At 74.9% G+C, this 112,344-nt stretch carries 110 protein-coding genes and 1 riboswitch; of the genes, 48 read left to right on the top strand and 62 right to left on the bottom strand.

Annotated features, from left to right (window positions below; genetic code table 11):
• Positions 1-20: 20 nt before the first annotated feature.
• Together ACI79G_RS11750 and ACI79G_RS11745 are read right to left on the bottom strand one after the other, a co-directional pair.
• Entirely contained in the window at positions 21-2,354 is a 2,334-nt protein-coding gene (locus tag ACI79G_RS11750) for a glycoside hydrolase family 65 protein (protein WP_456881307.1), read from the bottom strand.
• A gap of 188 nt (positions 2,355-2,542) precedes the next feature.
• Complete coding sequence (locus ACI79G_RS11745) at positions 2,543-2,965, bottom strand: ATP-binding protein (RefSeq protein WP_456881306.1); 423 nt, start codon at positions 2,963-2,965, stop codon at positions 2,543-2,545.
• Positions 2,966-3,249: 284 nt separating this feature from the next.
• On the opposite strand from ACI79G_RS11745, the gene ACI79G_RS11740 reads away from it, so the two are divergent.
• The gene (locus tag ACI79G_RS11740) at positions 3,250-4,638 is read left to right on the top strand and encodes a uracil-xanthine permease family protein (protein WP_456881305.1); all 1,389 of its coding nucleotides are present in this window, start codon (positions 3,250-3,252) and stop codon (positions 4,636-4,638) included.
• A 3-nt stretch (positions 4,639-4,641) separates the two neighbouring features.
• Here ACI79G_RS11740 and ACI79G_RS11735 read toward each other — a convergent pair whose 3' ends face one another.
• The 5 genes from ACI79G_RS11735 to ACI79G_RS11715 form a co-directional block, all read right to left on the bottom strand.
• Positions 4,642-5,220, bottom strand: a complete 579-nt coding sequence (locus ACI79G_RS11735) for a thiamine phosphate synthase (RefSeq protein ID WP_456881304.1) — start codon at positions 5,218-5,220, stop codon at positions 4,642-4,644.
• Positions 5,217-6,071, bottom strand: coding sequence for a thiazole synthase (locus ACI79G_RS11730; protein WP_456881303.1), 855 nt, complete (start codon positions 6,069-6,071; stop codon positions 5,217-5,219). Before ACI79G_RS11730 ends, ACI79G_RS11735 begins: the two co-directional genes overlap by 4 nt.
• A gap of 2 nt (positions 6,072-6,073) precedes the next feature.
• Positions 6,074-6,274, bottom strand: coding sequence for a sulfur carrier protein ThiS (gene thiS / locus ACI79G_RS11725; RefSeq protein ID WP_456881302.1), 201 nt, complete (start codon positions 6,272-6,274; stop codon positions 6,074-6,076).
• A gap of 5 nt (positions 6,275-6,279) precedes the next feature.
• Positions 6,280-7,389, bottom strand: coding sequence for a glycine oxidase ThiO (gene thiO / locus ACI79G_RS11720; RefSeq protein WP_456881301.1), 1,110 nt, complete (start codon positions 7,387-7,389; stop codon positions 6,280-6,282).
• The gene (locus tag ACI79G_RS11715) at positions 7,386-8,732 is read right to left on the bottom strand and encodes a purine-cytosine permease family protein (protein ID WP_456881300.1); all 1,347 of its coding nucleotides are present in this window, start codon (positions 8,730-8,732) and stop codon (positions 7,386-7,388) included. The genes thiO and ACI79G_RS11715 overlap by 4 nt, the downstream gene beginning before the upstream one ends.
• Positions 8,722-8,834: riboswitch (TPP riboswitch) on the bottom strand. Its footprint overlaps the gene before it by 11 nt.
• Before the next feature lie 34 nt (positions 8,835-8,868).
• Here ACI79G_RS11715 and ACI79G_RS11710 point away from each other — a divergent pair.
• Genes ACI79G_RS11710 through ACI79G_RS11700 form a run of 3 tightly spaced genes read left to right on the top strand, consistent with a single transcriptional unit; the run spans position 8,869 to position 10,306 of the window.
• Positions 8,869-9,465, top strand: coding sequence for a thiaminase II/PqqC family protein (locus tag ACI79G_RS11710; protein WP_456881299.1), 597 nt, complete (start codon positions 8,869-8,871; stop codon positions 9,463-9,465).
• Positions 9,462-10,079, top strand: a complete 618-nt coding sequence (locus ACI79G_RS11705) for a TenA family protein (RefSeq protein ID WP_456881298.1) — start codon at positions 9,462-9,464, stop codon at positions 10,077-10,079. The genes ACI79G_RS11710 and ACI79G_RS11705 overlap by 4 nt, the downstream gene beginning before the upstream one ends.
• A gap of 56 nt (positions 10,080-10,135) precedes the next feature.
• Positions 10,136-10,306, top strand: coding sequence for a hypothetical protein (locus tag ACI79G_RS11700; RefSeq protein ID WP_456881297.1), 171 nt, complete (start codon positions 10,136-10,138; stop codon positions 10,304-10,306).
• Between the two features lie 26 nt (positions 10,307-10,332).
• Here ACI79G_RS11700 and ACI79G_RS11695 read toward each other — a convergent pair whose 3' ends face one another.
• From ACI79G_RS11695 to ACI79G_RS11685, 3 genes are all read right to left on the bottom strand, one after another.
• Positions 10,333-11,625 (bottom strand): Nramp family divalent metal transporter, encoded by a 1,293-nt coding sequence (locus ACI79G_RS11695; protein ID WP_456881296.1) that lies wholly within the window; start codon positions 11,623-11,625, stop codon positions 10,333-10,335.
• A gap of 102 nt (positions 11,626-11,727) precedes the next feature.
• Positions 11,728-12,432 carry a Mut7-C RNAse domain-containing protein gene (locus ACI79G_RS11690; protein ID WP_456881295.1) on the bottom strand — a complete coding sequence of 235 codons (705 nt, stop codon included), beginning with the start codon at positions 12,430-12,432 and terminating at the stop codon, positions 11,728-11,730.
• A 99-nt stretch (positions 12,433-12,531) separates the two neighbouring features.
• Positions 12,532-13,989, bottom strand: coding sequence for an aminotransferase class I/II-fold pyridoxal phosphate-dependent enzyme (locus tag ACI79G_RS11685; RefSeq protein ID WP_456881294.1), 1,458 nt, complete (start codon positions 13,987-13,989; stop codon positions 12,532-12,534).
• 97 nt (positions 13,990-14,086) lie between these two features.
• Between ACI79G_RS11685 and ACI79G_RS11680 the strand changes: the two genes are divergently transcribed.
• The 4 genes from ACI79G_RS11680 to ACI79G_RS11665 are packed head-to-tail and all read left to right on the top strand — an operon-like array spanning position 14,087 to position 16,648.
• Positions 14,087-14,599 carry a VOC family protein gene (locus ACI79G_RS11680; RefSeq protein WP_456881293.1) on the top strand — a complete coding sequence of 171 codons (513 nt, stop codon included), beginning with the start codon at positions 14,087-14,089 and terminating at the stop codon, positions 14,597-14,599.
• A 23-nt stretch (positions 14,600-14,622) separates the two neighbouring features.
• Entirely contained in the window at positions 14,623-15,174 is a 552-nt protein-coding gene (locus tag ACI79G_RS11675) for a GNAT family N-acetyltransferase (RefSeq protein WP_456881292.1), read from the top strand.
• 27 nt (positions 15,175-15,201) lie between these two features.
• Positions 15,202-15,645, top strand: coding sequence for an FCD domain-containing protein (locus tag ACI79G_RS11670; RefSeq protein WP_456881291.1), 444 nt, complete (start codon positions 15,202-15,204; stop codon positions 15,643-15,645).
• Entirely contained in the window at positions 15,632-16,648 is a 1,017-nt protein-coding gene (locus ACI79G_RS11665; RefSeq protein WP_456881290.1) for a 1-aminocyclopropane-1-carboxylate deaminase, read from the top strand. Before ACI79G_RS11670 ends, ACI79G_RS11665 begins: the two co-directional genes overlap by 14 nt.
• 88 nt (positions 16,649-16,736) lie before the next feature.
• Here the strand turns inward: ACI79G_RS11665 and ACI79G_RS11660 are convergent, their stop codons facing one another.
• From ACI79G_RS11660 to ACI79G_RS11650, 3 genes are read right to left on the bottom strand one after another with little or no spacing between them, the layout of a single operon-like run.
• Positions 16,737-17,429, bottom strand: a complete 693-nt coding sequence (locus ACI79G_RS11660) for an alpha/beta hydrolase (RefSeq protein ID WP_456881289.1) — start codon at positions 17,427-17,429, stop codon at positions 16,737-16,739.
• Positions 17,426-17,629: a hypothetical protein gene (locus ACI79G_RS11655; protein ID WP_091221241.1), complete on the bottom strand. Its 204-nt coding sequence runs from the start codon at positions 17,627-17,629 to the stop codon at positions 17,426-17,428. Before ACI79G_RS11655 ends, ACI79G_RS11660 begins: the two co-directional genes overlap by 4 nt.
• Before the next feature lie 35 nt (positions 17,630-17,664).
• The gene (locus ACI79G_RS11650) at positions 17,665-18,681 is read right to left on the bottom strand and encodes an NADP-dependent oxidoreductase (protein WP_456881288.1); all 1,017 of its coding nucleotides are present in this window, start codon (positions 18,679-18,681) and stop codon (positions 17,665-17,667) included.
• A 67-nt stretch (positions 18,682-18,748) separates the two neighbouring features.
• Between ACI79G_RS11650 and msrA the strand changes: the two genes are divergently transcribed.
• The 4 genes from msrA to ACI79G_RS11630 all read left to right on the top strand — a co-directional run bounded on the left by msrA (position 18,749) and on the right by ACI79G_RS11630 (position 23,572).
• Positions 18,749-19,402 carry a peptide-methionine (S)-S-oxide reductase MsrA gene (gene msrA / locus ACI79G_RS11645; RefSeq protein ID WP_456881287.1) on the top strand — a complete coding sequence of 218 codons (654 nt, stop codon included), beginning with the start codon at positions 18,749-18,751 and terminating at the stop codon, positions 19,400-19,402.
• A gap of 92 nt (positions 19,403-19,494) precedes the next feature.
• Positions 19,495-20,622, top strand: a complete 1,128-nt coding sequence (locus ACI79G_RS11640; protein ID WP_456881286.1) for a class I SAM-dependent methyltransferase — start codon at positions 19,495-19,497, stop codon at positions 20,620-20,622.
• 140 nt (positions 20,623-20,762) lie between these two features.
• Positions 20,763-21,854, top strand: coding sequence for a class I SAM-dependent methyltransferase (locus tag ACI79G_RS11635; protein WP_456881285.1), 1,092 nt, complete (start codon positions 20,763-20,765; stop codon positions 21,852-21,854).
• Between the two features lie 131 nt (positions 21,855-21,985).
• Positions 21,986-23,572 (top strand): methyl-accepting chemotaxis protein, encoded by a 1,587-nt coding sequence (locus ACI79G_RS11630; protein WP_456881284.1) that lies wholly within the window; start codon positions 21,986-21,988, stop codon positions 23,570-23,572.
• Positions 23,573-23,622: 50 nt separating this feature from the next.
• Here ACI79G_RS11630 and ACI79G_RS11625 read toward each other — a convergent pair whose 3' ends face one another.
• Positions 23,623-24,117: a phosphoribosyltransferase gene (locus tag ACI79G_RS11625; protein WP_456881283.1), complete on the bottom strand. Its 495-nt coding sequence runs from the start codon at positions 24,115-24,117 to the stop codon at positions 23,623-23,625.
• 64 nt (positions 24,118-24,181) lie between these two features.
• Here ACI79G_RS11625 and ACI79G_RS11620 point away from each other — a divergent pair, with 64 nt between their 5' ends.
• Positions 24,182-24,676, top strand: a complete 495-nt coding sequence (locus ACI79G_RS11620) for a hypothetical protein (protein WP_456881282.1) — start codon at positions 24,182-24,184, stop codon at positions 24,674-24,676.
• 78 nt (positions 24,677-24,754) lie between these two features.
• Here the strand turns inward: ACI79G_RS11620 and uraD are convergent, their stop codons facing one another.
• Positions 24,755-25,252, bottom strand: coding sequence for a 2-oxo-4-hydroxy-4-carboxy-5-ureidoimidazoline decarboxylase (gene uraD, locus ACI79G_RS11615; RefSeq protein WP_456881281.1), 498 nt, complete (start codon positions 25,250-25,252; stop codon positions 24,755-24,757).
• A 194-nt stretch (positions 25,253-25,446) separates the two neighbouring features.
• Between uraD and ACI79G_RS11610 the strand changes: the two genes are divergently transcribed.
• From ACI79G_RS11610 to ACI79G_RS11600, 3 genes are all read left to right on the top strand, one after another.
• Positions 25,447-30,573 carry a SpoIIE family protein phosphatase gene (locus ACI79G_RS11610; protein WP_456881280.1) on the top strand — a complete coding sequence of 1,709 codons (5,127 nt, stop codon included), beginning with the start codon at positions 25,447-25,449 and terminating at the stop codon, positions 30,571-30,573.
• A 102-nt stretch (positions 30,574-30,675) separates the two neighbouring features.
• A complete protein-coding gene (locus tag ACI79G_RS11605; RefSeq protein WP_456881279.1) occupies positions 30,676-31,674 on the top strand; it encodes an anti-sigma factor RsbA family regulatory protein in 999 nt (332 codons plus the stop codon).
• A gap of 32 nt (positions 31,675-31,706) precedes the next feature.
• Positions 31,707-32,201, top strand: a complete 495-nt coding sequence (locus ACI79G_RS11600; protein ID WP_456881278.1) for a MarR family winged helix-turn-helix transcriptional regulator — start codon at positions 31,707-31,709, stop codon at positions 32,199-32,201.
• Positions 32,202-32,312: 111 nt separating this feature from the next.
• Here ACI79G_RS11600 and ACI79G_RS11595 read toward each other — a convergent pair whose 3' ends face one another.
• Complete coding sequence (locus ACI79G_RS11595; protein ID WP_456881277.1) at positions 32,313-33,644, bottom strand: ATP-dependent 6-phosphofructokinase; 1,332 nt, start codon at positions 33,642-33,644, stop codon at positions 32,313-32,315.
• A 145-nt stretch (positions 33,645-33,789) separates the two neighbouring features.
• Positions 33,790-34,803, bottom strand: coding sequence for an ATP-dependent DNA ligase (locus ACI79G_RS11590; RefSeq protein ID WP_456881276.1), 1,014 nt, complete (start codon positions 34,801-34,803; stop codon positions 33,790-33,792).
• 163 nt (positions 34,804-34,966) lie between these two features.
• On the opposite strand from ACI79G_RS11590, the gene ACI79G_RS11585 reads away from it, so the two are divergent.
• Together ACI79G_RS11585 and ACI79G_RS11580 are read left to right on the top strand one after the other, a co-directional pair.
• A complete protein-coding gene (locus tag ACI79G_RS11585) occupies positions 34,967-35,461 on the top strand; it encodes a DnaJ family domain-containing protein (protein ID WP_456881275.1) in 495 nt (164 codons plus the stop codon).
• 63 nt (positions 35,462-35,524) lie between these two features.
• Positions 35,525-35,722 (top strand): hypothetical protein, encoded by a 198-nt coding sequence (locus ACI79G_RS11580; protein ID WP_091221279.1) that lies wholly within the window; start codon positions 35,525-35,527, stop codon positions 35,720-35,722.
• 87 nt (positions 35,723-35,809) lie between these two features.
• Here the strand turns inward: ACI79G_RS11580 and ACI79G_RS11575 are convergent, their stop codons facing one another.
• Entirely contained in the window at positions 35,810-36,730 is a 921-nt protein-coding gene (locus ACI79G_RS11575) for a hypothetical protein (protein WP_456881274.1), read from the bottom strand.
• A gap of 305 nt (positions 36,731-37,035) precedes the next feature.
• Here ACI79G_RS11575 and ACI79G_RS11570 point away from each other — a divergent pair, with 305 nt between their 5' ends.
• Positions 37,036-37,848 (top strand): helix-turn-helix transcriptional regulator, encoded by an 813-nt coding sequence (locus ACI79G_RS11570; RefSeq protein ID WP_456881273.1) that lies wholly within the window; start codon positions 37,036-37,038, stop codon positions 37,846-37,848.
• 69 nt (positions 37,849-37,917) lie between these two features.
• Here the strand turns inward: ACI79G_RS11570 and ACI79G_RS11565 are convergent, their stop codons facing one another.
• The 11 genes from ACI79G_RS11565 to ACI79G_RS11515 form a co-directional block, all read right to left on the bottom strand.
• The gene (locus tag ACI79G_RS11565; protein WP_456881272.1) at positions 37,918-39,765 is read right to left on the bottom strand and encodes a hydantoinase B/oxoprolinase family protein; all 1,848 of its coding nucleotides are present in this window, start codon (positions 39,763-39,765) and stop codon (positions 37,918-37,920) included.
• A gap of 65 nt (positions 39,766-39,830) precedes the next feature.
• Positions 39,831-41,918: a hydantoinase/oxoprolinase family protein gene (locus tag ACI79G_RS11560; RefSeq protein WP_456881271.1), complete on the bottom strand. Its 2,088-nt coding sequence runs from the start codon at positions 41,916-41,918 to the stop codon at positions 39,831-39,833.
• Between the two features lie 40 nt (positions 41,919-41,958).
• Positions 41,959-42,327, bottom strand: a complete 369-nt coding sequence (locus ACI79G_RS11555) for a hypothetical protein (RefSeq protein ID WP_456881270.1) — start codon at positions 42,325-42,327, stop codon at positions 41,959-41,961.
• Positions 42,328-42,394: 67 nt separating this feature from the next.
• Positions 42,395-42,592, bottom strand: coding sequence for a hypothetical protein (locus ACI79G_RS11550; RefSeq protein ID WP_456881269.1), 198 nt, complete (start codon positions 42,590-42,592; stop codon positions 42,395-42,397).
• A 9-nt stretch (positions 42,593-42,601) separates the two neighbouring features.
• On the bottom strand, positions 42,602-43,693 hold the full coding sequence (locus tag ACI79G_RS11545) for a winged helix DNA-binding domain-containing protein (protein WP_456881268.1): 1,092 nt from the start codon (positions 43,691-43,693) through the stop codon (positions 42,602-42,604).
• A 108-nt stretch (positions 43,694-43,801) separates the two neighbouring features.
• The gene (locus tag ACI79G_RS11540) at positions 43,802-45,169 is read right to left on the bottom strand and encodes an FAD-binding oxidoreductase (RefSeq protein WP_456881267.1); all 1,368 of its coding nucleotides are present in this window, start codon (positions 45,167-45,169) and stop codon (positions 43,802-43,804) included.
• Positions 45,170-45,202: 33 nt separating this feature from the next.
• Entirely contained in the window at positions 45,203-45,970 is a 768-nt protein-coding gene (locus tag ACI79G_RS11535) for a dihydrodipicolinate synthase family protein (protein ID WP_456881266.1), read from the bottom strand.
• A 26-nt stretch (positions 45,971-45,996) separates the two neighbouring features.
• Complete coding sequence (locus ACI79G_RS11530) at positions 45,997-46,908, bottom strand: U32 family peptidase (protein WP_456881265.1); 912 nt, start codon at positions 46,906-46,908, stop codon at positions 45,997-45,999.
• Positions 46,905-47,309, bottom strand: coding sequence for a MaoC/PaaZ C-terminal domain-containing protein (locus tag ACI79G_RS11525; RefSeq protein ID WP_456881264.1), 405 nt, complete (start codon positions 47,307-47,309; stop codon positions 46,905-46,907). The genes ACI79G_RS11530 and ACI79G_RS11525 overlap by 4 nt, the downstream gene beginning before the upstream one ends.
• Entirely contained in the window at positions 47,306-47,731 is a 426-nt protein-coding gene (locus tag ACI79G_RS11520; protein ID WP_456881263.1) for an FAS1-like dehydratase domain-containing protein, read from the bottom strand. Before ACI79G_RS11520 ends, ACI79G_RS11525 begins: the two co-directional genes overlap by 4 nt.
• Positions 47,715-48,488 carry a GntR family transcriptional regulator gene (locus ACI79G_RS11515; protein ID WP_456881262.1) on the bottom strand — a complete coding sequence of 258 codons (774 nt, stop codon included), beginning with the start codon at positions 48,486-48,488 and terminating at the stop codon, positions 47,715-47,717. The genes ACI79G_RS11520 and ACI79G_RS11515 overlap by 17 nt, the downstream gene beginning before the upstream one ends.
• Positions 48,489-48,670: 182 nt before the next feature.
• Between ACI79G_RS11515 and ACI79G_RS11510 the strand changes: the two genes are divergently transcribed.
• From ACI79G_RS11510 to ACI79G_RS11475, 8 genes are read left to right on the top strand one after another with little or no spacing between them, the layout of a single operon-like run.
• Positions 48,671-49,936, top strand: coding sequence for a CaiB/BaiF CoA transferase family protein (locus tag ACI79G_RS11510; RefSeq protein WP_456881261.1), 1,266 nt, complete (start codon positions 48,671-48,673; stop codon positions 49,934-49,936).
• An 11-nt stretch (positions 49,937-49,947) separates the two neighbouring features.
• Positions 49,948-50,343: a thioesterase family protein gene (locus ACI79G_RS11505; RefSeq protein ID WP_456881260.1), complete on the top strand. Its 396-nt coding sequence runs from the start codon at positions 49,948-49,950 to the stop codon at positions 50,341-50,343.
• A 41-nt stretch (positions 50,344-50,384) separates the two neighbouring features.
• A complete protein-coding gene (locus ACI79G_RS11500) occupies positions 50,385-51,368 on the top strand; it encodes a tripartite tricarboxylate transporter substrate binding protein (RefSeq protein WP_456881259.1) in 984 nt (327 codons plus the stop codon).
• Complete coding sequence (locus tag ACI79G_RS11495) at positions 51,365-52,030, top strand: tripartite tricarboxylate transporter TctB family protein (RefSeq protein WP_456881258.1); 666 nt, start codon at positions 51,365-51,367, stop codon at positions 52,028-52,030. Before ACI79G_RS11500 ends, ACI79G_RS11495 begins: the two co-directional genes overlap by 4 nt.
• Position 52,031: 1 nt before the next feature.
• The gene (locus tag ACI79G_RS11490; RefSeq protein WP_456881257.1) at positions 52,032-53,570 is read left to right on the top strand and encodes a tripartite tricarboxylate transporter permease; all 1,539 of its coding nucleotides are present in this window, start codon (positions 52,032-52,034) and stop codon (positions 53,568-53,570) included.
• Entirely contained in the window at positions 53,563-54,339 is a 777-nt protein-coding gene (locus ACI79G_RS11485) for an enoyl-CoA hydratase/isomerase family protein (RefSeq protein ID WP_456881256.1), read from the top strand. The genes ACI79G_RS11490 and ACI79G_RS11485 overlap by 8 nt, the downstream gene beginning before the upstream one ends.
• Positions 54,336-55,529, top strand: coding sequence for a CaiB/BaiF CoA transferase family protein (locus tag ACI79G_RS11480; protein ID WP_456881255.1), 1,194 nt, complete (start codon positions 54,336-54,338; stop codon positions 55,527-55,529). Before ACI79G_RS11485 ends, ACI79G_RS11480 begins: the two co-directional genes overlap by 4 nt.
• Positions 55,526-56,443, top strand: a complete 918-nt coding sequence (locus ACI79G_RS11475; protein WP_456881254.1) for a fumarylacetoacetate hydrolase family protein — start codon at positions 55,526-55,528, stop codon at positions 56,441-56,443. The genes ACI79G_RS11480 and ACI79G_RS11475 overlap by 4 nt, the downstream gene beginning before the upstream one ends.
• A gap of 15 nt (positions 56,444-56,458) precedes the next feature.
• Here ACI79G_RS11475 and ACI79G_RS11470 read toward each other — a convergent pair whose 3' ends face one another.
• Positions 56,459-56,890, bottom strand: a complete 432-nt coding sequence (locus tag ACI79G_RS11470; RefSeq protein WP_456881253.1) for a DUF1707 SHOCT-like domain-containing protein — start codon at positions 56,888-56,890, stop codon at positions 56,459-56,461.
• 114 nt (positions 56,891-57,004) lie between these two features.
• Between ACI79G_RS11470 and ACI79G_RS11465 the strand changes: the two genes are divergently transcribed.
• The gene (locus ACI79G_RS11465) at positions 57,005-57,340 is read left to right on the top strand and encodes a potassium channel family protein (RefSeq protein WP_456881252.1); all 336 of its coding nucleotides are present in this window, start codon (positions 57,005-57,007) and stop codon (positions 57,338-57,340) included.
• 1 nt (position 57,341) lies between these two features.
• Here the strand turns inward: ACI79G_RS11465 and ACI79G_RS11460 are convergent, their stop codons facing one another.
• Entirely contained in the window at positions 57,342-57,761 is a 420-nt protein-coding gene (locus ACI79G_RS11460) for a MarR family winged helix-turn-helix transcriptional regulator (protein ID WP_456881251.1), read from the bottom strand.
• 68 nt (positions 57,762-57,829) lie between these two features.
• Here ACI79G_RS11460 and ACI79G_RS11455 point away from each other — a divergent pair, with 68 nt between their 5' ends.
• The gene (locus tag ACI79G_RS11455) at positions 57,830-59,668 is read left to right on the top strand and encodes an ABC transporter ATP-binding protein (RefSeq protein ID WP_456881250.1); all 1,839 of its coding nucleotides are present in this window, start codon (positions 57,830-57,832) and stop codon (positions 59,666-59,668) included.
• Positions 59,669-59,933: 265 nt separating this feature from the next.
• Entirely contained in the window at positions 59,934-61,136 is a 1,203-nt protein-coding gene (locus ACI79G_RS11450; protein ID WP_456881249.1) for a serine hydrolase domain-containing protein, read from the top strand.
• Between the two features lie 62 nt (positions 61,137-61,198).
• On the opposite strand, the gene ACI79G_RS11445 is transcribed toward ACI79G_RS11450, so the two are convergent.
• From ACI79G_RS11445 to ACI79G_RS11435, 3 genes are all read right to left on the bottom strand, one after another.
• On the bottom strand, positions 61,199-61,351 hold the full coding sequence (locus ACI79G_RS11445; protein WP_456881248.1) for a hypothetical protein: 153 nt from the start codon (positions 61,349-61,351) through the stop codon (positions 61,199-61,201).
• Between the two features lie 3 nt (positions 61,352-61,354).
• Complete coding sequence (locus ACI79G_RS11440; RefSeq protein WP_456881247.1) at positions 61,355-62,011, bottom strand: class E sortase; 657 nt, start codon at positions 62,009-62,011, stop codon at positions 61,355-61,357.
• Positions 62,012-62,078: 67 nt separating this feature from the next.
• Positions 62,079-63,242 (bottom strand): PKD domain-containing protein, encoded by a 1,164-nt coding sequence (locus tag ACI79G_RS11435; protein ID WP_456881246.1) that lies wholly within the window; start codon positions 63,240-63,242, stop codon positions 62,079-62,081.
• Positions 63,243-63,492: 250 nt separating this feature from the next.
• Between ACI79G_RS11435 and ACI79G_RS11430 the strand changes: the two genes are divergently transcribed.
• Positions 63,493-64,131: a dihydrofolate reductase family protein gene (locus tag ACI79G_RS11430; RefSeq protein ID WP_456881245.1), complete on the top strand. Its 639-nt coding sequence runs from the start codon at positions 63,493-63,495 to the stop codon at positions 64,129-64,131.
• A 401-nt stretch (positions 64,132-64,532) separates the two neighbouring features.
• The gene (locus tag ACI79G_RS11425; protein WP_456881244.1) at positions 64,533-65,525 is read left to right on the top strand and encodes an LLM class flavin-dependent oxidoreductase; all 993 of its coding nucleotides are present in this window, start codon (positions 64,533-64,535) and stop codon (positions 65,523-65,525) included.
• A 50-nt stretch (positions 65,526-65,575) separates the two neighbouring features.
• Here the strand turns inward: ACI79G_RS11425 and ACI79G_RS11420 are convergent, their stop codons facing one another.
• The 16 genes from ACI79G_RS11420 to ACI79G_RS11345 all read right to left on the bottom strand — a co-directional run bounded on the left by ACI79G_RS11420 (position 65,576) and on the right by ACI79G_RS11345 (position 80,934).
• The gene (locus tag ACI79G_RS11420) at positions 65,576-65,977 is read right to left on the bottom strand and encodes an aggregation-promoting factor C-terminal-like domain-containing protein (RefSeq protein ID WP_456881243.1); all 402 of its coding nucleotides are present in this window, start codon (positions 65,975-65,977) and stop codon (positions 65,576-65,578) included.
• A gap of 159 nt (positions 65,978-66,136) precedes the next feature.
• Positions 66,137-66,568: a VOC family protein gene (locus ACI79G_RS11415; protein WP_456881242.1), complete on the bottom strand. Its 432-nt coding sequence runs from the start codon at positions 66,566-66,568 to the stop codon at positions 66,137-66,139.
• 16 nt (positions 66,569-66,584) lie between these two features.
• Positions 66,585-67,277, bottom strand: a complete 693-nt coding sequence (locus tag ACI79G_RS11410) for a TcmI family type II polyketide cyclase (RefSeq protein WP_456881241.1) — start codon at positions 67,275-67,277, stop codon at positions 66,585-66,587.
• Positions 67,278-67,305: 28 nt separating this feature from the next.
• The gene (locus ACI79G_RS11405; RefSeq protein WP_456881240.1) at positions 67,306-68,574 is read right to left on the bottom strand and encodes a cytochrome P450 family protein; all 1,269 of its coding nucleotides are present in this window, start codon (positions 68,572-68,574) and stop codon (positions 67,306-67,308) included.
• Positions 68,575-68,653: 79 nt separating this feature from the next.
• Positions 68,654-71,590 carry an FAD-dependent monooxygenase gene (locus ACI79G_RS11400; protein WP_456881239.1) on the bottom strand — a complete coding sequence of 979 codons (2,937 nt, stop codon included), beginning with the start codon at positions 71,588-71,590 and terminating at the stop codon, positions 68,654-68,656.
• Positions 71,587-71,928, bottom strand: a complete 342-nt coding sequence (locus tag ACI79G_RS11395) for an antibiotic biosynthesis monooxygenase family protein (protein ID WP_245700504.1) — start codon at positions 71,926-71,928, stop codon at positions 71,587-71,589. Before ACI79G_RS11395 ends, ACI79G_RS11400 begins: the two co-directional genes overlap by 4 nt.
• A complete protein-coding gene (locus ACI79G_RS11390; protein WP_456881238.1) occupies positions 71,925-73,301 on the bottom strand; it encodes a beta-ketoacyl synthase N-terminal-like domain-containing protein in 1,377 nt (458 codons plus the stop codon). The genes ACI79G_RS11395 and ACI79G_RS11390 overlap by 4 nt, the downstream gene beginning before the upstream one ends.
• Entirely contained in the window at positions 73,298-74,593 is a 1,296-nt protein-coding gene (locus ACI79G_RS11385; RefSeq protein WP_091221330.1) for a beta-ketoacyl-[acyl-carrier-protein] synthase family protein, read from the bottom strand. The genes ACI79G_RS11390 and ACI79G_RS11385 overlap by 4 nt, the downstream gene beginning before the upstream one ends.
• On the bottom strand, positions 74,590-75,015 hold the full coding sequence (locus tag ACI79G_RS11380; RefSeq protein ID WP_091221331.1) for a cupin domain-containing protein: 426 nt from the start codon (positions 75,013-75,015) through the stop codon (positions 74,590-74,592). Before ACI79G_RS11380 ends, ACI79G_RS11385 begins: the two co-directional genes overlap by 4 nt.
• Complete coding sequence (locus ACI79G_RS11375; RefSeq protein ID WP_456881237.1) at positions 75,012-75,974, bottom strand: ACP S-malonyltransferase; 963 nt, start codon at positions 75,972-75,974, stop codon at positions 75,012-75,014. Before ACI79G_RS11375 ends, ACI79G_RS11380 begins: the two co-directional genes overlap by 4 nt.
• The gene (locus ACI79G_RS11370) at positions 75,971-76,471 is read right to left on the bottom strand and encodes an SRPBCC family protein (protein WP_091221336.1); all 501 of its coding nucleotides are present in this window, start codon (positions 76,469-76,471) and stop codon (positions 75,971-75,973) included. Before ACI79G_RS11370 ends, ACI79G_RS11375 begins: the two co-directional genes overlap by 4 nt.
• Before the next feature lie 127 nt (positions 76,472-76,598).
• Positions 76,599-76,859, bottom strand: coding sequence for an acyl carrier protein (locus ACI79G_RS11365; protein ID WP_456881236.1), 261 nt, complete (start codon positions 76,857-76,859; stop codon positions 76,599-76,601).
• The gene (locus ACI79G_RS11360) at positions 76,823-78,343 is read right to left on the bottom strand and encodes an acetyl-CoA carboxylase biotin carboxylase subunit (protein WP_456881235.1); all 1,521 of its coding nucleotides are present in this window, start codon (positions 78,341-78,343) and stop codon (positions 76,823-76,825) included. The genes ACI79G_RS11365 and ACI79G_RS11360 overlap by 37 nt, the downstream gene beginning before the upstream one ends.
• On the bottom strand, positions 78,340-78,888 hold the full coding sequence (gene accB, locus ACI79G_RS11355; protein ID WP_456881234.1) for an acetyl-CoA carboxylase biotin carboxyl carrier protein: 549 nt from the start codon (positions 78,886-78,888) through the stop codon (positions 78,340-78,342). Before accB ends, ACI79G_RS11360 begins: the two co-directional genes overlap by 4 nt.
• A complete protein-coding gene (locus ACI79G_RS11350; protein WP_456881233.1) occupies positions 78,885-80,594 on the bottom strand; it encodes an acetyl-CoA carboxylase carboxyltransferase subunit alpha in 1,710 nt (569 codons plus the stop codon). Before ACI79G_RS11350 ends, accB begins: the two co-directional genes overlap by 4 nt.
• Positions 80,595-80,622: 28 nt before the next feature.
• Entirely contained in the window at positions 80,623-80,934 is a 312-nt protein-coding gene (locus ACI79G_RS11345) for a TcmI family type II polyketide cyclase (protein ID WP_456881232.1), read from the bottom strand.
• A 397-nt stretch (positions 80,935-81,331) separates the two neighbouring features.
• Between ACI79G_RS11345 and ACI79G_RS11340 the strand changes: the two genes are divergently transcribed.
• From ACI79G_RS11340 to ACI79G_RS11305, 8 genes are all read left to right on the top strand, one after another.
• Positions 81,332-82,036 (top strand): LuxR C-terminal-related transcriptional regulator, encoded by a 705-nt coding sequence (locus ACI79G_RS11340; protein WP_456881231.1) that lies wholly within the window; start codon positions 81,332-81,334, stop codon positions 82,034-82,036.
• Positions 82,037-82,375: 339 nt separating this feature from the next.
• Complete coding sequence (locus ACI79G_RS11335; RefSeq protein ID WP_456881230.1) at positions 82,376-83,020, top strand: LuxR C-terminal-related transcriptional regulator; 645 nt, start codon at positions 82,376-82,378, stop codon at positions 83,018-83,020.
• A gap of 251 nt (positions 83,021-83,271) precedes the next feature.
• Entirely contained in the window at positions 83,272-84,390 is a 1,119-nt protein-coding gene (locus ACI79G_RS11330; protein WP_456881229.1) for an alkene reductase, read from the top strand.
• Positions 84,391-84,649: 259 nt separating this feature from the next.
• Positions 84,650-85,990, top strand: coding sequence for a hypothetical protein (locus ACI79G_RS11325; protein ID WP_456881228.1), 1,341 nt, complete (start codon positions 84,650-84,652; stop codon positions 85,988-85,990).
• Positions 85,991-86,051: 61 nt separating this feature from the next.
• Positions 86,052-87,170, top strand: coding sequence for a serine hydrolase domain-containing protein (locus ACI79G_RS11320; protein ID WP_456881227.1), 1,119 nt, complete (start codon positions 86,052-86,054; stop codon positions 87,168-87,170).
• Positions 87,171-87,195: 25 nt separating this feature from the next.
• Positions 87,196-87,753, top strand: a complete 558-nt coding sequence (locus tag ACI79G_RS11315; RefSeq protein ID WP_456881226.1) for a hypothetical protein — start codon at positions 87,196-87,198, stop codon at positions 87,751-87,753.
• 9 nt (positions 87,754-87,762) lie between these two features.
• A complete protein-coding gene (locus tag ACI79G_RS11310) occupies positions 87,763-88,704 on the top strand; it encodes an oxidoreductase (protein WP_456881225.1) in 942 nt (313 codons plus the stop codon).
• A 393-nt stretch (positions 88,705-89,097) separates the two neighbouring features.
• A complete protein-coding gene (locus ACI79G_RS11305) occupies positions 89,098-89,829 on the top strand; it encodes an SDR family NAD(P)-dependent oxidoreductase (protein WP_456881224.1) in 732 nt (243 codons plus the stop codon).
• A gap of 86 nt (positions 89,830-89,915) precedes the next feature.
• Here ACI79G_RS11305 and ACI79G_RS11300 read toward each other — a convergent pair whose 3' ends face one another.
• From ACI79G_RS11300 to ACI79G_RS11275, 6 genes are all read right to left on the bottom strand, one after another.
• Positions 89,916-90,686, bottom strand: a complete 771-nt coding sequence (locus ACI79G_RS11300) for an SDR family NAD(P)-dependent oxidoreductase (protein WP_456881223.1) — start codon at positions 90,684-90,686, stop codon at positions 89,916-89,918.
• Between the two features lie 236 nt (positions 90,687-90,922).
• Entirely contained in the window at positions 90,923-91,582 is a 660-nt protein-coding gene (locus ACI79G_RS11295) for a CoxG family protein (RefSeq protein ID WP_456881222.1), read from the bottom strand.
• Positions 91,579-93,996 (bottom strand): aerobic carbon-monoxide dehydrogenase large subunit, encoded by a 2,418-nt coding sequence (gene cutA, locus ACI79G_RS11290; RefSeq protein WP_456881221.1) that lies wholly within the window; start codon positions 93,994-93,996, stop codon positions 91,579-91,581. The genes ACI79G_RS11295 and cutA overlap by 4 nt, the downstream gene beginning before the upstream one ends.
• A complete protein-coding gene (locus ACI79G_RS11285) occupies positions 93,993-94,568 on the bottom strand; it encodes a (2Fe-2S)-binding protein (protein ID WP_456881220.1) in 576 nt (191 codons plus the stop codon). Before ACI79G_RS11285 ends, cutA begins: the two co-directional genes overlap by 4 nt.
• A gap of 10 nt (positions 94,569-94,578) precedes the next feature.
• A complete protein-coding gene (locus ACI79G_RS11280) occupies positions 94,579-95,451 on the bottom strand; it encodes an FAD binding domain-containing protein (protein ID WP_456881219.1) in 873 nt (290 codons plus the stop codon).
• On the bottom strand, positions 95,448-96,923 hold the full coding sequence (locus ACI79G_RS11275) for a uracil-xanthine permease family protein (RefSeq protein ID WP_456881218.1): 1,476 nt from the start codon (positions 96,921-96,923) through the stop codon (positions 95,448-95,450). Before ACI79G_RS11275 ends, ACI79G_RS11280 begins: the two co-directional genes overlap by 4 nt.
• Positions 96,924-97,096: 173 nt before the next feature.
• On the opposite strand from ACI79G_RS11275, the gene ACI79G_RS11270 reads away from it, so the two are divergent.
• Together ACI79G_RS11270 and ACI79G_RS11265 are read left to right on the top strand one after the other, a co-directional pair.
• Complete coding sequence (locus ACI79G_RS11270) at positions 97,097-98,569, top strand: FdrA family protein (RefSeq protein WP_456881217.1); 1,473 nt, start codon at positions 97,097-97,099, stop codon at positions 98,567-98,569.
• Positions 98,570-98,627: 58 nt separating this feature from the next.
• Positions 98,628-100,028 carry a DUF1116 domain-containing protein gene (locus ACI79G_RS11265; protein ID WP_456881216.1) on the top strand — a complete coding sequence of 467 codons (1,401 nt, stop codon included), beginning with the start codon at positions 98,628-98,630 and terminating at the stop codon, positions 100,026-100,028.
• A gap of 27 nt (positions 100,029-100,055) precedes the next feature.
• Here ACI79G_RS11265 and ACI79G_RS11260 read toward each other — a convergent pair whose 3' ends face one another.
• A complete protein-coding gene (locus tag ACI79G_RS11260; protein ID WP_456881215.1) occupies positions 100,056-100,775 on the bottom strand; it encodes a hypothetical protein in 720 nt (239 codons plus the stop codon).
• 135 nt (positions 100,776-100,910) lie between these two features.
• On the bottom strand, positions 100,911-101,663 hold the full coding sequence (locus ACI79G_RS11255) for a DUF2470 domain-containing protein (protein WP_456881214.1): 753 nt from the start codon (positions 101,661-101,663) through the stop codon (positions 100,911-100,913).
• A gap of 61 nt (positions 101,664-101,724) precedes the next feature.
• On the opposite strand from ACI79G_RS11255, the gene rpsD reads away from it, so the two are divergent.
• The 4 genes from rpsD (at position 101,725) to ACI79G_RS11235 (ending at position 104,059) form a co-directional block, all read left to right on the top strand.
• Positions 101,725-102,327 (top strand): 30S ribosomal protein S4, encoded by a 603-nt coding sequence (gene rpsD, locus ACI79G_RS11250; RefSeq protein WP_456881213.1) that lies wholly within the window; start codon positions 101,725-101,727, stop codon positions 102,325-102,327.
• Between the two features lie 89 nt (positions 102,328-102,416).
• Positions 102,417-102,947, top strand: coding sequence for an RNA 2'-phosphotransferase (locus ACI79G_RS11245; protein ID WP_456881212.1), 531 nt, complete (start codon positions 102,417-102,419; stop codon positions 102,945-102,947).
• A gap of 234 nt (positions 102,948-103,181) precedes the next feature.
• Positions 103,182-103,604, top strand: a complete 423-nt coding sequence (locus ACI79G_RS11240) for an organic hydroperoxide resistance protein (RefSeq protein WP_456881211.1) — start codon at positions 103,182-103,184, stop codon at positions 103,602-103,604.
• 167 nt (positions 103,605-103,771) lie between these two features.
• Positions 103,772-104,059, top strand: a complete 288-nt coding sequence (locus tag ACI79G_RS11235) for a Dabb family protein (protein WP_456881210.1) — start codon at positions 103,772-103,774, stop codon at positions 104,057-104,059.
• Between the two features lie 6 nt (positions 104,060-104,065).
• On the opposite strand, the gene ACI79G_RS11230 is transcribed toward ACI79G_RS11235, so the two are convergent.
• The 4 genes from ACI79G_RS11230 to ACI79G_RS11215 form a co-directional block, all read right to left on the bottom strand.
• Positions 104,066-105,322 (bottom strand): Cache 3/Cache 2 fusion domain-containing protein, encoded by a 1,257-nt coding sequence (locus ACI79G_RS11230; RefSeq protein ID WP_456881209.1) that lies wholly within the window; start codon positions 105,320-105,322, stop codon positions 104,066-104,068.
• 243 nt (positions 105,323-105,565) lie between these two features.
• Positions 105,566-106,669 carry a barbiturase gene (gene bar, locus ACI79G_RS11225; RefSeq protein WP_456881208.1) on the bottom strand — a complete coding sequence of 368 codons (1,104 nt, stop codon included), beginning with the start codon at positions 106,667-106,669 and terminating at the stop codon, positions 105,566-105,568.
• Between the two features lie 10 nt (positions 106,670-106,679).
• Positions 106,680-107,627, bottom strand: coding sequence for a carbamate kinase (locus ACI79G_RS11220; protein ID WP_456881207.1), 948 nt, complete (start codon positions 107,625-107,627; stop codon positions 106,680-106,682).
• Between the two features lie 45 nt (positions 107,628-107,672).
• Positions 107,673-108,491 (bottom strand): PHP domain-containing protein, encoded by an 819-nt coding sequence (locus ACI79G_RS11215; protein WP_456881206.1) that lies wholly within the window; start codon positions 108,489-108,491, stop codon positions 107,673-107,675.
• Positions 108,492-108,572: 81 nt separating this feature from the next.
• Here ACI79G_RS11215 and ACI79G_RS11210 point away from each other — a divergent pair, with 81 nt between their 5' ends.
• On the top strand, positions 108,573-110,792 hold the full coding sequence (locus tag ACI79G_RS11210; RefSeq protein WP_456881205.1) for a DEAD/DEAH box helicase: 2,220 nt from the start codon (positions 108,573-108,575) through the stop codon (positions 110,790-110,792).
• Positions 110,793-111,014: 222 nt separating this feature from the next.
• The gene (locus tag ACI79G_RS11205) at positions 111,015-111,638 is read left to right on the top strand and encodes an alpha-ketoglutarate-dependent dioxygenase AlkB (protein ID WP_456881204.1); all 624 of its coding nucleotides are present in this window, start codon (positions 111,015-111,017) and stop codon (positions 111,636-111,638) included.
• Positions 111,639-112,344: the final 706 nt, after the last annotated feature.

Here is a 112,344-nt window from a genome sequence, read left to right as displayed (position 1 = left end):
GCTGTGGTCGAGGCAGGCCCTCACGTGCGTGGTTCGCGGCCGACCGGCTGCCTCGGCTCGTCGAGCAACGGGCTGGGGGCACGGAGCGGCACGGAGACGGGGGCGGTGGCCGTGACCGACAGCCGGGCGCCGTCCACGACGACGGTCACCGGCTCCTCGCCGCGCACGAGCGTGACCGTGGTGCCCTCCCACGTCGTCTCCACACGCAGCAGCCGGCCGCGCCAGGTGACGGAGTAGGCGGTGCGCGAGAGCGACGACGGCAGCAGCGGCGCCAGCTCGAGGTCCTCGTGGTCCTCCCGCAGCCCGCCGAGACCGGCGACGAACGCCAGCCACGCCCCGCCCACGGCGGCCAGGTGCAGGCCGTTCGAGGTGTCGCCCCGGACGTCGCGCAGGTCCACGAGGGCCGCCTCCCGCAGGTAGCGCAGGGCGAGGTCGGGGTGCTGGGCCTGGGCGCACACGACGGCCTGGACGGCGGCCGAGAGCGATGAGTCCCGGACGGTGCGCGCCTCGTAGTAGTCGACGTCGCGCGCCACCTCCTCCGCCGTGAACTCGTCGCGGCACCACCACAGCGCCTGGACCAGGTCGGCCTGCTTCAGCACCTGCCGCCGGTAGAAGTCGGCGTAGTGGTGGTGCTCCTGCACCGGGTAGTGGTCGCGCTCGTCCTCGAAGGGCCACTCCCGGTAGGTCGTGAAGTTGGCGTTCATCGGGTGCACGCGCAGGCGCTCGTCCCACGGGACGTGCACGGCCTCCGCCGCGGACCGCCAGGCGGCGGTCTCGGCGTCGTCCACGCCCAGCTCCGACGCGCGCTCCGGCAGCCCCTCGCACGCATCGGCGGCCCACCGGAGGTTGCGCCGGGCCATGAGGTTGGTGAAGACGTTGTCGTCGACGACCCCGGTGTACTCGTCCGGCCCGGTCATGCCGTACAGGTGCCAGGCGCCGGCCGCGTCCTCGTGCCCGGCCGAGACCCACGACCGCGCCGTCTCGACGAGCACCGCGAGACCCCCGAGGGAGTCGAGGTCCCTGCCGGTGACGTTCTGGTACAGCCAGAAGGCGCGGGCGATGTCGGCGTTGACGTGCATCGCGGCCGTGCTCGCCGGCCAGTACGCGGAGACCTCGCGGCCGCTGATCGTGCGCCACGCGAAGCACGCGCCCGCCAGCCCGAGCGTCCGGGCCCGCTCCCGCGCGAGGTCGAGCGTGGCGGCGCGCCACCGCAGCAGCCGTGCCGCCGCGTCCGGGCGCAGCAGCGTGAGGGCGGGCACGACGAACCCCTCGACGTCCCAGAAGGTGTGGCCGCTGTACCCGATCCCGGTCAGCCCCTTCGCGCCGACGGGGGCACCCGAGATGCAGGCGGCGGAGCAGAACAGCTGGAAGACGGTGTAGCGCAGCGCCTGCTGCAGCTCGGGGTCGCCGTCGACCTCGACGTCCGCCGTCGCCCACAGCTCGTCGAGCGCGGCACGCTGACCGGCGAGCAGACCCTCCCACCCGAGGTCGAAGGCGGAGCTCACGGCCGCCGACGCCTCGGCGAGGACGGAGTCGGACCCGGCGTCGTGCGACCAGCTGTACCCGACGACCTTGACGACCGTGAGGCCCTGCCCCGGGACCAGGTCGGCGGCGACCGTGGTGACGACGTGCTGCTCGTCGACGTGTGTGCTCACCCGCCCGCCGTCGACCTCGTGACCGACCGTGGCCGCCACCGTGATGCCCGATCGGCGGGTCCGTTCCACGAGGGCGCCCCCGCTCGCGTTGCCGATCTGGGCGCGCGGCTCGAAGGCCTCGTCCAGGCACTCCGCGACGCGCGGGTCGTCGTTGTCCACGCCCGCGGGCGTGACCTCGCCGGCGGCCAGCTCGGACCGGACGACGACGTGCGCAGGCCCGTCCAGGACGCGGACCTCGTACCGCACCGCGCAGACCGCCCGCTCGACCAGGGAGACGAGCCGCCGCGAGGACACCTCCACCGACGTGCCCGACGGCGTCGTCCAGCGCACGCGGCGGTCCAGCGTGCCGGCGCGCAGGTCCAGCGTGCGCTCGTGGACGTCCAGCTCGAACTCGCGCAGGTCGAGCGGGACCCCGTCGACCAGCAGGCGCAGCGGCGTGCCGTCGGCGACGGTGAGCATCGCCTGCCCCTCCCCGGGCTGCCCGAACCCGCCCTCGGGATAGGACAGCGGGTGTGTCTCGTAGACCCCGGAGAGGTAGGTGCCGCGCATGCCGAAGGGCTCGACCTCGTCGAGCGTCCCCCGGATCCCGACGTAGCCGTTCGCGAGACCGAAGAGCGACTCGGCGACGCCGAGCGTCCCGGGATCGACGTGCGGCTCGCGCACCAGCCACGGGTCGGTGTCGAGGGTCGGGGCGCTCACGTGCGGTCCTCGTCTGCGTCGTCCGGAACGGGACGGACGCACGGGGCCGGCGTCCCGCCTCCTGTCCTACCGGTCGGCGCACCCCGGCGCGATCCGGAGGGGGTCCCACCGCCGGCCCGTCCCGAGGCTCCGGCCCCGTCTCGGGTCCCGCCCCGAGCGGGCGAGGGGCGGGGAGGAGGGGCCCTCCCTCAGGGCGCCAGCACGGCCCAGACGTGCTTGGCGCCGGCGGTGACGTACCAGCCGTGGTCGGTGGCCAGCTCGGCGATGAGGTAGAGCCCGAGCCCGCCCTCGCTGGGGTCGCGGTTCACGGCAGGGGCGGGCGGGGTGCCCGGCGCGCCGTCGCGGACCTCGATCAGCCAGGCGTTCGCCAGCGGGCGCACCGTGGCGCGGACCCGGCCGCCGCCGTGCCGCAGTGCGTTGGAGGCCAACTCGTCCAGGGCCAGGACCAGCCGGTCACGCAGGTCGGCCTGGTGCGGGCCGTCGAGGTGGGCCCGCACCTCGGCGCGGACGACGGGCAGCTCGGCGACGCTTCCGAGGTCCCAGGCGAAGTACTCCGGAGCCGCGGGCGGTCGTGCGGACGGCCACAGCTGTCGGACCGTCTCGCCTGTCACGCCGTGGTCCCCTCACGTGCTCGTCCCGCCCGGAGGCGCCCCCTGGCCGTCGCCCGATGGGCGCGACCGACCTTCGGCTCGCGAGCGAGTCGAACACCTGCGTATGGGTCAGCGCGGGCGGTCTCAAACATCGTGGGACAGCTGTCACACGGTGGCCAGTGCAGGCGGTGTGCCGCGGCGGCGCGATGAGGCCGCTCAGCGGATCGCAACCGCGGCGACACCGCGGTGGAACACCGGGCGGCGAGCCTGCTCCGGGAAGCGACCCCACCGTGAGGAGTGCTGCGATGGCGACCACCCGGCCGGCGAGCGCCCGGACGTACGACCGCACCGACCCGAACGCCCGGCCGCCGTGGAACGAGGCGGTGCCGCTGGGTCTGCAGCACGTGCTGGCGATGTTCACCTCGAACCTCACCCCGGCGATCCTGCTGGCCGGGGTCATCGGCGCGACGACCGGCGAGGCGGTGCTGCTGGTGCAGGCGGCCCTGCTGTGCGCGGGGCTGGCCACGCTGCTGCAGACCGTCGGCATCGGCCCGGTCGGCAGCCGGCTGCCCCTGATGATGGGCTCGGGCTTCGCGTTCATCGCCGTCGCCGTCCCGCTGGCCGGGGACCACGGTCTCGACGCCGTCCTCGGCGGGGTGCTGGTCACCGCCGCGGTCCAGGTCGCCATCGCGCTGGGCATCCACCGCGTCGCCGGGCTGTTCCCGCCGGTGGTGACCGGGACGATCATCCTGGTCATCGGCCTGGGGCTGCTGCCCAGCGGCGTCAACCTGGCCGCCGGCGGCGTCGGCTCCCCGGACTTCGGCGCGCCGGTCAACCTGGCCGTCGCCGGCCTCGTGCTGGTGCTCACGGTGGTCCTCAACCAGTTCTGCCGCGGGCTGCTGTGCAGCGCCTCGGTGCTGATCGCGGTGGCCGTCGGCTACGTGGTGTCGATCCCGCTGGGTCTGCTCGACCTCTCCGGCGTCGGCGACCGGCCGCTGGTCGCGGTGCCGGCGCCGTTCGAGTTCGGGGTGTCCTTCCCGCTGGTCGCGGTGCTGTCGATGGCCGTCGTCGGGGTGGTCAACATGGTCGACTCGGTGGGCACCGTGCACGCGGTGACCGAGGGCGGCGCCGGCCGGCCGGCGACCGCGCGGGAGCTGCGCGGCGGCATCCTCGCCGAGGGCGGCAGCGCGGTCCTCGGCGGCGTCCTCGGTGCCCTGCCGACGACGATGTTCAGCCAGAACATCGGCCTGGTCGCCCTCACCAAGCAGATGAGCCGGCACGTGGTCACCCTGGGCGCGGTCGTGCTGGTCGCCCTCTCGCTGCTGCCGCAGGTGGCCGCGGTACTCGCCGCGATCCCGCCCGCGGTCCTCGGCGGCGGGGTGCTGGTGCTCTTCGGCATGGTCGTCGCGATCGGCATCCAGCTGCTCAGCAAGGACGGCCTGGACACCCGCGCGCTGCTCATCGTGGCGTTGTCGGTCGGCCTGGGCCGGGGCATCGCCGCCGCGCCGGACGCCGTCGACCGGGTGACCGGCGAGTGGGGCGCGCTGTTCGACTCGGGCATCGTGGTCGCGGCCGTCGTCGCCGTCGTCCTCAACCTCGTGCTGCCCGGCCGGAAGGGCGCCGGTGAGCCGCCGGCGCCGGCCGAGGTGGTCGTGGACGACGTGGTGGCCGGGCAGCGGCCCGCGGTGGGTTGAGCGTCAGGGGGCCAGGGCGGTGAGGTACCGCCGGACGACGGACGGGTCGCGCATCACCGGGCCCATGACCGCGACGCCGTGCGCCCCGGCGGCTCGGCAGCCGGCGACGTCGTCCGGGCCGACCCCGCCCAGGGCGAGCACCGGCGGCGCGCCCGGGACCAGCGCGGCCAGCCCGTCGAGGCCGAGCGCCGGCCCGTAGCCGGGTTTGGAGGCGGTGGGGAAGACCGGGGAGAGGAACACCCAGTCGCACCCCTCCGCGGCCGCCCGGGCGAGCTCGGCAGCCGAGTGGCAGGAGCGGCCCAGCAGCGGCGGCCGCACCGCGGGGAGCGGGTCGGCGGCGGCCAGGTGCACCGGGACGCCGTCCGGTGCGCCGGCCGCCCCACCCCACACCACCAGGCCGCCCACCGCGTCGAGCACCGCCCGCAGGTCCGCGGCCAGCGCCCTCCGTTCGGGGGCGGGCAGGTCCTTGTCACGCAGGAGCACTGCCCGCGCCCCGTGCGCGACTGCCGCGGCGACCACCTCGGCCAGCGGCCCGGCGGCCTGCGTCCGGTCGGTGACGACGAGCAGCCGGGGCAGCGTCACAGCTCCGGCAGGCCCTCGAAGGAGGTGGAGGCCTCGGCGTGCCAGCGGCGCGGGATCCGGCCGGCGAGCAACGCCTGCCGGCCACCCTCGACCGCCTGCCGCATGGCCAGCGCCATCCGCTCGGGGTCGCGCGCGCGGGTCACCGCGGAGGCCAGCAGCACCGCGTCGCAGCCGAGCTCCATCGCCAGCGCGGCGTCCGAGGCGGTGCCGATGCCGGCGTCCAGCACCACCGGGACGTCGACGCCCTCCCGTAGCAGCGCGATGTTGTGCGGGTTGCGGATTCCCAGCCCGCTGCCGATCGGCGAGCCCAGCGGCATGACCGCGGCGCACCCGGAGTCGGCCAGCCGGCGACCGAGGATGGGGTCGTCGGTGGTGTAGGCGAGCACGGTGAAGTCGTCGGCGACCAGCTGCTCGGCGGCGTCGAGCAGTTCGACGGCGTCGGGCAGGAGGGTGTGCTCGTCGCCGATCACCTCGAGCTTCACCCAGGACGTGCCGAACGCCTCGCGGGCCAGCCGCGCGGTGAGCACGGCCTCGCGGGCGGTGCGGCAGCCGGCGGTGTTGGGCAGCAGCCGCACGCCGCAGCGGTCGAGCACCTCGAGCATCGACGCGCTCGACGACGCCTCCACCCGGCGCAGCGCCACCGTGACCAGCTGGGTGCCCGAGGCCCGCACCGCCGCCTCGAGGGTCTCGAGGTCGGGCACGCCGCCGGTGCCGAGCAGCAGCCGGGAGGTGAAGGTCTCGCCGGCGATCACGAACGGGTCGGTGGCCTCCTCGGAGGCGAGGGCCGGCGCCACGTCGCTGGTCAGGTCCTGGCGCGGTGCGGGGGACGGGGTCCGGGTGGGCGAGGGCATCGTCAGCCTCCTGCGGTCGGGGCGAGCACCTCGAGGGTGTCGCCGGGGGAGATGCGCGTCGCCGGCCAGCTGCTCCGGGGGACGACGTCCCCGTTCAGCGCCACCGCGACCCGGTCGTGCGCGCCGCTGCGCGCGGCGACCAGGTCGGCGACGGTGGCGTCCGCGGCCAGCTCGGTGTCCTCGCCGTTGACGGTGACCTGCATGACGGCTACCTCCCGAAGCGGTCGGCGGTGAAGGGAGCGGCGAGCTCGGGCAGCCTGCCCGTGGCCAGCAGCTCGGCGGTCACCTCGGCGGTGACCGGGGTGAGCAGCACGCCGTTGCGGTGGTGCCCGGTGGCCAGCACCAGGCCCGGCAGCGGGCCGGGGCCCAGGAGCGGGGCGTTGTCCGGCGTGCCGGGGCGCCACCGGGCCAGCGTCTCGACCAGCTCCAGCTCGCTGATCCCGGGGACGACGTCGATCGCGTCGTGCAGCAGGTCGTGCACCCCGCCCGCGGTGACGGTCGGGTCGAACCCGCGGTCCTCGGTCGTCGCGCCGACGATGAGCCGGTCGCCCGCGTAGGGCACCAGGTAGACGGGCCGGCCGCGGACCAGCGCGCGCACCGTGCCCTCGAGCAGGTCGCCCGCGCCGGCCAGCCGCAGGATCTGGCCCTTCACCGGGCGCACCGGCAGCGGCGGGACCCCGGGCAGGCGGCCGCTGTGCGCGCCGAGCGCCAGGACGACGCTGCCGGCCGCCACCGTGCCGCCGTCCGCCGTCTCCAGGCCCGCCGCCCGGCCGCCGACGACGCGCAGCTCGGTGACCCGGTCGCGCACCAGGCGCACCCCGGCGTCCAGCGCGGCGACCAGCAGCGCGGCGTGCAGGGCCCGGCCGTCGACGGAGTGGTCGCCGGCGACGAGCAGCCCACCGCGCACCCGCGGGGTCAGCGAGGGCTCGCGACGGCGGGCCTCCCGCGGGGTGAGCCGCTCGGCGTCCAGGCCCAGCTCCCGCTGGAAGGCGTGCAGCGCGGCGAGCTCGCGGACGTCGTCCTCGTCGAAGCCGACGACGAGCGTGCCGGCCGTGCGCAGCCCGACCGGGGTGCCGCTGGCCCGCTCGACCTCCGCGGCGAAGGCCGGCCAGCGCTCGACCGAGGCCAGGCCCAGCCGCAGCAGCGCCTCCTCGCGGTAGCCGGCCTCGGTGACCGGGGCGAGCATCCCGGCCGCGGCGGCCGACGCGCCGGTACCGGGGGAGTCGTCGACGACGGTGACCGAGAGCCCCCGTCGGGCCGCCTGCCAGGCCGTGGCCAGCCCGATGAGACCCCCGCCGGCGACCGCGACGTCGCTCATGCCGGCAGTCTCCGCCGCCGCAGCCACCCCGGCAGGCAGATCGGCGCGGTGAGCAGCACCGCGACACCCAGGCCCACCAGCGACGCCGACCAGCCGTTGGCCGGGTCGATGCCGAGGTCGGCCTGGCGGGCGGTCCACCACGCCGTCCAGCCGGCGCCGGGGCCGGAGAGGTGGGTCGGGAGGGTGAGCTGGTAGGCGACGAAGCCGGCGAGCCACGGCAGCAGGAGCAGCGGCCGGGCGGGGGCGGTGTCGGAGGTGTCCCAGGCGCCGCGCGGGGTGGTGGAGTAGGCGACGGCGAAGACGCCGACCAGCGGGACGAACACCGCGCCGATGAGGAAGAGGAACGGCTCGTAGGCGGCGATGTCGAAGGTCAGCGCCAGCAGCGTCGCGACGGTGCCGACGGCCAGCGCGAGCAGCCGGCGGTCCGCGCGGGCGACGAGGTTCTGGGTCGAGATCGCGGTGGAGTAGACGTTGGCGAAGGCCTCGTCGAGCTCGACGGTGACCAGCACGAGCACCGCCACGGCGCCGAGCGGGACGGCGAGCAGCGCGTCGATGACGTCGAGCCCGGAGCTGCCGTAGGCGGCCAGCGCCAGGACGCCGAGGGTGAACATCACGACGGTGGCCAGGCCGTAGCCGAGCGAGGCCCCGGTGAACGCCGCCCGGCCGCTGCGCGCGTGCCGGGTGTAGTCGGCGACCAGGGGGAACCAGGAGATCGGCAGGGCGATGACGATGTCCGCCGCCGTCCAGAAGGACGTCGCCGCGCCGTTCGCCAGCGGCGGCAGCGGCTCGGCGAGCACCTCGACGAAGAGGTACACGACCGCGGCCAGCGCCGCCCAGACGGCGTAGCGGGCCAGCACGCGGGCCACGCCGAGCGGGCGCAGCGCCATCGCGGTGGCCAGCGCGCCGGCGACCAGCACGAACGGCCAGCGCGGCGCGTCGAGCACCCGCGACGCGGCCTCGGCGATGATCACGATCTCGAAGGTCGCCCAGCCGACGCACTGCACGAGGTTGAGCGCGGTGGGCAGCGCGGAGGCGCGGCGGCCGAGGAGCCCGCGCAGCAGCACCATCGTCGGCACCCGTTCCCGCGCGCCGGCCGCGGCGGCCAGCCCGAGGAGGACCGCGCCGATCGCGGCGCCGACGACGATCGCGCCGAGCGTCGTCGACAGCGGCCGGCCCGGGAGGACGACGAACACCGCGGCGACCGGCAGCAGCAGGCTGACGCCGAGGTTGGCCCACAGGCCGAAGGAGTCGCGCAGGCCCAGCGTGGTGGCGGGGGCCTGGTCGAGGGTGAGGGGCGCGTCCGCGGTGGGCGCGCTGGTGCGGACGTCGTCCGACGTGCTCATGGTCGCTCCCTACGCCGGCATTACCCGGTCAGGTTCCAGCGGTCGGCGACGCGTCGAGTCGCCCTCTCAGCCCGGTCCGCCCGAGCTCCCGCACATGGCGGTGCCCACAGTAGCCCCGACGCGTACGGTCGCCGCCGTGCCGGTCGCCGACCTCCTCCCCCGCCACCCCGACGCCTGGCGGGGGGCGACCCGCCACCCGTTCCTCGACGCCGTGCGCGACGGGACGATCCCGGTCGCCGCCTTCGACACCTGGCTCGTCCAGGACGCGCGCTTCGTCGCCGACCTGCTGCGCTTCCAGGCCCGCCTGCTGGCACGGGCGCCCCGGCCGGCGCAGGCCGTCCTCGCCGGTGGGCTGGTCGCGCTGGTCGACGAGCTGGGCTGGTTCGAGGAGCAGGCCGCCGTCCGCGGGCTGGACCTCGGCGCGCCCGCGCTGCCGGCCACGGCCGCCTACGCGGAGCTGCTCGAGCGGCTCGACGCCGCCGACGCCGGGACGGCGCTGACCGCGCTGTGGACGATCGAGCGCACCTACCTCGACGCGTGGTCGGGAGCGTCGCCCGGGGCTCCGGGGTACCGCGCCTTCGTCGAGCACTGGACGCAGCCCGGGTTCGCCGACTACGTCGCCGGCCTGGAGGCGGCGGCGGACGGCGTCCCCGCCCCCGATGCCGACGCGGTGTTCACCGAGGTGGTCGCGGCCGAGACCGCCTTCTGGGCGATGGCGGTGGAGGCGGCGTGACGCTCTCCGCCGACCTCTGGGCGGCCAACGCCGACCTGGCCGCGGCGGCGCTGGCGCACCCGTTCGTCGCGGGCATCGGCGACGGCACGCTGCCCCGGGAGCGCTTCGCCGGCTACGTCGCGCAGGACGCCTTCTTCCTCGAGTCCTTCGCCCGGGCCTACGCCCTCGGTGTCGCGCACAGCCCCGACCGGGCCACCCTCGACGCCTTCGCCGACCTGCTCGTCGGCGTCCGCGAGGAGCTGCGGCTGCACGCCGGCTACGCCGCCCGCTGGGGCATCGACCTGGCCGGCGTCGAGCCGCTGCCGGCGACCACCGCCTACACCGACTTCCTGCTGGCCACGGCGTCCCTCGGCGGGGTCGGCGCCACCTGCGCCGCGATGACCCCGTGCATGCGGCTCTACGCGCACCTGGGCCGGTCGCTGTCGGCGGAGCGCGCCGGGGACTACGCCGAGTGGGTCACCACCTACGCCGACCCGGGCTTCGAGGAGCTCGCCGCCGGCCTGGAGCGGCTGCTCGACCGGCACGCCTCCGACGTCCCCGCGGTGCGGACGGCCTACCGGCGGGCGATGCGCCTGGAGGTCGGCTTCTTCGACGCCGCCTGGCGCGGAGCCTGACCGCCGGGTTCCACGTGGAACCAGCAGCTCTCACGGGACGCTGGTTGACTGCCGGCATGGTCGCGCCGATCCCCGAGCCGGACCCGAGCATCGATCCGACCGAGCCGGTGCCCGACGACCCGGGGGAGCTGCTCCCCGACGCGCCGGAGCCCCTCCCGCCCCCGCCGATCGAGCCGACACCCGACGACCCCGGCGGCGATCCGGGCGGCGTCCCGGAGCCCGCCTGACGGCGGGACGGACGCCGGGTCCTCCCTCAGCCGAGGACGAAGCCCAGCAGCAGGTGGCCGTTGAGCCCGATGATGAGGGCCGCGACCACCGCACCGGCGACGGTCGTGACCCGCCGGTTCACCCAGCCGCCCATCAGGTCGCGGCGGCTGGTCAGCCACAGCAGCGGAACCAGCGCGAACGGGATGCCGAAAGAGAGCACCACCTGGGACCAGACCAGCGCGGTCGTCGGGTCGCCGCCGAGCAGCAGCACCAGCAGCGCCGGGGCGAGGGTGATCAGCCGCCGGGCGAGCACCGGGATGTGCCGGCGCAGGAAACCGGCCATGACCACCTGGCCGGCGTGCGTGCCGACCGACGAGGAGGCGAAGCCCGAGGCCAGCAGCGCGAGCGCGAAGGCCAGCGACGCCCCGGCGCCGAGCTGGTCGCCGAGCCCGGCGTGCACGCCCTCCAGCGAGCCGGCGTCGCCCCCGCCGGTGAACAGCTGCGCCGCGATGACCAGCATCGCCGCGTTGACCAGCCCGGCCAGGCCCATGGCCAGCAGCACGTCGAGCCGCTGGGCCCGCAGCAGGCGGCGCCGTCCCTCGGCCGTGCGCCCGGCGGTGACGACGTCGCCGTAGCGGCCCGGGGTGAGCGCGGAGTGCACGTAGATGACGTGCGGCATCACCGTCGCGCCGAGGATGCCGGCGGCGAGCACCAGGCTGTCCGGACCGGCGAACGAGGGCACCAGGCCGCCGGCCAGCCCGCCCACGTCGACGCCCGAGCCGACCAGCGTGTAGCCGAAGCCCAGCCCGATGACCAGCAGCAGGCCGGTGATCACCCGCTCGAACGGCCGGTGCCCGCGCGACTGCGCGGCCAGCAGCACGAAGGCGACGACGGCGGTGATCAGCCCGCCGACGGGCAGCGGGACGCCGAACAGCAGGTTGAGCGCGACCGCGCCGCCGACGATCTCGGCCAGGTCGGTGGCGATCGCGACCGCCTCGGCCTGCAGCCACAGCCCCCGGGTGACCGGCTTGGGCAGCCGTTCGCGGCAGTTGGTGGCCAGGTCACGGCCGGTGGCCAGGCCGAGCTTCGCGGTCAGTGACTGGATGAGCATCGCCATGAGGTTGGCCGCGACGATCACCCACAGCAGCGTGTAGCCGAAGGCCGCGCCGCCGGAGAAGTTGGTCGCGAAGTTGCCCGGGTCCACGTAGGCGACCGCGGCCACGAACGCCGGCCCGAGCAGCGGCCAGATGCGGCGCCGGCCGGTGGCCTGGGGAGGTCGTCTCGGCGTGCCGACCAGCGTGGTGGGCAGGACGGCGGCCTCGGTCTTCGACAGGTACACGGCGGCCTCGCAGGTGCAGGTCGGTGGGCGGTCGCTCCTGTCCTGCCCCCCGCCGGTGTCACACCGGGGCCAGCCCGTGGCCCCCGGGGGCCGAAGTGAGCCTCACCTACGCCGCGCGGCCGCCACGAGTTCGTCGATGCGACGGGCGTGCGCGCCGTGCCAGTAGACCCGGCCGCACGCCGGGCAGCGGGAGAAGTCGTCGAAGGTCCGGCGGGTGCCCGGTGGCAGCCGGTCGGCCACGTCGGCCTTCGGCACCGCCTCGAGCCGGGCGCCGCAGGCGGTGCACCGGGTCAGCGGGGCCAGGGACGGCGCGAACCGGTCGAGGACGTCGGCCAGCTGGTCGTCCGGCCGGCTCCCGCGCACCAGCGCCCCGGGCACCCCGCGCCGCATCAGCAGGCCGCGGTCCTGGGTGAGCAGCACCCGCTCCTCGGCGACGGCCCGCGCGGCGAGGTCGGCGTCCTCGGCGTCGTGGGACCAGGCGGCGTCCAGACCGAGCAGCCGCAGCCGACGGGCCAGCGTGCCCAGCCCGACGTCGAGCAGGAAGCCGCCGGACGGCACCGGCTGCGGGCGGGGGACCGGCTCGACCTCGAGGACGGCGCCGGGACGGGTGCGCGCCGACAGCGGCACGGGCCGGTCGTCCACCCGCACCGCGCCCACCTCGGTCAGGGGCACGCCGGCGGCCTGGACGAGGTGGGCGACCGTGGCGTCGGGATCGAAGCGCATCCGCCGGACGCCCCGGTGCCGGTCCCGCCCCGGCAGCAGGAAGCGCAGCGGCGCCGGGACGACGACGTCGACGTCCTCGGTCACCGCTGCGCCTCCCGGCTCACACGACGACTCTGGCCTGGTCCCGCGCCTCGGTCCGCTCCTCGCCCGCTGGCGCTCGCTGCGATGCTCCCTCGGCTGTCATCAGGCGACCACGCGCAGGGTCTGCATCGACGGGTCGGCGGCGTCCGGGACCAGCATCCCCGCCCGCACCCCGGTGGTCAGGTAGTCGACGGCCTCCTGGCTGATCCGCTCCCCGGGCGCGAGCACCGGCACCCCCGGCGGGTAGGGGCTCACCATCTCCGCGGCGATCCGGCCGGCCGCCTCGGCCGCCGGCACCTGCTCGACCCGGCCGAAGAACGCGTCGCGGGGCAGCATCACCTGCTCCAGCTCCAGCGACCGGGGCTCGGGCAGGTCCACCCGGGGCGGGCGCTCCATCGACCCGGCGCCGTCCACCAGACCCTGCAGCGCGTCGAGCAGGACCTTCTCGGTCTCGTCGTCGTCGGCGTGGGTGATCCGCGCGCTGATCCGGCAGGCGTCGGCCGACCCGACGTCGACGTGCCGCTCGGCGCGCAGCCAGTCGCCGGCCTGGTAGCCGGTGATCCCGAGCGGCCGGACGTCGATGGTGAACACCAGTGGATCGAGGTCGAAGGCGCCACCGGGGCGCACCACCTCACGGCCCATCAGCGACAACCCGTCCATCCCGTCGATGGCCGCCCGGATGCGCGCGGCCCGCTCCAGGGCGCGGCCGAGCAGGTCCTCGCCGTGCTCGACCATCTGGCGCCGCCAGCCGTCCAGCGTCAGGTAGACCAGCGACGAGGAGCTCGTCGTCCCCAGGAGGTCCTCCCGGGCCTTGAGCACGTTCGGGTCGACCCGGTCGCCCTTGAGGTGGAAGACCGAGCTCTGCTCGATCGCCCCGCCCATCTTGTGCACGCTGGTCACGACCAGGTCGGCGCCGGCGTCCATGCCCCAGGCCGGCAGGTCGGGGTGGAAGGGCAGGTGCGCGCCCCACGCCTCGTCGACGATCAGCGGCACGTCGGCGGCGTGGCACGTCTCGGCGACCCCGGCGATGTCCGCGCAGGTGCCCCAGTCGGTCGGCGTGATGAGGAGCACGCCCTTGGCGTCGGGGTGCTCCGCCAGCGCCCGGCGCACGTCCTCCGGCTCCGGCGGGTGGGCCAGCTGCAGGTCCGGGTCGAAGTGCGGGTGCACCCACACCGGCTGGATGCCGCTGATGATCAGCCCGGCGACCACCGACTTGTGCGCGTTGCGGCTGACCAGCAACTTCTCGCCGGGCCCGGCGACCGAGATCATCGCGCTCTTCACCGACAGGGAGCTGCCGCAGGTCGAGAGGAAGGCCCTGTCGGCGTCGACGGCGTCGGCCATGAGGTCCTCGGCCTGCGTGGTGACCCCCTGCGACTCCCGCCGGTCGTCGAGGCCGTTGAGCGAGAGGACGTCGGAGGCGAAGACGCCCTCGCCGACGACCTCGACCACCCGGGGGTCGGCGCCGCGGCCCTGCTTGTGGCCGGGCGGGCCGTAGACGAGGTCGCCGCGGCGACGGAACTCCTGCAGTGCCTCGAGGACGGGGGCGCGTGAGTGGTCCATGGGCAGCCCCTACCCGATCGGCCGCCATGGATGCTTGAAGTCTCAAGCAACGGCGCGCACACTGGAGGACGTCGCCCCGATCCGTCAGGAGCCCGCCGTGCCCGTCCAGCGCCTCAACCACGCCGTCCTCTACGTCCGGGACGTGCAGCGCAGCCTCGCCTTCTACCGCGACGTCCTCGGCTTCCGGGTGACGACCGAGATCCCCGGTGCCGCGGTGTTCCTGCAGGCCGAGGGGTCGACCAACGACCACGACCTGGGCCTGTTCCAGGTGGGCGCCGCGGCCGGCGCCTCCGAGGCCGGCCGGCGCACCGTCGGCCTGTACCACCTGGCCTGGGAGGTCGACACGCTCGCCGAGCTGGCCCGCGTCCGCGACGCGCTGCTGCAGGCCGGCGCGCTGGTCGGGGCCTCGGACCACGTCACCACCAAGGCCCTCTACGCGCAGGACCCCGACGGGCTGGAGTTCGAGGTCTCCTGGCTGCTCCCGGCCGCGCTCATCACACCGGAGCTCACCGAGGGCGCCCCGATGACCGCCCCGTTGGACCTCGACCGCGAGATCGCCCGCTACGGGGCCGACACCCGCGGCGGCGTGGGGGTCTCCGTCCCCGCCTGAGCGTCCGGGGAGGATGCCTCCCCGTGGACCCGGTCGAGCTCGACGCCGGCGCGCTGCGCCTGCGGCCCTGGCGGGAGGACGACGCCGACGACGTCGTCGCGGCGATGCAGGACCCGGTCATGCGGCTGTGGAACGGGCTGCCGGCCACGACCCGCCCCGACGCCGTGGCCTTCCTGCGCCGGCGCGGCGACTGGACCGCCGGCGACCACGCCTCCTGGGCGGTCACCGACGCCGCGAGCGGCGCGCTGCTCGGCTCGGTGTCGCTGCACTCCGTCGCCGTCGCGCAGGGCAACGCGCAGGTCGGCTACTGGACCGTGCCGGCCGCCCGCGGGCGCGCCGTCGCCGCCCGGGCGGTGGACGCGGCCTGCCGGTGGGCCTTCGCGGCCGTGCCGCTGGATCGGGTGGAGCTGTGCCACGCCGTGGAGAACACCGCCTCCGGCCGGGTGGCCGAGAAGGCCGGCTTCACCCTCGAGGGACGGCTGCGCCGCTCGTACCGGTACGGCGACGGGCTCAAGCACGACGAGCTCATCTGGAGCCGGCTGGCCGACGACGCCGCACCGGATCTCGGCAGCTGAGCCCTCCGGCCATCTCCGCGGGGATGAGTGACGCCGCTGCGGGTCCGCGACGTCCGCGACGCCGCCGTCGTCGTCCGGGCGATGCACGAGCTCGCCGTCCGCGAGGCCGTGCCGGCGGTGACCCCGGACGACGTCGCCGCCATGCGCGCCGCCAACGAGCGGTTCGCCGCCGCGGTGCGGGCCGGGGACGTCGACGCCGCCCTGACCGCCGACGACGACCTGCACGGCGTGCTCCTGGCCCGCTGCGGGAACGCCGCGCTCACCGCGACCGTCGAGCGGCTCACCCCCGCCGTCCGCCGGCTGGAGCGCCGGCGCTTCGCCGCGGCGCACGGCGCGGAGTCCGTCGACCTGCACGACCGACTGATCGCCGCCTGTGCGCACCACCACGCCGATGCCGCCGTCGCCACCACCACCGCGATCTGGACGGCGCTGCTGTCCGAGCTGGAGGAGACCCCCGATGGCACTGCCTGACCACCCCCGGTACCCGCTGCTGTTCGGCCCCTCCCCGGTGCACCGGCTGGACCGGCTCACCGAGCACCTCGGCGGCGCCGCGGTGTGGGCCGAGCGCGAGGACGTGAACTCCGGCATCGCCTTCGGCGGCAACAAGACCCGAAAGCTCGAGTACCTGGTCGCCGACGCGCTCGCGCAGGGCTGCGACACGCTGGTGTCGATCGGCGGGGTGCAGAGCAACCACACCCGCCAGGTGGCCGCGGTCGCCGCCCGGGTGGGCCTGCGGTGCGTGCTCGTGCAGGAGAGCTGGGTCGACTGGCCCGACGCCGTCTACGACGAGGTCGGCAACATCCTGATCAGCCGGCTGGCCGGCGCCGACGTCCGGCTGGTCAAGGCCGGGTTCGGCATCGGGTTCAAGGAGAGCTGGGAGGCCGCGCTCGCCGAGATCGAGGCGCGCGGGGGCGGGCCGTACGCGATCCCGGCCGGCGCCAGCGACCACCCGCTCGGCGGCCTGGGCTTCGCCAACTGGGCGGAGGTGGCCGCCCAGGAGGCCGAGCTGGGCGTCTTCTTCGACACCGTCGTCGTCTGCTCGGTCACCGGCTCGACGCAGGCCGGCATGGTCGCCGGCTTCGCCGAGCTCGAGGAGGACGGCGCCCGCCCGCGCCGGGTCCTCGGCGTCGACGCGAGCGCCGAGCCCGCGGAGACGCGCGACCAGGTGCTGCGGATCGCCCAGCGCACCGGGCAGCTGATCGGCCTGCGCCGCCCGCTCACCCTCGACGACGTCGAGCTCGACGAGCGCTACTCCGCCGGGGTCTACGGCATCCCCGACGAGACGACGATCCGCGCCATGGAGACCGCCGCCCGCACCGAGGGCATGGTCACCGACCCGGTGTACGAGGGGAAGTCGATGGCCGCGACCATCGACCTCGTCGGCCGCCGGGAGATCGACCCGTCGTCCACCGTGCTCTACGCCCACCTCGGCGGGCGGCCCGCGCTCAACGGCTACAGCGCGCTGTTCTCCTGAGCGAGGGGCACGCAGGCGCACCGGTGCGCACACGTGGACGGGTCCGGGGGGCGGAAGGGGCCTCCTGCGCGCAACGGCGCGCCACCCGTCAGAGGGGGACGGCGAGCTCCCGGCTCTCCAGGGCCGCGCGCAGTTCGGGCCGCCACGGTGCGAGCCCGGTCCCGGCGAGGACGACGTCCCGCGCGAAGGCGTGCCAGACCGGCGCCCTGCGCACCATGCTGTGCCCGCCGGCGATGGTGAACCGCGCGATGCGCACGCCGGCCCGTTCCGCGCGGACGGCGAAGTCGGCCGAGAGCGCGGCCGGCACCCACCGGTCGCCGCGGCCGTGCAGGATCGCGACGGTCTGCCCGCGCAGGTGCTCGACGGGCTCGCCCGGCGGCGTCCACGGCGCGAGCGCGCAGACCGCCCGGACCGAGGGGTCGTCCCCGGCGCGCAGCACCGCGCGGCCGCCCATCGAGTGGCCGACCAGCACGACCGGGACGTCGTCCCCGTGGCGGGCCCGCAGTTCGCCCAGCGCCCAGCGGACGTCGGCGTACGCGTCGGCGGCCACCCCGTTCCAGCCGGCGACCCGGTAGCGCAGCAGGTAGGTGTCGAGGCCGCGGTCGGCGGCGGAGGCGCGCACGAACTGCTCGATGGCGCGCATGCGCAGCAGCGACAGCGCGCGCTCCTTGGGTGGTTGGACGCTGGCCACGGTGCCGCCGTGGCAGAAGAGGGCGAGCGCCCGGGTCGGCCCCGCGGCCGGCTGGTGGTCCAGGCCCGGGCGCCCGCCGCTGGTCGTCACCGGCGGCGGCGCCCGCCGCGGAGCGTCGCGCGGGCGCGGTCGCCGAGGTCGCCGGCCCGGTACAGCGCCCGCGTCACCGGCGTGGACCCGGTGCGCCGCTCGAGCACCTGCCCGGCCCGGCGCAGCAGCCCGGTGGCGAGGGGGACGACGACGGTCAGCAGCAGCCAGGTGCGCAACCGGCTGGTGAGGAAGAGCCACATGATCGGCAGTCTGCCTCCCTCGGCCGGTGGGGACCTCAGTCGGGGTCGGGCGCCAGGCGGACGACCATCTTCCCGACGTTGCCCCCGCGGAGCAGGTCCAGGAAGGCCGGCACGGCCTGCTCGATGCCCTCGTGCACGGTCTCCCGGACCACCAGGTCGCCCGAGCGCAGCCAGCCGGTCACCGTCTCGGTGAACTCCGGGCGCAGGTCGGCGTGGTCGCTGACGAGGAAGCCGCGCAGGGTGAGCCGCTTGCCGACCATCAGGCCCATGTTGCGCGGCCCGGGCGGCGGCTCGACGGCGTTGTAGCCGGAGATCGAGCCGCACAGCGCGGCCCGCCCGTGCACCCGCAGCGCGCCGATCGCGGCCTCCAGGTGCTCGCCGCCGACGTTGTCGAAGAACAGGTCGATCCCGTCGGGCGCCGCCTCGGCCAGCCCCCGCGCGACCCCGTCGCGGTAGCTGAAGGCGGCCGTGAAGCCCAGCTCCCGCAGCCAGGCGACCTTCTCCGCCGAGCCGGCGCTGCCGACGACGCTGCCGGCCCCGCGCAGCCGCGCGAACTGGCCGACCAGGCTGCCCACCGCGCCGGCGGCCCCGGAGACGAACACGTCGTCCCCCTCGCGGAAGGCGCCGACCCGGAACAGGCCGGCGTAGGCGGTCAGCCCCGGCATGCCGAGCACGCCCAGGTACCAGGACGGCGACACGTCCTCCTCGGCCGGCAGCCGGGTCACCGCGGCGGCGTCGAGGACGGCGGTCTCGCGCCAGGCGGCGTCGGTGAGGACCAGCGAGCCCTCCGGCAGCCCGGGTGCGCGCGAGTCGACCACCCGGCCGACGGCACCGCCCTTCATCACCTCGCCGACCTCCCACGGGGGCGCGTAGGAGGGCCCCGAGCGCATCCGGCCGCGCATGTACGGGTCGACCGACATCACGACCATCCGGACGACGACCTGCCCCTCGGCCGGCTCGGGGACGGGCACCTCGACCAGCCGGAAGTCCTCGGGGGTCGGCTCGCCGTGCGGCCGGGCCGCCAGGTGCCACTCACGCGTCGTCGCAGCCATGCCCCGATCCTGCATCGGGCCTGGTCGGTCCGCCGGGTCTGTTGCGGACCCGGCCTACGCTCGGAGCATGTTCTCCTCCCGGACCAAGACCCAGCCGGTGGCAGCCGAGGAGGCGCTGCCGGGCCGCCCGACGCCCCTGCCGAACGTCCCGGAGCTGCACGCGGTCAACGGCAACCGCATCCAGCCGCCGTTCCCCGACGGCATGCAGACCGCCGTCTTCGGGGCCGGGTGCTTCTGGGGCGTGGAGAAGGTCTTCTGGGAGCAGCCGGGCGTCTACTCGACCGCGGCCGGTTACGCCGGCGGTCACACGCCCAACCCGACCTACGAGGAGGTCTGCTCGGCGCAGACCGGCCACACCGAGGTCGTGCTGGTCGTCTTCGACCCGGCGGTGACCTCCTACGAGCAGCTGCTCAAGGTCTTCTGGGAGGACCACGACCCGACGCAGGGCATGCGCCAGGGCAACGACGTCGGCACCCAGTACCGCTCGGCCATCTACTACGCCTCGCCCGAGCAGGAGGCGGCCGCCCGCGCCAGCCGCGAGGCCTTCCAGCAGCGGCTGACCGCGGCCGGCTACGGCGAGATCACCACCGAGATCGCGCCGCTCGGCGACTTCTACTACGCCGAGGACTACCACCAGCAGTACCTGTACAAGGTCCCCAACGGCTACTGCCCGATCCACTCGACCGGCGTCTCCTGCCCGGTGGGCCTGTCCGGCGTCTGAAGGAGGACCACCCTTCCCGCCCACGCCTCGGACAAGGGGGCCGCGGGACCCTGGAGGGCGGCCGTTCCAGTACCTCGCGGGGAGGGAGTGCCGTGGCCGACCTCGGGCTCCTCGAGCAGCTGCGCCGCGAGCCGGACGTCGAGGCGCCGGACCTGGTCGCCGTCGACGCGACCGACCGGCTGCTGCTCGACGAGGCCGCCGACCTGCTCGCCGCGGCCGGCCCCGGTGCGGTCGCCGTCGTCGACGACTCCTACGGCGCGCTGACCCTGGGCGCGGTCGCCGCTGGCGCCCGCGACGTCCGGGTGCACCAGGACCTGCTGGTCGGCGAGCTGGCCCTGGCCCGCAACGCCGAGCGCACCGGACTCACGGGCACGTACCGCTCGCTGCCGCTGGGCCCCGGGCTGGCGGACGGCGTCCGGCTCGTGCTGGCCAAGGCGCCGAAGTCCCTCGACGCGCTGGCCGAGCTCACCGAGGTGGTGGCCTCCTCCGCCGCGCCCGGCGTCACGCTGCTGGTCGGCGGGCGGGTCAAGCACATGGCCCACGCGATGAACGACGTCCTGGGCCGCGGGTTCACCGAGGTGCGCGCGACGCTGGCCCGGCAGAAGTCGCGGGTGCTGGTGGCCCGCGGGCCCCGGCCGGGGGTGGTGTCGTCCTTCCCGCGCCGGCAGGAGCACCCCGACCTGGGGCTCACCGTCTGCGCGCACGGCGCGGCCTTCGCCGGCACGAGGGTGGACGCCGGCACGCGCGCCCTGCTCGCCGCACTGCCCCGGATGGCCCCCGACGCCCGGACGGCGTTGGACCTCGGCTGTGGCACCGGCGTCCTGGCCACTGCGCTCGTCCTCGCCCGGCCGGAGTTGAGCGTGCTGGCCAGCGACCAGTCCGCGGCGGCGGTGGCCTCGGCGGCGGAGACCGCGGCGGCCAACGGGGCGGCCGAGCGGGTCCGGGTGGTGCGGGACGACGCGGCGTCGACCGTGCCGGACGCGAGCGTGGACCTCGTCGTCTGCAACCCGCCGTTCCACCTGGGCGCGGCCGTGGTGACCGGCGCGGCCGACCGGCTGTTCGCCGCGGCGGGGCGGGTGCTGCGGCCCGGCGGTGAGCTGTGGTGCGTCTACAACAACCGGCTGCCACACCGGGCCGCGCTGCGCCGGCTGGTCGGCCCCACGCAGGTCGCCGCGTCCGACCGGCGCTTCACCGTCACCGTCTCCGTGCAGGCCCCCTAGGAGGACCCCGTCCTCCCCACCCCTCGCGAGCTCGGGGCGGGACCCGGGACGGGGCCGCGCGGCGAGCCCCTGGACGGGGCCGGCTCACCGGGCCCGACGACCCTGGCCGGGCGAGCGGAGCCGGGCCACGGTCGGAGGGCATGACGACGACCGAGACCCCGCCCGTCGACGCCACCACCGCCCTGGCCGAGCGGCTGTTCGACGGGGTGATCGCCACCCTGGAACTGGCCGCGGTCCACCTCGGGAGCGAGCTGGGCTGGTACCGCGCCCTCGCCGAGGCCCCCGCCACCGCGCCCGAGCTGGCCGAGCGCACCGGCACCGCCCCGCGGTACGCCCGCGAGTGGCTGGAGCAGCAGGCGGTCGCCGGCTTTCTCACCGTGGACGACGAGGCAGTCGACCCCGACGAGCGGCGCTACACCCTCCCGGAGGCGCACCGCCCGGTCCTCGTCGACCGCGACGACCTGGCCTACATGCCACCGTTCGTGCAGCAGGCACTGGTGTTCAGCGGGAACGTGCCGCGGCTGCTCGAGGTCTACCGCACCGGCGAGGGGCTCTCCTGGGCCGAGATGGGCGACGCCCGCAGCGCCCAGGCCGCCGGCAACCGGCCGTACTTCCTCGGCCCCATGGCCACGCGGGACCTCGCCTCCGTGCCGGAGATCGACGCCGCGCTGCGGGCCGGCGGCCGGGTCGCCGACGTCGGCTGTGGCATGGGCTGGTCGGCCATCGGCATCGCCCGCGCCTACCCGCAGGCCCGGGTCGACGGGTACGACGTCGACGAGCCCTCGGTCGAGCAGGCCCGGCGCAACGCCGAGGAGGCCGGCGTCGCCGACCGGGTCCGCTTCACCACGGTGGACGCCGCGGCCGCGGGGGAGCAGGGCAGCTACGACCTGGTCACCGCCTTCGAGTGCGTGCACGACCTGGCCGACCCGGTGGCGGTGCTCGCCGCGATGCGCCGGATGGTCCGCCCGGGCGGCACCGTGCTCGTCGTCGACGAGCGGGTGGCCGAGCGGTTCACCGCGCCGGGCGACCAGGTCGAACGGCTGATGTACGGCTTCAGCGTCACCTGCTGCCTGCCCGACGGGCTGTCCACCCGGCCCTCGGCGGCCACCGGCACGGTGATGCGCCCGGCCACGCTGGAGCGCTACGCCCGCGAGGCCGGGTTCGCCGGGGTCGACGTCCTGCCCATCGAGCACGACATCTTCCGCTTCTACCGGCTGCGCGACCGGGCGTGAGCCCGGCCACATTCCGGAACCAGAAAGGATCCTCGGTCGGACCCGTTGCGCTGTAGCGGCTCCAGCGGCCTGCCGAACACGGGGCAACGGCGCCACGTGGCGCGCCGATCCCTCACCGCAGGAGTGCCGGCATGGCGCGCAACCCCTGGTCCGACCGTCCCCTCGGCGTGAAGCTCGGAACGCTGGTCGCTGCCGGCGCCGTCGTCCTCGCCGTCTTCGCCTGGATCGCCATCCGGGCTCTGCAGAGCACCGAGACCACCGCGGGTGAGCTGCTGGCCAGTGCCGAGGTGACCGGGGACGTGCTGACGGCCGACATGGTGCACGACGCCGTCCGCGGCGACGTGCTCCAGGCGCTGGTCAGCGGCGGCCAGGGCGACCTCTACCGGGGTGCGGTCACCGACCTGGGCGAGCACGACCAGGCGTTCCGCGACCTCCTCGCCGAGATCTCCGGGGACCGCCTGAGCCCGGAGATCGTCGCGGCGGTCGAGGAGGTGACCCCGACCGTCGACGCGTACCTCCTCGCCGGCCAGCAGATCGTCACCACCGCCGGGCGCGACCCGGTGGCCGCGCAGGCGGCCTATCCCGCCTTCGGTCAGGCGTTCTCGGCGCTGGAGGACGAGCTGCCGCTGCTCGAGGACGCCGTGGCGGCGTTCGCGGACGACGCGGTCGCGCACGCGGACGACCAGCGCAGCACCGCCATCACCCTCGCCCTGGTGGTCGCGGTCGTGGGGGTGGTCGTCCTGGCCCTGCTCGGCTGGGTGGTCACCCGCTCGGTCGTGCGGCCGCTGCACCGCGTCGGCGCGGTGCTGGCCGCCATGGCCGACGGCGACCTGCGCGGCTCCACCGGCGTCACCAGCAGGGACGAGGTGGGCCGGATGGCCGCCGCGCTGGAGGCCTCGATGGGCACCGTGCGGGCCGTCCTGACCTCGATCGGCGAGACCACCGGGACGCTCGCCTCGGCCACCGAGGAGCTCTCGGCGACGGCCCAGGACATGACCCGGCTGGCCGACGAGTCCTCGGTGCAGAGCGGGGTGGTCGCCGATGCCGCCGGACAGGTGTCGGTCAACGTGCAGACCGTTGCCGCCGGGTCGGAGGAGATGGGCGTCTCGATCCGCGAGATCGCGCAGAACGCCAGCGAGGTGGCCCGGGTCGCGGGTCAGGCCGTGCAGGTCGCCGCCGCGACGAACGCGACCGTCGCCAAGCTGGGGGAGTCCTCGCTGGAGATCGCCAGCGTCGTCGAGACCATCACCGCGATCGCCGAGCAGACCAACCTGCTCGCGCTCAACGCCACCATCGAGGCCGCCCGCGCCGGTGAGGCCGGCAAGGGCTTCGCCGTCGTCGCCAACGAGGTCAAGGAACTGGCGCAGGAGACCGCCGAGGCCACGCAGGACATCACCGCGCGGGTCGAGGCGATCCGGGGCGACACCGAGGGCGCGGTGCGGGCGATCGGGGAGATCGCGCAGATCATCGCCCTGATCAACGACTCGCAGGGCACCATCGCCGCCGCCGTCGAGGAGCAGACCGCGACCACCACGGAGATGAACCGCAACGTCGCCGAGGCCGCGCAGTCGGCCGGGCAGATCGCGGACAACATCACCGCGGTGGCCGGCGCCGCGACCGCCACGACCCGGGCCATGACGGACGCCCGGACGGCGGTGGACGAGGTGGCCCGGATGGCCTCGGCGCTCAGCGCGTCGGTGCAGCGCTTCCGCTACTGAGGCCGGACCCCCTGTCCCGAGGGCCAGCGCCGACGGGCAGGGGTCCCCCCTCAGTGCGCCGGGCGGCTGCTGCGCGTGCGCACCGGGGGCTGCGACGACCAGGGGAAGTCGATCCAGCGGCCGGTCCGGCGCCACACGTAGTCGCAGCGCACGACCGACTGCGGCTTCTCGTAGACCACCGCCGTCCGCACCTCGGTCACGTGCCCGGCGCAGAAGTCACGCACCAGCTCCAGGGTCCTGCCGGTGTCGGCGACGTCGTCGGCGACCAGCACCCGCGCGCCGGTCAGGTCGACGACGTCGAGGGTCGGCGGCAGCACCACCGGGAGGTCGAGCCGCTGGTCGACGCCGGTGTAGAACTCCACGTTCATCACGAACAGGTTCTTGACGTCGAGGGCGTAGCCCAGCGCGCCACCGAGGAAGAGCCCGCCGCGGGCGATGGAGAGGATCAGGTCCGGCTCGAAGCCGTCGGCGGCGACGTGCTCGGCGAGCTCGCGCGCCGCGGTGCCGAACATCTCGTAGGTCAGGACCTCGCGCTCGTCGCCCACGCCGGTCGATGGTGCCAGGAGCCCGGGACTGGGCACCGGGCGGGACGCCGGGCAGGCTGACCGCATGACGAGCCTCCCGCCCGCCGTCCGTCGGCTGCTGCCCTGGCTGCTGGGCTGGTGGGCGGTGCAGGCGGTGCTCGCCGTGACCGGCCGCCTGGTGGCCCGGCGCAAGGACGAGGGCGACGAGAGCACGGCCGGGATCCGGCGGGTCGTGGTGGTCGGCGGCGAGGAGCTGCGGCCGGTCAACCCCGAGCTGTCGCGGGTGCGGTTGGACGTGCTCATGGGCGGCGTCCGACTGGACCTGACCGCGGTGCCCAGGGTGCCCGGCGGGGTGGACCTCACCGTGCGGGCGCTGATGGGGGGCGTGGGGGTGCGGGTGCCGGCCGGCTGGCACGTGTGGTGGAGCTGCCGCGGCGCGGGCGGGGTGGGCGTGGCCGAGGGCGCCGACGTCTTCACCACCGACGACGAGCGCGGGGCCGACCTGCGCGTGCACGCCGACCTGCTCCTCGCCGGGGTCGGCCTCGAGACCGCGCCGCAGGACGACAGCTGGGGCCGCTGACCGCTCAGCGCGAGCCCGGCCGGGCGACCTCGGTGGGCGGGACGTCGACCGGCGCGGCTGCTCCTCGCGCGAGGTGGCTCACGAGACGAGCCCGCGCACCCGCAGCGCGGTGATCTCGGCCAGCTGACCGGTCACCTCGGCCCGCTCGGTCTCCTCGTCGTTGTCCAGCCGGCGGTGCAGCTCGGCGAGCACCTCCCCCGGGGACCGGCCGGCCGCACGGATCAGGAAGACGTGGTCGAAGCGCTCCTCGTAGGCCCGGTTGCCCTCGGCCAGCGCGGTCCGCGTGGCGTCGTCCGCCGAGCCCACCGCGCTCTGCTCCCGCCGGGAGGCCTCCGCCTCGGGCGAGGAGCCCTCGGGCTGCTCGCCGATCCGCGGGTGGACGCTGATGGCCAGCTCGACCTCCTCCCACGGCAGCCCGCGGACGACCTCCTCGGTGCGGGCGACCAGCGCCTCGACGTCCGGGTAGGGCCGGCCGGCCACCACCGCTGCTGCGAACCGCGGCGCGGCGTTGCACGCCCGGAGGGCCTGGACGGCGCGGTCGGCGGGCTCGGCGTTGAAGTCGTCGAGGGTGGCCATGCGACGAGGATGGCAGCCGGCGGTCCACGTGGCAGCGTCGACGGAGGCCCCCCGGGCGGACGTCCTCGACGAGGCGGGGTGCCCGCCGGCGAGCGGCGTCGTGCGGGCCGTCCTCGACCGACGCGCCGCGCGGGTCCCCCCGCCCGCAACCGACCGTGGCGGCCCCCGACCTACCATCCCCTCGTGATGGCGGAGTGACTGACGAGGACCCCGGCACCCCGCTGTTCGCCGGTGGGGGCGAGGTCGGCCGCGCGATGGCCGCGGTCGACTGGTCGCAGACGCCCCTCGGCCCGCCGGAGCGGTGGCCCTCCGGACTGCGCCACACCGTCCGGATCCTGCTGACGTCGCGGTTCGCGATGTGGGCCGGCTGGGGCCCGGACCTCGCCTTCTTCTACAACGACGCGTACCGGCACGACACGCTGCAGGCCAAGCACCCGTGGGCGCTGGGCCGGCCGGCCTCCGAGGTGTGGGCGGAGATCTGGCCCGACATCGGGCCGCGCACCCGGGAGGTGCTCGACGGCGGAACCGCCACCTGGGACGAGGACCTGCTGCTCTTCCTGGAGCGCAGCGGCTACCCGGAGGAGACGTACCACACCTTCTCCTACAGCCCCCTGCCCGACGACGACGGCGGCACTGGCGGCCTGCTGTGCGTGGTCACCGAGACCACCCAGCAGGTCGTCGGCGAGCGCCGGATGGGCACGCTGCGCGACCTGGCCGCGGCGCTCGGGGCGGCGCGCTCCGCGGAGGCCGTGCTCGCCGCCACCGCCGACCAGCTCGCCCGCAACCCCGCCGACCTGCCGTTCAGCGCCGTGTACCTGGTGGACGACGAGGGCACCGCCCGGCTGGGCGCTGCGGTGGGCATCGAGCCCGGGTCGCCCGCCGTCCCCCGGGTCCTGACCGACGACCACGGGGCGTGGCCGCTGGCCCGGTTGCTGGCCGGCGAGGACGTGCTGGTGGAGGACCTCACCGACCGGTGCCCCGGCCTGCCGACCGGTGCCTGGGACCACGCGCCGGTGCAGGGCGTGGCGCTGCCGATCGCCGCCTCGGCGCCGGAGCACCAGGGGGTGGCCGGCTTCCTCGTCGTCGGCCTCAACCCGCACCGCCGCTGCGACGACGCCTACCGCGGCTTCCTCGGCCTCGTGGCCAACCAGGTCTCCTCCGCCCTCACCAACGCCGGCAGCTACGAGGCCGAGCGCCGCCGGGCCGAGGCGCTGGCCGAGCTGGACCGGGCCAAGACCGACTTCTTCAGCAACGTCAGCCACGAGTTCCGCACCCCGCTGACGCTCATCGCCGGCCCGGTCGCCGAGCTGCGCGCCTCCCCGGCCGCGGCGTCCGACCCGCGGCTGCGCGAGGAGCTCGAGGTGATCGAGCGCAACGCGCAGCGGCTGGGCAAGCTGGTCAACACCCTGCTCGACTTCTCCCGCATCCAGGCCGGCCGCATCGACGCCCGCTTCGAGCCCGTCGACCTGGCCGCCACCACCACCGAGCTGGCCAGCGTCTTCCGCTCGGCCGTCGTCCGGGCGGGGCTGGAGTTCACCGTCGACTGCGCGCCGCTGGACGCGCCGGTGCACGTCGACCGGGACATGTGGGAGAAGGTCGTCCTCAACCTGCTCTCCAACGCGCTGAAGTTCACCTTCACCGGCGGCATCGCCGTGCGGCTGCGGCAGGACGACGGCGGCGCGCGGCTGACCGTCAGCGACACCGGCACCGGCATCCCCGCCGACGAGCTGCCCCGCCTGTTCGAGCGCTTCTCCCGCGTCCGCAACGCCCGCGGCCGGTCGGGGGAGGGCAGCGGCATCGGCCTGGCGATGGTGCGCGAGCTGGTCGCCCTGCACGGCGGCAGCATCGACGTCGAGAGCACCCCGGGCGCCGGGACGACGTTCACCGTCACGCTGCCGATGGGCACCGCCCACCTGCCCGCCGACCGGCTGGCCGAGGCCGCTCCGGACGCGTCCGCGGTCTCGTCCGCCGCCGTCCCCTTCGTCACCGAGGCCATGCGCTGGCTGCCCGGTGGGGACGGCGCGCCCGGCGCCGAGCTGCCGCCGGTCGTCCCGCGCCCGGCCGCGGCCTCCGGGCGGGTGCTGGTCGCCGACGACAACGCCGACATGCGGGGGTACGTGCAGCGGCTGCTGGGCCCGCACTACGACGTCCGCACCGTCGCGGACGGCCGGCAGGCGCTCGAGGCGGCGCTGGCCGACCCGCCCGACCTGGTCGTCAGCGACGTGATGATGCCCGAGCTCGACGGCATGGGGCTGCTCGCGGCCCTGCGCGCCGAGCCGCGCACCGCCCGCGTCCCGGTGGTGCTGCTCTCGGCCCGGGCCGGTGAGGAGGCCGCGGTCGAGGGCCTGGCCGCCGGCGCCGACGACTACCTGGTCAAGCCGTTCTCCGCGCAGGAGCTGCTGGCCCGCGTCGGCGCGCACCTGCAGCTCGGCCGGGCCCGCCGGGCCGCGGAGGAGCAGTTCACCGCGATGGCCGACCTGGCGCCGGCCCTCATCTGGGTGGCCGACCCCGACGGACGGCGGGTGTTCGTCAACCGCGGCTGGACCGAGTTCACCGGCCGTCCGGCCCGCGAGGAGGTCGGCGACGGCTGGGCGCAGGGCCTGCACCCGGAGGACCGCGACCGCTACGCCGAGGTCGTCGCCGCGGCGACCGCCCGCCGCGAGGGCTGGGAGGTCGACGTCCGGCTGCGCCGCGCCGACGGCACCTACCACTGGCTGCTGGAGCGGGCGGTACCGATCGGGGGGAGGCCGATCGGGGCCGGGGAGACGTTCGCCGGGTACGTCGGCAGCTGCACCGACATCAACGCCCGGACCCGCGAGACGGCGCGGCAGACGCTGCTCGCCGAGGTCGGCACGGCCCTGGACCGGGAGACCACCGTCGAGGGCCAGCTCGGCGCGCTGGTCCGGCTGCTGGTCGACCGGCGCCTCGCGGACCTCTGCACGGCCCGCGTGCTGGGGGACGACGGACGGCTGCGCTTCGCCGGGGTCGCCGGGCTCCACGGTGGGGCCGAGGCCGCCATGAGGGCTCTCGACCCCGACACGGGGATCGGACCCGAGGTGGTGGCGACCGGCCGGAGCGTGGTGCGGGCGCAGCTGCCCCCGCTGGCTCCCGACCGTCCGGAGATCGCGGAGGCCCTGGCCGTCGGCTCGGGGATGGCGGTGCCGCTGTCCGTCCGCGGCCGGGTCCTCGCCGTCCTCGCGCTCGCGCGGCACCCGGACTCGCCGCCGTACGACGACGACGACCGGGTGCTGCTCGAGGAGGTCGCCGGGCGGGCCGCCCTGGCGGTGGACAACGCGGTGCTGCTCGCCGAGGAGCGGGCGGCGGCACGGCGGCTGGCGCTGCTGCAGCGGGCGACCGCCGAGCTGTCCGCGGCGACCACCCCGGTGGAGGTCGCCGAGGTGGCCGGCGGGCACGTCCGCGCGCTGACCGGCCCGGACAGCCGGGTCGCGGTCTACGAGGTCGACCCCTCGCACCGGGCGCTGTCCGCGCTGGCCATCGACGGTGGCAGCCCGGCCGGCCGGGAGCTCTGGCGGACGCTGCCGATGTCGACCCCCGTGGTGGCCACCACGGCCGTCAGCGAGCGACGCCCGATCTGGGTCGAGGACGTCGCCGCGGAGCCCGCGGCCGACCGCGGACTGGCTCCCGAGCTGGCCGCGTCGGCGCGGGACTTCGGGTTGGCGGCGGTGGCGGCCCTGCCGCTGACCGTGGCCGGCCGGGTGGTCGGCGTCCTGTCGGTGGCCTGGCCCGAGGTGCGGCGCTTCTCCGCCACGGACCGGGCGATGCTGCTCGCCGTCGCCGAGCAGTGCGCGCAGGCCCTCGACCGCGCCCGGCTGTACCGGGCCGAGCGGGGCATCGCCGAGACGCTGCAGCTGAGCCTGCTGCCGGCGCAGCTGCCCGCCCTGGAGCGGCTGGCGCTGGCCGCGCACTACCTGCCCGGCGCCGAGGGCAGCCAGGCCGGCGGGGACTGGTACGACGTCGTCGAGCTGGCCGACCACCGGATCGCGATCGCCGTCGGCGACGTCGTCGGCCAGGGCCCGGCCGCCGCCGCGGTCATGGGGCAGCTGCGCAGCGCGCTCTCGACCGCGCTGCTGCAGGGCTGCGGCCCGGCGGAGGCGCTGGAGCTGCTGGACCGCTTCGCCGCCCGGCTGCCCGGCGCGCTGGCCTCCACCGCGGCCTGCCTGGTCGTCGACGGTGCGGCCGGCACGGTCTGCTGGGCCCGCGCCGGGCACCCACCGGCGCTGCTGGTGACGCCGGACGGGGCGCGGCTGCTCGACGGCGCCGGCGCCGGGGCCGTCCTCGGCGTAGCCGGACGTCGTCCCTACACCGAGGGCACCGCCGACATCGCTCCCGGCGCGACCCTGCTGCTCTACACCGACGGCCTGGTGGAGCGCCGCGGGGAGGTCCTCGACGACGGCCTCGAGCGGGTCCGGGCCGCGGCCGCCCGGCACGCCGCGGCCGACCCGGTCGCGCTGACCGGGCAGCTGCTCGCCGAGGTCCTCGCCGACGCCGCCCAGCCCGACGACGTCGCGCTGATCGCCGCCCGGCTGCTGCCGGAGCCGCTGGCAGGGCGGCTGCCCGCCGACCCGCGCCGGCTGTCCGGCGTCCGCCGGGCCGTGGCGGCGTGGACGGCGGCGGCCGGGCTGCCCGGGGACACCGCCGAGGACCTGCAGCTGGCGCTGGGCGAGGCGCTGGCCAACGCGGTCGAGCACGCCTACGCCGCGTCCGCCGACGACGGCCAGTGCAGCTACCGGCTGGCCCGCGAGGCCGACGGCAGCGTGCGGGTCGAGGTGCGCGACACCGGCCTGTGGCGGCCGCCGCCGGCCGACCGCGGCTACCGCGGGCGCGGCCTGGAGCTGATCGAGGCGCTGGGCACCGACGTCGAGGTGGTGCACGAACCAGGGGTCGCCGGTACCACGGTCCGCTTCCGGGTGGCTCCCGCCGTCCCCGGCCCGGCGGTCCGCCTCGAGCGGGCGCCGGCGGCCCCCTCCGGGGACGGCGGGACGAGCGTGGCCGTGCACGACGAGTCCGGCGGCCCACGCCTGGAGGTGCACGGCGAGGTGGACCTGGCCACCGCGGCGCGGGTCCGCCAGCAGGTGCTCGCCCGGCTCGAGCAGCTGGCCCCGGGGTCGGTCGCGACGCTGGACCTCCGGTCGACCGGCTACCTGGCCAGCGCGGGCGTCGGACTGGTCCTGGAGGCCGTCGCCCGGGCGCGGCGGGCCGGCGTCGAGCTGCGGGTGCTGACCCGGCCCGGGACCCCGCCGGCGCGGATCCTCGCCCTGGCGGGGGTCGACGATCAGGCCTGGGAGGAACTGCAGGCGTGACGCCGCGCACATTGGGCACCCCTCGGGTGAGCGGGGGTGGGCGTGTACGAGGATGACGCGGCACCCGGCCCGAGCTCTCGGCCGGAGGGAGGACCGGACGAGGTGGACCGAGCGGTGGGCGGGGCCCGGGCTCCGCTGCCGCACGCGCGGAGCGGCGTCGGGTCCCCGGTCCTGTCCCGGCACGCCGCCGCGGTGGTGCGCGGGGAGGCCGACCTGCTGGCCGTGGCCCTGCCCTTCCTCGACGCCGGGCTGCGCGCCGGGGACGTCGTCGCGCTGGCCTGCCCGCCCGACGTCGCGGCGCTGCTCTGCGGCGAGCTCGGTGAGCGCGCCGGGCAGGTCCGCGACGACCCGCGGCTGAGCCTGCTCGGTGCCCGGGCGCCCGACGCGCTGGCCCACGCGCGGCGGACCGCCGAGCGAGCGGGGGACCGGCAGCTGCGCGTCCTCTCCCTCGTCGACTTCGGGCCCACCCCCGCCGGCTGGCGTGAGGGGGTGCGGTTCGAGTCGGCGGCCAACCGGGTCGTGCAGGACACGCCGGTCGACTTCCTCTGCCTCTACGACCGGCGTCGGTTGCCCGCGGCGGTCGTGGAGACCGCTGCCGCCACCCACCCCTTCCTGGTCGTCGACGGTGCCTGGGCGTCGAGCCCGGCCTACCGCGACCCGGCGGAGTACCTGCCCCGGCTGCCGTGGCCGCGGGAGCCGGTCGAGGACACCGAGCCGGTGCTCGCCCTCGACGACGTCCCCACCCTGGTGGCGCTGCGCCACGGGATCGGCCGCGTCCTCGCCGCCCGGGTGCCCGACCGCGACCAGCGGGAGGACCTGCACCTGGCCGCCGCCGAGGTCGCCGCCAACGCCTTCCGGCACGGCGTCCGGCCGGTGTCGGCGCGGATGTGGACCGACGGCGATCGGCTGGTCTGCGCCATCACCGACTCCGGGCACTCCTTCGGCGACCCGCTGGCCGGCTTCGTGCCCGCCCACGGCGCCGACCTCGGCCGCGGCGGCATGGGCCTGTGGCTGGCCCGCAAGCTCTGGGACTCCGTCGACCTGCTGCCCGGTCCCGACGGGCTGACCGTCCGGCTCAGCACCCGCCTGCGCCGCGCTTGACGCCGCCGATACCTCACTGCTGAGGTATCGGGGTGGGGGACGCTGTCGACCAAATCCTGGCCCAGTGGGCCCGGGAGCGGCCCGACCTCGACTGCAGCCCGATGGGTGTCATCGGGCGCATCTCCCAGCTGCAGCGCGAGGTCCACCTCGCCCAGCGCGCCACCTTCGCCCGCCACGGTCTCGACGTCCCCTCCTTCGACGTGCTGGCCGCGCTGCGCCGGGCCGGGGCTCCGTACCAGCTGACCCCCACCGCGCTCATGCGGACCGCGCTGGTCACCTCCGGCGCGATCACCCAGCGGCTGGACCGGTTGGAGGAGAAGGGGCTGATCACCCGTGAGCGCAGCGAGGCCGACGGGCGGGCCGTCGTCGTCACGCTGACCGACGCCGGCCGGGCGGCGCTCGACGCGGCGCTGCCCGACCACCTGGAGACCGAGCGCCGGCTGCTGGCCGGGCTCCCCGACGACGACCTCGACGCCCTCGCCGGTCTCCTGCGCCGCCTGCTGATCGCCCTCGGTCGCGTGCCGTGACACTGTCGGCCTACCGGCCGACACCGCGGCCAGGTGCCGTCCCCCTGTAGGGCGGGCCACGTCCACCACCTCGTCGCGGACCCCTCCGGGCCCACTCCTCGCCGGCACCGCTCACGCGGACACCGGCTGGCCGGTGGCCTCGAGCACCGAGAGCCACAGGTCACCCTGCGGGTCGACCTGGTTGCGGCTGGCGGTGGCCAGCGCGATCGGCAGGTGCACGAACCGGCCGTGCCAGCGGCCGACGACGGTCGCCGTCCGGCCGGCCATGGCGGCGTGGACGGCGGCCTGCGCCAGCCGTTGGCAGTAGACGCTGTCGAAGGGGTTGGCCGGCACGCTGCGGATGGCGTAGCCCGGGTCGACGTAACGGAGGCTGATGTCGCGGCCGCAGTCCCTCGCCGCGGCGGTGATCCGGTCGCGCAGCAGCGCGCCGATGTCGCCCAGTCGCAGGTTGCCCGAGGCGTCCCGGTCCTGGGGCTGTCCCGCGAAGAGCTCCTGCCCCGCGCCCTCGGCGACGACGACCACCGCGTGCCCCTGCCGGTCGAGCACCCGGCCGAGGTGGGCCAGCAGGCCGTCGAGGTCGAGGGGCACCTCCGGCACGAGGACGACGTCGACGTCCTCGCTGGCCAGCGACGCGTAGGCGGCGATGAAGCCCGAGTGCCTGCCCATCAGCTTGATCAGCCCGACCCCGTTCGGCGTGGACCGCGCCTCGGTGTGCGCAGCCCGGATCGACTCGGCGGCCCGGCCGAACGCGGTCTGGAAGCCGAAGCTGGCGTCGATCCACGGGATGTCGTTGTCGATCGTCTTGGGGATGCCGACGACGGCGATCGGCAGGCCGCGGCGGGTGGCCTCGTCGGCGATGTCCTGCCCACCGCGCAGGGTGCCGTCGCCGCCGATGACGAACAGGACGTCGATGCTCCGCGCGACGAGGGTGTCGACCATCTCGGCCGGGTCCTGGCCGCCGCGGGAGGTCCCCAGCACGGTGCCGCCCTGGTCGTTGAGCCCGCGGACGGCGGCCGGCGTCAGCTCGACCGCGTCCGCGGCACCGGCGCGGGTCAGGCCGCGGTAGCCGTTGCGGAAGCCGGTCACCGAGGCGACGCCGTAGTGGCCGCACGCCTCCAGCACCAGGCCGCGGATGACGTTGTTCAGACCCGGGCACAGCCCGCCGCAGGTGACGACGCCGACGCGGGTGCGGGGCGGGTCGAAGAACAGCCGGGAGCGCGGGCCGCCGGGCTCGAAGGCGGGCAGGTCGCGGGTGGGCAGCCCGCGGCGCACCGCCATGTCGAGGGTGTCGTCGAGCAGCACCCGGTCGGTCTCGGCGACGTAGTGGACGCTGTCGCGCGGGTCGAGCAAGGAGCCGTCGAGCGGGGAGGGGACGGTCGCCGGGCCCAGGGTGCGGACCGTCAGGTCGGCCGCCGTCAGGCAGAGCTGGTCGCCGGTGTGCACCCGCCCGATCGTCCGCGCGCGGTGTTCCGTGCGGGTTTCGGGCGCGGTTCCCCTCCCCGGCGATCATGGAGTTGCGGTGGCGACACGCCGGGGGGCTACGGGTGTCGCCACCCCAGGTCCATGATCGTCCGGGTCGGCGGCCCCCTCAGGCGAGCTCGGGCACGTCGTCCGGGGCGAGGTCGGGGCGTACCCGCACGAAGCGCAGCGGGTGGCGGAAGACGCCGGCCTGCAGCGCGGCGTCCGCGCTGACCTCGACGACGACGTCCGGGCGCACGCGGGTCAACGGCACCGACAGCCGGCCGCCGCCGAAGGCGCCGGTGCCGATCCGGTCCGGCCACGGGTGGTCCGGCCCGGCCGGGGTGAGGACGTCGGCCAGCTCGGCGGATTGCGCGGGCGAGAGCGGGCTGGTCCGGCCGACGACGACCAGCTCGCCGTCCCTGTAGCGCCCGGCCACCAGCTGGCCGGGCCGCTCGAGCGACCCGATGACGCCGCCGGCGAGCACCTCGGTGGTCTCCCAGGACTTCACCTTGAGCCACTCGCGACGGCCGGGCGCGTACCGGGTGCCGGCACCCTTGGCGACCAGCCCCTCCACCCCGGCGGGGCGGAAGTCGGCCGACCACTGCCGGGCCTCGGCGGGATCGGTGGTGACCGGCGAGAGTTGCATCGGCGGGGCCCAGCGGGCGGCGAGCTCCTCCAACGCGGCCCGCCGCTCCCGGAGCCGGCGGCCGCGCAGGTCGGCGCCGCCGAGCGCGAGCAGGTCGAAGGCGACGTAGGAGGCCGGAGCGGCGGCCACCAGCGTCCCGATCCGGCCGCGGGGGGCGACCATCCGCTGCTGGAGCAGCCCGAAGTCCAGCCGGGAGCCGTTCCAGACGACGACCTCGCCGTCGAGCACCGTGCCCGGCGGCACCTGGGCGACGGCCGCGGCGACGACGTCCGGGAAGCGGGACGACAGGTCGCGGCCCTGCCGGGACCAGACCCGGGTCGTGCCGCCGGTGCGGACGACGACCAGGCGGTAGCCGTCCCACTTGGGCTCGTAGAGGACGCCGCCGGGCAGCGCGTCGGCCCGCGGGAGGTCGCGCACCGGCTTGGCCAGCTCCACCGCGACCGGTCCGGCCAGCTCGGGCGGCACGTCGGGCAAGCCGGGCACGGACAGCGGCACGACGGTCAGCGTGGGGGTTCCCCGCCCCGTGCGCAGGGCGCTGAGCTGCCGCTTCACCCTTCCGGGGCAGGTCGCCACGTTCCGCGAGGACGCCGGGGTCCCTGCACGAGCGACGCGGGAGGTCAAGACACGATCCGGCAACGGCGGGGTACCAAGGAGGGTGATGACCGAGCGCAAGCCCCCGGGGATGGCCTTCGAGACCTGGATCGACCACCAGATCGCCCAGGCGCAGGAGCGGGGTGCGTTCGAGGGGCTCGGGGGCGCCGGCCGGCCACTGCCGCGGCTGGACAAGGAGCAGACCAGCTACGAGTGGGCGCTGGAGTGGGCGCGCCGCCAGCAGGCCGACCCGCGTGACCTGCTGCCGCCGGGCATGGCGCTGCGCCGTGAGCGCGAGGACCTCGCGCTGCGGGTCCCCCGGCTGCCCAGCGAGGCCGCGGTGCGGGCCGCGGTGGCGGAGTTCAACGACCGCGTGGAGCAGCACTGGCGGCGTCCGGCGGACGGGCCCGACGCCGTCCCGGGGCTGGCCGACGAGGACGCGCTCGTGCGGCTGTGGCACGCCACCCGCCCGCCGCCCCCGGAGCCCGAGCCGGGCGCGGCACCGCCGTCCGCCCCGGCGCGCGCCCGATGGTGGCGGCGCCGCCGTTCGCCCCGGGCGTAGCGCCGGGCGCATCCGCGGCGCAGCCGTCGGGTACGTGGTCGACCCCGAGATGAGGAGGTCGCCATGACCGAGGTACCGGGCACCGACCGCGACGCGGCGCGTGAGCACGTCCTGCACGAGACGCCGCTGGTCCCCGAGGACGTCGACGACACCGACGACGACCCGCGCACCACCGACGAGCCGAGGAACCGGGGCGACGAGGGCGAGACCGGCGACGAGGTCAAGCCGCCGGCCGGGAGCACCGACTTCGGCACGCCTTGATCCCCGCCCGGGCGCGGACTCGCGGGCGGGGCCCCGGGCCCACCCGCAGCGGTTCCCCCTGGCCGCTGCGGGTGGGGGTCCGGCGGGTCACGGCCGGGCGTCCGGGAAGGAGTCGTTCGACTCGCCCGAGGTGAGGGGGCGCGGGTCCCTGCCGGCCCGGTCGACGATCCACGCGGTGTCCCGGGCCGTGCCGTCCAGCGTCAGGCTCCAGTACAGGAGCCGCCGGCCGTCCGGGGCCCACGTCGGGAACCACTCGTCGACGCCGTCCTCCCCGGTCAGCTCCCGCACCTGCCCGCCGTCCGCCCGCATCGTGTAGAGGTCGCGGTCCGCTCCGCCGCGGTTGCTGCTGAACACGATCGTCCGCCCGTCCGGGGAGTACTCGGGGTTGTCGTCGAAGACGCCGTCCGCCGTCCGGGTCAGCCGGCGCAGGCCCGAGCCGTCGGTGCGCATCCGGTAGACCTCGGCGTTGTCGAAGCCCGACAGGGTCGAGCCGAACGCGATGTGCCGCCCGTCCGGCGACCACGAGGGGGAGTAGTCGGTGACGAAGGGGGTGGCGGTCAGCCGGGTCACCCCCGTGCCGTCGGCCGCCATCCGGTAGACGTCGCCCTCCGGGTCGTCCCGGTCCGACACGAACACGAGAGCGTCGCCGTCCGGGGACCAGTCGGGCGAGTAGTCCCCGGCCGGGCTCCCCGGGCCCGCCGTGTTGTGCGTCAGCTGGCGGACGTCGGAGCCGTCGGCGTCCATCACGAAGACCTCCAGGTCGCCGTCCCGGCCGCTGACGAAGGCCAGCTCGCGGCCGTCGGGTGACCAGACGGCGTCGCCGTCGTCCACGTCGTTGTGCGTCAGCTGCACGACGCGTCCGTCCGCCCGGACCCGGTAGATCTCGGTGTCACCGTCGCGGTCGCTGGTGAACACGTACGGGAGCACCCGCCCGCCGGCCTGCGCGGGCACGGCCAGGAGGGGCACGACGCCGAGCGCCGACACGAGGAGGACGGCGGTGCGGCGCATCGGGGACCACCTGCTCCGATCCGGTCGGCGTCCCTCGGCGTCGAGGGGACGGTCCGGACGGTGCGTCGTCCGGATGGGGACGAGCGTGGCGGATCTCCGCCGCGGCCGGATCGGGGTCAGCCCTGGCCCCGCTCCGGGGTTCCCCCCGGGCCTTGTCGGGGGACCGCTGCCCTCCCCACACTGGTAGCGGGACGCACTCGGTGGCGCACCCCAGGTGATGAGTCCTGGTGCATGGGGGGACGACGATGTCGCAGCGCCTGTTCGAAGCGTCCCCGGTGTCGCGCCTGGGCCGGTGTCGTGCGTTCGTGGAGAGCCTCGACGAGGTCGAGGACCTCGCCGGTGTCCGGGACGTCCTGCTCCCCGGACTGGCCGGTCTGCTCGGCGCCCACCTGGCCGTCTACCACGAGGTCGACCGCCGGGCCGGTCGGGAGGTGGCGCTCGGCTGGCCGGCCGAGGTCTACCGCGCGGAGCTCCTGGGCGGCTACCCCTCGGTCATGGCGCAGCACCCGATCGTCGCCTACACCATGGCCCTGCCGGCGGTGGGCGAGCCGCTGCGCACCTCGGACCTGGTGAGCCGGCGGCAGTGGCAGGCCAACCCCGTCTACCGCGAGGCGTACTACCGGCTGGAGGTGGACGACCAGATCGCGTTCGGTGCCACCGACGACGGATCCGCGTTCACCGGGGTCAGCCTCGGTCGCTCCGGTCGGGCGTTCACCGACTGGGAGCGGGACCTCGTCGGGCTCCTGTGCCCCCAGGTCGGCCGGGCGCTGCGGCGGGCCCGCCGGTCCGGGGTCGCGGTCCCGGCGCTGCAGGTCGCGCCGCTCGTCGTCCCGACGGTCATGGGCGGGGGAGGGAGGCCCCGTGCGGCGCCGGCCCTCGTCCTGCCGTCCCCCCGTCCCGCCACGGCGGAGGGGGACCCGCTCACCGCGCGGGAGCGGGAGGTGCTGCGCCTCGTCGCCGAGGGTCGGTCGAACGCGGGCATCGGCCGCGAGCTGTACCTCAGCCCGAAGACCGTCGAGACCCACGTCGCCGCGGTCTTCGCCAAGCTCGGCCTGGCCCCCCACCCGGACGACAACCGCCGGGTGCTCGCGGCGCTGGCCTGGCTGCGGGCGGGCTGAGCACCGGCGAGATCGCCGATCCCGTACGGACGCGGGGGTGCAACCGTGCGAGATCGCCGATCCCGCCGGCTACAGCAGGTCGAACTCGTTGAACGCCGCCCCGCCGGACAGCCGCGCGTAGCCGGGCCCGCGGTCGAAGAACGGTTCCTCGCCGGTGCGGGCGGCCCGGATCTCCCCCCGCAGGGCCGCGGTGGCCGCCTCGTCGGCGGTGCCGTCGTCCCGCACCACCACGCCGTAGTCCGCCCGCGCGCCGGCGACGCTCACCTTGCGCCAGGCGATGTCGCGGAGCACCTCGTCGACCGGCCGGTCCAGCGGGTCGCCCCACCCGCCGCCCCCCGTCGTCCGGATGCGGACGACGGTGCCGGCGGCCAGCGGCTCGGCGTCGGCGAGCGCGTCGACGTCGTGCTCGTCCGGGCCGCCCGGGTCCACGGTGATCTGGAACGGCCGCCCGGCGCGACCGCCGGCGACGCCCCAGCAGGACAGGATCGAGCGGTCGGCGATCGACATGAAGTGCGCGTCGCGCAGCACCCGGATGTGCTTCTCGTAGCCGCAGCCGCCGCGGTGGCGGCCCGGGCCGCCGGAGTCCAGGGCCAGCCCCAGCCGCTCCACCCGCAGCGGGAAGCGGCTCTCGGTGAACTCGGTCGGCAGGTTCCGCGAGTCCGGGACGACGTGGATGGTGTCCTCGCCGTCGGCGTAGTACCGCCCGCCCGAGCCGCCGCCGAGCACCTCGCGCATCAGGTAGGGCTGGCCGTCGGCGTCGGTGCCGTACACGCCGGTGTAGCGGATGGTCTCCTGGTCGGCGGGCATCCGGCCGCCGGTCGCCTTGGCCAGCACCCCGGCCAGGACGCCGAGCAGCCGCAGGATGACGAACGTCCGCGCGTTGGTCGGCGCCGGGAACACCGGGGTGAGCAGCGTGCCCTTCTCGGGGAAGCGCATCTCGATCAGCGGGACGACGCCCTCGTTGACGTCGAGCTCGGCCATCCGCTCCGGCGTCTCGGCGAGGTTGCGCAGGATCGGCGCCAGCCACTTCTTGAGGAAGTTGCCGTCGGCGTGGTCGCCGCAGTGGTTGATCGGCCCCTTGGCCTGCGGGCCGGTGCCGGTGAAGTCGATCACCAGCGGGACGTCGGCGGAGCTGTCCATGGTGAGGGTGATCCGCTGCCGGTGCAGCTTGGGCGGCTCCACGCCGTCGTGCTCGGCGTAGTCCTCCCAGACGTAGGTGCCGTCGGGGATCTGCGAGAGGACCTCGCGCCGGTAGACCTCCGTCGAGTTGGCCAGGATCGCGTCGAAGCAGGCCTCGACGGCGGTCACCCCGTACCGCTCGAACAGCTCGCCCAGTCGCCGCGCGCCGGCCAGGCAGGCCGAGCACTCGGCGTCGAGGTCGGCGGCCAGCGAGTCGGGCATCCGCGAGTTGCGGGTCATGATCGTCATCGCGGCCTCGTTGCGGACGCCGCGGTCCCACAGCTTGATCGGCGGGACCATCAGGCCCTCCTCGTACACCGAGGTCGCCGCCGAGGGCATCGAGCCCGGGACGGCGCCGCCGATGTCGTCGTGGTGGCCGAACGCCTGGACGAAGGCGACGACCTGCGCCTCCGGACCCGCAGGGCCGTCCACCTCGGCGAACACCGGCACGGTGACGCACAGGTCGGGCAGGTGCCCGATCCCGCCCTCGGAGAGGTAGACGTCGTTGTGGAAGTAGACGTCGCCGACGTTCATCGTCTCGATCGGGTGGTCGCGCACCACCGGGTGCACCAGGGCGGAGTACGAGCGGCCGGTCAGCTTGCGCAGCTTCCGGTCGTGGATGCCGGCGCGGAAGTCGTGCGCGTCGCGGATCATCGGCGACCGCGACGTCCGCCCGATCGAGGTCTCCACCTCCCGCTCGATCGCGGCCAGCGTGCCGGCGACGATCTCCACGAGCACCGGGTCGACGGTGCCCCCGCCGTCGGAGCGGCCATCTCCCCGGGAATGGCCACGAGTGGCGGCGGTCATCGGGCGGCCCTCTCGATCAGCAGGTTGCCGTGGGTGTCCACGGTCGCGCGGAAGCCGGGGTGCACCGGGACGGTCGAGCCGAACTCCTCGATCACCGCCGGACCGGGGACGACGTCGCCGGACGCCAGCCGGGGCCGGTCGTACGTCGGCGTCTCCACCCAGTCGTCGTCGAAGAAGACCGGCCGGGAGCCCGTGACGGCCCGCTCCGTCGCGGGCTCGTCGGCCGGTGCCAGCTCGACCAGGTCGGGACGGCGGATCGGCCCGATGCCGCTCACCCGCAGGTTCACCCACTCGACGGCCTGCCGGGGGTCCTCGGCGAAGTCGTAGCCGTAGAGCTGGCGGTGCGCGGCGTGGAAGGCCTGGGCGACGGCGTCGGCAGCCCCTCTCGTCAGCACGGCACCCAGCTCGCCGTCCGCCACGGGGACGCGCACCTCGAACGCCTGGCCCACGTAGCGCAGGTCGGCGCTGCGCTGGATCCGCTGCCGGTCGCGGGGGAAGCCCTCGCCGTCCAGCGCCTCCCGTGCCCGGGCCTCGAGCTCGCCGAAGACCGTGCGCAGGCGGTCGAGGTCGAGGTCGGCGTGCCGGCTGATCGTCGTCTGCACGTGGTCGTTGCGGACGTCGACGGTGAGCAGGCCGAACGCGCTGAGGTTGCCGGGGTCCGGCGGGACGAGGGTGCGCGGCAGACCGAGGACGTCCATCAGCCGGCAGGCCAGCAGCGAGCCTGAGCCGCCGAAGGTGGTGAGCGTGAAGTCGCGGACGTCGAGGCCCCTGGCCACCGTGACCTGGCGCAGCGCGTTGGCCTGGTTCCACGCCGAGATCTCGAGGATGCCGGTGGCGGTGCGCTCGAGGTCCAGGCCCAGCGTGCCGCCGAGACGCCCCAGCCCCTCGCGCGCGGCCTGGACCGACAGCGGGATCTCCCCGCCCAGCAGGTGCGGCGGGATCCGGCCGAGCACCACGTGCGCGTCGGTGACGGTCGGCTCCGACCCGCCGTCCGGGTAGCAGATCGGCCCCGGGTCGGCGCCGGCCGAGCGGGGCCCGACCTTGAGCGTGCCCTCCGGCGAGAGCCAGGCGATCGAGCCGCCGCCGGCGCCGACGGTGACGACGTCGATCATCGGGATCTTCGACGGGTAGGCCCCGACGGAGCCCTCGGTGGTCAGCGCCGGCTCGCCGTCCACCACGACCGCGACGTCGGTGGAGGTGCCGCCGCCGTCGCAGGTGAGCACCCGGTCGAAGCCGGCCGCGCCCGCGACCAGGGCCGCGCCGAGGGCGCCGGCGGCCGGCCCGGAGAGCATCGTGGTGATCGGCTGGTGCACGACCTCCTCGGCCGACAGCACGCCGCCGTTGCTCTTCATCACGTAGAACGGCACGCCCGGGGCGATGCCGTCCAGCCGCTCGCGGATCGCCGTCACGTACGCGCCCACCCGCGGCTTCACCGCGGCGTCGACCAGCGTGGTCACCGACCGCTCGTACTCGCGGTACTCGCGCAGCACCTCGGAGCTGATGCTCACCACCGCGTCGGGGTGCTCCTCCCGCAGGACCTCCAGGACGCGGCGCTCGTGGGCGTCGTCCGCGTAGGAGTGCAGCAGGCAGACGCCGATGGTCGCCACCCCGGCGTCGCGGAGGGACCGGGCGGCGGCGCGGGCGTCGTCCTCGTCGAGGGGGCGCACCTCGTGGCCGCGGGAGTCGAGCCGGCCGCGCACCGTGCGGACCAGGTCGGCGGGGACGATCCGCGGCGGCTTGACCCAGAAGTAGCTGTTGCCGTAGCCGTCGGGCACCGACTGCCGCGCGATCTCCAGCACCGACTCGTAGCCCTCGGTGGTGATGAAGCCGATCCGGTCCAGCCTGCCCTCGAGCAGCTGGTTGGTCGCCACCGTCGTCCCGTGGCTGACCGCGGTGATCGCGCCGCCGTCCAGCCCGAGCAGGTCGAGCACCTTGCGGACGCCGGTGAGGAAGCCCTCCGCCGGGTCGGCCGGGGTGGACGGCGTCTTGGTGGTCGTCGTCCGGCCGGTCGCCTCGTCCACCGCGACGACGTCGGTGAAGGTCCCGCCGGTGTCGATGCCGATGCGGACGCGGCGCGGTTCCATGTGCAGATACCTTAGGGCTGAGATACCTCGGCGGGAAGCATCAGACGGCGGAGATCGCCAACGCGGTGGTGACCACGACCAGCGCCACGCTGAGCGGGGTCAGCGCCAGGGCCGTCGCCCGGACGGCGGGCAGCCGACGGTGGCGCACGGCGAGGACGACGAGCGCCACGGCGACCAGCAGCAGCACGCCCTGGCCGATCCAGCCGGCGGTCAGCCAGGCGCTCGTGGTCGCGCACGGCTCGCACCCGGTCGAGGTGCAGCTGTACGTGTTCGTGCAGTTCGTCATCACGCCGAAGCCGACGCCGAGGCTCCCGACGGTCGCGAGGAACAGCACGACGGCGAGGGCGACGCCCAGCGGCGCCCACACCGTCCAGGGCCGGACGGGCGGGGAGTGCCCGGGCGCGGTCATGCGGGCACCCTGCCAGGACGGCGGGCCGCCGGCCCGCAGCCGGGCCGTGCGGCGCCGGGGCGGGCCCCTACCCCTCGGTCCCGCCGTCCAGGGAGCCGGTCGAGCGACCGGCGTCCTCGACGGCGGCGCCGGCGGGGTTCGGGCGCTCGACGTCGTCCGCGCCGGGGCGCTCGTCGCCGCCCGTGCCCGCCTCGACGTCGCTGTCGTCGTCGAAGCCGCGCAGCGCGTCGTCGGGAGCCAGGAAGGCGTCGTCGGGACCGGTCATGGCCTCTCCTCAGTCGATGTGGACGTCCTTGAGCACTACCCCGCGGAAGGCGGCCAGCCGCTCGGCGGCCTCGGTGACCGCCTCCCGCGGCACCGGCGTCCACAGCTCCACCGCCACGGTCAGCGTCGAGCCGGCCTTGCGCGGCCGCCAGGTGCCCGCGACCTCGCCGCCGGCCAGCACCGCGCCGGGCCGGCCGAGCACCGGCCACAGCGCCGTGGCCCGGGCGGGGTCGTCGACCAGCAGCGGCCGGTCGCGGGCCTGCAGGAACGGGTCGAACGGGCCGAGCAGGAACACGCCGGCCGCGGGCGGGACGTCGTCGACCCGGTCGGCGTCCTCGGCCAGCAGCCAGCGCCGCTCGCCGTCCACCGTCACCTCGACGGCGTCCTCCGGCCAGCGGGCCTGCACGTCCCTGACCGGCGCGTCGAGGTGGCCGGCGGCGAGCTTCGGCGTTGCGGGGCCGAGCAGCCGCAGGTAGCCGCGGACGACGTCCAGGTGCGGCGGCACGGTGGCGGCGGGGGTCAGGCCGGGGACCGGGCGCAGCACCGGCGGCGAGGTATCCGGCTCCAGCTCCAGCCCGGCGCGCAGGGCGGCCAGCCGGAACGGCATCTCGTACAGGTGCGTGGTGCCGCAGGGCCGGCAGGACCGCAGGTGCGGCTCGGGCATGAGCGCGGTCAGCCGCGTGGACACCTCGCCCTTGACCATCGGCGCCGTGACCAGCGAGCGCATAGCGTCGGCGACGGCGTCCAGCGCCTCGAGGTCGCCGATGCCCGCGGCCCTCAGCGGCTTCGAGGCGTCGTGGATGCGCTTGCCCGCGTCGGCGTCGGAGAACGGCGCGGTGGCCGCGACGACCCCGGGCAGGTCGGCCCGCCGGTACAGGTGCGGGGCGCCGCGGAGGGTCCACACGGTGGCCAGCTCGTCGCCGGCCAGCGCCGCGGTGTCCACGCCGCGCAGCGCGAGCGCCCACAGCCCGCCGTCGGGCCCGGTGTCCTGGACGCCGAGGTCGAGGACGGCGGTGCCGGCCGGGTCGCCGGAGGAACGGCCGATCTGCTGGGCGTGCACGCGCAGGTCGAGGACCTGCCGGCGGCTCAGGGACGGCGGCACGCGTGCACGCTAGCGCCCCGCACCGACCGGCGGAGGGTGCTCCCGGGTCGCGCCGCCCACGCGCTGGAGCCGGGTGTCAGGGGGCATGCCCCCGCTGGTGCCGCGCGGTCAGAGCACCTTGCCGGGGTTGAGGATGCCCAGCGGGTCGAAGACGTCCTTGATCCGCTGCTGGAGGCCGTAGGAGGTCTCGCCGAGCTCCTCCCGCAACCACTTCCGCTTCAGCACGCCGACGCCGTGCTCGCCGGTGATCGTCCCGCCGAGGTCCAGGGCCAGCCGCATGATCGCGTCGAAGGCCGCCTCCGCACGCACGGCGGCGGCCGCGTCGCCGCGCTCGAAGACGACGGTCGGGTGCATGTTGCCGTCACCGATGTGACCGGGGCAGACGATCAGCACGCCGCAGTCGGCGGCGATCTTCTCCATGCCGGCGAGCAGGTCGACCAGCCGGGCCCGCGGCACGGCCACGTCGTCGACGAGGGTCACGCCGAGCGCCTCGACGGCCGGGTTCACCAGGCGCCGGGCCTGCAGGAGCATCGCCGACTCGGCAGCGTCCTCGGCCACGGCGACCTCCGCGGCCCCCTGCTCCTCGCAGATCAGCCCCATCGCCGCGACGTCGGCGGCGGCCAGCGGGCCCCGGTCGGACTGGGTGATCAGCAGGGCCTCGGCGTCCTCGGGCAGCCCCATGTCCCGGTAGGCCTGCACCGCGCGGATGCACGCCCGGTCGAGGAACTCCATGAGCGACGGGCGCATCCCCGAGGCCATGATCCGGGCCACCGCCAGCATCGCGTCAGCCGTGCGGTCGAACACCGCCGCCATGGTCAGGGCGGGCTCCGGGGCGGGCCGCAGCGCCAGGGTGGCCTCCGTGATCACCCCCAGGGTGCCCTCCGAGCCGACCACCAGCCGGGTGAGGTCGTAACCGGCCACGCCCTTGGCGGTGCGCCGTCCGGTGCGCACCACCTCGCCGTCGGCCAGCACCACCTCCAGGCCGCGCACGAAGTCGGCGGTGACGCCGTACTTCACGCAGCACAACCCGCCGGCGTTCGTGGCCAGGTTGCCGCCGATCGTCGACATCTCCCACGACGACGGGTCCGGCGGGTAGAACAGCCCGACCTCGGCCACCGCCCGGGAGAGGTCGGCGTTGACGACGCCCGGCTGGACGACGGCGACCTGGTCCACCTCGTCGATCGCCAGGATGCGGTCCATCCCGACCAGGGAGAGCAGCAGCGCACCGTCCACCGCGTTCGCCCCGCCGGACAGGCCGGTGCGGGCGCCCTGGGGCACCACCGGCACCCGGTGGTGGCTGGCCCAGCGCATGACCTCCTGCACCTGCGCGGTGCTCGTCGGCCGGGCCACGCCCAGCGGCGCGCCGGCCACGCAGAAGCTGGCGCTGTCGAAGCGGTACGCCTCGGTGCTGGCCTCGTCGGTGAGCACGATGCCGGCGGGCAGCCGACGGGCCAGGTCCTCGATCGGTGCGGTCACGACTCCTCCTCCGGCCGGGATCTCACCGGTCCCTCACGACCCGACCCGGGCCACGGCGGAGACCCCGAACCGGTCGGCGACCTGCTGCTTGATGCCGGCCGGGAAACCGACCATCGAGGCGCGGTGCGGCGCGGCCAGCTCCACCTGCGCCTTGCCGTCCCCGGCGAAGGCGGCGGTGCAGCGCTCGGGCTCGGCGTTGGCCAGCACGAGGATCGCACCGGTGGCGCCGACCGCGCCCCCCATCGTGAGCACGGTGGTCGCGCCCACGTAGATGTCGCGGTCGAACACCTCGAGCTCGTCGAGGAGCCGGCCGGCGTCGCCGGAGGAGTCCTTGAGCCCGGTCACCGGGAGATCGGGGAGCACCTCGACCGGGATCCCGGGGGAGGCGGCGAACGGGAAGTGGTAGGCCAGCAGCGGCCGGCCGGCGGCGGCCTGCGCGACTCGTTCGTAGTACCGCCGCGGGTCGGCGACCGCAGGCGGCGAGAGCGCCAGCGCGGCGTCGGCGCCGGCGTCGAAGGCACGTGTGGTCAGGTCGGCGGCCTGGGCGCCCGTGGGGGCGCCGGTCCCGGCGAGCACGGGCACGTCGGCCGGGACCGCCGCCCTGACGGCGGCGATCAGCTCGCTGCGCTCATCGGCGGACAGCGACATGGCCTCGCCCGTGGTGCCGGCGACCAGGACGGCGCGCATGCCCAGACCGGTCAGCTGGACGGCGAGGTCGGCGGTGGCGGAGGCGTCGAGGCGGCCGTCGTCGTCGAAGAGCGTGACGAGGGCGACGCCGACACCGGTGAACAGCGGGGGCACGGGGATTCCTCTCGGACGTTGGTGGGTCAGCCGGCGACGGTGGCCGCGGCGGGGTCGGCGGTCAGCTCCGGTGCGAGCTCGGTGAGCAGTCGCAGGACCAGTTCCGCTCGGCGCACGCGCTCACGGCCCAGGTCCTGCGCCATGGCACCGATGTGTGCGCCCACGGGATAGATGTTGGGGGCGTTGCGGAGGCCGAGCTTCAGGTACACCGGAGCCGCCACGCGGACGACCTCGGGGACGTCGTAGAACCGGACGGCGCCACCTTGGTCGTCGGGGACCTCGACGTACATGTCGATCGGCACCGTCGTCGCCGCCCGGATCTCGGCGATCTGGGCCACCGTCAGGTCGGTGGAGACGTTCAGGCTGGTCGCGCCCAACTTCTCGTAGAGCGCGGCGGTCGGGCCGTTGGACAGCGGCATGAGCACCGAGGTCTTCAGCACCAGGTCCTCGGGCATCCGGCCGTCGGCCTTCATCCGGCCCAGGAGCGCGAGCACGCCGAGGTCACCGATCAGGAGACTGCGGACGCCGAGCCGGACCGCGCGCTCGGCGTCGCAGAGGGAGGCGGCCACGGCCGCGTTCCCCCGGGCGGCTGCGCCGACGGCAGCCGCCACCTTGGCCTGGCCGCCGACGTCCCAGGCGCTGCGCGGGCCGAGGAAGAGGTTCACCTCGATGTCGCGCTCGGCGCCGAGGGCGACCATCCGCGCGATCTCGGCGTCGGTCAGCATCATGACGCCGCTGCCCTGCGAGACCCGGTGGACCGGGACGCCGCGGCGGTCGGCCTCGTCGAGGACGGCCGCCATCACGTCCGGGCCCTCGCAGCTGGGGATCTCGACCTTGTAGCGCGAGCCGTCGGGGAACCGACCGGCCGAGTCGGCGCCGTCGGTGAGCACCGGGTGCCCCAGTCCGGCGCACAGGCTGTTGATGCGTCCCAGGGTCATGACCGGTCCTCCGTCAGTGCGACCTCGGCGGTCCCGATGGTCGTCCGCGTCCCGTCCGCGCTCGCCGTCCAGACCTCGAGGGAGACCCGGTCGCCGTCCTGCCCCGTGACGCGGGCGCCACAGGTGACCGGCTCGTCGCGGAAGTCCATCCCCCGATAGCTCACGTCCAGGACGGTCAGCCGGCCGCGACCGGCGAACCACTCCTCGACCAGCCGTCCCAGCCAGGCCGTCTTGAGCAGCCCGTGCACCGCGAGCTCCCGGTGACCCCGCTCGTGGGCGAAGGGGAGGTCGTAGTGCATCTCGTAGAAGTCGCCGCTGGCGCCGGCGTACTGCACCAGGGTCCGCAGGGTGGCGGTCTCGACCCGGGTGGTCTCGTCGGCCCGCTGCTCCGTCGCGCTCATCGCCGCACCCGCGTCCCGACGTGGCGGACCGCGAGCGTGCCGTCCGGCAGCCGGAACTCGGTGACGAAGGTAAGCAGGGCCAGCGTGCCCGACCGTCCCGTCTTCTCCTCCACGCCGGTGAAGGTCAGCTGCGAGGTCACCTCGTCGCCCAGCCGCAGCGGGCGGTGCACCTCGAACCGGTCGCCGCCGTTGATCCACCCCATGCCGTAGGCCAGTGCCTCCGGCATCGTCGGTGGTTCGGTGAGGAAGCAGGCGGTGATGGTGGCCGGCACGTCGGTGCCGTCCTCGTCCGCGCCGATGGCCCGCCGGTAGTCGCGGAGGTGGCGCCGCTCGACGACGTCGACGCGCTCCTCGGCGGTCCAGCCGATGGCGGCCTGGAGCGCCTCCAGCGGGCTGGTGCTGGTGTCAGGCGTGTCCGTCACGCCGCATCGCCTCCTCTTCCTCCTGGCGGATCCGTGCGAACCACGCCCGCGACTCGGGCGAGTGGCCCTCGGCGTCGTCCGCGATGCTGAGCAGGAAGGTGCGCTGGCCGTGGTGCGCGAGCGTGTGCGCCATGCGCTCCACGTCACCGGCCTCGACCAGGTCCATCAACGGACGGTGGCGGGCGGCATCCTGCCGGGCCGTCTCGATCTCCGCGCGGGCCCGCCGGTTCATCGCCATGCACATCCGCATCTGCAGCGACAGGGACCGGTAGACGTCCTCGAGCCGCCGGTGACCCGCCAGCCCGACGATCGCCAGGTGGAAGGCGAAGCTGGTCTCCACCACCCGTGCGGCGCCGGGTTCCTCCGCGGCGGCCTCCAGGTCGGCGAACGCCTGGCGGAGCCGGTCCAGCCGCTCCTGCGAGCGGACGGGCACGCCCAGCCGGACGGCGATCTGCTCGATCTCCTCGCGCAGCGACACGATCTCGTAGATGTCGTGCGGCGTGACCGACGCGACGACGGCGCCCTTGCGGGGCACCTGCACGATCAGGCCCTCCTGCTCCAGGACCCGCATCGCCTCGCGCAGCGGCGGGCGGCTGACGCCCAGCTCCTCGGTCAACCGGTTCTCGATCACGCGGTCGCCGGGGCGCAGTTCCCCGTTGAGCACCATCTGGCGGAGGGCCTCGGCGGCCAGGGCGGACATGCTCGGCGGCGCCTCGATGCGGCGCGCGGAGGACACCGGGTCCGGTGGTGCCGTCACGGTGCTCCTCCTTCCTGTCTCGGGGTCGGTGCCCCAGCCTGCCCGGCCGCGGTGAGCGCGCCCTCTTCGTAACGGATCGTGCTGTGACCCTTGTCATGGTGCCCGGTCTTTTGTAGACAGTAGTCCACTCGCTGTGAGGCACACCACCCTGCAGCGCCGGAACTTCGGAACGGAGGCTGCGGATGGCGGTCGGAACAGGTGGCCCGCTGGCCGGCGTGACGGTGCTCGAGGTGGGCGCCTTCATGGCCGCCCCCTTCGCCACGATGCAGCTGGCGGATCTCGGCGCCCGGGTCCTCAAGGTCGAGAACCCGACCGGCGGCGACCCGGTCCGGGCGACCGGCCCCTTCCTCGACGGTGAGAGCTCGCCCTTCGTGCGGCTCAACCGGAACAAGGAGTCGGTGGCGCTGGACCTCAAGTCCCCCGAGGGCAAGCAGGCGTTCCTCCGACTGGCCGCACGGGCCGACGTCCTGGTGGAGAACCTCCGGCCCGGGGCGATGCGGGGGCTCGGCTTCGGCTACGAGGCGATCCGCGAGGTCAACCCCCGGATCGTCTACGCCTCGGCGTCGGGCTGGGGCCAGGACGGCCCGCTGGCAGCGCTGCCGGGGCTGGACATCATGGCCCAGGCCCGCGGTGGGCTGATGAGCATCACCGGGACCCCGGACGGCGACCCGGTCAAGATCGGCGTCCCGATCTGCGACCTGGTCTGCGCCATGTACGTCGCCCTCGGGGTGACCGCCGCGCTCAAGGAGCGCGACCGCTCCGGCGAGGGCCAGTACCTGGACGTGTCCCTGCTGGAGAGCGGCGTCTCGTTCGCCATCTGGGAGGCCGGCAAGTACTTCGCCACCGGTGAGGTGGGCCGCCCCCTGGGGTCGGCGCACCAGAGCACGGCGCCCTACCAGGCGGTGCGGACCGCCGACGGCCACGTCACCGTCGGCGCCGTCACCCCGAAGACCTGGAAGGGGCTGTGCACGGCCCTGGGCCTCGAGGAGCTGCTCGACGACGAGCGCTACGCCGACGCCTCCACGCGGCACGGCCACCGCGACACCCTCATCCCCGCGATCGAGGCGGTCACCACCACCCGGACCACCGCCGAGGTCGTGGCCGCGCTCGACGGGGCGGGCGTGCCGTGCGCCCCGATCGCGGACTACGGCCAGGTCTTCACCGACGAGCACCTGGACCAGCGCGGCTACTTCTGGGACGCCCCGCACCCGACCCTGGGGCCGATCCGCCAGCTCGGGTCGCCCATGCGCCTCTCGCGCACCCCTGCCCGTCAGGACAGCGCCGGTCCCCAGCTGGGGACCGGGACCCGCGCGGCCCTCGAGTGGGCGGAGATCCCGCCCGCCGAGATCGACGCGCTCATCGAGTCCGGGGTCGCCGCCGACCCGGCCCACACCGTGGCGGCCGCCCCCGACCTCGCCCCGCTCCCCGCCGACGACCGACCCCTCTGAGGAGCCCTCGCATGACCAGCACACTCGAACCCGGTGTCCAGGGCGTCCTGGAGCGCACCGTCGAGGCCGAGCACTGCACCCGCCGCGGTGAGTACGACATCTTCTCGACGCCCAACCTCGTCCTCCTGCTGGAGGAGGCTGCGATCGAGGGCCTGGCCCCGCACCTCCGGGACGACCAGGCCAGCGTGGGCAGCAAGGTCGACGTCGCGCACATCGCCCCGACGCTGCGGGGCCAGACCGTGCGGGCGACCGCCACCGTGACCGAGGTCGACCGTCGCCGCGTCCTGTTCGACATCCGCGTCGAGGACGACGAGGAACTGATCGGCCACGGCACGCACGAGCGGTTCGTCGTCGACCTGCCCTCGTTCGAGGGCCGGCTCGCGGCCAAGGCCGAGCAGCTCCGGTGATCCCGCGCCACCCGATCCGTCCCATCCGACGAGGAGTTCATGTGAAGCGCACGCGTTCCGCCGTCCTGGCCACGACCTCGGTCCTGGCCCTGTCCCTCGCCGCCTGTGGCGGTGCCGAGTCCGGTGGTGGCTCGGCCGGCGGCGGCGGGTTCACGCCGCGCGGCGACGTCACGATGATCGTGCCGTTCGGCGCCGGTGGCGGCAGCGACCTCGCCGGCCGCGCGACCGCCACCATGATCGAGGCGGCCAACGGAGACGTGAACGTCAACGTCGAGAACCGCGAGGGTGGCTCCGGTGCCGTCGGCTACTCGGCCTTCCTCGGTCAGGCCGGCGACGCGGAGACCCTGCTCGCCACCGAGACGGCCCTGCTGGCCCTGCCGATCAGCGGTGAGGTCGAGTTCGACTACACCGACTTCACGCCGATCATGAAGCTGGGCGACGACTACACCCTCATGATCGTCAACGCCGACAGCCCGTACCAGACCTGCACCGACGTCGTCGAGGCCGCCAAGGCCGAGCGGGTCACCGCCGGCATCAGCGGCATCACCGGCCTGGACAACATCGTCTTCACGCTCACCGAGCAGCAGACCGGCGTCGAGTTCGACCGGGTGCCCTTCGAGTCCGGCGGCGAGCTGACCGCCGCGCTGCTCGGCGGCCAGATCGACATCGCCTCGCTCAACCCGGGCGAGATCATCGGCCAGCTCGAGGCCGGCGAGGTCAAGGCGCTGTGCGCCTTCTCCGAGGAGCGCTACGCCGACTACGAGGAGCTGGCCGACATCCCGACGGCCGGGGAGCAGGGCATCGACGTCGCCTTCGCCCAGTTCCGCGGCGTGCTCGCACCCGGCGGCATCGACGAGGCGGCCCGCCAGTTCTGGATCGAGACCATGGAGGCCGCGGTCCAGACCGACGAGTACCGGAAGTACATCGAGGAGAACTACCTGCAGGCCAACACGGCTGCCGGTGACGAGTTCGTCGAGTACCTCGAGGGCAACAACGAGCTGCTGAAGCAGGTCCTGGCCGGATGAGCACGCCCCCGGCCAGGCGGGGCATCGCGGTCGAGCAGGCCGTCGTGTACGGCCTGCTCACCGCCCTCGGCCTCGGCGCACTCGTCATGGCTCTCGACTACGGGCTCTTCCTCGAGGAGTCCCGCGTCGGACCCGGCCTCGTGCCCGCGGTGGTCGGCGGTCTGGTCGCGCTCATCGCCGGCTGGGAGCTGTTCGGGACCCTGCGCGGTCGCCGGACCCCGCACGACCGCGGGCTGGCGGAGGTCGTCGCCGCTGCCGCGGTGGACGCCCCCCAGGGCGGCACCTCGTCGGGGAGCGCCACCCCGGGGGGTGTCCCCGCCGGTGGGTCCGGCTCCATGTCCCCGGACGGCGGCCCGGTCCAGATCCCCGGTTCCGGCCCCGGTCCGGATGACGTGGACATCTTCGGGCGCACGCCCGAGCAGCGGAACCGCCAGCTGTGGACGGTCAGCGCCGCGCTCGTCGTGGCGGCCCTGCTCGTCCCGCTGCTCGGGCTCCTCGGATCCCTCTTCGTCCTGTCGGTGTTCGTCTCCGCGGTGGTGGAGCGGCGGGCCTGGCTGCCCTCCCTGATCGTGTCGTTCCTGGCGGTCGCGGCGGTCTACGGCGTCTTCGTCGGTTTCCTGGGCGTGCCGCTGCCCACCGGGCTGATCGGCATCGGAGGCTGACGTGCTCGACAACCTCGTCCTCGGCTTCTCGACCGCGCTGAGCCTCGAGAACCTGCTCTGGTGCTTCGTCGGCGTGCTGGTCGGCACCGTCATCGGCGTCCTGCCGGGTCTCGGGTCGACCACCGGCGTCGCGGTGCTGCTGCCGCTGACGCTCTCCCTCGAGCCGGTGACCGGCCTGATCATGCTGGCGGGCATCTACTACGGCTCGCAGTACGGCGGGACCATCACCTCGGTCCTCATCTCCACGCCCGGTGAGGCGTCGAGCGTGGTCACCACGCTCGACGGCTACCAGATGGCGCGGCAGGGGCGGGCGGGTGCGGCCCTGTCCATCGCGGCGATCGGGTCCTTCGTCGCGGCGATCATCTCGCTCGCCCTGCTCGTGGCGCTGGCGCCGCCCTTCGCGGAGTTCGCGCTGGACTTCGGTCCGCCGGAGATGCTGGCCGTGATGATCCTCGGCCTCGCCACGATCATCAGCTTCGCCGGCGACAACCGGGTGCTGGGGCTGCTGATGGCGCTGGTCGGGCTGCTGATCGCGACCGTCGGCGTCGACCCCGGCAGCGGGACGTCCCGGTTCACCTTCGGGTCCATCTACCTGCTCAGCGGCATCCCGTTCGTCGAGGTCATGATCGGCCTGTTCGCGGTGGGCGAGGTGCTGTACCAGATCCGGCAGGGGGCCGCGGCGCCGATCCGTGCCGGGTTCAGGGAGCTGATGATCAGCCGTGAGGACCTCCGCCGGTCCGGGGGACCCATCGTGCGGGGGAGCTTCCTCGGCTTCCTCTTCGGCATCCTGCCCGGTGCCGGCTCGACCCTGGCCTCGTTCATGGCCTACGGCATCGAGAAGCGGGTCTCCAAGCGGGGCAAGGAGTTCGGCACGGGCGCGATCGAGGGCGTGGCCGCTCCGGAGGCGGCCAACAACGCGGCGGCCAACGCCAACTTCGTGCCCACCCTGACCCTGGGCATCCCGGGGGGCGCGACCACGGCCGTCCTCCTGGGCGCATTCCTGATCTACGGCATCCAGCCGGGCCCGCTGCTGTTCGACGAGCAGCCCGACCTCGTCTGGGGTCTGCTGGCGTCCTTCTTCATCGGCAACGTGATCCTGCTGGTCCTCAACCTGCCGCTGGCCCCGGTGTTCGCGCAGCTCCTGCGCGTGCCCTACGGCTACATGTACCCGCTGATCCTGCTGACCAGCCTGGTCGGCGCGTACTCCATCACCAACGGCATGTACAGCGTCTGGGTGGTGCTGGTCTTCGGCATCATCGGCTACGTCATGAAGCGGCTGGACCTGCCCATGGCTCCGCTGGTCCTCGGCCTCGTGCTCGGCCCGTTGTTCGAGAAGGCGCTGGTCCAGACCTCGGCGATCGGCGACGGCGACCTGCTCATCGTCTTCACCCGCCCGCTCGCCCTGGCGGTGATGGTGATCGCCATCCTCCAGCTCGCCGCGCCGAGCATCATGGCCCGGCTGCTGCGGCGCCGTGCCACCACCCGTTCCCGGCGGTCCGACTCCGCCGACAGCACCCCGGAGGGCTCCACCCGTGGATGAACCAGAGCTGCTCGTCACCCAGGACGGCGGCGTCCTGACCGTCACGTTCAACCGCCCCCGCCAGCGCAACGCGATGACCTGGGGGATGTACGAGGGCCTCTACGAGGCCTGCGAGAAGGCCGACGCCGACGACGACGTCCGGGTCCTCGTCCTGAAGGGGGCGGGGGACAAGGCGTTCGTGGCCGGCACGGACATCGGCCAGTTCGCCGACTTCCGCGAGGGCTCGGAGGGCGTCGCGTACGAGGAGAAGATCGCCCGGATCGTCAACCGGCTGGAGGACGTCGACGTCCCGACCGTCGCGGCCATCCGGGGCTTCTGCGTCGGTGGCGGCCTGGGCATCGCCTCGGTCTGCGACCTGCGGATCGCCACGCCCTCGGCTCGCTTCGGCATCCCCATCGCGCGGACCCTGGGCAACTGCCTCTCGATGAACAACTACTCGCTGCTGCTGAGCCACCTCGGCCCGGCGCGGACGCTGGACATGCTGCTGCGGGCGCGGCTGTTCACCGGCGAGGAGGCGGCCGCCGCGGGGTTCGTCGCCGAGCTGTGCGCCGAGGAGGATCTCGACACCGCCACGGACGCCGTCGTGACCACGCTGCTCGGGCACGCGCCGCTGAGCATGTGGGCGGCGAAGGAGGCGGTCCGCCGCATCCGCCGTGCCGCTCTGCCCGACGGGGACGACATCGTCAGCCGGGTCTTCGCCAGCGAGGACTTCCACTCGGCGGTCGCCGCGTTCGCGACCAAGCAGCCCGTGGTCTGGCAGGGCCGGTGACGGACCCGTCCGCCACCGGCCCGTTGGCCGGCACCCTCGTCGTCGACCTGTCGCGGGCGCTGGCCGGACCGCAGGCCACGATGATGCTCGGCGACATGGGCGCCCGGGTCATCAAGGTCGAGACGCCCGGGACCGGCGACGACTCCCGGTCCTGGGGGCCGCCGTTCGTCGGCCCGGAGGACGACCCGGTGTCGACCTACTTCCTGTCGGCCAACCGCAACAAGGAGTCGCTGCAGCTGGACCTGAAGTCCGAGACCGGGCGCGGGGCGCTCACCCGGCTGCTGGAGCGGGCCGACGTACTCGTGGAGAACTTCCGGCCCGGGGTGCTCGACCGGCTCGGCTTCGGCATGGCCCGGCTCGAGGAGCTCAACCCCGGCCTGGTGGTCCTGTCCATCAGCGGCTTCGGGCACGACGGACCGGAGGGCGGGCGCGCAGGCTACGACCAGATCGCCCAGGGGGAGGCCGGGCTGATGTCCCTCACCGGGCCCTCGCCGGAGCAGCCCACCCGGGTCGGCGTGCCGATCGGCGACCTGCTGGCCGGCATGTACGGCGCGTTCGGGGTGGCCGCCGCGCTCGCCGAGCGGGCCCGGACCGGCCGCGGGACCGTGGTCCGGACGTCCCTGCTCGCCGCGATCGTCGGCGTGCACGCCTTCCAGGGCACCCGGTGGACCGTGGCGGAGGAGGTCCCGCACGCGACCGGCAACCACCACCCGGCCATCGCTCCCTACGGCGCCTTCCGCGCGCGGGACGGGATCATCCAGGTGGCCGTCGGCAACGACGCCCAGTGGCGCGCCATGGCGGCCGTCCTCGGCCTCGACACCGCCGACCCGCGGTTCGCCACGGGCCGCGACCGGGTGGCGCACCGGCCGGAGCTGGTCGAGGCCATGGAGGAGCGGCTCGCCACCCGGCCGGCCGAGGAGTGGCTGGCCCTCCTGGCCGGAGCCGGCGTGCCCTCGGGCAGGGTCCGCACGCTGGACGAGGTCTACACGTGGGAGCAGACCCTCAGCCAGGGTCTGGTCATCGACGTCGAGCACCCCACGCTCGGCACCGTGCAGCTGCCCGGACCCCCGCTGCGGCTGGAGACCCTGGCCGGCGCCCCGGCCGGCCGGCAGGGGCACGGCGCGCCGCCGTTGCTCGGGCAGCACGACGAGGAGATCCTCGGCTGGCTGGAGGAGGGAGACGGCCGATGACGCACGTGGTCCGCTACGAGGCGGACGGGGAGGTGCTCGTCGGCGTCCTCCACGACGGTGCCGTGCGGCCCGTGCCGGCCGTGGGCTCGGTGGCCGAGCTGCTGGGCAGGGACGTGGCTGCCGCCAGGTCCGCGGTGGAGGCTGCGGTCGGTGAGCCGGCCGTCCCGGTGGGCGCGGTCCGGCTGCTCCCGCCGGTCGACGGGCTGACCGAGGTCTGGGCCTCGGGCGTGACCTACGAGCGGTCGATGGACGCGCGCGTCGAGGAGAGCCAGAGCCAGGACGTCTACTCCCGGGTCTACGCCGCCGACCGGCCCGAGCTCTTCTTCAAGTCCGTCGCCTGGCGGGTGGTCACCGATGGTGAGCCGATCGCCGTCCGGCCCGACTCCGCGGTGACGGTGCCCGAGCCGGAACTGGCGGCCGTCGTCACGGCGACCGGGGAGGTGTTCGGCTACACCGTCTGCGACGACGTCTCCTCCCGCGACATCGAGGGGGAGAACCCGCTCTACCTGCCCCAGGCCAAGGTCTATGCCGGGAGCTGCGCGCTCGCCGCCGGGATCCGGCCGGCGTGGGAGGTGCCCGACCCGTCCCGGCTCGGCATCGAGGTCCGGGTGAGCCGCGCGGGGGAGACGGTGTTCGAGGGGGCGACGTCGACCGCCCGGATGCGCCGGTCGGTGGCCGAACTCGTCGCACACCTGGTGGCGGCGCAGGACTTCCCCGCCGGCGCGGTGCTCTCCACCGGGACCGGGATCGTGCCGGGTCTGGACTTCACGCTGCTCGAGGGGGACCAGGTGGAGGTGACCGTCGAGCACGTCGGGACCCTGACCAACCCCGTCGGCACGCTGGACGCCGCGCGGGCGGCCGCCGCGCGACGCGCCCCGGCCGGGGCGGTCCGGGGACGGCCACCGGCGCGGTGACCCGGGGACGACGCGTCAGCGTCGGGGCCGGCCGATGCCGACGACGTACAGGACGAGCAGGGCGGCGCCGGGGACCGACAGCCAGATCCACCAGGGGTACACGCCTCCCTCGCTGGTGAACGAGACTAGCCCCCACACCACGAAGTTCACCGCGGTCGCGCTCGCCCAGATGATCGTCAGCACCCGCATCGCGGTGCCGGCGTCGTCGTCGGAGAACCGCTGACCGGGCGGCGGCGGAGGCGGCGGCGCCGGTGGCGGCTCGGGCAGGTCGCGGGTCACCCGGGACAGGTCGCCGCGAGTGCGCGCGGCCCAGACCGACTGCACGCGGGCATCGAACTCGTGCAGGTCGAGCTGCCCCGCAGCGACGGCGCGGCGCAGGCGCTCCTGGACGGCGGCCCGCTCGGGGTCCGACACGCGCAGCTCGTCGGGGTGCACCGGGTCGCTCACGCTCTGATCGTCGCAGCCCGGCTGCCTGCCGTGGGAGGTGCGACGCGCGGCCGGACGCCGGTCCCGGGACGTGGAGGCTGGCCCCGGGTGGCCGTCCGGGACGACCCTGCACGGATGGTGGGTCCCTTCCTCCAGGCATACCGGCTGGTGCGGGAGGTGGTGCTGCTCGTCAGGCAGCCGAACGGGCGCGCGTTGGCGCTGCTGCTGGTACTCCAGCTCGTCGGTGGGACCGTCTCCTGCACGTCGACCGAGGGCTGGTCCTGGCTCGACGCCCTCTACTTCAGCGCGACGACCCCGGCCACCGTCGGGCTCGGCGACCTCGCGCCGGTGACCGCGGCGGGCACGCTCTCCACGGTCGTCTCCATCCTCACCGGCGTCGGCCTGCTGGCGACCTCCATCTCGATGCTGGCCCAGCAGTTGCGGCCGGCGCCGGGGGCAGACCGCGACTGACTCACTCCCCGGCGAGGGTGCGCAGGATCCGGGCCAGGGTGGCGCGGTCGTCGGCGTCCAGCCGGGCGAACAGGTCGCGGTTGTCGGCGGCGCGGGCGGCGGCGATCTCGGCCTGCACCCGCCGTCCCTCCTCGGTGGGCGTGAGCACGACCGCCCGCCGGTCGCTGGGGTGGGGCGTCCGCTCGACCAGGCCGCGGGCCTGCAGCGCGTCGGCGACCTCGGTGGCCGAGCGCGGCGCGATGTGCAGCGCCTCGGCGAGCTCGGAGAGGCGGACGCCGGACCGATCGGTGACCACCCGCAGCGCGCGGACGTGGTGGGGGGAGAGGTCCCAGGGCGCCAGCGCCTCCCGCCACCGCCGGCGCTGCCCGCGGGTGACCCGCACGAGCAGCTCGCCCAGGGCCTCGGCGTCGTCGTCCGGCATGCCGGGAATCCTACCGGTCACCTCGTGGTTCCCTCACCATGAGGTAGCCTCAGTATCCGACACGGGAGGTGGTCGTCATCGACGACTCCAGAGGACCAGGCGGGCGGCCGGGCCGCACCGTCGATCCGGCCGACCGGGCCCAGCTCGAGCGCAACCCGGTGCCGCTGCGCCGGGTGACCGCGCTGTTCGCACCCTTCCGCTGGCAGGTCGCCGCGGTCGTGGTGCTCATCGTCGCCTCGTCCGTGGTGGCGCTGGCGACGCCGTTCCTCGTCAAGCTCGTCATCGACGAGGCGCTGCCGCGGCAGGACGTGCGGCTGCTGGTCTGGGCGGTCCTCGGCATGCTCGCCGTCGCCGCCACCACCGCCGTCCTCGGCGTGGTGCAGACCTGGGTGTCGACGACGGTCGGGCAGCGGGTCATGCACGGCCTGCGGACCTCGGTGTTCAGCCACCTGCAGCGCCAGTCGCTGGGCTTCTTCACCCGCACGCGCGGCGGCGAGGTGCAGTCGCGGCTGACCCACGACATCGCCGGCATGCAGTCGGTGGTGACCTCGACGGCGACGTCCCTGGCGTCCAACGCGACCACCGTCGTCGGCACGGTCGTGGCGATGGTCGCGCTGTCGTGGCGGCTGTCGCTGCTCTCGCTGCTCGTGCTGCCGCCGGCGGTGGTGCTCACCCGCAAGGTCGCGCGGATGCGGCGGACGGTCACCGCCCAGCGCCAGCGCCACCTGGCCGACCTGCACGCCCAGGTCGAGGAGGGGCTCAGCGTCAGCGGCGTGCTGCTCGGCAAGACCCTCGGTGCCGGTCCCGCCCAGTCGCGGCGCTTCTCGGAGACCTCCGCGGACCTCGTCGGCCTCGAGGTCCGCGCGCAGCTGGCCGGGCGGTGGCGGATGGCCACGATGAGCATCGTCTTCGCCGGCATCCCGGCCTTGATCTACCTGGCGGCGGGCCTGCCGGCGACCTCCGGCGGGATGACGATCGGCACGCTGGTCGCCTTCACCGCCCTGCAGGGCACGCTGTTCCGCCCGCTCATGGGCCTGCTGGACGTCGGCGTGCAGGTGACCGCCTCGATGGCGCTGTTCAGCCGGGTGTTCGAGTACCTCGACCTGCCGGTGGAGGTCGACGACCCGGCCGACCCGGTGCCGCTGGACCCGGCCCGCGTGCGCGGCGACGTGGCGCTGGAGGGCGTCTCGTTCACCTATCCGGACGGGCACCGGCCGGCGCTGGCCGACGTGCACCTGACCGTCCCCGCCGGGACGACGACGGCGCTGGTGGGGGAGACCGGCTCGGGCAAGAGCACGCTGGCCTCGCTGGTCGCCCGGCTGGCCGACCCGACCGCGGGCCGGGTGGCGATCGACGGCGTCGACCTGCGCGACCTCTCGCTGGCCACGCTGTCGCGGGTGGTCGGGGTCGTCGCGCAGGAGACCTACCTCCTGCACACGACCGTGCGGGAGAACCTGCGGCACGCCCGCCCCGACGCGACCGACGCCGAACTCGAGGACGCCGCCCGCCGCGCCCAGGTGCACGACGTGATCGCCGCGCTGCCCGACGGCTACGACACCGTCGTCGGCGCCCGCGGGCACCGGTTCTCCGGCGGGGAGAAGCAGCGGCTGGCCATCGCCCGGACGCTGCTGCGCGACCCGCGCGTGCTGGTGCTCGACGAGGCCACCAGCGCCCTGGACACCGGCACCGAGCGGGCCGTGCAGGCCGCGCTCGACGAGGCCAGCCGGGGCCGGACGACGATCACCATCGCGCACCGGCTGTCCACCGTGCGGCACGCCGACCGGATCGCCGTCCTCGACGCCGGCCGGGTGGTCGAGAGCGGCACGCACGACGAGCTCGTCGCCCGCGGTGGCCGCTACGCCGCCCTCGTGGCCGCCGGCGACCGCGAGCCCGCGCTGGCCGCCTGAGCCGACGCCTGCTGCGCGTCCTCCCGCCCGGCACGACAGCGGCGCCGGCGGCCGACCTGCTCCTCCGGACGACGTCCTGGTGCCCGGGCTCCGACGTGCCCGGCGAGCCCCGGCGGGTGTCGTCCCGTGCCGGCGGCGTCGGGGCCATCCGGGAGGAGTGCGGGGGAGGTGGCCGCTGTCGGCTGGCCCGGTCCCGGGACCGCTGACACCCTCCGGGGTGCTGGATCCGCCGGCGCACCGTCCCACCGACCCACGAGGGGCTGCGATGACGCAGACGACACAGGTGACAGAGAGCTTCAGCCAGGAGGCCGACGCGATCCTCGGGCGCGCGGTCGGGGGCGACGCCCCGGTCGCGGGGGTGGTCGCCATGGCGACCGACCGCGAGGGCAACGTCTACGAGGGGACCGCCGGCGCCCGCCGCATCGGCGGAGACGTCCCCATGACCACCGACACGGTCTTCGCCCTGTTCTCCACCACCAAGGCCGTCACCGCCACCGCCGTCCTGCAACTCGTGGAGGAGGGGCGGCTGGACCTCGATGCCCCCGCCCGGACGTACGCACCGGCGATCGGCGCGCTCAAGGTGCTCGACGGGTTCGACGACGACGGCTCACCCCGACTGCGCGACCCGAAGCGGGAGGTCACCACCAAGCACCTGCTCACCCACACCGGCGGCTTCGGCTACGACTTCTTCAACGAGCACTACGACCGGCTGGCCAGCGAGCACGGGCAGCCCGGCATCATCGCCGCGACCGAGGCCTGCCTGCGGACCCCGCTGCTGTTCGACCCGGGCGAGCGATGGGAGTACGGCAGCAACATCGACTGGGCCGGCCAGGTGGTGGAGGGCGTCGTCGGAGAACGGCTCGGCGACGTCTTCGCCGCGCGGATCTTCCAGCCCCTCGGGATGACCGAGACGACGTTCGAGCCGGACGACCGGCTGCAGGGGCGCCGAGCGACGATGCACGCCCGGGGCGACGACGGGTCGCTGACGCCGATGGACGGCTGGGACCTGCCCCAGCCGCCCCAGGTGCACATGGGCGGGCACGGGCTCTACGGCACGGTCGGTGACTACATGCGCTTCATCCGCATGTGGCTCGACGACGGCCGCGGGGAGGACGGCGCCGTCCTGGAGCCGGAGACCGTGCAGATGGCCGTGCAGAACCACCTCGGTGACCTCGAGGTGAGGATGCTGCCCGGGGTCATCCCGTCGCTGTCCAACGACGCGGAGTTCTTCCCCGGGCTGCCCAAGTCCTGGTCGCTGCCGTTCATGGTCAACGACGAGCGGGCGCCGACCGGCCGACCCGCGGGCGCACAGGGTTGGGCCGGACTGGGCAACCTCTTCTACTGGATCGACCGGGAGAACGGCTACGGCGGCTTCTGGGCGACGCAGGTCCTGCCCTTCGGGGACGCCACCTCCCTCGGCGGCTACCTGGAGTTCGAGACGGCGCTGTACGCGTCGCTGGAGCGCTGACCGACGACAGCGGGCGGGACCGGGTCCTCCCGGTCCCGCCCGCTGTCGTGCGCGGGCGCCCCTCAGAGCGTGGACGTCCAGGACTCCAGGTGGGAGGACGCCACCGGGAAGACGACGACGAGGAGCAGCGCCGCGGCGGCGAGCACCAGCACGAGCGCCGTCGTGACCCGCACCGCGAGCGGGCCGGGCAGGCGGCGCCAGATCCAGGGGTACACGGCTCAGACCTCCTCGAGGGCCGCGGGGCCGTCCGGGGCCTCGGCCTTGGGGACCGAGTCCTCGAGCTCCCCGTGCACGACGAGCCGCTCACGGGTGGAGAACTTCGGGTGGCAGGTGGTCATGGTGAGGAAGGCGCCGGTCGGCTCGCCGTTCGCCGCCCCGCCGGGCGTGGGCGCCACGACGCTGCTCTCGCTCGGGTCCACGATCGTCGTCGTCGTCACCCGGTAGACGTGCCACGCGTCCACGGTCTCCACGACGACCGGGTCACCGGGCGCGAGCAGGTCCAGGGCGAGGAACGGGCTGCCACGGCCGACGCGGTGGCCGGCCATCGCGAAGTTGCCCCGCTCCCCGGGCATGGCGGAGCCGACGTAGTGACCGGGCCCGTCCTCGAGCTCGTCCGGGTCGGTCCCCTCGACCACGGCGCGGGTCCAGTCCGCGCCGAAGCGCGGGACGTGCACGAAGGCGAAGGCCTGGCCGAGGTCGGGCTCGGGATCGGGCGTGCCGGTCGTCCAGTCCTCGCGGAGCTCCTCGGCGACCCGGTCCTGCGCCCGGTCGCTGGAGAGGTCGGTCACCCAGACCTCGTAGACGACGAAGAGCAGCAGCACCGCGCCGGCGGTGACCGCGAGCTCGGAGAGCCCGCGGACGAGCGTGCGGGTCATCGGTCCCCCTGTCCGATGGCGCGTCCCGCCCGCCGGGCGCCGGCGGGCGGGACGCGGGTGGCCACGGTCAGGACGCGGAGCCGGCCTTGCGGCGACGGCTCACGACCAGCCCGGCGCCACCGCCGGCCAGCACCAGACCGCCGATCGCGGCCAGGCCCAGGACGTCGGCACCGGTGGTGGGCAGGGGGGTGCCGTACTCGGTCGGCTCCGCCGGGTCGGTCGGGCCGCCCGCGTCGGTCGCGGGGACGACGACCTCGCGGGTGGCCGTGGTGGAGGCGCCGTCGTCGTCGACGACGGTCAGCGTGACGGTGTAGGTGCCGGCAGCGGCGTACTGGTGCACGACCTCCTCGCCCTCGGCGGGGGCGGAGCCGTCACCGAAGCTCCACGTGAAACCGGCGATCTCGCCGTCGCTGTCGGTCGACCCGGCGGCGGAGAAGGTGAAGGTCGCGCCGGTGTTGGTGGCCGTGACGGCGGCGATCGGCGCCTGGTTGGCCGGGTCGCCCCCGGGGTCGCCGCCGGGGTCGCCGCCGGGTTCGCCGCCCGGGTTCCCGCCGGGGCCACCGCCCGAGCCGGAGCTGAACCGGAACTCGTTGCAACCGAAGGTCAGACCGTGGACGACCACGTCGGCGCCCGGCTGGTCGATGAGCTGGAAGCCGAGGCTGGTCACCGTGGCGGCGGGGTAGGCGGCACTGATGTCGGCGAGGGTGCCCTCCTCGGGCGCCTCGGCGGCGTCCGGGTCCATCGCGGTCAGCGGGCCGAACGCGCTCTCCCAGACGTCGGTCGGCTCGCCCGCCCCGGGTGCCCAGTACACGAGGAGGTCCTCGCCTCCGGCGCCCGGCCCGTCGAGGTCGACGTAGAGCTCGTACGTCGGGTGGTTGTCGAGGGGCTGCCCCGCAGCCGGCGTGGTGTCGAGGGCGTAGTTCGACTGCGCCGTCGCGTCGGCGAGCGCGATGTCCAGGCCGTCCATGAACCAGGCGGCGTAGGCGGCCCCGTCCGGGTCGGCGTCGGCCGACGGGGTCGTCATGCGCAGGCCCCCCGGGAGCACCTCGGCAGTGGCGCCGCCGCCCACTCCGCTGAGGGCGCCGGTGAAGGTGCTCTCGAGGCCGGCCGTGTCGAGCGTGGTGACACCGCAGCCGGACGCCGAGGCGACGCCGGGCGCGGCCGTGCCGAGCAGGGCGGTGGTGCCGAGGGCGAGTGCCCCTGTGGTGACGAGACCGGTGGTGCGCTTCACGATGACCCCCCGTGGTCGTGCACGCAGGGGTCGGCCGGCCCGTCCCCCGTCGGGCAGCAGGAGCGTCGAGGTGGGCGTGCGGCGTGGCACACCCCCGGACGCCCGCCCGGGTGACTCCCAGGCTGGGGGTCGGCCGCCGCGTCGTCACGGTGCGTGACCGCGCGAGCAGCGCCGATGAGTCGCCGGCCGGTTCGTCGTCCTACCCGCAGAGGCCGTCACCGGAGGCGGCCGGCACCCGAGGAGGAGCGCCGTGCGACCGCTCGTCGTCACCGAGTTCACGACGCTGGACGGGGTCGTGCAGGCCCCCGGCGGCCCCGACGAGGACACCACCGGCGGCTTCGCGCACGGCGGCTGGCTGGTGCCGTTCTTCGACGAGACCCTGGGTGGGCAGATGGACGCCTGGTTCGCCGGCGTCGAGGACTTCCTGCTCGGCCGCGGGACCTACGAGATCTTCGCCGGGGCCTGGCCGCAGGCGCCGACGGAGGACGACCCGGTCGCCGAGGCGCTCAACACGCGCACCAAGCACGTCGCCTCGCGGACGCTGACCTCGCTCGACTGGTCCGGCGCGCGGCTCGTGGAGGGCGACGTCGTCGAGGCGGTGCGCGCTCTCCGGGACCAGGACGGCGGCGAGCTGCAGGTGCACGGCTCGCCGGGCCTGGTGCAGACGCTGCTGCGCGCCGACCTGGTCGACGAGCTGCGCCTGGTCGTGGCGCCGGTGGTGCTGGGGGAGGGCAAGCGGCTGTTCGGCGACGGCGCGATCCCGCGGTCGTGGCGGCTGACCTCGTCGGCGGCCACGCCGACCGGCGTGCTGCTGTGCACCTACCGCCGGGGCGGCGAGGTCGAGACCGGCGCGATGGGCGCCGAGTACGGGGACGCCGTCAGCGGGTGAGCGCCGGCAGCGTCGCCGGCGACCTCGTCCGCGCGCGGCGCCCAGCACCGTCCGCGCCGCCTGGCGGCGCGACGGCAGGAACCAGGGGAGCGACGGCACCCGGCCCGTGTACGGTGCCCAGCCCCACGCCGTGGCCCGTCCCCGCTGGGTCACGGCCCCCCGGCCCGAGGCGGGCGGTCGACCCGGGGCCGGCGTAGCGGAGCGGGCGGGGTCGCCGCGCCCGCTCGGCACGCGCGATGGTGCGACCCACCCTCGTGCCGGCGCGGATGGCACGGGCTCCTCTCGTCCTCGTCCGTCGGCAGGCACGAGGGGACCTGGAAGGCGTCTCACACCGACGGGGGAAGGCGACGGTCGCCGCGACGGTTGTCCTGGGCAACACCGGTCGAGAGGTACGTGAGCACATGAGCATCCCGTTGTCCGTCCTCGACCTGGCGCCGATCTCCAAGGGTCAGACGCCGGGCGAGAGCATCGCGGCGAGCGTCGCGCTGGCCCAGCGCGCGGAGCAGGCCGGCTACCGCCGCGTCTGGTACGCCGAGCACCACAACATGCCGACCATCGCCTCCTCGGCGACCAGCGTGCTCATCGCGCACGTCGGCGCGCACACCTCGTCCATCCGGCTGGGCGCCGGCGGCGTCATGCTGCCCAACCACTCGCCGCTGACGATCGCCGAGCAGTTCGGCACCCTCGAGGCCGTCCACCCGGGCCGCATCGACCTCGGGCTGGGCCGGGCGCCGGGCTCGGACCAGAACACGATGTACGCGCTGCGCCGCGACCCGCGCTCGGCCGACCGCTTCCCGCAGGACGTGCTCGAGCTGCAGGGCTACCTGACCGGCGAGACCACGGTGCCCGGCGTCGACGCCGTCCCCGGCAAGGGCTCGAACGTGCCGCTGTACATCCTGGGCTCGTCGATGTTCGGCGCCACGCTCGCCGCCGCGCTGGGCCTGCCGTACGCCTTCGCCTCGCACTTCGCGCCGGCGATGCTGAAGCCCGCGGTCGAGGCCTACCGGCGCGAGTTCACGCCGTCGGCGCAGCTCGACCGGCCGTACGTGATCGCCGGGGTGAACGCGGTGGCGGCCGACAGCCGCGAGGCCGCGGAGTCCGCGTACGCCGCCGTCCGCCGGACGCTGGCCGTCGGCCTGTTCGGCCGGGGCAGGCAGCTGTCGGACGACGAGGCGCAGCTGCTGCTCGACGGCGGCGCCGGGCTGCACGTCGACACGATGCTGACCCACACCGCCGTCGGCACGCCGGCCGAGGTGCGCGAGTACCTGACCGGCTTCGCGCGGGAGGCCGACGCCGACGAGCTGATCGTCGCCCACCAGTTCCCCGGGGTGGAGGGCCGGCTGCGGTCGGTGCAGCTCACCGCCGAGGCGATGGAGACCGTCGCCGCCGCCTGACGACGGACGAGGGCCCTCCCGCAGCGGGAGGGGCCCTCGTCGTCGGCGCGTCAGTACCAGTTGTTGGCCTGGTGGAAGGCCCATGCGTTGCAGGCGGTGTCGTAGCGCTCGTCGATGTAGATGAGGCCCGCGTCGATCTGCAGGTACGGGTCCGAGGTCTTGGCGATGCCGGTGGTGGCCCAGGTCGCGTCCAGGAACTGGGCGATGCCGTACGCGGTGCTCGTCGGGTTCTGCGCGGTGGGGTTCCAGTTGCTCTCGGCCTCCCACAGCTGGTCGAGGCAGTCGAACTGGGCGGCGCTCCTGAACTGGCTCGCCGCGTAGTCCTTGTAGGCCTGTTTCGCGGATGCCGCGTGGGCGACCGACTCGCCGGTGGCGGTGAGCGCGACCGTCATGGCACCCGCGGCGGTGAGCAGGTGCAGGGTGCGGCGCGGGGTCCGGGTGTGCGCGTGCATCGGGCAGTCCTCCTGGGCGATCTGCGGAGGGCGCACGCCGAGGGCCGGCGCGCGCCGGTGGCGGGTCGTACGGGTCGGGGCGCTGCTGCCAGAGGCATGGACGGGACAGGGGGTGGCCGCCGGCCCGGGGTGGTCCGGGCCGGCGGCCGACGGCGACGGTCAGGTGGTGACCGGGGCGCAGTCGCGGTCGTCGGAGTAGTGCGGGGTGGCCGCGATGCCCTGCAGGCCGAGCAGGTTGTCGAACGGGTCGATCACGACCGCGGTGACGAACGGCCCGTGGGGCGTACGCCCCTGGTACTCCTTGGCGCCCATCTCCTGCAGGCGGGCGAGGGTGGCGTCGAGGTCGTCGACCCGCCAGTGCACGATCACGCCGCCCGGCCCGGCCACGGTGCCGGGTGGGGCCTTGGTGCGGTCGGCGATGGCGAGCTCGGCTCCTGAGTCGCCGACGGCGAACTTGGCGTACTGGACGCGTCCGCCGGGCCCGGGCCGGGTGAAGAAGGGCCCCGCACCCAGGAGGTCGGTGTACCACTCCGTGGCCGCGGCCACGTCATCGACCAGGTGGATGAGGGTGGAGATCCCGCGCAGGGTCATCGTCGGCACTCGTCCCTCAGGCCTCGGGCTGCCAGTCGTCGGCCTGCCAGCGGTAGAACACCGTGGCCACCGAGTCCTTCGGACCCTGCCAGCCCTCCGGCTGGTACGGGCTCACGTAGGGGCTCAGCTCGTGCATGACCTTGGCGAACGCCGGCCGGTGCGACTCGTGGTTGGCGCGCACGGCCGCGGCCTTCTCGACGTCCTGCTCGAGCAGGTGCACGAAGACGTCGTCGATCGAGTACAGCCAGCGCCCGGTCACACCCGTCTCGACGGGCAGGCCGCCCGCGTCCGAGTCGGCGAACACGCGGGCGATGTCGGGCTCGGCTCCGGGCTTCATCCGCTGCACGATCACGGTCAGCTCGCGGTCCTCGGGCACGTCGCCCTCGGGCAGCCAGCGGTAGAACTCCTTGGCCACGGAGTGCGAGGGGTTCTCCCAGTAGCTCGGGTACGGCGTGACGTACGGCGCAATGGCCTCGGCGATCGCCTGGAACGCGGGCAGCCCCCGTCGCTGCCCGGACACCGCCGGGTCCTCCTTGCGCTCGATGACGTGCAGGTAGAGGTCCTCGTGCGACAGCAGGATGCGGCCGATGACGCCGAGGTCCTGGGGGCGGGTGGCCCGGTCGTAGTGGTCGAAGACCGGGCCCACCTTGTCCTCGCTGCCGGGCACCATGTGGCACACGATCACGTTGCGGAACGGTCGGAAGGTCATGACGTGCTCCTCTGCGGGACGGGGTTCTTCACGGGGTCGGGGTGAAGCGGAGCGGCAGCTCGAGCAGCCCACGGAAGGCCGAGGCGGCCGGGAGCCACTGCAGCTCCTCGACGGGGACGTCGAGGCGCAGATCGGGCAGGCGGACGAGGATCCGCCGCAGGGCGGTCGTCGCCTCCAGCCGGGCGAGAGCGGTGCCCAGGCAGTAGTGGATGCCGTGGCCGAACGACATGTGCTGCGTCTGGCCCCGGCGCAGGTCCAGCGCGTCGGGGTCGGGGACGAGCGCGGGGTCGTGGTTGGCCGCGCTGAGCACGATCGTGACGATCGAGCCCTCCGGGATCGGCACGCCGCCGATCTCGAGGTCCTCGGTGGCGAACCGGAAGCTCGACACCGGGACCGAGCCGTCGAAGCGCAGCAGCTCCTCCACGGCGTCGGGCAGCAGGTCGGGGTCGTCCAGCAGCCGCTGCATCTCCTCGGGGTGGGTCAGCAGCGCGACCACGGCGTTGCCGAGGAAGTCCGAGGTGGTCTGGTAGCCGGCGAACAGCAGCAGGAAGCAGGTGGACACCAGCTCCGCCTCCGACAGCCGGCCGTCCCCGTCGCGGGCGGCGATCAGGGCGCTCACCAGGTCCTCGCCGGGCTCCCGGCGCTTGGCCGCCACCAGGCCGCTGAAGTAGGCGTGCAGCCGCTCCTGCGCCTGCCCGATGGCCGCGCGGTCCTCCTGGGGGCTGCGCCCGCCGGTGCCCACCGTCCGGATGACCTGGGTGCCGGCCAGGATCTCCTCGTGGTCGGCCTCGGGGATGCCGAGCAGGTGACCGATCACCGCCAGCGGCAGCCGCAGGGCGAACTCGTCGACGAACTCGGTCTCCCCCCGCGGGGCCATCCGGTCGAGCAGCCCCTCGACGATCTCCTCGACGCGCGGGCGCATCGCCTCGATCCGCCGCGGCGTGAACGCCTGCGTCACCAGGCGGCGCAGCCGGCTGTGCTCGGGCGGGTCGGAGTTGAGCATGTTGGTGTTGATCTGCCGCGCCTTCTCGCCGAACACCGCGAGGTAGGTGTCACCGGCGCGGTACAGGTCCTTGGACAACCGCGGGTCCGACAGCGCCGCCCGGGCGTCCTCGTAGCGGGTGACCAGGAAGGAGTCGAAGCGCGGCGTCCGCACCTTGACCACCGGCCGCTCGGCGCGCAGCCGGGCGTAGACCGGGTAGGGGTCGGCGCGGAACTCCGGCGTGTAGATCTCCTGACCGGGGACCACGTCGTCCGGGGGTGCGGCCGCCGGGGCCGGCTGTGCGGTCTGGGTCATGGCGTCTCCCTCGGGGGTGGGGCGATCTCGGGTGCGGTCGGTCGGGGGTGCGCCGCAGCCAGGCCGGTTGCCGGGCCGGTCACTGCGCGAAGACCCCGGCCAGGTGGTCGAGGAGGGCGTCCTCGTCGAGCGGGCGGCTGCGGAAGCCGACGTGACCGTCGGGGCGCACCAGGTAGGCCGCCGTCCCCGCGCCTGCGGTGCCGTAGGCGGCGGCGAAGGTGCCCTCGGCGTCGCGGACGACGGGCAGGTCGACGAGCAGCGGCAGCCGGGCGTCGGGCGCGGCAACGAGGTACGCGCCCACCTCGCCGCGGGTCTGCTGCCGCACGGCGACGGCCAGCTTCTCCAGGTCCGACACCTGCTCCTCCGACGCGGTGGCGTCGGCCGACAGCAGCAGCGTGGAGCGGGTGCCGCGGGTGAGGTCGAACAGCCGCAGCGGGTGCGCGACGCCGAAGCGCCGCAGCCCGTGCACGTCCGGCGCGCGGTGCCCGGGCTCCGGCCCGGCGGGGAAGCCGCCGGGGGCCGTCTCGCCGACCAGGGGGCTGCCGGCGTAGTTCATGGTCATCTGCATCTCGAGCAGGAACTGCGCCTTCTCGTCCTCCATGTCCATCTCGTCGGTGAACGCGATGGCCACGGCCCGGTCGACGATCATCTTCCCGGCGGGACGGCGCTCGGCCTCGTAGCTGTCCAGCAGTCCGGGCGCGGCCAGCCCGCGGACGGCGAGGGCGAGCTTCCAGCCGAGGTTCCAGGCGTCCTGGATGCCGGTGTTCATCCCCTGCCCGCCGGCCGGCGGGTGCAGGTGCGCGGCGTCGCCGGCGACGAAGACCCGCCCCTCGCGGTAGCGGTCGACGATGCCGTGCTTGATCCGGAAGATCGACGACCAGCGCAGGTTGCTCGCCGTCGTCCCGGGCGGGCCGAGGTCGTCGATCGCGGCCTGCATGTCGGCCAGCGTCGGCGGCTCGTACTCCTGCCAGAACCCGGGCGGGACGACGCCGGAGCCGACCGCGTCCTGCCACCGCTGGGGGGCCAGGGTCGCGATCCGGTAGCGGTTGCGGCCCTTGAGGGGGACGCAGACGAGCATCCCGGTGAAGTCGTCCTCGTTCTCGATGCGCACGAAGCGCACCAGGTGCCCGGCCGGCAGGTCCCAGTCGACGTCGACGTCCCCGAGCATGAACAGCTGCGGGAACATCGACAGCCCGCCCTCGAAGGCCAGCCCCAGCCCGGACCGGACGGCGCTGTGCGCCCCGTCGCAGCCGACCAGGTACTGCGCCCGGGTGGTCTCCTGCTCGCCGTCGAGGTGCCGCAGCTGCGCGGTGACGCCCTGGTCGTCCTGGGTGAAGGCGACCAGCTCGACCCCGCGCTCGACGACCACGCCGAGGGAGGCGAGCTTGGCGCCGAGGATGCGCTCGGTGTCGTACTGCGGCAGCCCGAGGTGGGCGTAGGGCAGCTCGTCGAGGCCGGCCCAGTCGACCTGGTGGGTCTGCTGGCCGTTGACGAACACCGTCTGGCCGTACAGCCAGATCCCGGCGTCCATCGCCTCGGTGACGATGCCCTGGTCCTCCCAGATCTCCATCGTCCGGCAGTGGATGCCGATCGCCTTGTCCGCCTGCGTGGACGCCTGGGGGCGCTTGTCCACGACGCGGACGGCGATGCCGCGGCGGGCCAGCTCGATCGCGTGGGTCAGGCCGGCCGGGCCGGCGCCCACGACGAGCACCTCGACCGCCCGCCCGGCGGTGCGGGAGGCCTCGGCGAGGTCGGACGGGGCGGGCGGCAGCGCCGCCGCGGCGGGCGCGTGCCCGTCGTCCGGCTTCTCCACGAACTCCTGCACGCTGGCGCTGGGCACCGTGCTGGTGGGGAGCGTGCTGGTGGGGAGCGTGCTGGTGGGGAGCGCGGCGGCGAGGGCCGGCTCGGTGTCGGGGGACAGCCGCACCGGCTGCCCGGCCACCGCCTCCAGGTCGGGCTCCGGTGCCACGGGCACCCCCTCGGGAACGGCGGCCGGCTGCTGCTGCGCGGGCGCGGGGGTCGCGCCGTCCTCGACCGACGGCGGTACGGGCCGCACGCGCAGCGCGAAGACCCTGCGGTCCTCGCCCCTCGCCAGCCACCGGCCCAGCGGCCCGGCAGCCCAGTTCGCCGGCTCCGCCGCCCAGTCGGTGAAGCGCTGCTCGGACTCCCACTCGGCGACGACGTGGTAGCGCCGCCCGTCGGGTTCGCGCAGCAGTTCCTCGCGGGCGTGGCCGGGAGCGCTGCGGGCCAGCTGCGCGGCGGCGAGGTAGGCGAGCTCGAAGGCCTCCTGCTCCCAGGGCTCGACGGCGACGGCGGTGTCGACGCGCACCCGCTCGACCTCGACGTCCCCGCCGGGCGAGGCCAGCGGTGGGAAGTCGTCGTCCGCATCGGGCCGCTGGCGGATCTCCAGCACCTCACGCCGGAACTCCACCGAGTGCCACCGGGCCAGCGGTGCGCCGGCGTCCATGTGGGAGGGGTCCTCCACCCACTGCACGAAGTCGTCCTCGGACTCCCACTCCGCGAAGATGTGGTAACGCAGGCCGCTGGCGTCGCGCAGCAGCTCCTCGCGCACGTAGCCGCGGGAGTCCCCGATCCGCTGGGTGACCGTCGAGTACGCGCGCTCGAAGGCCACCTGCTCGCCCGGCTTGACGCTGGTCGAGAAGTCGATGCGCACCGGCCGCCGGCGCTCGGCCTCCACCGTCGCCAGCACGGTGAAGGTCGAACGGGTCGCGTCCTCGCGCAGGTCGCGCAGTGCCTCGGTGAGCGTCTCGCGGGCGGCACTGCGGCCGAAGGCGTCCACCGACGCCCGGTCGGTCCAGTCGCTGACGATGGCGAACCAGCGCGGGTCGCCCTCGTCGCGCATCAGCTCCTGGCGGAGGTTGCCGGGCACGCAGGCGATCTCCGCGGCCGCCCGGTGCCAGGCGGCCTCGAACTCCGCCTCGCAACCCTCCCGCGCGCGCATCCGCAGGAGGGTCCGCACGGTCGCCCTGCCGCCGTCCTCGTGCACCGCCGTCATGCCGTCCCCTGCTCGCCCGGGACGACGGCCAGCACTTCGTAGGTGTTGCGGGCCGCGTCCTCGCGCAGGTCGCGCAGCGCCTCGGTGAGCGTCTCGCGGGCGCTGCTGCGACCGAACTCGTCGACCGCGGCCCGGTCGGTCCAGTCGCTGGTGATGAGGAAGGTGCGGGGGTCGTCGGCGTCGCGGATCAGCTCCTGGCGGAGGTTGCCGGGCACCCGGCTGATCTCCGCGGCGGCCCGGCGCCAGGCGGCCTCGAACTCCGCCTCGCAGCCCTCGCGGGTGCGCATCCGCAGCATCGTGCGCACCACGGCCCGGGTCCCGGTCGTGGAGGTGGTCACGGCGTCTCCTCGCGGGCGCGGCGCAGCACCAGGCTGCTGTTGAAGCCCCCGAAGCCCCGGGCCAGCACGACGACGACGTCGAGGTCGGACTCCCGGTTCTCGCGCACCAGGTCCAGCCCGTACTCCTCCACCGGCTCGTCGACGTTTCCGGTGGCGGGCACGACCCCGTCGCGCATGGCGAGCAGGGCGGTCGCCACGTTGAGCGCCGACCCGCCGGCCATGAGCCGCCCGGTCCAGCTCGACGGCGCCGTCACCGGCACGCCGCGCTCCCCGAACACCGCGGTGAGCGCCTGGGCCTCCAGTGCGTCGAGCTCGGGTACGCCCGCGCCGTCGGCGACCACCAGGTCCACGTCCTCCGGCGTCACGCCGGCGTCAGCCAGCGAGATCCGGATGGCCCGGGCGTACTGGGTGGCGTCGGGAGCCGCGTCCTCGTGGTGGTGGGCGTCGTGCGTGGCGGCGTAGCCGACCACCTCGCCCCACACGTGCCGCGCACCCCGGGCCCGTGCCGCGTCGGCCTCCTCGACCAGCAGGATGGCGCCGCCCTCGCCGATGACGTGACCGTTGGCCCGCCGGTCGAAGGGCTTGTAGGCGTCCTCCGGGCGGGCGGCGGTGGACAGCCGCCCGCTGGTCACCTGGCACAGCAGGGCATAGGGGCAGATCCCGGCCTCGGTGCCGCCCACGAGCACCGCCGGGGTGCCGCGGCGCACCACGCGCCGCGCCCAGCCGAAGCTGTCCAACCCGCCCGCGCCCTCGCTGACGACGACGCCCGAGGGACCCTTGTACCCGTCGCGGATCGAGACCTGACCGGTGCTGGCCGCGTAGAACCAGGCGATCGACTGGTAGGCCCCGACCGACCGGGGTCCCTTCGCCCACAGCCCCTGGATCTCGTGCTGGCTGAACTCGTTGCCCCCCGAGCCGGCGGCCAGGAACACCGAGGTCGCGTAGGCCTCCTCGGGCGGCACGTAGCCGGCGTCCTCGGCGGCCAGCGTGGCCGCCGCCAGGGACATCCAGGTCCAGCGGTCGGTCTGCACCTTGAGCTGCGGGGTGACGAACCGGTCGGGGTCGAAGTCGCGCACCTGCCCGGCCAGCGAGACGCCGTACTTCGACGTGTCGAAGCCCTCGATGGGGCCCACCCGGAGCTCCCCGCGGAGGAGGGTCTGCCAGTGCTCCTCGACGCCGACGCCGCTGGGGGCGACGACGCCGATGCCGGTGACCAGCAGGCGGGTCGTCCGGCCGCGCCGGTCCGGGATGATGGCCCGTCCCGTCGGGGCGGTCTCGCGGGCGGGGCCGGCCACCTCGGTGACGACCCCCTCCTCGCTGATCACGGTCGGCTCGGTCGCCCGGTCGCTGCGCGACCTCGCCAGCTCGGTCACGATGCCCTCCGGTCGGGCTTGGCGAGCACGATGGCCGACTGGAAGCCGCCGAACCCGCTGCCCACGGAGACGGCGACGTCGACCTTGTGCTCGCGGGCGGTCTTGGGCACGTAGTCCAGGTCGCACTCGGGGTCGGGCACCTCGTAGTTGGCCGTCGGCGGGACGACCTGGCGCTGCACGGCCAGGGCGGTGGCGGCGATCTCGATGGAGCCGATCGCGCCGAGGGAGTGCCCGACCATCGACTTCAGCGAGCTCATCGGCACCTTGTAGGCGGCCTGGCCGAGGCTCAGCTTGACCGCGGCGGTCTCGTGCCGGTCGTTCTGCTTGGTTCCCGAGCCGTGGGCGTTGACGTAGCCGACCTCGTCGCCGTCGATCCGCCCCTGGGCCAGCGCCTGGTCGAGGGCCTCGGCCATCTCCACGCCGTCGGGCCGCAGCCCGGTCATGTGGAAGGCGTTGCAGCGGTTGGCGTAGCCGGTGACCTCGCAGTAGATCTCCGCACCGCGCCGCTGGGCGTGCTCCAGCTCCTCGAGCACCATCACCGCGGCGCCCTCGCCCATCACGAAGCCGTTGCGGCGGGCGTCGAAGGGCTTGGAGGCGTGCTCGGGGTCGGCGTTGTTGTCCGTCGTCGCCCTGATGGTGTCGAAGCAGGCCATCGAGATCGGCGAGATGGGCGCGTCGCTGGCGCCGGCGATCACGACGTCGGCGTCGCCGTCCTCGATCAGCTGGCTGCCGTACCCGACCGCGTCGATGCCCGACGTGCAGCCGGTGGAGACCACCGTCGCCGGGCCCTGCGCCCGGAAGCGCACCGCCAGCTCGGTGGCCCCGCAGCTGGGCACGAGGGCCTGGTGCAGGAACCGCGAGCCGTAGCGCGGGTCGACCAGCCAGTGCCGGCCCGCGTCGCTGACGTTGACGTACTCGTCCTCCAACCGCATGGTCGCGCCGACGGCGCTGCCGAGGGTGACCCCGACCCGCTCGGGCTCCGGCGCGTCCGGCGCGTCGCCGACGCCCAGGCGCAGCCCGCTGTCGGCGACCGCCTCGTCGGCGGCGACCATCGCGAACTGCACGAATCGGTCGTTGCGGTGGACCTCCTGCGCGCTCAGCCCGAGCTGGCGCGGGTGGAAGTCGACCTCGGCGGCGACCTGCGACCGGAAGCGGCTGGGGTCGAAGAACGTGATCCGCCGGGTCGCCGTCCGCCCCGCGGTGATCATGTCCCAGAACGCCTCGCGCCCGACCGACCCGGGCGCGACCACCCCGATCCCCGTGACGACGACCCGCCGTCGGTCGGTGCTCACCGCACGCCCGGGGGCAGCTCGGTGTCCACGTGCCCGAGCTCCGGCCGCGGGGCCAGCGGGCCGCAGAGGAACACGAAGGTCGCTGTCGTCGACGAGTCGTTGACGATGCGGTGCCGCACGCCGATCGGGATGTGGACGGCGGACTCGCCGACCAGCCGCCGCTCCTCGCCGTCCAGGGTGACCAGGACGTCGCCCTCCTGGCAGTAGAGGAACTCCTCCGAGTAGGGGTGCCAGTGCTCGGTGACGACCTCGCCGGGCTCCAGGGTGAGCGTGCCCATGAAGCCGGCCGTCGAGCCGACGCTGGCCGGGGAGAGCAGCACCCGGATGTCCCCGCCGCGGCGGCGGTTGGGCGGGGTGTCGGCGCGGTGGACGGTGGGGCCGCAGCGCGTCGGCGTGGCCGGCGCGTGCTGGATGGTGGTCATGTCTCTCCTCGGGTCGGGACGGGCACCGCGGGGGCGGGCTCCGGCGGGGTGGTGGGGAGCGGCGTGCCGGGTCCGGCGGCCAGGTGCACCGGGAGGTCGGGGGCGACCTGGCGGACCAGCGGTCCCAGGACGGGGACGGCGGCGACCTCGACCACCGCGGTGACGCCGGCCTCGACCAGCGCGTGCGAGGTCGCCTCCCACTGGATGGGTGAGGTCAGGTGGGCGCGCAGGCAGCGGGCGAGCTGCGCGGGGTCCGTCGTCGGCCGGCCGTCGGCGTTGGGGACGACGGGCACCTCGGGTGTGGACCACTCGAGGTCGGCCAGGGCGGCGGCGAGGTGCCGGGCGACCGGTGCGACCAGCGGGCCGTGGCAGGCGTTGCGCCCCGGCAGCCGGACGAGGTCCAGTCCGGCGGCCACCACGGCCTCCCGCGCCCGCTCCAGGGCCTCGCAGCCGCCCGCGAGCAGGACCTGCGCCGGGCCGTCGATCGACGCCACGGACAGCGGCCCGGTGCGGCCCACCTCGGCGACGACCGTGCGGGCGACCTCGTCGGCGCCGGGCCCGACGACGGCCGCCATGCCCGCGCAGGACGGGCGCGGCGACAGCGACAGCAGCTCGGCACGCCAGTGGACCAGCTCGACGACCTGGTCCAGGGGCAGGGCGCCGGCGGCCACCAGGGCGGCGTACTCGCCCACACCGTGCCCGGCGACCAGCACCGGCCGGAGCCCGCGTGCGGTGAGGCTCCGGTAGCCGGCGACCCCGCTCACCACGACCTCGACGTGCGCGGCCGTGGTGTCGCACGACAGGTTGAGCGGGTCGCGCCACCACGTGGCCACGTCGCGCCCCACCACCGCGGAGGCCTCGTCGACCACCGCGCGGGCCGCCGCGTCGTCGAGCCAGGCGTCGATCGCACCGGCCCGGACGCCGGCCTCCCCGGCGAGGACGACGGCGGCGCCCGTCACCTCTCCGGCTCCCCGGACCGGGCGGCCGCCGCCTCCACCTTCTCCTTGATGATCGACATCTGGACCTTGCTGTTCGCGTCGATCCGCTGCGTCATGCCCTCGGTGTCGATCGGGGCCTCGGGACGCATCCGGAAGTCCTGCACCCACCGCATCCGCGTGCCGGAGCCCTCCGGCGCGTAGTACCAGCGGATGTCCATGAACTCGAAGGGCCCCGGCTCCACGCGGCGGGCGCGCACCTCGCGGGCCGCCTCGTCGAGCTCGCGCTCGGAGACCCAGCTCCAGACCCGCCCGCTCTCGTCCGGGTGCATCTTGAGGCGGAACCGGAACCAGGTGTCCGTCTCGGCGAGGATCTCCACCTCGCTGTACTCGGTGAACAGGTCCGGCCACGACCGCAGGTCGTTGGTCATCGCCCAGACGTGGTCGATCGGGGCGTCGATGAGGATCGAGTTGTCCGTGTGCCCAGCGGTGCGGGTGCCCGGCTCGACGGTGCTGCTCACAGGTTCACTCCTGGGGGTGTAGGCGAGGGTGCGGACGGGTGGCCTCCCTGCAGGGCCCGCCGTTGGCCCCGTCCCGGGTCCCACCCCCAGCTCGCGGGGGGTGGGAGGACGGGGTCCTCTTTCTGCTTCAGGCCATGCCGGCCGACGACTGGGCCGCGTTGACCTGGTCGACGATCTGGCCGAGCGTGTAGTTGTCCGGGCTGTCGTCGGGCATCTCGGTGCCGAAGCGGTCCTGCAGCTCGGTCTGCATGGACAGGAAGGCCAGCGAGTCCAGGCCGATGTCGGCGAAGTGGGCGTCCGGGTCGGTCGTGTGCGACGACGCGGGCAGGCCGGCCTTCTCGGTGAGCAGGGTCATGAGGTCGCTGAGAGTGAAGGTCGTGTCGGGCACGGTGTCGTTCCTTCCGGTGGGGTGGCGGGATCCGGTTGCGCGTCTGCGGCCGGGGGCTGGACGAGGGAGAGGGAGCCGCGGGAGGCGGGCAACCCGGGTGTCGGTGCGTCGGCGAGGGCCGCGGCCCGGGCGAGCACCTCGGGCAGCTTCCGGTCCAGGAACTGCACGTCGTGGCGGTCGGCGGTGACGTCGGGGTCGCGCAGCAGGGCCCGGTGCAGGGCGATGGTGGTGTGCACGCCGGGGCCCTCGACCCGCAGCTCGGCCAGGGCGCGGTCCATCCGGCGGATGGCCTGCTCGCGGTCGGGTGCCCAGACGACGAGCTTGCCGAGCAGCGAGTCGTAGTCCGGGCTGACCACGTCGCCCTGCCGGTAGCCGGTGTCGAACCGGGTCCACGGCCCGTCGGGCACCTGCAGGACGTCGAGCCGGCCGGGTGCGGGGGCGAAGCCGCGGGCCGGGTCCTCGGCGTTGATCCGGCACTCGATGGCCGCACCCCGGGGGACGATGTCGGCCTGGCGCAGCTGCAGCCGCCGGCCGGCCGAGACCAGGATCTGCTCGCGGACGAGGTCCACGCCGGTGAGCAGCTCGGTGACCGGGTGCTCGACCTGGATCCGGGCGTTCATCTCCATGAAGTACGCCGACCCGGAGCCGTCGACGAGGAACTCCATGGTCCCGGCGCCGGTGTAGCCGACCGAGAGGGCGCCGTGCACCGCCAGCCGTCCCAGCTCGGCGCGCTGCTCGGGGGTGAGGTGGCCGGCCGGCCCCTCCTCGAGCAGCTTCTGGTGGCGCCGCTGCAGCGAGCAGTCCCGCTCGCCGAGGGAGACGCCGTTGCCGTGGGTGTCGCAGAGGATCTGCACCTCCACGTGCCGCGCTCCGGTGAGGTGGCGCTCGAGGTAGACGGCGGGGTCGCGGAACACCGCGCGGGCGGTGGCCCGGGTGGCGGTGAAGGCGTCGGCCAGGTCCTCGGGCTCGCGGACGACGGTCATGCCCCGCCCGCCACCGCCCGCGGCCGCCTTGATGATCAGCGGGTAGCCGATCCGCGCGGCGATCGCCCGGGCCTCGTCGACGCTGCCGACGGGCTCCACGACGCCCGGGAGCAGCGGCAGGCCGGCCTCGGCCATGAGCCGGCGGGCGGTGGCCTTGTTGCCCATCTGCTGCATGACCGCGGGGGGCGGGCCGACGAAGGTCAGCCCCTCCGCCGCGCAGATCTCGGCGAAGTCGGGGTCCTCGGAGAGGAAGCCGTACCCGGGGTGGATGGCGTCGGCGCCGGTGCGCAGGGCCGCCTCCACGATGTTGGCCACGTTGAGGTAGCTGCGCCGGGCCGGGGCCGGCCCGATGTGCACGGCCTCGTCGGCCAGGTCCACCACGGCGGAGTTGCGGTCGGAGGTCGAGTAGACGGCGACGACCTCGATGCCCAGCTCGCGGCAGGCCCGGGCGACCCGGACGGCGATCTCGCCGCGGTTGGCGATGAGCAGGCGACCGATCACCGGGACCGTCCCGGAGGCCGCAGCCGCATGATCACCTGGTCGTACTCGACCGACTCGGCGTCGCCCACGAGGACCTCGGCCACCACGCCCGCCTCGTCGGCGACGATCGGGTTCATCAGCTTCATCGCCTCGACGATCCCGACGGTCTGACCCGGCTCGATCTCGTCGCCGACCCGGACGAACGGGTCGGCCCCGGGTGACGGCGCCGCGTAGAAGGTGCCGACGAGCGGGGAGCGGACGGTCGCCGCCACCTCCGGCGCGGGCTCGGGGGGTGCCGTCGGCTGGGCGCCGCCGCCAGGGGTCCCCTGCGCCGGGGGCGCGGGCGGTGCGACCACCCCGGCCACCCCGGCCGGCGGGGCCTCGGGGGCCCACTCGACCTCGATGGCGCGGTCGCCGTTGCGGACGGTGAGCTTGCGCAGCTCGCCGGGCAGGCTGCGCGCCAGCGCCAGGACCTCGTCGCGCAGGTCCGGGGCCTCGTCGTCCGGCCCGGTCGCGGGCGTCGCCGCGATCGTCCGCGGGGGGAACTCACTCGCTGACACGGTCATCCCTCCACGGGCTGCAGGGGGCGGTCGTCCCCGCCGATGCGCTCGAACCGCCGGGACCGGGTGTCCAGCAGCGTGGCCACGTCCAGGCGGCAGACGTCGTCCAGCTCGCGGACGAGTGCGCGGCGCAGCAGGCGGGCTGCCTCGGCGGGGTCGGTGTGGGCGCCACCGGGGGGCTCGGCCACCACCGAGGTGGCGATCCCGGACGCCCGCAGGTGGGCGGCGCCCAGGCGCATGGCGCGGGCGGCGGTCGGTGCGGCCACCGCCGTCCGCCAGAGGATGGCGGCGCAGCCCTCGGGGCTGATCACCGACAGGTAGGCGTTCTGCAGGACCAGCAGCCGGTCGGAGGTGCACAGCGCGAGCGCGCCGCCGCTGCCGCCCTCCCCGGTGACCACCGACACGACGGGCACCCGGAGCCGGCTGCTGCGCATGATGATCTCGGCGATCGCGTGCGACTGGCCGCGCTCCTCGGCCTCCGGTCCCGGGTGGGCACCGGGGGTGTCGACGAGGGTGACGACCGGGAACCCGAAGGCCTCGGCGTGGTCGAGCAGCCGCTGCGCCTTGCGGTAGCCCTCCGGGTGCGGCATCCCGAAGTTGCGGGCGATCCGCTCGCGGACCGTGTGGCCCTTCTCCTGGCCGATGACGACGACCGTGCGGCCGCCGATCGAGGCGATCCCGCCGACCACGGCGGGGTCGTCGGCGAAGGCCCGGTCGCCGTGCAGCTCGACGAAGTCGTCGAACGCGGTGTGCAGGTAGTCCAGGGTGGTGGGCCGCTCGACGACCCGCGCCCGCTGGACGACGTCCCACGGGTCGTCGTCGACCGCGACGTCGACCGGGCTCCCGTCGTCCTCGGCGTCCTCCGTCTCCCCGGGCGGGACGCCGGGCCCGTGCAGGGCCAGCAGGCGGGCGAGCAGCGGCCGCAGGTCGGCCCGGTTCTCCACGCGGTCGACCAGGCCGTGCGCGAGGAGGAACTCGGCGGTCTGGAAGTCCGCGGGCAGCTCGGCGCGGATGGTCTCCTGGACCACGCGCGGCCCGGCGAAGCCGACGTGCGCGCCGCGCTCGCCGACCAGGACCGACGCGAGGGTGGCGAAGGAGGCCGACACCCCGCCGTAGGTGGGGTCGGTCAGCACGCACACCGAGAACAGCCCGGCCTCGCGGTGCCGGCCGAACGCCTCGCTGGCGCGGGCCATCTGGAAGAGCGAGAAGACACCCTCCTGCATCCGGGCACCGCCGCTGGCGCACACGGTGACCAGGGGCAGGCCGCGCTCGAGGGCCAGCTCGGCGGCGCCGCTCACCCGTCGGCCGACCTCGACGCCCATGCTGCCGCCGAGGAAGGCGAAGTCCATGACCGCGACGACCGTCTCGCACCCGCCGATGCGGGCCACGCCGACCACGACGGCCTCCGACTCGCCGGAGCGGCGCGCGGCGTCGGCCAGCCGGTCGGGGTAGTCGCGCAGGTCGGTGAAGGACAGCGGGTCGGGCGCGCCCGGTTGGAACGCCACCTCCGTGAAGCTGCCCGGGTCGGTGAGCAGGACGATCCGGGCCCGGGCGCTGAGCCGGAGGTGGTGGTCGCACTCCGGGCAGACGTGCAGGTTGCGGTCGAGCCGTTTGCGGTAGAGCAGCCACCCGCAGTCGGGGCAGCTGACCCACCCCACGTGGTCGGGCGCCGCCGCGGCGGACGCGGTGGTGGTCGGCGCGGAACGTGTCATGACGTCCTCCCAGTCGCCCGGAGCGGTCTCACTCGGAGGACGACCAGTGGTAGAAGCGCCGGGCCATCGCGTCCTGCGGTGAGCGCCAGCCGGGGTCGTAGGCCTGGATGAACGGCCGGAGGTCCTCGCTCACGGCACGGAAGTCCGGCAGCGACTGGGCGATGCGCATCGCCTCCGACGCGGGTCGGTCGAAGTCGATGAGGTGCACGTAGATGTCGTGGAACTGGTACAGGGACCGGTTCCGCACACCGATCTCGTGCGGCATCGAGGTGGCGTCGTAGCGGCCGAAGATCTCGGCCACCTTGTCGGCGTCGGCCGGCGCCATCCTCGCGATGATCATGGTCTGGTGCACGGTGTCTCCCAGCGTCGCTGCGGCCCGGGGAGGGGCTCGGGATACGACGACGCTAGGAAGCCGGCGGGGGCCGGCACATCGGCCACAGGTGCAGTTCAGGAGCACACCCCGGGGAGGGTGGGGGGTGTGCGACCGCCCCGTCCCAGGGTGCAGCGACGCCGTCCGGACGTCGGGGCCGAGTCATCCGGGAGGACGACTCCCGGCCACTACCAGGACGTACGACCCCCACCTGGAGGGGCGGAGACCCCTACCCGGGTATGAACTCGCCGACGGCTCGTGATCGGCTCGCCCGGATCTGTGGCGACCGGCACCATGGCGGTCCTAACTTCCGGAACCGGCCTGACGCTGCCCCTCACGGGGCCGGACAGGAGTGGAGCTGACACGCATGGCCGAACCCGACGACGCCGTGTCCGCTTCAGGGGTGTCCGACGCCGATCCCCCGGTACGGGTGCTGATCTGCGACGACCACGAGGTCTTCCGGCACGGCCTGCGCGCCGTGCTCCGCCGCATCCCCGGTGTCCGCGTCGTGGCAGAGGCGGCCTGCGTCGGCGAGGCGCTGCCGCTGGCCTCCACGGCCCGGCCCGACGTCACGCTGTTGGGCGTCGACGGGCAGGGGCCCGTCCTCCCGGACCTGGTGCGCGAGATGACCGGCACGGGCACCCGCGTCCTGCTGCTCGGTGAGGCCGGTGCCGCCAGTGACCTGCTCGAGGTCCTGCGGGCCGGAGCGCGTGGCTACGTGCACGCGGCCGTCAGCTCGCAGCGGCTGATCGAGTGCGTCCGCGCGGTGGCCCGTGGGGAGACCGTCCTGGACGCCAACGTCACGGGGGAGCTGCTGCACCGCCTGGACGACGTGGCGCGGTCGGGGGACGACGGGCGGCCCCGGGTGCACGGCCCGCTGACCGCCCGGCAGCAGGCGGTCGCCGAGCTCGTGGCCGAGGGCCTGACCAACGCGGAGATCGCCGAGCGGCTGGAGCTGAGCCGGGCCACCGTGAAGGGCCACATCACGGTGGCGCTGCGCCGGCTGGGCCTGCGGGACCGCACCCAGCTGGCCATCCACGTGCACCGCAGCACCCACCCCGATCCCGGCTGAGGAGCGCCTCCCGCCGGTTGTTGAGCGGGATCGAACCAGCCTCGCGCGAAGTCCTGTGAAATAGCTGTGAAGTATCTCGACAGAACCTGCCACAACGAGGTTAGAGTCACTCCAGTCCGGAGGAGACGGACGCGTGTCGGAACTGCCGGTCCGTCGGGCGGGAGCATCTACGGGTCGGACACAGGGGGGAACGACATGGACCAATCCGTGGTTGCTGGGGGAGCGGGCCTGGTAGAGGACCTACGACCGCGCGCGGCGGGCCCCGTGCCCGCGCCCCGGTCCGGCGGGCCCGTGCCCGTCCGACCGCATGCCGTCCGGCCTCCGACGAGTCTGGTCTGCGTGCTCCTGTGCGAGGACCGCGAGGTCTTCCGCACCGGGCTGCGGGTCGTCCTGGAGGCCGAACCGGACATGGCGGTCGTCGCCGAGACCGCTCACCTCCCCGAGGCCCTCGAGGCGGCCGAGGGCGAGGGTGCCGTGGTCGTCGTCGTCCGGCAGGGCCTGGTCGCCGGCGACGCCCTCCCGCTGCTGCGCACCCTCTGCCGCCAGAACGCCGCCGTCCTCGTGCTCGCCGAGCCGGAGACGGACTCCGAGCACGAGCTGGTCGAGATCCTGCGTGCCGGCGTCCGCGGCTACCTGCCCCGGCGCTCGGGGGCGCAGCGGCTCGTGGACGGCGTGCGGGCGCTGGCCCGCGACGAGGCCGCGCTCGACTCCGCGGCCACCAGCCACCTGGTGCGCCACCTGACGACCGGGTCGCAGCCGCGGTCGGCTCCCGAACTGCGGCCCCTCGACCGGCTGACCGACCGGCAGCGCGAGGTCGCCGAGCTGGTGGCCCAGGGGCTGAGCAACGAGGAGATCGCCGGCCGGCTGTTCCTCAGCCTGGCGACGGTGAAGAGCCACCTGACGACGTCGATGCGCCGCCTCTCCGTCCGCTCGCGGACCGAGCTGGCGATCCTGGTCACGCGGGGGAACTCCCCGGCCGCGTGAGGGAGGGCCCCGTCCTCCCCACCCACCGCAGCTCGGGGCGGGACCCAGGACGGGGCCGCGGACGCCGCGGACCGGCTCCACTCCCGCGCTGTTCCTGACACCTCCGCGCTGCTGCAACGGCGCGGGAGCGGGTGGGACAGCGCGGCAGCGGGTCAGCCCGGAGCCCGGTGGGCAACAGGCCCCGGCGATCCCGAGGACGGCGGGTCGGCACCCGGACGTCACTGTGAGCGGCGTGACGGTCGCATCGCGGAATGGACGCCCCCGTCGCGGCGATGGAACTACCCGTGGACCTGTTCTCTCCTGTGGACCTGGGCGACATCGAGCTCGCCAACCGCGTCGTCATGGCCCCGCTGACCCGCATGCGCTCCGGCGCCTCCGGCGTCCCCGGGGACCTCGTCGTCGAGCACTACCGGCAGCGCGCCGGCGTCGGGCTGATCATCACCGAGGGCACCTACCCGAACCACGAGGGCCAGGCCTTCGTCGGCCAGCCGGGCATCGTCACCGACGAGCAGGTCGAGGGCTGGCGCCGCGTGGCCGAGGCCGTGCACGCACGGGGCGGCAAGATCGTGATGCAGGTGATGCACGGCGGCCGGGTGACCCACCCCGACGTCAACGGCGGCCGCCGCGTCGTGGCCCCGAGCGCGATCGCGATCGACGGCGAGGGCCACACCTCGACGGGCAAGCAGCCCTACCCGGTGCCGCACGCGCTCACCGTCGACGAGGCGCGGCAGACCCTGCAGGACTTCGTCTCCGCCGCCAAGCGGGCGATCGAGGCCGGCCTGGACGGCGTGGAGATCCACGGCGCCAACGGCTACCTGCTGCACGAGTTCCTCTCGCCGGCGGCCAACCAGCGCACCGACGAGTACGGCGGCACCCCGGAGAACCGGGCGCGCTTCGTCGTCCAGGTGGTGACGGCGGTGGCCGCGGCGGTCGGCGCCGGCAAGGTGGGCCTGCGGATCTCGCCCGAGCACAACATCCAGGACGCCTACGAGACCGACCGGGACGACGTGCGCGCCACCTACGGCGCGCTGCTGGACCAGCTGCGCCCGCTGGGCCTGGCCTACCTGTCGGTGCTGCACTCCGACCCGGCCGGTGAGCTGGTGCAGGAGCTGCGCGAGCGTTTCGCCGGGCCGCTGGTCGCCAACAGCGGCTTCGGCTCGGTCACCACGCGCGAGGAGGCGGTGCGCCTGATCGAGGCCGCGCACGCCGACGCCGTGGCCGTGGGTCGGGCCGTCATCGCCAACCCGGACCTGGTCGAGCGCTGGAGGGGCGAGCACCCGGAGAACGAGCCGAAGGCGCACCTCTTCTACGCGCCCGGCGCCGAGGGCTACACCGACTACCCGACCCTCGAGGCGCTGCGCGCCAGCTGAGAGAGGACCCCGTCCTCCTCACCACGCGCAGGCTCGCGGCGGGACCCTGCAGGGAGCCCGCCCTCCTCCGTCACAGCAGGGCCCGGCGGCACCGTTGCCGCCGGGCCCTGCTGCGCCTCTCCGGCGGTGAGCGGCTCGAGGGCCGGGACGCCGCCCGCCTCCGGGGTGGCCGCCGACTCGCCGCGCCGAGTGTCGGGCCGGGCGGTCCAGCGGGACAGTCAGGAGGGTCACCCCTCGCTCGTCGACCCCGGAGGTCGGGATGCCGCAGCCCAGGTCGCTCCCCCAGCTCGCCACACGGGTCGGCGTCGCCGCCGCCGTCGCGTTGTCCTCCTCGGCGCTGTGGGCGGTGTCGTCGACCGGCTCCCGGGCCGCCGTGGGCGCGGACACCCCGGACTGCTACGCCGAGGACGCGGTGCGCACGGTGGAGGAGCAGCGCATCGGCCAACCCCTGGTCGAGGGCGGTGAGTCGGCCGCGGCCCAGTTCCTCCGGGCCGCCGGCTTCGAGGAGGCGGTGGCGCAGTTCGTCACGGACCTGTGCGCGGCGCCGGACCTGGCCGCGGCCGAGGACCTCGTCGTCCGGCAGGGCGAGGCGCTGTGGGAGCTGGCCCTGGCGCGCGCCCAGGGGGAGCGGGACATCGGCACGATCGACCGGTACGACGACCGGCCGCTGTACTGGGCCCGCCTGCACATGACGCGTGCGGTGCGCCAGTGGGAGGCGCCGGTCGAGGTGAGCGTCGTCCAGCGCAACGCCCTGGTGCAGCTGCTCGACCACGCGTCCCGGGGGCTCACCACCATCGACTGGCCGGAGGCGCCCGCCGACGCCACGCGCGTGATGATCAGCGGCTTCGACACCTACAGCCTCGACCAGAGCCTGCGGAACTCCAACCCCTCCGGGGCCACCGCCCTGCAGCTGGACGGCCGGACGCTCGAGACCGACGCCGGCCCGGTCGTCGTCCAGTCGGTGGTGCTCCCCGTCAACTGGACCGACTTCGACGAGGGCATCGTCGAGGACGCGTTCGGCCAGGTCCTGGGGCCCGGGGAGGACCGCGCCGACCTGATCATGACCATCAGCCAGACGAGCCGCGGGCGGATGGACATCGAGCAGTGGGCCGCCAACGCCCGCGGCGGCTCCCCGGACAACAACCGCAACGTGCTCTTCGGGCCCGTCTCCCGGCCGTCGCACTGGCCGCAGCCGTTCGACTCCCCGGAGTGGATCGAGACGACCCTGCCCTACGAGGCGATGATCGCCGCCGGCACCGGCCCCTGGCCGGTCGTGCTCAACGACGGGATCTGCGAGTGGCCGGCGGGGACCTCCCCGGCCCCGTCGGAGGTGCGCTGCCAGGACGACCCGTCCGAGGGCTCCCGGGCGGCGTCCGGCCCGGGCGGCAACTACCTCTCCAACGAGAGCATGTACCGCTCCAACCGGCTGCGGATCGGCATGCAGGCGTGGGACGTCCCCGGCGGGCACCTGCACATCTCGGCGCTCGTGTACCCGGAGGACCCCGCGGTGCTGACCAGTGCGGAGTTCGAGGCCGACCGCCGGGCCGTCGTCGACCAGACGATCGCCCTCGTCACCGCGGCCGGAGCCGCCGCGCCCTGAGCGGGCCGTGGTGTGATCGTCGCGGCGCGACACCGGGGTCACGCCGTGACGAGGAGGCTCCATGGCCGAGGTGCACGGCAGCTGCGACGACCGCTTCTCCGGCGTGCGCGAGGCGTTCGAGCGCGGCCTGGACGGCGGGGAGCTGGGCGCCTCGATCGCCGTCGACCTCGACGGGGCGACCGTCGTCGACCTGTGGGGTGGCCACCGCGACCTCGACCGGACCACCCCGTGGACCGAGGACACGATCGTCAACGGCTGGTCGACGACGAAGACCGTCCTGGCGCTCGCCGCGCTGGTCCTGGTCGAGCGCGGCGAGCTCGACGTGTACGCGCCGGTCGCCGACTACTGGCCGGAGTTCTCGGCCAAGGGCAAGAAGGACGTCGAGGTGCGGCACCTGCTGTCGCACACCTCGGGCGTCCCCGGCTGGGAGCAGCCGTTCTCGATCCGCGACATGTACGACTGGGAGTCGGCGACCGAGCGGCTGGCCGCGCAGGCGCCGTGGTGGGAGCCGGGGACGGCGTCGGGCTACCACGCGAACAACCAGGGGCACCTGGTCGGCGAGGTGGTCCGGCGGATTACGAACACGTCGTTCAAGCAGTTCGTGGCCGCTGAGATAGCCCGGCCGCTGGGCGCGGACTTCCAGATCGGCGCACGCGAGTCGGACTGGGACCGGATCGCGCCCGTCGTCCCTCCGCCGCCGTCGGCCGACCCGCGCGAGCCGGACCCGGAGTCGGTGGTGGTCAGGACCTTCACCGCGCCGGTGGTCCCGGCGAAGGCGGCGAACTCGCCGGAGTGGCGCCGCGCGGACCTGGGCGCGCTCAACGGGCACTCGAACGCGCGCGGGTTGGTGCAGGTTCTGCGGGTGCTGTCGCTCGGCGGTGAGGGTCTGCTGTCACCGGGGACCATCGACCTCGTCTTCGACCAGCAGTCCGACGGCGTGGACCTGGTGCTGGAGGCGCCGTTCCGGTTCGGGATCGGCTTCTGCCTGGGCTCGCCGCTGGTCCCGTACGTGCCCGAGGGGCGGACCTTCTTCTGGGGCGGCTGGGGCGGGTCGATGATCGTCATGGACCTCGACCGCCGGCTGACCATCAGCTACCTGATGAACCGGATGGCGCCGGGCGTCCTGGGTTCGGACCGCAGCGAGGGCTACGTCCGGGCGGTGTACGCGGCACTCGGCTGAGGCCTGGGTTCGGGGGAGGTGCGGCATGGACCTGGACGACGTGGTGCCCGAGGCCGACCACGTGACCCGTCAGTCCCGCGTGATCGACGCGCCGGCGTCCGTCGTGTGGGAGGAGCTGCACCGGCTGAAGCTCTCGTCGTTGCCGGTGTCCCTGCTGCTCAGCGCGGTGCGCGCTCTGCCGGTGCTGCTGGCGGGTCGGGGACGCCGGCGCGGCGGGCTCGACCGGACCTTCCTCGACGTGGTGCCGATCCCGGAGCTCGCGTCCGACCCGCCGTCGCACGTGCTGTTCGGGGGCGTGCTGCAGCCCTGGAAGCTGACCGGTGGCGAGCGGCCGCCCGTGCTGGACGCAGCCGGGGTCCGGGAGTGGTCCGAGCCGGGCTGGGTGAAGGTCGGCATGGAGTTCCGGCTGACGCCGGCCCTGGGTGGCACGCGGCTGAGCTGCGAGACGCGGATCGCCGCCACCGATCCGGGGACGCGGCGGCGCTTCGGCCTCTACTGGCTCGCCGTCCAGCCGGGCAGCTCGGCCATCCGGTGGGAGCTGCTCACCGCCGTCGCCATGCGGGCGGAGGCGCGCGCCGGGTAGGACTCGTGCATGGCCTGGACCGAGCGCGACATCCCCGATCTGAGCGGCCGGACGGCGGTGGTGACCGGCGCGAACGGTGGGCTGGGCCTGCAGACGGCGCTGGCGCTGGCGGGCGCGGGTGCGCACGTGGTTCTCGCTGCGCGTGATGCTGCCAAGACCGAGGCTGCGGAGACGCGGATCCGGGTGAGTCATCCGTCGGCGTCGCTGGAGGTGGTGCCGCTCGACCTCGGCGACCTCTCGTCGGTGGCGGCCGCCGCGCGGTCGGTGCTCGATCGGCACGAGCACGTGGACCTGCTGGTGAACAACGCCGGGGTGATGGCGATGCCGCGGCGGACGACGGCCGACGGGTTCGAGCTGCAGTTCGGCGTCAACCACCTGGGGCACTGGGCCCTGACCGCGCAGCTGCTGCCGGCGTTGCTGCGGGCGCCGGCCGCGCGGGTGGTGACGGTGACGAGCACGGCGCGGCACCGGGCCCGGCGGCTGGACCCGGCGGACGTCCATCTCCAGCGGGGCTACGGGGCGTGGAGTGCGTACGCGCGGTCGAAGATGGCGAACCTGCACTTCGGGCTGGGACTGCAGCAGCGGTTCGCCCGGGCCGGTGTGCGCGCGTCGAGTCTTCTCGCGCACCCGGGGCTGACGAACACCGACCTGCAGGGACGTGCGGTACGGGAGGGCGGCGCCGGCCGGGTGGGGGTGTTCTTCGAGGTGATGACGGCGCGGTCGGGGATGTCGGTACTCGAGGGCGCCCGGCCGCAGCTGCGGGCCGCGACCGATCCGCGGGCGCGTGGCGGGGAGCTGTACGCGCCGCGGTACGGGTCGCACGGTCCCGCCGTGCGGCGGCCGGTCCTGCGCCGGCTGGGTCTGCAGGAGCAGATCGACACCCTGTGGCAGGTCTCCGAGCGCGAGACCGGCATCGCGCTGGACGTCTCCTCGGCGGGATCCCTCCCGTGATCGCTCGACCAGCTCGTCCCACACGCTGAGCAGTCGGGGTGGACAGTGCCTCGGCAGGGCCACCCGGCGTCCGCGGGGCCACGTCGCGCTCGTCTCGAGTCGATCTCCGACATCGCAACGGCGCTTCGTCGGCCGTGACACGCCGGGGAGGTGACACGAGAGCTCACGGGGTGTCAGGACAGGCAAGGGCCATTGCGCACCGGGGTCGTCCGGATGCCCTGGAGTCACCACGCACGCCGCTTCTGGGGCAGCCTGCTGGCTGCGGCTGGCGAGTGGCCCTGGGCCAGCGTGTCGCAGCGGCTCGACGGAGCGCTGCTGGCGGCGTCGCGGCAGTGCCGGCGCCGCTGTGAGCCGCGACGGACAGGTGGACCGAACCCGAGCTGGGGAGGGAACATGAACGGGCTGCTCGAGAGCAAGAAGGCGCTGGTGACCGGTGGGTCGCGCGGCATCGGTCGGGAGATCGTGCTGGAGTACGCCCGGGCCGGCGCCAGTGTCGTGACCTGTGGTCGGCACTCGAGTGACGCGCTGACGTCGCTGTCGCGCGAGCTGAAGGACGTCGGTGGGCACCACCGCGTGCTCATCGCGGACGTGACGCACGCCGAGGAGGTCGACCACCTGGTCGACGAGTGCCGCGCGACGCTCGGCGGGCTCGACATCCTCGTGCACAACGCCGGCGTCAACAGTCGTGTGCCGTTCCCCGAGCTCTTCCTCGAGGAGTGGCAGCGGATCGTGGACACCAACCTCGGTGCCGCGTACATGGTCACCCAGAGGGCGCTGCCGCTGTTGTCCGCCGGGGGGAGCGTCGTGTTCGTCGGCTCGCGGGTGGCCACGGTCGGCCTGCCGATGGGCGCGCACTACACGGCGTCCAAGGCTGGCCTGGTCGGTCTGGCCCGGTCGCTGGCCAAGGAGCTCGGACCGCGCGGACTACGGGTCAACGTGGTGGCTCCCGGGCCGATGGAGAGCGACGCGCCGATGCCGCCGGAGGCGCGCCAGAGGTTCGAGCACGGGGTGGCGCTCCGTCGGCTCGGACGGCCGTCCGACGTGGCGGGTGTGGCCATGTTCCTCGCCAGCGACCTCGCGGCGTTCGTCAACGGCGAGACCATCAACGTGGACGGAGGCGTCTGACCGCCGACGAGGGCCAGGCGTCTCGTGTCGGCTGCGGCTCCGTCCCGACATGCGGCCGGTGGGCGGGTCCATCGCGGGCACGTCGTTCAGAAGACGGCCGCGGTCCCACCGTCGACGGGCAGGTTGACCCCGGTGATGTAGGAGGCGTCGTCACTGGCGAGGAAGAGGGCAGCCCGGGCGATGTCCTCGGGCTCGCCGAAGCGGCGCAGCGGGATCCGGGCCCTCTCCAGGTCGAAGGGGCTGCCCGGCTTGGAGAGCAGGTGCTCCGTCGCCGGAGTGCGGGTCAGCGAGGAGCTGATCGTGTTGACCCGGATGCCGAAGCGACCGCCCTCGACGGCGAGCTGGTAGGTCAGGCCCAGGATCCCCCCCTTGCTCGCCGCGTGGGCGCTCTGCGGCATGGACCACGATCCGCGGGTGCCCGCGATCGAGCCGACGTTCACGATCGCTCCGCCGCCGCGCGCCCGCAGGTGCGGCCAGACGGCCCGGGTCGTGTAGAAGACCAGGGTCAGCTCGTTGCGCATCGTGAACAGCCAGCCCTCCGGGGGCAGTTCGTCCACGGGTCCGAAGCGGAGTGCCGACGGGTTGTTGAACAGCACGTCGATCCCGCCGTGTTCGGCGGCCACGGAGTCGACCCACGCTGCCGCGGCCTCGGCGTCCCCGAGGTCCACACCGACCGCGGCGGTCATCCGTCCCCCGGCGGCACGTACCGACTCCACCGTCTCCTGGGCGGCCGCCTCCTGCTGGTCGCAGCCGACGACCGTGGCGCCCTCGGCGGCGAACAGCAGGGCCGTGGTGCGGCCGACCGCCCCTCCGACACCGGTGACGACCGCGATCCTGCCGTCCAGGCGACCGGGCATCGGTCCCTCCTCGTGTTCGGCGCCACACCCCCGGCCACTGTGGCAACGGTCCCGGGACGGCGGCAAGGACCACCGGGATGACCGCCGTCCCGGGAGGATCGACCGACGGTCGCCAGATGATCCACGACGGAGCACACGTGCTCATCGCCGCAGGTGGTTGCTGCCTGGGATCGGCGTCGACGCACCAGGCTCGCGAGACCGCTGGGCGTCGAACGCTCGTCGGCCCGGCTGACCGGCTACCGTCGGCCGAGGCGGTAACCGACCAGCACGCCGATCAGGGTCAGCAGGCTGCCGCCCGCGGCGCCGAGGGCCAGCGTGCGCAGGTCGGACGTCCCCGCGGGAACGCCGGCACGCCCGGTGAAGACCTGCGGCTGCGGGGCAGCGGGAGCCTCGGCGTCCGTCGAGCTCACCGCGGCCGCCGACGGGCGCGGCTCGCCCGGCGCCGCAGCCGCACCAGCGCCGGCCAGTTCGGCGTCCACCGCGGTGAAGAACTGCGCCGCCATCCGCTTGGCGACCCCGGTGATCATGCGCTGGCCCACCCCGGCCACCGGCCCGCCCACCACCGCGTCCGCCGAGTAGGTCAGCACCGTCGCGGAGTCGCCGTCCGGCGCGAGCTCGATCGTCACCGTCGCCCGCACCTGCCCCGGCGCCCCGGCCCCGGACGCGTGCATCACGTACGACGTCGGCCGCTGCTGGTCGGTCAGGTGCACCTCGCCGGCGTACGTCCCCTTCACCGCACCGACGCCCACCGAGACGTCCATCCGGTACGAGTCCTCGCCGACCCGCTCGAGCGCCAGGCACCCCGGGATGGTGCGCGCCAGCACCGCCGGGTCGGTCAGCGCCCGCCACACGTCGTCCGGGGACCCGTGCAGCACCGCCGAGCCGTCGAGGTTCACGCACCCACTCCCGTCCTGCGGCCCGATGCCGCGGTCCGCTCGGCCGTCTCCGAGCGCACGAGGTCGTACAGGTCGGTGGGGGAGATCGGCATCGAGGTGATCCGCCGTCCCACCGCGTCCTCGATCGCCGATGCCAGGGCCGCCGACCCCGGGATCACCCCGGCCTCGCCGGCGCCCTTGATGCCCAGGGGGTTGAGCGGCGAGGGCGTCTGCTGGTGGTCGATCACCACGTCGGGCACCTCGGACGCGTACGGCATGAGGAAGTCCATGAACGACGCGTTCTGCAGCTGCCCGTCGGCGTCGTAGGCCATCCGCTCGTACAGCGCCCCGCCCACGCCCTGCGCGACCCCGCCGAGCACCTGTCCCTCGACGATCATCGGGTTCACCACGTTGCCGCAGTCGTGCACCACGGCGTACGTCACGACGTCGATCTCCCACGTCGCCGGGTCGATCTCCACGACCGCCGCGTGCGCGCCGGAGGCGAACGTCGAGCGGATCGGCGAGTAGTAGTCGCGGTGCTCCAGCCCCGGCGCGTCCCCCGGGGTCACCGGCGGCCTGTCGTCGGAGGCCTGGACGGCGAACTGCGTGGCCTGCTTGGCCGCCTCGTCGAACGCGTACCGCAGCGGGTTGGACAGCACCGCGACCGTCCGCAGCGGGATCGAGGCCCCCGGCGTCCCCTTCACCTGGACGACGCCATCGGCGATCTCCAGGTCGCCGGGGTCGGCCTCCAGGACGTCCGCGGCGATCCGCAGTGCCTTGTCCCGCACGCCGCGCGCGGCCAGCGCGATCGCGTTGCCGCTCATCACCGCCGCGCGGGAGGCGAACGTGCCGACCGCGTACGGGAAGCGCCGGGTGTCGCCGGTGGTCACCTCGACGTCCTCGATCGGCACCCCGAGCTCGGAGGCGACGATCTGCGCGAACGACGTCTCGTGCCCCTGGCCCTGCGTGGTCAGCCCGGTCGACACCAGCACCTTGCCGCTGCCCAGCACCTGCACGTGCCCGCCCTCGTACGGACCGGGCCCGGTGCCCTCCACGTACAGCGCCATCCCGACGCCGAGCAGCTTGCCGCGCGCCTCGGCGTCGTCCCGCAGCGCGTCGACGCCGTCCCACCCGACCAGCGCCTTGAGCTTCTCGAGCAGCGCCGGGTAGTCGCCGGAGTCGTAGACGACCGGCCGGCCGTCCTGGAACGTCAGGTGGTGGTCGTACGGGAACTGCGAGGGCTGGATGAGGTTGCGCTCGCGGACGACGGCCCGGTCCAGGCCGAGCGCGTCGGCGATGCGGTCCACCGTCCGCTCCATCGCGAAGCAGCCCTGCGGCCGCCCGGCACCCCGGTACGGCGTCACGATGACCGTGTTCGTGTAGACGCTCTCCACGACGACCCGGTACACGGGGATCACGTACGGGCCGACCAGCTGGGTCGCGGTGATGATCGGCACGATGATCCCGTAGGGCGTGTACGCGCCGTGGTCGTGCCAGACGTGGACGTCGAGCGCGGTGATCCGGCCGTCGTCGTCGAACCCGACGTTGATCTCCTGCCGCTGCTGCCGCTCGTGGGCGCTGGAGACGAAGTGCTCGCGGCGGTCCTCGGTCCACTTCACCTCGCGGCCGAGCGCGATCGCGGCCATCGGTACCAGCAGCTCCTCCGGCCACGGGTGCACGATCTTCACGCCGAAGCCACCGCCGACGTCCGGGGCGACGACCTCCACCTGGTCGAGAGGGAGCTGCAGCTTCGCCGCGATGGCGGCGCGCACCGACGTCGAGGCCTGGGTGCTGGTGTGCACCCGCAGCGAGCGGTCGTCGGCGTCCCACCGCGCGTGCACGCCCTTGCCCTCCAGCGGCATGCCGGCGCTGCGCTCGACGTACTGGGTGAACGAGAGCGTGTGCGGCGACGCGGCCAGCGCCGGCTCGACGTCCCCGGTCTCCTGGTGGTGCCGCGCCGCGACGTTGTCCGGGATCTCCTCGTGGACGCACGCTCGCGCCTCGCGGGCCGCGTCCACCCCGACGACGGCGGGCAGCTCCTCGTAGGTGACGGCGATCCGCTCGGCGGCGTCCTCGGCGACGTACCGGTCGGTGGCCACCACCATCACCACCGGCTCGCCGACGTGGTTGACCTCGCCGTTGGCCAGCGGGTAGCCGGTGCGCGGGGCGGTCAGCTGCGGGTGGGGGATGAGCACGGGCAGCGGCTCGGCGAGCGGGCCGGTGAGGTCCTCGTAGGTGTAGATGGCGACCAGGCCCTCGACGTCGAGGGCGGCGTCCACGTCGACGTCCACGATGCGGGCGTGCGCGTGCGGGCTGCGCACGAAGGCGGCGGCGAGCGCGCCGGCGCCGAGGTCGTCGAGGTAGCGGCCCCTGCCGGTGATGAGCCGGGCGTCCTCGCGCCGGCGGACCGGCTCGCCGAACAGCTTCGTGGTCACCGCGCGGCTCCGTCCGCGGCGGTTCCCGCGGAGATGGCCGGGGGACCGGTGGCAGTTCCCGCGGAGACCGCCATCGTCGCGGCCGCGTGGCGCACGGCCTTCCTGATGTTCGCGTAGCCGGTGCACCGGCAGAGGTTGCCTCCGACCAGGTCGTCGACCTCCTCCTCGGTGATCTCCTCGGCCGGGTCCCGCGCCTCGAGCCCGGCGGCGATCGTCACCAGGAAGCCCGGCGTGCAGAAGCCGCACTGCAGGGCGTGGCACTCGCGGAACGCCTCCTGGACCGGGTGGAGCACCTGCCCGCCCTGGTGGTCCTCGCGGGCCAGCCCCTCGACGGTGGTCACCTCCGCCCCGTCCACCTGCACGGCGAGCACCAGGCAGGAGCGCACCGGGGTGCCGTCCACCAGCACCGTGCAGGCACCGCAGACGCCGTGCTCGCAGCCGACGTGCGTGCCGGTCAGCCCCAGGTCGTGCCGCAGGGCGTCCGACAGCAGCCGCCGCACCGGCACGGCGGCTTCACGTGGAACACCGTTCACGGTCAGCCGGACGGTCCGTTCGGTGTCGATGCTGGTCATGGCGTCCTCTTCATGGCGTCCTCTCGGCGGCTCCCGCACCCGCCGGGGCCAGCGTCCGCTCGGTCAGCACGCCGACCAGCAGGCGGCGGTAGTCGGCGCTGGCGTGCAGGTCGCCGTCCGGGTCCACCAGCGTGCGGGCGAGCGCGCCGGCCGCCGCCCAGTCGGCCTTCTCCACCGGGGCGCCGGCGACGGCGTCGGTGAGGTCGTGCACCTCGGGGGTCAGGCCCACCGAGACGTAGGAGGCGCGGACGGCGGCGACGCGGCGGTCCTCGTCGAGGGTGACGACGACGCCCGCGCCGCACACCGCGTAGTCGCCCCTCCGGCGGGCCACCTCGGCGAAGGCGGTACCCGAGCGCGCCGGCAGCGCCGGGAAGAACGCCGAGGTGACGACGGCGGCCGACGGCAACGACGTCTCCAGCGGGCCGACGAACAGGTCCCGCCAGCCGACGGCGCGCTCGCCGGAGGGCTCGGCGACGGTCACCGAGCCGCCGGTCAGCGCGAGCACCGACGTCATCTCACCCGAGGGGTCGGCGTGCGCGATCGAACCGACCGTCGTCCCCCGGTTCCGGATCGCCGGGTGGGCGACGTGCGCCGTCGCCCGGGCCAGCAGCGGCTGCACCCGGGCAGCGCCCTCGTGCGCCAGCAGCCCCGCGTGGCGGACGAGCGCCCCGACCCGCACGCCGTCCGCCGTGACCTCGACGGCGTCGAGGCCGGGCACCCGGTTGAGGTCCACCAGCGTGGCCGGCGCCGCGAGCCGCATGGACAGCAGCGGGAGCAGCGACTGGCCGCCGGCGAGCACCTTGGCACCCTCCTCGGCGGCGAGGACCTCGAGGGCCTCGGGCACCGAGCGCGGGTCGGCGTACCGGAAGGGCGCGGGCTTCACCGGGAGCGGGTCTCCCCGGGAGTCGACGAGCCGGTCACGCCCGGACGGCCGACCTCGTCGACCGACGAGGGGTCGGCGCCGTGGTCGTGCGCACCCGTGTGGCCGAGCGCGGGACCGGTGCCGCCGACGAACTGCCGCTCAGCCTCCAGCGCGGACTTCATCTCCGCCGGCGCGAGGGCCCGGGCGACGTGCCAGCCGACGACCGCCACGATCGAGCCCAGCGCGATGCCGCCGAGGGAGAAGGACTCGGAGAAGACCAGCTGGACGTCGCCGATCGCGATGATGATGCCCGCGGCGAGCGGCACCAGGTTGATCGGGTTGGCGAAGTCGACCCGGTTCTCCTTCCAGATCTTCGCGCCGAGCAGGCCGATCATCCCGTAGAGGACGACGGTGATCCCGCCGAGCACGCCCCCCGGGACGATGTTGATCAGCGCGCCGAACTTCGGGCACAGGCCCAGCAGGATCGCCACGACGGCCGCCACGTAGTACGCCGCCGTCGAGTACACGCGGGTGGCGGCCATGACACCGATGTTCTCCGCGTAGGTCGTCGTCGGGGAGCCGCCGACCGAGGTGGCCACGACGGTCGCGACGCCGTCGGCTGCGATGGCCCGGCCCATGTACGGGTCGAGGTCGCGCTTGGTCATCTCGGCGACCGCCTTGACGTGCCCGGTGTTCTCCGCGATCAGCGCGATGACCGCCGGCAGCACCAGGAGGCTGAAGTTCAGCGAGAAGGACGGCGCGACGAAGTCGGGCAGACCGAACCAGTCGGCCTGGGCCACCGAGTCGAAGTTGATCCGGTCGCGGGTGGAGACCACGCCGGTGCCGTCGGGCGAGGTGATCTGGCCGGCGGTCGCGTCGAGCAGGACCGACAGCAGGTAGCCGAAGACCAGGCCGAGCAGGATGGAGATGCGGGCCCAGAAGCCCCGCAGCAGCAGCGAGGCGACGATGACGAACGCCATCGTCGCCAGCGCCACCCACTGGTCCTGCGGCCAGTAGATGCCGGCCACGACCGGGGCCAGGTTGAACCCGATCAGCAGCACCACCGCGCCGGTCACCGCGGGCGGCAGGACCGCGTGCAGGAACCGGACGCCGGCGAAGTGGATGAGCACGCCGACGAGGGCCAGGACGACGCCGGAGACGAGGATCGCGCCGATGACGTCGGAGGAGTCGCCGCCCGACGCGCGGACCGCCACCACGCCACCGACGAACGAGGCGCTGGTGCCCAGGTAGCTCGGCACCTTCCCGTTCACGATGAGCAGGAAGATGATCGTCGCGATCCCGCTCATCATGATCGCCAGGTTGGGGTCGAGCCCCATGACGATCGGGAAGACGAAGGTCGCACCGAACATCGCGACGACGTGCTGCGCGCCGATGCCTATGGTCCGCGGCCAGGACAGGCGTTCGTCCGGGGCCACCGCCTCACCGAGCGGCGGCGTCTTGCCGTCCCCGTAGAGCTTCCAGCCGAACGCCATGACCGCCTCCTCGACCTGCTCCTGGGGCGTGGCCGGCGCCGCGGACAGCGGTTCCCGGCACCCAGGGGGCGCCAATGTGACACGCCCGGCTGACAGCGCGGAAGTACCTCAGTGCTAAATCGTCGTTGCGCCGATGTCTCACCGCTGAGAGACCTGCCGGTACGGTCGGGGAGGTGACCGCACCCCCCGTCCGCCACGTCTCCCTGCGCAGCGGCGTGTACGCCGACTCGGTCCGCCTGATGCAGGTCAGCCGGGACGTCGGCGCCCGGGAGGGTGTCACCGCCGTGCTCGTCGCGATGGCCACGCCGCTCAACCTCGAGCTCGCCGCGAGCATGGGCCTGGCCCCCGACGAGGCCGCCTCCGCCGACCAGCTGCTCGTGGCCGTCACCGCCGTGGACGACGACGCGCTGGCCGCCGCGGTCGCCGCCGTCGACGCCGCGCTGGCCGCCCGCGAACGCGCCGCCGGCCCCGCGCAGACCGTGCCGCTGCGCACGATCGGCGCAGGGCTGTCCGCGTTGGACACCGACGGCCCGGCGCTGGCCGTCGTCAGCGTCCCGGGCCCTCACGCCGTCGCCGAGGCCGCCGACGCCATCGCCGCCGGCCGCAGCGTGCTGGTGTTCTCCGACGGCGTCCCGGTCGAGTCCGAGGTCGCGCTCAAGCGCGCCGCGCACGACGCCGGGGTGCTCCTTATGGGCCCCGACTGCGGGACGGCGATCGTCTCCGGCCTCGCCCTCGGGTTCGCCAACGTGGTGCGCCGCGGGCCGGTCGGCCTGGTCGCCGCGTCCGGAACCGGCGCCCAGCAGGTGTCCTGCCTGCTCGACACGGCTGGCGTGGGGGTCTCGCACGTGCTCGGGGTCGGCGGTCGCGACCTGTCCGAGGCCGTCGGCGGGCTGGCCACCCTGGACGCGCTGGCCCTGCTCGACGCCGACCCCGCCACCGAGCGGGTGCTGCTGGTCTCCAAGCCCCCCGCGCCGTCGGTCGCCGTGGCGGTGGCGGAGGCCGCCGCGGAGCTGTCCGTGCCGGTCCGCTCGGCCGCGCTGTCGCCGGAGAGCCCCGACCTGACCGCCGCCGTGGAAGGGCTGCTCGCCGACATGGGCGTCGCGGTGCCGCAGTGGCCCTCGCGCGCCTCGACGAGGACGGCCGCGCCGGGCGCCGTCCTCAAGGGGTTCTACGCCGGCGGCACGCTCGCCGACGAGGCGATGCTGCTCGCCGCGCCGGTGCTCGGTGACGTCCGGTCCAACACCCCGCTGCGGCCCGAGCTCGACCTCGGGACGGACCTGTCCGCCCGCGGGCACGTGGTGGTCGACTTCGGGGACGACGCGCTCACCGTCGGCCGGGCGCACCCGATGATCGACCCGACGCTGCGGCTCGAGGCGCTGGCCCGGGTGGCGGCGTCCGGCGAGCCCGCGGTCGTGCTGATGGACGTCGTCCTCGGCCACGGCGCCGACCCCGACCCGGCCGCCACGCTCGCCCCGGCGCTGCGGGCGGCCGGCCTCCCCGCCGTCGTCGCGCTGGTCGGCACCGAGGCCGATCCGCAGGGCTGGTCCCGCCAGGCCGACGCGCTCGCCGCGGCCGGAGCGGCCGTCTTCGCCTCCAACGCCCAGGCCACTCGGCATGCGCTGCGCCTGCTGGGAGCGGTGCAGTGACGTCCTCCTCCGGCGCGCAGGCCACCCGGCACGCGCTCGACCTGCTGGGAGCCGCGCGATGAGCCTGCTGTCCGGGACGCCGACGGTCGTCGCCGCGGGCGTCGACGTCTTCTCCGCCGCGCTGCGCGCCCAGGGCGCCGACGTGCTCGACGTCGACTGGCGCCCGCCCGGCTTCGGTGACCCCGCCGACCTCGCCGACCTCGCGCTCGACCGGCGCCGGGCCGCGGCCAACCGCACCGCCGTCGAGCGGGTGATGGCCGCCGGCTCCCGGCTGGTCGACGTCCGGCCGGCGCGCGACGTGCTCGGCCTCCCGGACCGCACGCTGCTGCACGCCGGGCCGCCGATCGGGTGGGACGACGCGAGCGGTCCGCTGCGCGGCGCGCTGGTCGGCGCCTGCCTGTTCGAGGGCTGGGCGTCCACGCTGGAGGAGGCGGAGCGCCTGCTCGCCGCCGGGGAGATCGCGCTCGACCCGTGCCACCACCACCGCGCGGTCGGGCCGATGGCCGGGGTCACCTCGCCGTCCATGTGGACGTGGTGCCTGGAGGACCCGGTCACCGGTGGGCAGGCGTTCTGCAACCTCAACGAGGGCCTGGGCAAGGTGCTGCGGATGGGCGCCTACAGCGACGAGGTGCTCACCCGGCTGGCCTGGATGCGCGACGTCCTCGGGCCGCTGCTGCAGGCCGCGGTGCGCTCGATGGCCGAACCGCTCGACGTCAAGGCGGTGCTCGCGCAGATGCTGCAGATGGGCGACGAGGGGCACAACCGCAACCGGGCCGGCTCGCTGATGACCCTGCGCGAGCTCTCGCCGGCGATCGTCGAGGTCGATGCGCCGTCGTCCGACGTCGCGGCGGTGCTGCGCTTCATCGGCGGCAACGAGCACTTCTTCCTCAACCTGGGCATGCCGACGGCGAAGCTCGCCATGGACGCGGCGCGGGACGTGCCCGGCTCGACGATGGTGACCGTGATGTCCCGCAACGGGACCGAGTTCGGCATCCAGACCGCCGGCACCGGCGACCGCTGGTTCACCGGCCCGGCCGACACCCCGGTCGGCCTGTTCCTCGGCGACTACGGCCCGGACGACGCCAACCCCGACATCGGCGACTCCGCGATCATGGAGACCTACGGCGTCGGTGGCTTCACCATGGCAGCAGCGCCGGCGATCGTCCGGTTCGTCGGCGGCACCGTGCCCGACGCGCTGGCCACCACCGAGCGGATGTACCAGCTGACCCTGGCCGAGAACCCGGCGATGCAGGTGCCGATCCTCGGCTTCCGGGGCTCCCCGACCGGCATCGACGTCCTCGCGGTGGCGCGCACCGGCTGGCTGCCGCAGATCAACACCGGCATGGCCGGGCGGGTCGCCGGCACCGGGCAGGTCGGTGCCGGGCTGGTGCAGCCGCCGCGCGAGTGCTTCGAGCAGGCGCTCGAGGCGCTGGCGCACGAGGCGCGCACCGCGGCCTGACCGCGGGTCTCCTGTCCGCCGGGCGGCTCAGTCCAGGCCGCGGGCCCGGAGGGCGCGCAGCTCGGCGAAGACCTCCCGGCGGATGAGGTCCTCGGTCTTCTCGCGCAGCCCGATGAACCGGAACGTCAGCTCCGCACGGTGGTCCTGGCGCCCGATCTGCCGGATGACCTCCGCCTGGCAGACGACGTCGCCCTCCGCGAGCGAGAGGCGGAGGGAGACGACCGCCCCCGCGTCGGGGACGCCGTCCCCGGGGCCGGCCTCAGGGGCGTCCTCGGTGGCGGGCTCGGGGTCGTTGCCGTCGGTCGGGTCCGTGCGGCCCACGGGGGCGTCCTCGAACAGGACTCGGGTGCCGGCCTCGCTGAGGTCGACCGTCGTCCCCACCACCTCGACGGTGCCGACGGTCATGCACACCGGCAGGCTCAGCGGCGCCCGGACCGCGGACCGGCGCTGGCCCCTCGTGACCGGCCCGGTCGGACGGAGCCGCCACACCGGCGTCGCGCCGACGTCCACGGCCGTGAGCTCCACCGGGAGGGACCGGAGCTCGCTCGCAGCGCGCCACACCAGCTCCAGGCGTTCCCCGACCGGGAGGGTGGCCCGGCGCCGGTCCCGGTCCTCGCCCACCGTCACCACGACCTCGCGGTCGTCCGCCGACTCGACCCAGCTGACGAGCACCTCTCCTCGTCCGCTGACCACCACGTCGAGCACGTCCCGCTGCTCGGGGAAGTCGACACCCGGGGTACCCGCCACGGGTCCTCCTGCACGGATTGACGGAGACAGGCCTAGAACCGACCGGTACCGTAGCGCTCAGGTGAGCGATCCGTGATAACTCAGATGCGTTCTGTCACGTGATCTGGGTCACCCGCCGACGGACGGCAGCAGCGCTCAGCCGACGCGGGCCAGCAGCGTGCGGACGGCGCCCGGCAGCTCGCCGGTGGAGGTGAGCGGGGCGGGGAACGGAGTGCGCAGGTCGTAGCAGCCGGCGCGGGGCTCGACCCGGAACAGCACCCCGTGCCGGTCGAGGCCGAGCAGGTGCACCGGGTCGTCGCCGGCCCACGTCTGCACCCTGGCGCACAGCTCGGCCAGCGGACCGGCGTGCTCGCTGATCAGGTCGTCCTCGGCGGCGCCCAGCGGATCGGGGCGGGCGGCGGCGTAGTCCTCCGGCGTGATCTCGGTCCAGCCGCCGCCCTCGTGCAGCAGCACCTCGGCGACGTCCAGGCGCAGCAGCGTCGCGGTGAGCCCCACGTCGAGCAGGACGTCGTCCGGGCGGACGGTGGCGAAGGCCAGCACCAGGTCGGCCTCGTCCTCGGCGGGCACCGGTGCCAGCCAGCCGGCGAGCTCGAGCCGGGCCCGCAGCGGGTTGCGCAGCGGCTGGCTCGAGCGGGAGGTCACCGTGACCTTCGCCGCGAGGTCGCCGTCCGGGGACTCGTGGACCGCCGTCGCCAGCCCGCCGCTCCGGGGGACGACGACCAGCACCCGCCCGTCGTCCAGCGTGGCCGCGGCCAGCAGCCGACTCGTGCCCAGGCCCAGGGCCTGCACCGAGGCGATCGGCCGGGTGGCGACCGTCCGGGCCCGCTCGGCGGCGTCCGCGGCGCGGTCCTGCTGCACGGGGGAGGGCGTCCCGCGTCCGATGGTCATGGGTGCCCCTCGGGGTCGACGTCGTGGAATAAGGTGAGCCTAACCAAACATTGGAGGCTCCGTGAACACCCCTCGTCCCAAGGTCCGGATCAGCCGCGCCCTCGGTATCCCGCTCACGCCCAAGGCCGTCGAGTACTTCGAGCGCCGTCCGTACCCGCCCGGCGAGCACGGCCGCAAGCGCCGCAAGGACAGCGACTACTCCACCCGGCTGCGCGAGAAGCAGCGGCTGCGGGCCCAGTACGACATCAGCGAGACGCAGCTGCGCGCCGCCTTCGACCGGGCCCGGCGCAGCGGCGGCAAGACCGGCGAGGCGCTGATCCAGGACCTCGAGTCCCGCCTCGACGCGACCGTGCTGCGGGCCGGGTTCGCGCGCACCATCTACCAGGCGCGCCAGTTCGTCACCCACCAGCACGTGCTGGTCAACGGCAAGCGCGTCGACCGCCCCTCCTACCGGCTCGAGCCCGGCGACGTCATCCAGATCGCGGAGAAGTCGAGGACCAAGGAGCCCTTCGTCGTCGCCGCCTCCGGTGCACACGCCACGGCGCCCGCCTACCTGGAGGTCCGGCTGGCCGACCTGGTCGCCCGCGTCGAGCGGGTGCCCGACCGCGACGAGGTGCCGGTCGTCTGCGAGGAGCAGCTCGTCGTCGAGCACTACTCCCGCTGATCCCCCCGCGGGATCTGCACACTCGTGGCCATCGAGCCCCTGATCGCCGCGACTGTGCAGATCTCGCGCCACCCGGGTAGCGGCCGCGCGTGGACCCCCCCGACGTCGTCCGACGCAGCAAGCGGCTCTCCTACGTGCTGCGCCACGCCCCCGGCGCCGTCGGGCTCACCCTGGACGCGGCCGGCTGGGCGGACGTCGACGCCCTGCTCGCCGCCCTCGGCTGGACCCGCGCGGAGCTCGAGCACGTCGTCGCCACCGACGACAAGCGCCGGTTCGCCCTCGACGGGACCGGCACGCGGATCCGCGCCAGCCAGGGCCACAGCGTCGCCGTCGACCTCGGCTACGCCGCGGAGGAGCCGCCGCCGGTGCTGTTCCACGGGACGGCGGAGCGCAACCTGCCCGCGATCGAGGCCGAGGGCCTGCGCCCCGGACGTCGCCACGCGGTGCACCTCAGCCCCGACGAGGCCACGGCCCGACGGGTGGGCGCCCGCCACGGGCGGCCGGTCGTCCTCCGGGTCGACGCCGAGGGCATGGCGCACGACGGCGCGGTCTTCACCCGCTCGGCGAACGGCGTGTGGCTGGTCGACGCCGTCCCGCCCCGGTACCTGCGCGGACTGTGACAGCAGGTCGCGCACCCCGGCGGTGAGCGTGGCCCGGGCGTCGGCGGGTCGGCCAGGTGGCCGGCGACCATCGCGCCGTCCCGCAGCACCATTCAGTGGCGGCCGGCCGCCACGCCCTCGGGTACTGCGCCCGCATGGTCGCGGACGGTCCGGTCCACCCCCTCGCGCTGTGGTGGGGTCTCGGAGAGGAGGACGACCGTCCTGTCTGCCCTGCGACGACCTGGAGGCCCGCTCGTGTCCGCCGTCTACACCGCAGTCGCCACCGCCACCGGTGAGGGCCGCAACGGCCACACCCGCACCGACGACGGCGTGATCGATCTCGACCTGGCCGTGCCGAAGGAGATGGGTGGTCCCGGCGGCGGTGCCAACCCCGAGCAGCTCTTCGCCGCCGGCTACGCGGCCTGCTTCCACGGCGCGCTCGAGCTCGTCGCCCGCCAGCAGAGGGCGACCGTCACCGCCTCCGCCGTCACCGCCGAGGTCGGCATCGGTCCGGACGACGCCGGTGGCTTCGCGCTCGAGGTGACCCTGCGGGTCGAGCTCGGCGGCATCGACCGGACCGCCGCCGAGCAGCTGGTCGAGGCGGCCCACCAGGTGTGCCCCTACTCGGACGCCACCCGCGGCAACGTGCCGGTGACCCTGGAGACGGTCACCGCCTGAAGGGCCCCGACCCCCGCCGGCCCGGGACGGCCGGGGACGCCCGCGCCCGGGCCGGGGGGACCTGCCCGGGCGCGGTGCACCGCTCGGCCGCGGCCGGGGAGCACGGCCCTCGCCCCGGCCAGGCCGCTCGGCCGCCGGTCACCCCAGGTGGACGGCACACTGGGTCGGTGATCCGCAACGTCGTCGTCGGCCGGGTGCGCCCGGGCACCGATCTCTCCCTCGTCCAGGAGGCGCTCGACGCCATCGTCGCCCTGCCCGTGGAGGGGCTGGTGGACGTCCGGGCCGGTCTGGACGCCGGCCTGCGGCCCGGCGCGTGGAGCTTCGCCATCACCAGCGACTTCGCGGACGCCGAGGCCTACCGGGTGTACGACGCGGAGGCCGAGCACAACCGCATCCGGCGGGAGATGTTCGACCCGGTCTGCGAGGAGATCGCGCGGGTCCAGTTCCAGGCCTGAGCGGGCTCAGCCGGGCAGCGCGTCCAGCGGCATCCCGACGTAGAGCATCCCGACCAGCTCGCCGTCAGCGGAGTGCAGGGCCTCGTAGGCGGTGAAGTACGGCCGGTCGGCGACCGTCGCCTCGCCGGTGTAGGTCCGCCCGGCCAGGACGGCGGTGAGCACCGGGTTGGCGCTGCCGTCGGCGGTGCGGCGCGGGATGTAGCTGCCGACGTTGCGCCGCCCCTGGGCCGTGACGACGGTCGTGGCCGCGCGGACCATGCTGCCGTCGTCGTCCAGCCGCTGGAACAGCGTGCAGCTGCCGCCCACCAGCGCGACCACGTCGTCGACCAGCGGCGCGGGACGGCGCGGGTCGTCGTCGCGGGTCAGCGGCACGCCGCCGAGCAGCAGGTCGGGCAGCTCGACCTCCCGGGTCGCCCCGGTCACCTGGTCGCGGACGGGGAGCCGACGGCGGCCCTCGCCCAGCTGCACGCCGCCGGCCTCGTCGAGCAGGTCCTCGGCCACGGCCAGCGCCCGCCGGACGTAGGCCTCGCGCTGGTCGTCGGCGAGCGCGGCCACCGCCTCGGTGATCCGCGCCGACCCGGCGGCCGCCCGCTCCACGCTCTCGACGACCCGGTCGGTGGCGGCCCGCTGCTGCTCGACGGCCGCGGCGACGGTGTCCTGCGCCGCGGCGATCGAGCCGAGCGTCGTGCTGATCCGCGAGACGACGTCCACGGCCGAGCGGGTCTCCCGGTGCACCGCCTCGACCTGGGCGCCGATGTCCCCGGCGGCGCGGGCGGTGCGCTCGGCGAGCTGCTTGACCTCGTCGGCGACGACGGCGAAGCCGCGGCCCACCTCACCGGCGCGGGCGGCCTCGACGTAGGCGTTGAGCGCCAGGAACCGGCTCTGCTGGCTGATCGCCGACAGCAGCCGGACGATCTCGGTGATCGCCTCGGTCGCGCTCTGCAGCGCGGCGATCCGCTCGTCGACGGCCTGCGCGTCGCGGACCGCCTCCGCGGTGACGGTCGAGGCGTGCGTCGTGCACCCGGCGATGTCGCCGATCGCGGACCGCAGCTCGGCGAGGGACTCCGCGGCCTGCCGTGAGGTCGCCGATACCTCCCGGCTGGCCTGGGCGAGCACCCCGGCCCGCTGTGCGGCGTCCTCGGCCCCGCCTTCGCGCTCGAGCCGCCGGCGCGCCCGGCTCGAGGTCGGTCGGGGAGCCGGCGGGAGCACCGGCGCCGGCCGGGATCCGGGCAGGACGGTCTGCTGGACGGACGACCTGCGCACGCATGCCTCCTCGGCCGGCCCGGCGGGGGAGCACCGGTCGCGGAGCCGAGGCGGCCCGGCGGTGCGCGCTCACGGTAGGTCGCCGTCGGGCACCCGGTGCGAGGCGCGCCGCACACTCCATCACCGGTCCGTCGTCCCGCCGCCGTCCCCCCGGGTGTCGGTCAGGGGTCGTCGCCGTGCGACGCGCCGGACGACGGCGGGTCCTCGCGCCACGACCCCGTGACCGCCCCGGGGCAGCGGGTCTCAGGCCTTGACGATCGCCGCCACGGGACCGCCGCCCGACGGCCCCTGGTGCACCGCCGCCACCGACACGAACACCGCCGGGTCGCCGGTCACCGACGCCGCCACCCCGCCCACCGTCGCCTTGATCTGGCGGTGCCAGAAGACGTCGGAGTCGTCGAGCATCGCGTTGCGGCGGCCGCGGACGTAGCCGGTGGGGTCGGCCTCGCACTTGAGGAAGACGTTGACCAGCCGGTCGCCGAGGTCGCTGGGGTGCGGCCGCTCGGGCAGCTCGAGCCCGGCGTCCCGGATGGCGTTCCAGATGCCGTCCTGGTCGAGCGCGTCGCGCATCACCGAGTGGCCGATCCGGTAGGCGCCGCCGTGCCCGCGGGCGTTGCCGACGACGACGATCTGCGCCCGGTCCAGCTCGACGCCGGACGAGCAGGAGGCCACCGCGCTGTACAGCGACAGGTCGCGCATGACCTGCTCCTGGCGCGGCATCTCGATCTCGCCGAGCGCCACCGCGATGCCCAGCGCCGTCGTCCCGTTGGACAGGTCCATCGAGCCGTGCGGCTCGTCGTAGTAGGTGTCCTTCCCGCGCGCCTTGGCGTCGCGGATGGTCTCGATGGTCAGCAGCGGGGTCTTGGTCTGCACGTAGTGGACGTCGGCCGGGTCCTCGATGCCGGCCTCCGCCATCGCGCGGCGCACGCCCTCGGCGACCTTCTCCACCATCGCGATCCGGCCGATGTCCTCGGGCAGGATGACGTCGCTCATCGCGTAGCCGACGGTCAGCCGCGGTTCGTCGGTCTTCTCCACCGCGTCCTCGGGGAGCGTGGCGAAGACCGTCGCGTGCGGGCTGATGACGCCGTCCGTGCCGCCGGACCACACGATCGGGATCTGCGCGACGTCCTCCTTGGACCGGCTGCCCTTCTCCAGCAGCACCTCGCGGAAGGCACGGTCGGCGATGATCCGCGTGTAGTCGTTGACCCCGCCGTTGCCCTCGGTCTTGCCGATGACGGCGACGACCCGGTCGGCCTCCATCACGCCGTCGTCGATGAGCTTCGCCAGTTCGGAGGCGTCGCTGACGTTGTGCAACGGGATCTTGCGGACCTCGATCGGTGCGGGCACGGCTTTCCTCTCACTGGGCCTTCAGGACGGTGCCGACGTCGCCCGTGACGGCGTCGGCGATGTGCTCGAGGGACGTGATGACGGCGCGGCCACCGCCGGCACCGGTGAAGCGGAGCGCGGCCTCGACCTTGGGGCCCATCGAGCCGCGGGCGAACTCGCCGGCCGCGGCGTGTGCGCGCAGCTCGTCGGCGGTGACCCGGCCCAGCGGCCGGGCGGCGGGCGTGCCGTACCCGACGAGCACGTGCGGGACGTCGGTCGCGATCACCAGCGTCCCGGCGTCCAGCTCGCGGGCCAGCAGGGCGGCGGTGAGGTCCTTGTCGACGACGGCCTCGACGCCCCGCAGCGCCCCGCCGGTGCCGTCGTCCACCACCGGGACGCCGCCCCCGCCGGCGCAGACGACGACGAACCCGGCCGCGAGCAGCGCCTCGATCGCCGGCACGTCGACCACGCCCTGCGGATCGGGTGAGGCGACGACCCGGCGCCAGCCGCGCTCCCCGCGGTCCTCCCACACCTGGCCGTGGGCCATGGACCGCTCGGCCTGCTCCCGCGGGAGGAAGCGGCCGACCGGCTTCGAGGGCTCGCGGAAGTGCGGGTCGTCGACGTCCACCAGCGTGCGGGTGACCAGGGCGGCGGTGCGCTGCGGCAGCCCGCGGGCGGTCAGGGCGGCGTCGAGCTCGTCGGCCAGCGTGAAGCCGATGGTCGCCTGGGTCTGGGCGACGCACCAGTCCAGCGGCACCGGCGGGACCACGTGCGCGGCCAGCTCGTTCTTGACCAGCAGGTTCCCCACCTGCGGCCCGTTGCCGTGGGTCAGCACCACCTGGACGCCGGTGGCCACGACCGCGGCGACGTGCCGGCAGGCGGCGGCGATCGCGTCGCGCTGCGCACGGGGCGTCGCCGAGCCGTCGGGGGCGGTCATCGCGTTGCCCCCGAGGGCGATGACGACGCGGCCGGGGGTCACCTCGGCGACCCTAGCGCCGTTTCTCTCAGCGCTGAAGTAAATCCGTCAGCGGCGCCAGAAGTCGAAGGCGTCCCGCCCGGGCCGGAAGCCGGCCGCCTCGACGACGTCCACCGCGAGGTCGAAGTGCTGGCCGACCCCGACCGGCTGGTGGGCGTCGCTGCCGAAGCTGACCGCCTCGCCGCCCTCCTCGTGGAACCAGCGCACCTGGTCGACCGAGGCCAGTGGGCTGGTGGTGTTCACCTCGAGCGCCCGGCCGGTGCCGGCCAGCGCCCGGAACACCGCGCGGTACTCCTCCTCGTAGTCCTTCTCGGCGTACCGGTCGCTGCCGCCGGGCCAGTACCGCCGCGGGAAGTCCACGTGCGCGAGCACCTGGAAGACGTCGCTGTTCTCGACCATGTCGACGACCTCGGCCAGGTAGCGGCGCATCGTCGTGTCCGGGTCGGGGTAGAGCAGCCGCCCCACGCCGTAGAGCCGGCCGTCCTGGCTCAGCGAGTGCAGCGAGCCGAGCACCCGGTCGACGGGGGAGTCCCGCAGGTGGGCGGCGACGCTGGCGGCGAACAGGTGCGGCTCGCCGGTCTCCACGCCCGACCAGATCCGCAGCTCCGGGAAGCGCTCGCGGCACTCCTCGAGCTCGGCGGAGTAGCCCTCGACGTCGATGGGCAGGTGCCGGGAGGCGTGCCGGTCGACCAGCCCCTCGGCGGTCGCGCGGTCCTCCGGCGTCCAGGTCGTGAAGTCGAGGTGCTCGGTGAAGGCGATGGCAGGCAGGCCCCGGGCGACCGCCCGCTCGCACGCGCGCACCATCGTGGAGGAGTCGGCGGTGTCCCAGGACCACCTGGTGTGCACGTGGTTGTCCGGTGGTCGCATCGCCTGTGGATTCTCCCCCTCCGTCCCCAGGGTCCGCGCGGCGACCGGTCCTGTCGCCCGTCCTGCCTACTGTCGGGAGCCATGACCACCGCCGCGCCGTCCGCCGAGCTCGCCACCGAGGCCCTCGAGGTCCTCCGCGAGCTGACCGGCCGCCCCGACGCGGTCTTCCGCGAGGGTCAGGACGCCGCCGTCGCCGCGCTGGTCGACCGCTCCGAGCGGGCGCTGGTCGTGCAGCGCACCGGGTGGGGCAAGTCGGCGGTGTACTTCGTCTCCACCGCGCTGCTGCGCCGCCGCGGCGCCGGCCCCACGCTGCTGGTCAGCCCCCTGCTGGCGCTCATGCGCGACCAGGTCGCGGCCGCGGCGCGCGCCGGCATCCGCGCCGTCGAGATCTCCAGCGCGAACGCCACCGAGTGGGACGACGTCGCCGAGGCCCTGGCGGCCGACGAGGTAGACGTGCTGCTGGTCTCCCCCGAGCGGCTGACCAACCCGCGCTTCCGCGAGGAGCAGCTGCCGGGGCTGGTGGCCCGCTGCGGCCTGCTCGTCGTCGACGAGGCGCACTGCGTCTCCGACTGGGGACACGACTTCCGCCCCGACTACCGCCGCATCCGCGACCTGCTCGGCACGCTCCCGGCCGGCACGCCGGTGCTCGCGACCACCGCGACGGCCAACGAGCGGGTGGTCGCCGACGTCGCCGAACAGCTCGGCGCCGGCGGCGTGGGGGTGACGACGGTGCGCGGCCCCCTGGCGCGCGACTCGCTGCGCCTCGGGGTGCTGCGGCTGCCCACCGACCGGGCGCGGCTGGCGTGGCTGGCCGCCCACCTCGGCGACCTGCCGGGCAGCGGCATCGTCTACACGCTCACCGTGGCCGCGGCCGAGGAGACGGCGTCCCTGCTGCGCGACGCCGGCCACGAGGTGCGCGCCTACACCGGCCGGCTCGACGACGCCGACCGCAAGGACGCCGAGGAGGCGCTGCGGGAGAACCGGGTCAAGGCGCTGGTCGCCACCTCGGCGCTCGGCATGGGCTTCGACAAGCCCGACCTCGGCTTCGTCGTCCACCTGGGGGCGCCGTCGTCGCCGGTCAGCTACTACCAGCAGGTGGGCCGCGCCGGCCGCGCCGTCGAGCACGCCGACGTGCTGCTGCTGCCTGGCCCCGAGGACCTCGCCATCTGGCAGTGGTTCGCCACCTCCTCCATGCCGCGGGAGGACCACGCCGCCGCGGTGCTCTCCGCGATGGCCGACGGGAAGGCCTGGTCGGTGGCCCGGCTGGAGACGGTGGCCGACGTCCGCCGCTCCCGGCTGGAGCTGCTGCTCAAGGTGCTCGCGGTGGACGGCGCGGTGGAGCGGGTGCAGGGCGGCTGGCGGTCCACCGGACGGCCGTGGGTCTACGACGCCGACCGCTACGCCCGCGTCACCCGCACCCGGGAGGCCGAGCAGCGGGCGATGATCGCCTACGCGAAGCCGGTCGACGAGGCGCGGTGCCGGATGGCCTTCCTGCAGGAGGCCCTCGACGACCCGACCGCCGCACCCTGCGGTCGCTGCGACGTCTGCGCCGGCCCCTGGTACTCCACCGAGGTCCCCGAGGGGGCGGCCGCGGCGGCCTCTGCCGCCCTCGACCGTCCCGGCGTCGAGCTGGCGCCGCGCGCCCAGTGGCCGACCGGCGCCGACCGCCTCGGCGTCGAGGTCAAGGGCAAGATCGCGCCGGGTGAGCAGGTCGACCCGGGCCGGGCCGTCGCCCGGCTCACCGACCTCGGCTGGGGGCAGCGGCTGCGCACCCTGCTCGGGGATGACGGTGTCGGCGGCGTGGTCGACCTCGAGGCCCCGGGCCTGGAGGAGGACCCGGACGCCGCCTTCGACGTGCCGGTGCGGCGGGCGCCCTCCGACCTCCCGCCGGACGACGACCTGCTGCGGGCGTGCGCCAGGGTGCTCGGCGCCTGGGACTGGGCGGAGCGCCCGGCCGCGGTCGTCGCCGTCCCCTCCCGCCGCCGTCCCCACCTGGTCACCGGCCTGGCGCAGGGTCTGGCGGGCCTGGGCCGGCTGCCCTACCTCGGGGAGCTCTCGCTCGCACACGGCGGGCCGACCGGTCAGCCCGGGGGCAACAGCGCATTCCGGTTGGCGGGCGTGTGGCAGCGGATCGTCGTCGGCCCGGAGCTGCGCGAGCGGCTGGCGCAGCTGGGTCCGGTGCCGGTGCTGCTGGTCGACGACCTCGCCGACTCGCGCTGGACCATGACCGTCGCCGGTCGCGAGCTGCGGCGGGCCGGCGCCTCCCGCGTGCTGCCCTTCGCGCTCGCCCTCACCGCCTGACGAAGGACCACCCCTCCCCCCACGCCTCGCGAGCTCGGCGTGGGGGGGAGGGGTGGCCGTTCGAGCACGCCACCGGGCTCGCGGCGGGTCCCTGCAGAGCGGCCGCCCGTCCACCCTGGCCCTCCCCAGCTCAGGCCGGTCGTCGGGGCGGGCCGCCACTGCCCGGAGCGGGTGGCGCGGTCCACACTCGTACACACGTTCGATCCCGCGTAGCCTCCGCCCATGTCGCTCGTACACCAGCCGTCGATGTGGGACCTCGCCGAGGAGGCCACGCTCGAGGCCCTCGCGGTCACCCGGCACCACCTCGACCGGGGCGCCTGGGTCGACCACCTGCCCGGCTGGGTCCGGGGGTCCGACGAGGTGCTCGAGGTGCTGCTCGGGGACATCGGCTGGCGGGCCGACCGACGGCAGATGTACGAGCGCGAGGTCGCCGTCCCCCGGCTGCTGCGGTGGTACGGCGGGGACGAGCCGCTGCCGCACCCGCTGCTCACGGAGGCACGGGAGGCGCTGAACGCCCACTACGGGCCCGAGTTGGGCGAGCCGTTCGTCAGCGCCGGCATGTGCCTCTACCGCGACGGCCGTGACAGCGTCGCCTGGCACGGTGACCGACTCGGCCGCGGGCGGAGCGCCGACACCATGGTCGCGATCGTGTCGTTCGGGTCGCCACGGCCGCTGCTGCTCCGCCCGGTCGGCGGCGGGGCGGGCCTGCGGTTCCCCCTGGGTCACGGGGACCTGGTCGTCATGGGCGGCTCGTGCCAGCGGACGTGGGAGCACTGCATCCCGAAGACCACCAAGCCGGTGGGCCCCCGGGTCAGCGTCCAGTTCCGACCATGCGGCGTGGCCTGACGCCGTCAAGGGGCGGGTGACGTCCACCTGTCGGGTCGGTGGCCGCAGGCTGTGACCCAGCTCCCACGCGCGCGCGGAAGCCGTTCCGACGGCGGGGCGTTCCTCCCACACGTCGGGACACCGCCCCCCAGCGGCCGGCCACCCGCCCCCGGCTCCATGACGAGGAGCGCGGACGCGGCGGGGAGCCGACGCGGGAGGTCGGCGTCGTCCCGGCAGTGGGTCGGAGGACCACCGCGCGCCTCCGCTCCGCCCGCCCTCTGAGGCAGGACGGGATCGGTGCGAGAAGCCCGACGCGGTGGACGGCGTTGCCACGAGGTCCTGGAGTCCGGCTCCTCAGCCGGCCCGACGGACACCGATGTCCCTGGGCACAGGGTCATCGAGCGGGAGGGCGGAGCCCTCCGCGGACCCCCCTGCAGAGGGCCCCGCGGGTGGTGTACTGTTCTCCCTGCACCGAGCGAGAACAGACCGGGTCGCAAGCCTGGGAAACCGCCGGACAGACCCCCGAGGTCTGACCGCTGCGGAGCGCGGTGTACACTGGAGACACCGCCTCGAATGAAGGCCGAGAAGGCTGGAGTACGAGCGCGTCCGCTCCTTGAGAACTCAACAGCGTGCCGAAAGTCAGTGCCAAGCAAGTGACAACCCCTTTTGTGGGTTTCTTTGGGTTGATTGACGAGAGCGTCCAGTTCTCGGTTCTCGCCCGGATTCG

This window comes from Geodermatophilus sp. SYSU D00779, from assembly GCF_054050595.1.
This window is presented reverse-complemented; position numbering and strand designations above follow the sequence as displayed.

Bases quoted from the DNA above. Each gene is read 5' to 3' on its own strand.
- ACI79G_RS11630 (WP_456881284.1), top strand. From the start codon at position 21,986: ATGGCGCGCAACCCCTGGTCCGACCGTCCCCTCGGCGTGAAGCTCGGA.
- ACI79G_RS11410 (WP_456881241.1), bottom strand. From the start codon at position 67,277: ATGACCTTCCGACCGTTCCGCAACGTGATCGTGTGCCACATGGTGCCC.
- uraD (WP_456881281.1), bottom strand. From the start codon at position 25,252: ATGGCCACCCTCGACGACTTCAACGCCGAGCCCGCCGACCGCGCCGTC.
- ACI79G_RS11580 (WP_091221279.1), top strand. From the start codon at position 35,525: ATGACCGAGGTACCGGGCACCGACCGCGACGCGGCGCGTGAGCACGTC.
- ACI79G_RS11310 (WP_456881225.1), top strand. From the start codon at position 87,763: ATGGCCTGGACCGAGCGCGACATCCCCGATCTGAGCGGCCGGACGGCG.
- ACI79G_RS11555 (WP_456881270.1), bottom strand. From the start codon at position 42,327: ATGACCGCGCCCGGGCACTCCCCGCCCGTCCGGCCCTGGACGGTGTGG.
- ACI79G_RS11465 (WP_456881252.1), top strand. From the start codon at position 57,005: ATGGTGGGTCCCTTCCTCCAGGCATACCGGCTGGTGCGGGAGGTGGTG.
- ACI79G_RS11655 (WP_091221241.1), bottom strand. From the start codon at position 17,629: ATGTGGCTCTTCCTCACCAGCCGGTTGCGCACCTGGCTGCTGCTGACC.
- msrA (WP_456881287.1), top strand. From the start codon at position 18,749: ATGTTCTCCTCCCGGACCAAGACCCAGCCGGTGGCAGCCGAGGAGGCG.
- ACI79G_RS11420 (WP_456881243.1), bottom strand. From the start codon at position 65,977: ATGCACGCGCACACCCGGACCCCGCGCCGCACCCTGCACCTGCTCACC.
- ACI79G_RS11275 (WP_456881218.1), bottom strand. From the start codon at position 96,923: ATGGCGTTCGGCTGGAAGCTCTACGGGGACGGCAAGACGCCGCCGCTC.
- ACI79G_RS11505 (WP_456881260.1), top strand. From the start codon at position 49,948: ATGACCAGCACACTCGAACCCGGTGTCCAGGGCGTCCTGGAGCGCACC.
- ACI79G_RS11620 (WP_456881282.1), top strand. From the start codon at position 24,182: ATGACGAGCCTCCCGCCCGCCGTCCGTCGGCTGCTGCCCTGGCTGCTG.
- ACI79G_RS11575 (WP_456881274.1), bottom strand. From the start codon at position 36,730: ATGCGCCGCACCGCCGTCCTCCTCGTGTCGGCGCTCGGCGTCGTGCCC.
- thiS (WP_456881302.1), bottom strand. From the start codon at position 6,274: ATGCAGGTCACCGTCAACGGCGAGGACACCGAGCTGGCCGCGGACGCC.
- ACI79G_RS11585 (WP_456881275.1), top strand. From the start codon at position 34,967: ATGACCGAGCGCAAGCCCCCGGGGATGGCCTTCGAGACCTGGATCGAC.
- ACI79G_RS11345 (WP_456881232.1), bottom strand. From the start codon at position 80,934: ATGATCATCGCGAGGATGGCGCCGGCCGACGCCGACAAGGTGGCCGAG.
- ACI79G_RS11550 (WP_456881269.1), bottom strand. From the start codon at position 42,592: ATGACCGGTCCCGACGACGCCTTCCTGGCTCCCGACGACGCGCTGCGC.
- ACI79G_RS11685 (WP_456881294.1), bottom strand. From the start codon at position 13,989: ATGGACCACTCACGCGCCCCCGTCCTCGAGGCACTGCAGGAGTTCCGT.
- ACI79G_RS11475 (WP_456881254.1), top strand. From the start codon at position 55,526: ATGACGCACGTGGTCCGCTACGAGGCGGACGGGGAGGTGCTCGTCGGC.
- ACI79G_RS11440 (WP_456881247.1), bottom strand. From the start codon at position 62,011: ATGACCCGCACGCTCGTCCGCGGGCTCTCCGAGCTCGCGGTCACCGCC.
- ACI79G_RS11730 (WP_456881303.1), bottom strand. From the start codon at position 6,071: ATGCCCTCGCCCACCCGGACCCCGTCCCCCGCACCGCGCCAGGACCTG.
- ACI79G_RS11255 (WP_456881214.1), bottom strand. From the start codon at position 101,663: ATGACCATCGGACGCGGGACGCCCTCCCCCGTGCAGCAGGACCGCGCC.
- ACI79G_RS11715 (WP_456881300.1), bottom strand. From the start codon at position 8,732: ATGAGCACGTCGGACGACGTCCGCACCAGCGCGCCCACCGCGGACGCG.
- ACI79G_RS11450 (WP_456881249.1), top strand. From the start codon at position 59,934: ATGACGCAGACGACACAGGTGACAGAGAGCTTCAGCCAGGAGGCCGAC.
- ACI79G_RS11635 (WP_456881285.1), top strand. From the start codon at position 20,763: ATGACGACGACCGAGACCCCGCCCGTCGACGCCACCACCGCCCTGGCC.
- ACI79G_RS11700 (WP_456881297.1), top strand. From the start codon at position 10,136: ATGGTCGCGCCGATCCCCGAGCCGGACCCGAGCATCGATCCGACCGAG.
- ACI79G_RS11300 (WP_456881223.1), bottom strand. From the start codon at position 90,686: ATGCCCGGTCGCCTGGACGGCAGGATCGCGGTCGTCACCGGTGTCGGA.
- ACI79G_RS11325 (WP_456881228.1), top strand. From the start codon at position 84,650: ATGCCGCAGCCCAGGTCGCTCCCCCAGCTCGCCACACGGGTCGGCGTC.
- ACI79G_RS11320 (WP_456881227.1), top strand. From the start codon at position 86,052: ATGGCCGAGGTGCACGGCAGCTGCGACGACCGCTTCTCCGGCGTGCGC.
- ACI79G_RS11215 (WP_456881206.1), bottom strand. From the start codon at position 108,491: ATGCGACCACCGGACAACCACGTGCACACCAGGTGGTCCTGGGACACC.
- ACI79G_RS11495 (WP_456881258.1), top strand. From the start codon at position 51,365: ATGAGCACGCCCCCGGCCAGGCGGGGCATCGCGGTCGAGCAGGCCGTC.
- ACI79G_RS11560 (WP_456881271.1), bottom strand. From the start codon at position 41,918: ATGGAACCGCGCCGCGTCCGCATCGGCATCGACACCGGCGGGACCTTC.
- ACI79G_RS11415 (WP_456881242.1), bottom strand. From the start codon at position 66,568: ATGACCCTGCGCGGGATCTCCACCCTCATCCACCTGGTCGATGACGTG.
- ACI79G_RS11460 (WP_456881251.1), bottom strand. From the start codon at position 57,761: ATGCCGGACGACGACGCCGAGGCCCTGGGCGAGCTGCTCGTGCGGGTC.
- ACI79G_RS11380 (WP_091221331.1), bottom strand. From the start codon at position 75,015: ATGACCACCATCCAGCACGCGCCGGCCACGCCGACGCGCTGCGGCCCC.
- ACI79G_RS11315 (WP_456881226.1), top strand. From the start codon at position 87,196: ATGGACCTGGACGACGTGGTGCCCGAGGCCGACCACGTGACCCGTCAG.
- accB (WP_456881234.1), bottom strand. From the start codon at position 78,888: ATGACCGTGTCAGCGAGTGAGTTCCCCCCGCGGACGATCGCGGCGACG.
- ACI79G_RS11650 (WP_456881288.1), bottom strand. From the start codon at position 18,681: ATGGCTGCGACGACGCGTGAGTGGCACCTGGCGGCCCGGCCGCACGGC.
- ACI79G_RS11305 (WP_456881224.1), top strand. From the start codon at position 89,098: ATGAACGGGCTGCTCGAGAGCAAGAAGGCGCTGGTGACCGGTGGGTCG.
- ACI79G_RS11210 (WP_456881205.1), top strand. From the start codon at position 108,573: ATGACCACCGCCGCGCCGTCCGCCGAGCTCGCCACCGAGGCCCTCGAG.
- ACI79G_RS11530 (WP_456881265.1), bottom strand. From the start codon at position 46,908: ATGACCCTGGGACGCATCAACAGCCTGTGCGCCGGACTGGGGCACCCG.
- ACI79G_RS11510 (WP_456881261.1), top strand. From the start codon at position 48,671: ATGGCGGTCGGAACAGGTGGCCCGCTGGCCGGCGTGACGGTGCTCGAG.
- ACI79G_RS11665 (WP_456881290.1), top strand. From the start codon at position 15,632: ATGGCACTGCCTGACCACCCCCGGTACCCGCTGCTGTTCGGCCCCTCC.
- ACI79G_RS11350 (WP_456881233.1), bottom strand. From the start codon at position 80,594: ATGACACGTTCCGCGCCGACCACCACCGCGTCCGCCGCGGCGGCGCCC.
- ACI79G_RS11400 (WP_456881239.1), bottom strand. From the start codon at position 71,590: ATGACGGCGGTGCACGAGGACGGCGGCAGGGCGACCGTGCGGACCCTC.
- ACI79G_RS11525 (WP_456881264.1), bottom strand. From the start codon at position 47,309: ATGAGCGCGACGGAGCAGCGGGCCGACGAGACCACCCGGGTCGAGACC.
- ACI79G_RS11285 (WP_456881220.1), bottom strand. From the start codon at position 94,568: ATGACCAGCATCGACACCGAACGGACCGTCCGGCTGACCGTGAACGGT.
- ACI79G_RS11265 (WP_456881216.1), top strand. From the start codon at position 98,628: ATGAGCCTGCTGTCCGGGACGCCGACGGTCGTCGCCGCGGGCGTCGAC.
- ACI79G_RS11740 (WP_456881305.1), top strand. From the start codon at position 3,250: ATGGCGACCACCCGGCCGGCGAGCGCCCGGACGTACGACCGCACCGAC.
- ACI79G_RS11405 (WP_456881240.1), bottom strand. From the start codon at position 68,574: ATGACCCAGACCGCACAGCCGGCCCCGGCGGCCGCACCCCCGGACGAC.
- ACI79G_RS11330 (WP_456881229.1), top strand. From the start codon at position 83,272: ATGGACGCCCCCGTCGCGGCGATGGAACTACCCGTGGACCTGTTCTCT.
- thiO (WP_456881301.1), bottom strand. From the start codon at position 7,389: ATGAGCGACGTCGCGGTCGCCGGCGGGGGTCTCATCGGGCTGGCCACG.
- ACI79G_RS11425 (WP_456881244.1), top strand. From the start codon at position 64,533: ATGAGCATCCCGTTGTCCGTCCTCGACCTGGCGCCGATCTCCAAGGGT.
- ACI79G_RS11205 (WP_456881204.1), top strand. From the start codon at position 111,015: ATGTCGCTCGTACACCAGCCGTCGATGTGGGACCTCGCCGAGGAGGCC.
- ACI79G_RS11340 (WP_456881231.1), top strand. From the start codon at position 81,332: ATGGCCGAACCCGACGACGCCGTGTCCGCTTCAGGGGTGTCCGACGCC.